64 protein-coding genes (2 of these 64 running past the window's edge) are annotated in these 115,343 nt (G+C 72.6%); 37 read left to right on the top strand and 27 right to left on the bottom strand.

Translation table 11 applies throughout. The features are described 5' to 3' along the window. The 11 genes from JNX00_RS09000 to JNX00_RS09050 form a co-directional block, all read left to right on the top strand. Positions 1-801: the 3' portion of a TraB/GumN family protein gene (locus JNX00_RS09000; protein ID WP_204744739.1), read on the top strand. The gene continues 57 nt to the left of window position 1, outside the view; only the last 801 of its 858 coding nucleotides appear in the window; its start codon lies off the left edge, out of view; its stop codon occupies positions 799-801. A 167-nt stretch (positions 802-968) separates the two neighbouring features. Beyond that, positions 969-2,465, top strand: coding sequence for an IS21 family transposase (gene istA / locus JNX00_RS09005; protein WP_204743357.1), 1,497 nt, complete (start codon positions 969-971; stop codon positions 2,463-2,465). After that, the gene (gene istB / locus JNX00_RS09010) at positions 2,462-3,289 is read left to right on the top strand and encodes an IS21-like element helper ATPase IstB (protein ID WP_054470453.1); all 828 of its coding nucleotides are present in this window, start codon (positions 2,462-2,464) and stop codon (positions 3,287-3,289) included. Before istA ends, istB begins: the two co-directional genes overlap by 4 nt. Positions 3,290-3,421: 132 nt before the next feature. Further along, a complete protein-coding gene (locus JNX00_RS09015; protein ID WP_204744740.1) occupies positions 3,422-4,111 on the top strand; it encodes an ATP-binding cassette domain-containing protein in 690 nt (229 codons plus the stop codon). Positions 4,112-4,138: 27 nt separating this feature from the next. After that, a complete protein-coding gene (locus JNX00_RS09020; RefSeq protein WP_204744741.1) occupies positions 4,139-5,617 on the top strand; it encodes a sigma 54-interacting transcriptional regulator in 1,479 nt (492 codons plus the stop codon). A 162-nt stretch (positions 5,618-5,779) separates the two neighbouring features. Beyond that, positions 5,780-6,976, top strand: coding sequence for a substrate-binding domain-containing protein (locus JNX00_RS09025; RefSeq protein ID WP_070398059.1), 1,197 nt, complete (start codon positions 5,780-5,782; stop codon positions 6,974-6,976). A gap of 139 nt (positions 6,977-7,115) precedes the next feature. After that, positions 7,116-7,877, top strand: coding sequence for an ABC transporter ATP-binding protein (locus JNX00_RS09030; protein WP_204744742.1), 762 nt, complete (start codon positions 7,116-7,118; stop codon positions 7,875-7,877). Then, the gene (locus tag JNX00_RS09035; protein ID WP_204744743.1) at positions 7,874-8,614 is read left to right on the top strand and encodes an ABC transporter ATP-binding protein; all 741 of its coding nucleotides are present in this window, start codon (positions 7,874-7,876) and stop codon (positions 8,612-8,614) included. The genes JNX00_RS09030 and JNX00_RS09035 overlap by 4 nt, the downstream gene beginning before the upstream one ends. Then, positions 8,611-9,597, top strand: a complete 987-nt coding sequence (locus tag JNX00_RS09040) for a branched-chain amino acid ABC transporter permease (protein ID WP_070398056.1) — start codon at positions 8,611-8,613, stop codon at positions 9,595-9,597. The genes JNX00_RS09035 and JNX00_RS09040 overlap by 4 nt, the downstream gene beginning before the upstream one ends. Positions 9,598-9,728: 131 nt before the next feature. Next, positions 9,729-10,826: a branched-chain amino acid ABC transporter permease gene (locus JNX00_RS09045; protein ID WP_070398055.1), complete on the top strand. Its 1,098-nt coding sequence runs from the start codon at positions 9,729-9,731 to the stop codon at positions 10,824-10,826. After that, the gene (locus JNX00_RS09050) at positions 10,823-11,695 is read left to right on the top strand and encodes an alpha/beta hydrolase (protein WP_204744744.1); all 873 of its coding nucleotides are present in this window, start codon (positions 10,823-10,825) and stop codon (positions 11,693-11,695) included. Before JNX00_RS09045 ends, JNX00_RS09050 begins: the two co-directional genes overlap by 4 nt. A gap of 10 nt (positions 11,696-11,705) precedes the next feature. Here JNX00_RS09050 and hemH read toward each other — a convergent pair whose 3' ends face one another. Beyond that, positions 11,706-12,794, bottom strand: a complete 1,089-nt coding sequence (hemH, locus tag JNX00_RS09055) for a ferrochelatase (protein WP_204744745.1) — start codon at positions 12,792-12,794, stop codon at positions 11,706-11,708. 19 nt (positions 12,795-12,813) lie between these two features. Between hemH and JNX00_RS09060 the strand changes: the two genes are divergently transcribed. From JNX00_RS09060 to JNX00_RS09070, 3 genes are read left to right on the top strand one after another with little or no spacing between them, the layout of a single operon-like run. Next, positions 12,814-13,557 carry an HAD family hydrolase gene (locus JNX00_RS09060; protein ID WP_204744746.1) on the top strand — a complete coding sequence of 248 codons (744 nt, stop codon included), beginning with the start codon at positions 12,814-12,816 and terminating at the stop codon, positions 13,555-13,557. Between the two features lie 13 nt (positions 13,558-13,570). Continuing rightward, the gene (locus JNX00_RS09065; RefSeq protein WP_204744747.1) at positions 13,571-14,221 is read left to right on the top strand and encodes a glutathione S-transferase family protein; all 651 of its coding nucleotides are present in this window, start codon (positions 13,571-13,573) and stop codon (positions 14,219-14,221) included. 22 nt (positions 14,222-14,243) lie between these two features. Further along, positions 14,244-14,675 (top strand): GNAT family N-acetyltransferase, encoded by a 432-nt coding sequence (locus JNX00_RS09070; protein ID WP_070398050.1) that lies wholly within the window; start codon positions 14,244-14,246, stop codon positions 14,673-14,675. 15 nt (positions 14,676-14,690) lie between these two features. Here the strand turns inward: JNX00_RS09070 and JNX00_RS09075 are convergent, their stop codons facing one another. The 11 genes from JNX00_RS09075 to JNX00_RS09125 all read right to left on the bottom strand — a co-directional run bounded on the left by JNX00_RS09075 (position 14,691) and on the right by JNX00_RS09125 (position 27,560). Then, the gene (locus JNX00_RS09075) at positions 14,691-15,152 is read right to left on the bottom strand and encodes an SH3 domain-containing protein (RefSeq protein WP_070398049.1); all 462 of its coding nucleotides are present in this window, start codon (positions 15,150-15,152) and stop codon (positions 14,691-14,693) included. Between the two features lie 160 nt (positions 15,153-15,312). Further along, complete coding sequence (gene hpnE, locus JNX00_RS09080; protein ID WP_204745032.1) at positions 15,313-16,626, bottom strand: hydroxysqualene dehydroxylase HpnE; 1,314 nt, start codon at positions 16,624-16,626, stop codon at positions 15,313-15,315. Between the two features lie 65 nt (positions 16,627-16,691). Next, a complete protein-coding gene (gene hpnD, locus JNX00_RS09085; protein ID WP_204744748.1) occupies positions 16,692-17,558 on the bottom strand; it encodes a presqualene diphosphate synthase HpnD in 867 nt (288 codons plus the stop codon). Positions 17,559-17,624: 66 nt separating this feature from the next. Then, positions 17,625-20,018, bottom strand: a complete 2,394-nt coding sequence (locus JNX00_RS09090; RefSeq protein ID WP_204744749.1) for a hypothetical protein — start codon at positions 20,016-20,018, stop codon at positions 17,625-17,627. A 79-nt stretch (positions 20,019-20,097) separates the two neighbouring features. Further along, positions 20,098-20,595, bottom strand: coding sequence for a spore coat U domain-containing protein (locus JNX00_RS09095; RefSeq protein WP_070398046.1), 498 nt, complete (start codon positions 20,593-20,595; stop codon positions 20,098-20,100). Continuing rightward, positions 20,592-22,886 (bottom strand): fimbria/pilus outer membrane usher protein, encoded by a 2,295-nt coding sequence (locus JNX00_RS09100; RefSeq protein ID WP_204744750.1) that lies wholly within the window; start codon positions 22,884-22,886, stop codon positions 20,592-20,594. The genes JNX00_RS09095 and JNX00_RS09100 overlap by 4 nt, the downstream gene beginning before the upstream one ends. Continuing rightward, the gene (locus JNX00_RS09105; RefSeq protein ID WP_204744751.1) at positions 22,867-23,559 is read right to left on the bottom strand and encodes a fimbria/pilus periplasmic chaperone; all 693 of its coding nucleotides are present in this window, start codon (positions 23,557-23,559) and stop codon (positions 22,867-22,869) included. The genes JNX00_RS09100 and JNX00_RS09105 overlap by 20 nt, the downstream gene beginning before the upstream one ends. A gap of 13 nt (positions 23,560-23,572) precedes the next feature. Continuing rightward, positions 23,573-24,070, bottom strand: coding sequence for a spore coat U domain-containing protein (locus JNX00_RS09110; RefSeq protein ID WP_070398043.1), 498 nt, complete (start codon positions 24,068-24,070; stop codon positions 23,573-23,575). A 208-nt stretch (positions 24,071-24,278) separates the two neighbouring features. Then, entirely contained in the window at positions 24,279-24,761 is a 483-nt protein-coding gene (locus tag JNX00_RS09115; protein ID WP_070398258.1) for an acyl-CoA thioesterase, read from the bottom strand. A gap of 88 nt (positions 24,762-24,849) precedes the next feature. Next, positions 24,850-26,571 (bottom strand): FAD-dependent oxidoreductase, encoded by a 1,722-nt coding sequence (locus tag JNX00_RS09120; protein WP_239478290.1) that lies wholly within the window; start codon positions 26,569-26,571, stop codon positions 24,850-24,852. Further along, the gene (locus tag JNX00_RS09125; RefSeq protein WP_070398041.1) at positions 26,568-27,560 is read right to left on the bottom strand and encodes a tripartite tricarboxylate transporter substrate binding protein; all 993 of its coding nucleotides are present in this window, start codon (positions 27,558-27,560) and stop codon (positions 26,568-26,570) included. The genes JNX00_RS09120 and JNX00_RS09125 overlap by 4 nt, the downstream gene beginning before the upstream one ends. A 103-nt stretch (positions 27,561-27,663) precedes the next feature. Here JNX00_RS09125 and JNX00_RS09130 point away from each other — a divergent pair, with 103 nt between their 5' ends. Then, a complete protein-coding gene (locus tag JNX00_RS09130; RefSeq protein WP_070398040.1) occupies positions 27,664-28,572 on the top strand; it encodes a LysR family transcriptional regulator in 909 nt (302 codons plus the stop codon). Positions 28,573-28,610: 38 nt separating this feature from the next. On the opposite strand, the gene JNX00_RS09135 is transcribed toward JNX00_RS09130, so the two are convergent. Genes JNX00_RS09135 through JNX00_RS09145 form a run of 3 tightly spaced genes read right to left on the bottom strand, consistent with a single transcriptional unit; the run spans position 28,611 to position 32,934 of the window. Beyond that, positions 28,611-29,831 (bottom strand): HlyD family efflux transporter periplasmic adaptor subunit, encoded by a 1,221-nt coding sequence (locus tag JNX00_RS09135; protein ID WP_204744752.1) that lies wholly within the window; start codon positions 29,829-29,831, stop codon positions 28,611-28,613. Next, entirely contained in the window at positions 29,828-32,194 is a 2,367-nt protein-coding gene (locus JNX00_RS09140; protein ID WP_204744753.1) for an ABC transporter permease, read from the bottom strand. The genes JNX00_RS09135 and JNX00_RS09140 overlap by 4 nt, the downstream gene beginning before the upstream one ends. Before the next feature lie 17 nt (positions 32,195-32,211). Next, positions 32,212-32,934, bottom strand: a complete 723-nt coding sequence (locus JNX00_RS09145) for an ABC transporter ATP-binding protein (RefSeq protein WP_070398038.1) — start codon at positions 32,932-32,934, stop codon at positions 32,212-32,214. Positions 32,935-33,081: 147 nt separating this feature from the next. On the opposite strand from JNX00_RS09145, the gene JNX00_RS09150 reads away from it, so the two are divergent. Continuing rightward, positions 33,082-34,434, top strand: coding sequence for a class II fumarate hydratase (locus tag JNX00_RS09150; protein WP_204744754.1), 1,353 nt, complete (start codon positions 33,082-33,084; stop codon positions 34,432-34,434). Positions 34,435-34,461: 27 nt separating this feature from the next. On the opposite strand, the gene pcaF is transcribed toward JNX00_RS09150, so the two are convergent. From pcaF to JNX00_RS09165, 3 genes are read right to left on the bottom strand one after another with little or no spacing between them, the layout of a single operon-like run. Next, positions 34,462-35,670 carry a 3-oxoadipyl-CoA thiolase gene (pcaF, locus tag JNX00_RS09155; protein WP_070398036.1) on the bottom strand — a complete coding sequence of 403 codons (1,209 nt, stop codon included), beginning with the start codon at positions 35,668-35,670 and terminating at the stop codon, positions 34,462-34,464. A 25-nt stretch (positions 35,671-35,695) separates the two neighbouring features. Further along, on the bottom strand, positions 35,696-36,439 hold the full coding sequence (locus tag JNX00_RS09160; protein WP_239478291.1) for a 3-oxoacid CoA-transferase subunit B: 744 nt from the start codon (positions 36,437-36,439) through the stop codon (positions 35,696-35,698). Further along, positions 36,436-37,152, bottom strand: coding sequence for a 3-oxoacid CoA-transferase subunit A (locus tag JNX00_RS09165; RefSeq protein WP_070398034.1), 717 nt, complete (start codon positions 37,150-37,152; stop codon positions 36,436-36,438). The genes JNX00_RS09160 and JNX00_RS09165 overlap by 4 nt, the downstream gene beginning before the upstream one ends. A gap of 125 nt (positions 37,153-37,277) precedes the next feature. Between JNX00_RS09165 and JNX00_RS09170 the strand changes: the two genes are divergently transcribed. After that, on the top strand, positions 37,278-38,084 hold the full coding sequence (locus tag JNX00_RS09170) for an IclR family transcriptional regulator C-terminal domain-containing protein (RefSeq protein WP_070398033.1): 807 nt from the start codon (positions 37,278-37,280) through the stop codon (positions 38,082-38,084). Between the two features lie 246 nt (positions 38,085-38,330). Here the strand turns inward: JNX00_RS09170 and JNX00_RS09175 are convergent, their stop codons facing one another. The 4 genes from JNX00_RS09175 to JNX00_RS09190 form a co-directional block, all read right to left on the bottom strand. After that, complete coding sequence (locus tag JNX00_RS09175; protein ID WP_204744755.1) at positions 38,331-38,891, bottom strand: Swt1 family HEPN domain-containing protein; 561 nt, start codon at positions 38,889-38,891, stop codon at positions 38,331-38,333. 31 nt (positions 38,892-38,922) lie between these two features. Beyond that, the gene (locus tag JNX00_RS09180) at positions 38,923-39,561 is read right to left on the bottom strand and encodes a DUF5343 domain-containing protein (protein WP_204744756.1); all 639 of its coding nucleotides are present in this window, start codon (positions 39,559-39,561) and stop codon (positions 38,923-38,925) included. A 121-nt stretch (positions 39,562-39,682) separates the two neighbouring features. After that, positions 39,683-40,048 (bottom strand): hypothetical protein, encoded by a 366-nt coding sequence (locus JNX00_RS09185; RefSeq protein WP_204744757.1) that lies wholly within the window; start codon positions 40,046-40,048, stop codon positions 39,683-39,685. 746 nt (positions 40,049-40,794) lie between these two features. Further along, a complete protein-coding gene (locus tag JNX00_RS09190; RefSeq protein ID WP_204744758.1) occupies positions 40,795-41,580 on the bottom strand; it encodes a helix-turn-helix transcriptional regulator in 786 nt (261 codons plus the stop codon). A gap of 83 nt (positions 41,581-41,663) precedes the next feature. Here JNX00_RS09190 and JNX00_RS09195 point away from each other — a divergent pair, with 83 nt between their 5' ends. After that, positions 41,664-42,842 (top strand): MFS transporter, encoded by a 1,179-nt coding sequence (locus JNX00_RS09195; protein WP_239478292.1) that lies wholly within the window; start codon positions 41,664-41,666, stop codon positions 42,840-42,842. Positions 42,843-42,874: 32 nt separating this feature from the next. Here the strand turns inward: JNX00_RS09195 and JNX00_RS09200 are convergent, their stop codons facing one another. Next, positions 42,875-43,576 carry a 4'-phosphopantetheinyl transferase superfamily protein gene (locus JNX00_RS09200; RefSeq protein ID WP_070398031.1) on the bottom strand — a complete coding sequence of 234 codons (702 nt, stop codon included), beginning with the start codon at positions 43,574-43,576 and terminating at the stop codon, positions 42,875-42,877. Positions 43,577-43,960: 384 nt separating this feature from the next. Between JNX00_RS09200 and JNX00_RS09205 the strand changes: the two genes are divergently transcribed. The 15 genes from JNX00_RS09205 to JNX00_RS09275 all read left to right on the top strand — a co-directional run bounded on the left by JNX00_RS09205 (position 43,961) and on the right by JNX00_RS09275 (position 97,623). Next, complete coding sequence (locus JNX00_RS09205) at positions 43,961-44,725, top strand: alpha/beta fold hydrolase (RefSeq protein WP_070398030.1); 765 nt, start codon at positions 43,961-43,963, stop codon at positions 44,723-44,725. A 58-nt stretch (positions 44,726-44,783) separates the two neighbouring features. Further along, entirely contained in the window at positions 44,784-50,204 is a 5,421-nt protein-coding gene (locus JNX00_RS09210) for a type I polyketide synthase (protein ID WP_204744760.1), read from the top strand. Between the two features lie 5 nt (positions 50,205-50,209). Continuing rightward, positions 50,210-56,734, top strand: coding sequence for a type I polyketide synthase (locus JNX00_RS09215; protein ID WP_204744761.1), 6,525 nt, complete (start codon positions 50,210-50,212; stop codon positions 56,732-56,734). Continuing rightward, on the top strand, positions 56,731-61,152 hold the full coding sequence (locus JNX00_RS09220; RefSeq protein ID WP_204744762.1) for a type I polyketide synthase: 4,422 nt from the start codon (positions 56,731-56,733) through the stop codon (positions 61,150-61,152). The genes JNX00_RS09215 and JNX00_RS09220 overlap by 4 nt, the downstream gene beginning before the upstream one ends. A 3-nt stretch (positions 61,153-61,155) precedes the next feature. Continuing rightward, positions 61,156-68,766 carry a type I polyketide synthase gene (locus tag JNX00_RS09225; protein WP_204744763.1) on the top strand — a complete coding sequence of 2,537 codons (7,611 nt, stop codon included), beginning with the start codon at positions 61,156-61,158 and terminating at the stop codon, positions 68,764-68,766. Then, on the top strand, positions 68,759-75,517 hold the full coding sequence (locus JNX00_RS09230) for a type I polyketide synthase (RefSeq protein ID WP_204744764.1): 6,759 nt from the start codon (positions 68,759-68,761) through the stop codon (positions 75,515-75,517). Before JNX00_RS09225 ends, JNX00_RS09230 begins: the two co-directional genes overlap by 8 nt. 26 nt (positions 75,518-75,543) lie before the next feature. Next, positions 75,544-82,065 carry a type I polyketide synthase gene (locus JNX00_RS09235; protein ID WP_204744765.1) on the top strand — a complete coding sequence of 2,174 codons (6,522 nt, stop codon included), beginning with the start codon at positions 75,544-75,546 and terminating at the stop codon, positions 82,063-82,065. Then, positions 82,062-83,048, top strand: coding sequence for an EamA family transporter (locus JNX00_RS09240; RefSeq protein WP_204744766.1), 987 nt, complete (start codon positions 82,062-82,064; stop codon positions 83,046-83,048). The genes JNX00_RS09235 and JNX00_RS09240 overlap by 4 nt, the downstream gene beginning before the upstream one ends. A 40-nt stretch (positions 83,049-83,088) precedes the next feature. Continuing rightward, positions 83,089-84,006 carry a DMT family transporter gene (locus JNX00_RS09245; RefSeq protein ID WP_204744767.1) on the top strand — a complete coding sequence of 306 codons (918 nt, stop codon included), beginning with the start codon at positions 83,089-83,091 and terminating at the stop codon, positions 84,004-84,006. Continuing rightward, positions 84,003-87,626 (top strand): non-ribosomal peptide synthetase, encoded by a 3,624-nt coding sequence (locus tag JNX00_RS09250; protein WP_204744768.1) that lies wholly within the window; start codon positions 84,003-84,005, stop codon positions 87,624-87,626. Before JNX00_RS09245 ends, JNX00_RS09250 begins: the two co-directional genes overlap by 4 nt. Positions 87,627-87,629: 3 nt before the next feature. Further along, entirely contained in the window at positions 87,630-92,183 is a 4,554-nt protein-coding gene (locus tag JNX00_RS09255; protein ID WP_204744769.1) for a type I polyketide synthase, read from the top strand. Next, on the top strand, positions 92,180-95,518 hold the full coding sequence (locus JNX00_RS09260) for a non-ribosomal peptide synthetase (protein WP_204744770.1): 3,339 nt from the start codon (positions 92,180-92,182) through the stop codon (positions 95,516-95,518). The genes JNX00_RS09255 and JNX00_RS09260 overlap by 4 nt, the downstream gene beginning before the upstream one ends. After that, positions 95,515-96,282, top strand: a complete 768-nt coding sequence (locus tag JNX00_RS09265) for an alpha/beta hydrolase (protein WP_070398020.1) — start codon at positions 95,515-95,517, stop codon at positions 96,280-96,282. Before JNX00_RS09260 ends, JNX00_RS09265 begins: the two co-directional genes overlap by 4 nt. Continuing rightward, positions 96,279-97,184, top strand: coding sequence for an alpha/beta fold hydrolase (locus JNX00_RS09270; protein WP_204744771.1), 906 nt, complete (start codon positions 96,279-96,281; stop codon positions 97,182-97,184). The genes JNX00_RS09265 and JNX00_RS09270 overlap by 4 nt, the downstream gene beginning before the upstream one ends. Before the next feature lie 73 nt (positions 97,185-97,257). After that, on the top strand, positions 97,258-97,623 hold the full coding sequence (locus JNX00_RS09275) for a hypothetical protein (RefSeq protein WP_204744772.1): 366 nt from the start codon (positions 97,258-97,260) through the stop codon (positions 97,621-97,623). A 102-nt stretch (positions 97,624-97,725) separates the two neighbouring features. Here JNX00_RS09275 and JNX00_RS09280 read toward each other — a convergent pair whose 3' ends face one another. Next, a complete protein-coding gene (locus JNX00_RS09280) occupies positions 97,726-97,938 on the bottom strand; it encodes a hypothetical protein (RefSeq protein WP_204744773.1) in 213 nt (70 codons plus the stop codon). A gap of 85 nt (positions 97,939-98,023) precedes the next feature. Between JNX00_RS09280 and JNX00_RS09285 the strand changes: the two genes are divergently transcribed. The 4 genes from JNX00_RS09285 (at position 98,024) to JNX00_RS09300 (ending at position 100,920) form a co-directional block, all read left to right on the top strand. Next, positions 98,024-98,830 carry an HNH endonuclease signature motif containing protein gene (locus JNX00_RS09285; protein ID WP_204744774.1) on the top strand — a complete coding sequence of 269 codons (807 nt, stop codon included), beginning with the start codon at positions 98,024-98,026 and terminating at the stop codon, positions 98,828-98,830. 126 nt (positions 98,831-98,956) lie between these two features. After that, on the top strand, positions 98,957-99,538 hold the full coding sequence (locus tag JNX00_RS09290) for a hypothetical protein (RefSeq protein ID WP_204744775.1): 582 nt from the start codon (positions 98,957-98,959) through the stop codon (positions 99,536-99,538). Between the two features lie 87 nt (positions 99,539-99,625). Continuing rightward, positions 99,626-100,150, top strand: coding sequence for a hypothetical protein (locus JNX00_RS09295; protein ID WP_204744776.1), 525 nt, complete (start codon positions 99,626-99,628; stop codon positions 100,148-100,150). 371 nt (positions 100,151-100,521) lie between these two features. Next, positions 100,522-100,920 carry a hypothetical protein gene (locus tag JNX00_RS09300; RefSeq protein WP_204744777.1) on the top strand — a complete coding sequence of 133 codons (399 nt, stop codon included), beginning with the start codon at positions 100,522-100,524 and terminating at the stop codon, positions 100,918-100,920. A gap of 88 nt (positions 100,921-101,008) precedes the next feature. On the opposite strand, the gene JNX00_RS09305 is transcribed toward JNX00_RS09300, so the two are convergent. The 3 genes in view from JNX00_RS09305 to JNX00_RS09315 are tightly spaced (at most 36 nt apart) and all read right to left on the bottom strand, a layout consistent with a single transcriptional unit that may run on beyond the window. After that, positions 101,009-101,875: an alpha/beta hydrolase gene (locus tag JNX00_RS09305; protein ID WP_204744778.1), complete on the bottom strand. Its 867-nt coding sequence runs from the start codon at positions 101,873-101,875 to the stop codon at positions 101,009-101,011. Positions 101,876-101,880: 5 nt separating this feature from the next. Beyond that, entirely contained in the window at positions 101,881-102,699 is an 819-nt protein-coding gene (locus JNX00_RS09310) for an alpha/beta hydrolase (protein WP_204744779.1), read from the bottom strand. A gap of 36 nt (positions 102,700-102,735) precedes the next feature. Continuing rightward, on the bottom strand, positions 102,736-115,343 hold the 3' portion of the coding sequence (locus JNX00_RS09315) for a non-ribosomal peptide synthetase/type I polyketide synthase (RefSeq protein WP_204744780.1). Its footprint extends 52 nt past the window's final position; 12,608 of the gene's 12,660 nt are visible here — the last part of the coding sequence; the start codon falls outside the window, past its right edge; it ends in the stop codon at positions 102,736-102,738.

The raw sequence follows: 115,343 nt of genomic DNA on the forward strand, positions 1-115,343 counted from the left end.
TGGCGCGCGCAGCGCGGGGAACGTGTGCTGCTGTTGGTGCCAAGCGTGCATGCAGCGGCGCCCGATTCGATCCATATGGGGCCCGAATTTCTGCGTGTGCTCAATACCGCTGCGTCGATGCACTTTGAACTGAAGCCTGGTGCGCTGACACGCAAGGATTTGGTTGTTGCAGGTCCGGATGAGCAAGGGATGAAATTCCTCAGTCCAGAAGCCCGTCGCTTGGTTGGTTCCTGTTACGAAACCCTGGGGCTTTCGCCAAAAGTGGCGCAACGCGTGCGTCTGTGGGTTGCTGCAATAGATTGTGAAAACGCCTTCTTGCGCGCCCAAGGGATCTCTTCCGCGTACGGATTTGAGGCACTGCTGAAAGAGCAGCTGCAGAAGAACCGAAACCTGCAGCCCGAGGGAATCGAAAGTCTGGATGAGCAATTTGCAGCGATGGCCGCTGTGCCGAAAAGCCTGTTTGCAGAAGCACTGGAAGACGCTGCCTCTACACCTGATATCAGGCAAGAGCGGTTCGAGCGGCTCCAAAACCTGCTCCGAGCGGTTCTTCAAGCTGATGTGGCGGCGCTTGAGAAAGCCATGGATGACACCTTTTACGCTGACGAGACCACCAGGGTGTTGGCCGAGCATCTGCTGGAGAAAAGGAATCAGCGTTTTCTGGCGTACATCGAGTCCTATGTTGGCCCGTCCCCCCAGCTCTTTGTGTTGGGTGCGTTCCACTACCCCGGAGAGCGCGGCCTGCTGGAGCTCTTGCGCAAGGCCGGTTACGAGATCCAGTCGATCAGAACTGCCGCGCCATGACACTCTTTCGTTCAGAGGTTGTGCGGGCACAAGGCTGCCGTCACCTCGGGACTGTTGACGATCATTCAAAACTGACCCACCTGTAAGGGGCGCGATCGAGCAAATCTGACCCACGTGTAGACACTGCCCTGCTCAATGTTTGAGCAGGGGAACCAGGAGTGATCAACGTGGGCATGTTGGCCAAGATCAGGCGAATGCACCTGAGGGATGGGAAGTCCATCCGGGAGATCAGCCGAGTCACCGGGCTGTCCAGGAATACGGTGAGAGGGTGGTTGCGCCAGCAGGACGTGACCGAGCCGAAGTACCCCAAGCGAAGCGAGGTCAGCGTCGTGGACGCCTGGGCGCAGCACCTGGAGGCGGCGCTGCGAACCGACCAGCACCGCGCGGCGCGCGAGCGGCGCACCGCCAAGGGGCTGTTCGAGCAGATCCGCGCACTCGGCGACAAGGGCAGCTACCCGCGGGTGGCGGTGTGGGTGCGCCGCTGGCGCGAGCAGCAAGCCAACGCGCCCCGGCGCGCGGCGTTCGTGCCGATGAGCTTCGAGCTGGGCGATGCGTTCCAGTTCGACTGGAGCTGCGAGTACGTCTTCGTGGGTGGCCTGCGCCGGCGCCTGGAGGTTGCGCACACCAAGCTGGCCGCCTCGCGCGCGTTCTGGCTCACGGCCTACCCGGCGCAAAGCCACGAGATGCTGTTCGATGCCCACGCCCGGGCGTTTGCCGCCTTCGGCGGAGTGCCGCGGCGCGGCATCTACGACAACATGAAGACCGCTGTGGACAAGGTGGGAACGGGCAAGGCCCGCAGCGTGAACGTGCGCTTTGCCGCCATGTGCTCGCACTACCTGTTCGATGCAGAGTTCTGCAACCCGGCCTCGGGTTGGGAGAAGGGGGTGGTGGAGAAGAACGTGCAGGACCGGCGCCGCCAGGTCTGGCGCGAGGCCGCCGAGCGGCGCTGGGCGGATCTGGAGGCGCTCAACACCTGGCTGGGCGAGCGCTGCCGCCAGTGCTGGGAGGACAGTGCCCACCCCGAGTGGCCCGAGCTCACCGTGGCCGAGGTGTTCCAGGACGAGCAGGCGCGCCTCATGCCTTGCCCAAAGCCCTTTGATGGCTATGTCGAGCAACCGGTTCGGGTCTCGGCCACCGGGCTGATCCACTTCCAGCGCAACCGCTACAGCGTGCCCACCCGCCACGTGAACGCGATCCTGAGCCTGCGGGTGTACCCGCGCGAGCTCGTGCTGGTGGCTGAAGGGGTGGAGGTGGCGCGCCATGTGCGCTGCTTCGAGCGCGAGCAGACTGTCTACGACTGGCGCCACTACATCGATCTGGTGCAGACCAAGCCCGGGGCGCTGCGCAACGGCGCACCGTTCAAGACCATGCCTGAGGCGCTGCAGGCGCTGCAGCGGCACTTGCTGCGCCACGCCGGTGGAGTCCGGGTGATGACGCAGGTGCTCGCCGCTGTTCCCGTGCACGGCCTGGAAGCGGTGATCGTGGCTGCGGAGGTGGCGCTGGAGGCGCAGCGCCCAAGCGCCGAGCACGTGCTCAACGTGCTGGCCCGCCTCAAGGAGGGCTTGCCTGTGCTGCAGCCGCTGGAGGCGAACACCCCGGCGCTGCGGGAGGAGCCGCGTGCTGACGTGCAGCGCTACGACCGGCTGCGGGAGGTGCGCGCATGAGCACCGAGATCGTTGCACGCCTGAAGGCGCTCAAGCTGCACGGCATGGCCGCCAACTGGCCTGAGCTGGTGGCGCGCTGTCGCCACTCGGCGCTGGGGCCGGAAGCCCTGGTCGAGCAACTGCTCAGCGCAGAAGGTGCTGAGCGCGAGCTTCGCTCCATCAGCTACCAGATGAAGGCCGCGCGCTTCCCCGCGCACCGCGATCTGGCCAGCTTCGAGTTCGAGGGCAGCGCCATCGACGCGGAGTTGATCAATAAGCTGCACACGAGCAGCTTCACCGACTCGGCCCACAACGTGGTCTTCATCGGCGGTCCTGGGACCGGCAAGACGCACTTGGCTACAGCCCTGGGTGTTCAAGCCGTGCACCGCCACGGCAAGCGGGTGCGCTTCCACTCCACGGTGGAGCTGGTCAACGCGCTGGAGATCGAGAAAGCCCAGGGCAGAGCCGGGCAGATCGCACACCGCCTGATGTACGTGGACATGCTCATCCTGGACGAGCTGGGCTACCTGCCGTTCAGCCAGTCGGGCGGTGCGCTGCTCTTCCACCTGCTCTCCAAGCTCTACGAGCACACCAGCGTGGTCATCACCACCAACCTCAGCTTCGGGGAGTGGAGCCAGGTCTTCGGCGATGCCAAGATGACCACTGCGCTGCTCGATCGCCTCACGCATCACTGCCACATCGTGGAGACGGGAAACGAGTCCTGGCGCTTCAGGCACAGCAGCACGAGCGCTGCGCGCTCACCAACCACCAGCAAACGAAAGAAAGGAGCTAAGACGGAGAGTCCAGACAAGGACTTATCCACAGAACCGGCTGCCGTCAGGTAGCCTTGAGGGTGGGTCAAATTTGAATGATCACGACGGGTCAGTATTGGGTGATCGTCAACACTCCGACTCCAGGGCGAGCGGCTGGCGGACATCGTCCTCACCTCGCGGGAGGCGAACGGCGAGCCAGAAGGCATGGGCGATACCAGCTTGCCGTCCTTGTGTCTCGACGCCGTGAGCTTCCGTTACTCCGAGCTGGACCCCTGGGTTTTGCGGGAAACGAGGCTGACCATTCCCGCCGGGGCCGCAGTGGCCATCGTCGGACCTTCGGGGTGCGGCAAGACGACGCTGGCCAAGTTGCTGTTGGGTCTTTTGCGGCCAACCGCGGGCAGGATTGCGGTGCAAGGCCGTGAACGTAGTCTGTCCGACGCGGGACACTTGCGTTACATCACGGGCGCAGTGATGCAGGACGACCATCTGTTCACCGGTTCACTGGCGGACAATATTGCCTTCTTCGACCCCAGGCCAGATCTCGAGAAGATTGAGCGCGTGGCGCGTTTGGATTGCATCCATGACGACATCCGGCACATGGCCATGGGGTACCACACACTGGTCGGGGACATGGGGACCGCGTTGTCGGGAGGGCAAAGGCAACGCATCCTGCTGGCGCGGGCCTTGTATCGCGAGCCGAAGATTCTGGTGTTGGACGAGGCAACCAGCCATCTGGATGTGGCCCTGGAGCGGGCGATCAATGACGCCGTTCGTGGCCTGAAGATGACCCGCATCGTGATCGCGCACCGCCCTGAAACCATCGCAGCCTGTGACCTGGTGGTTGAACTTCCGTCCGTCAATCAGGTAGAGCCTCCGGCCTTGGCCGCCCCCTGAATACCCACCCCGGGTACCATCCCGGGCATGACCCGCGACGACCGCCTGCCCCGCGACGCGCAGAGCATCCTGGAGCTCGCCGCGCGCTCCATGTTCGATCTCTTCGCCAACGCCAGCGAGGGCATGTTGCTGGTGGACCGGCACGCGCGCGTGGTCTGGATCAACGACCAGTACCGGCGCTTCCTGCCCGCCCTCGGCTTCGACCGCGAGGAAGACTTCGTCGGCCAGCCCGTCAGCAACGTGGTGCACAACACGCAGATGCACCGCGTGCTGGAGACCGGCAAGCCCATCCTCATCGACCTGCTCACCAACCGCGCCGGCACGTTCGTCGTCACGCGCATCCCCCTGCGCGACGAGGCTGGCGACGTGCTCGGCGTGCTCGGCATCGTGCTGTTCGACCATCCCGAGACCACGCTGCAGCCCCTCATCACCAAGTTCGCGCGGCTGGAGCAGGACCTGAACGACGCCCGCCGCGAGCTCGCCCACCAGCGCCGCAGCAAGTACACCTTCGCCAGCTTCGTCGGCACCAGCGCGGCGGCGGTGGAGGTCAAGCGCCAGGCGCGCCGCGCCGCGCTCTCCAGCAGCCCGGTGCTGCTGCTCGGCGAAACGGGCACCGGCAAGGAGCTGCTCGCGCACGCCATCCACGCCGCTTCGCCGCGCGCGGGCCGGCCCTTCGTCAGCGTGAACATGGCCGCCGTGCCCGAGACCCTGCTGGAGGCCGAGTTCTTCGGCGTCGCACCCGGCGCCTACACCGGCGCCGACAAGAAGGGCCGCGACGGCAAGTTCAAGCTGGCCGACGGCGGCACGCTGTTCCTCGACGAACTGGGCGACATGCCCATGGCCATGCAGGTCAAGCTGCTGCGCGCCCTGCAGGAAGGGGAGATCGAGCCCCTGGGCTCGAACCAGCTGGTGCCTTTCGATGTGCGCGTGGTGGCCGCCACCTCGCGCGACCTGCCGCTGATGGTGAGGGAAGGGCGCTTCCGCGAGGATCTGTACTACCGCCTCAACGTGCTGCCCATCCGTGTGCCGCCGCTGCGCGAGCGCCAGAGCGACGTGCCCCTGCTGATCGAGGCCTTGTGCGAGGACATCGCCGCGCGCGGCGGCGGTCCGCAGCTGGAGTTCGGCCCCGAGGCCCAGGCCCTGCTGGCCGCGCAGGCCTGGCGCGGCAACATCCGCGAGCTGCGCAACGTGCTGGAGCAGCTCGCGCTGCGCACCGACTCGGCCCTCATCGATGCCGCGCAGGTGGACGAGGTGCTGCGCGAGGCCGGCCTGCCCGCCCTGGCACCGGTGCGCGAGACGCCGCCCGCCGCGCCCGCGCGGCAGGACGCTCTGCGCCCGCTGGCCGAGCAGATCGCCGAGCTCGAACGCCGGGCCATCGCGCAGGCGCTGGCGGCCACGGGCGGCAACCGCAGCGCGGCGGCCAAGCTGCTGGGCATCTCGCGCGCCAGCCTGTACGACCGGCTCTCGACGCTGGACGGTCTGTCTGAAATTCCGGCGTCTGTCTGAATTTCAGACAAATTGAGCGCAATCGATTGTCTGAAATTCAGGCAATCGATCGAGGGGCAGAAGAAAATTCCTTTGGCATCAAGGCCTTGCCGGGTTGGCACGGCATGTGCAAAAGAGGCGCACGGCGCACCGCGCTGTGCCAGCAACCATCAGGAGACAAGCATGTTCGACACCACCCGCCGCCTGGCGGTGATCGCCCTGGCCTGCACGGCCACCCTGGGTTTCGCCCAAGCCAACAAGGGCGAGATCCGCATCGCCCACATCCACAGCAAGACCGGCCCGCTGGAGGCCTACGCCAAGCAGACCCAGGCGGGCCTGATGATGGGCCTGAACTACGCCACGGGCGGCACCATGATGGTGGCCGGCAAGAAGATCGTGGTGATCGAGAAGGACGACCAGGGCAAGCCCGACGTGGGCAAGAGCCTGCTGGCGGCCGCCTACGCCGACGACAAGGTCGACCTCGCCATCGGCCCCACGGCCTCACCCGTGGCGCTGGCCATGCTCCCGGTGGCCGAGGAGTACCGCAAGATCCTGCTGGTGGAGCCCGCCGTGGCCGACTCCATCACCGGCGACAAGTGGAACAAGTACATCTTCCGCACCGGCCGCAACAGCAGCCAGGACGCCGCCGCCAACGCCGTGGCCCTCGATGCCCCGAACAACGTGATCGGTGTGCTGGCCAACGACAACGCCTTCGGCCGCGACGCCGTGAAAGCCTCCAAGGACTTCACCAAGAAGGCCAAGATCGTGCACGAGGAGTACCTGCCCGTGGGCACGACGGACTTCACCGCCGGCCTGCTGCGCCTGGTCGACAAGCTCAAGGACCAGCCGGGCAACAAGTACATCTCGGTGGTGTGGTCGGGCGCACCCACGCCCTTCCCCAAGATCGCCGAGATGGAGCTGGACAAGCGCTACGGCATCAAGCTCGCCACGGGCGGCAACATCCTGCCGGCCATGGTGGCCTACAAGCAGTTTCCGGGCATGGAAGGCGCGCTGTACTACTACTTCGGCATCCCCAAGAACCCGGTCAACGACGCCATGGTGGCCGAGCACTACCGCCAGTTCAAGCAGCCGCCGGACTTCTTCACCGCCGGCGGCTTCTCGGCCGCCATGGCGGTGGTGACCGCGCTGAAGAAGACCAACGGCGACACCAACAGCGAGAAGCTCATCCAGACCATGGAAGGCATGAGCTTCGAGACGCCCAAGGGCACCATGACCTTCCGCAAGGAAGACCACCAGGCCATGCAGAGCATGTACCACTTCAAGATCAAGGCCGACCCGGCCTTCGCCTGGGGGGTGCCTGAACTCGTGCGTGAGATCAAGCCCGAGCAGATGGCGATTCCGATTCGGAATCGCCGGTAATCCCCCTGCGCCGCTGACGCGGCTTCCCCCTTGAAAAGGGGGACAACACCGACGGCCCGGCAAAGCCGGTTCCGTGGTGTTCCTGGAAGGTCGCCGCACCTGCGGCGACCGACTCCCCCTCTTTCGTCGCGGAGTCTTGATGCTGCAAACCTCGAACCTCACGGTCCGCTTCGGCGGGCACGTGGCGGTGAACGCTGTCTCCTGCGCGTTCGCGCCGGGCACGCTCACCGCCATCGTCGGCCCCAACGGCGCTGGCAAGACCACCTACTTCAACCTGATCTCGGGGCAGATCAAGGCCACGGCCGGCACGGTCACGCTCGATGGGCGCGAGCTCACCCCGTTGAGCGCGCCGCTGCGCACGCGCGCCGGCCTGGGCCGGGCCTTCCAGCTCACCAACCTGTTCCCGCAGCTCAGCGTGCGCGAGAACGTGCGCATGGCCGTGCAGGCGCGCGCGGGCGCGGGGCTGGACTTCTTCCGCATCTGGAGCGACCGCAAGGACCTGCTGGACCAGGCCGATGAAATCCTGCGGACCGTGGCCCTGGCCGACAAGGCCGAGGCGCGCGCGGCCAGCCTGCCGCACGGCGACCAGCGCAAGCTGGAGGTGGGCATCCTGATGGCGCTGGACCCCAAGGTCTACATGTTCGACGAGCCCACCGCCGGCATGAGCGTGGACGAGGTGCCGGTGATCCTGAACCTGATCCGCCGCCTCAAGGCCGACAAGAGCAAGACCATCCTGCTGGTGGAGCACAAGATGGACGTGGTGCGCGAGCTGTCGGACCGCATCATCGTGCTGCACAACGGCGAGCTCGTGGCCGATGGTGAACCCGAGGCGGTGATCGCCTCGCCGGTGGTGCAGCAGGCCTACCTGGGCATCAACCCCGAAGAGGAAGTGAGCGCATGAGCGACGCCGCACTGCTGCGCCTCGAAGGTGTGCACACGCACATCGGCGCCTACCACATCCTGCACGGCGTGGACCTCGCCGTGCCCGCCAACCAGCTCACCATGCTGCTGGGCCGCAATGGCGCGGGCAAGACGACCACGCTGCGCACCATCATGGGCCTGTGGCACGCGAGCCGGGGACGGGTCACGCTCGCCGGTCAGGACATCACCGCGAAGGCGACGCCCGACATCGCGCAGAGCGGCGTGGCCTACGTGCCCGAGAGCATGGGCATCTTCGCCGACCTGAGCGTGAAGGAGAACATGCTGCTGGCCGCGCGCGGCGCGCGCGCCATCGACGACATCGACCCGAAGCGCCTGGCATGGATCTTCGACATGTTCCCGGCGATGAAGAAGTTCTGGCTGCACCCGGCGGGCAAGCTCTCGGGCGGGCAGAAGCAGATGCTGGCGGTGTCGCGCGCCATCGTCGAGCCGCGCCAACTGCTGCTCATCGACGAGCCCAGCAAGGGCCTGGCGCCGGCCATCATCCAGAACATGATCGAGGCCTTCCGCGAACTCAAGGCCGCGCAGACCACCATCCTGCTGGTCGAGCAGAACTTCAACTTCGCGCGCCAGCTCGGCGACAGCGTGGCCGTGATGGACGACGGCCGCGTGGTGCACAGCGGCGCGATGGCCGAACTCGCCGAGGACAGCGCGCTGCAGGCGCGCCTGCTCGGCCTCTCGCTGGGAGCGCATCAATGAAGGCCCTGACGGACTTCGACTGGAAACCCGTGGCCCTGGTGCCGCTGCTGGCGGCATTGGCGCTGCCGGCCGTGGGCAGCGGCCCGACCTGGCTCACGCTCACCGTGGCCGGACTGGCCATGGGCTTGATCGTCTTCATCATTGCCTCCGGCCTCACGCTGGTGTTCGGCCTGATGGACGTGCTCAATTTTGGCCATGGCGTGTTCATCGCGCTGGGCGCCTTCGTCGCGGTCAGCGTGTTCGGTGGCCTGAACGCCTACGCCATCGCCGACAGCTTCTGGCTCAACCTCGCGGCCCTGGTGCCGGCCATGCTGGCCGCCATGGTGGTGGCCGGCGCGGTGGGCCTGGTGTTCGAGCGCGTGATCGTGCGCCCGGTGTATGGCCAGCACCTCAAGCAGATCCTCATCACCATGGGCGGCATGATCATCGGCGAGGAGCTCATCAAGGTGATCTGGGGTCCGGGCCAGCTCGCGCTGCCGCTGCCCGAGACACTGCGTGGCAGTTTTCTGCTCGGCGACGCCTCGATCGAAAAGTACCGCCTGCTCGCCATGGCCGTGGGCCTGGCGGTGTTCGCCGCCATGGTCTGGACGCTCAACCGCACCAAGGTCGGCTTGCTGATCCGTGCCGGCGTGCAGGACCGCGAAATGGTGGAGTCGCTGGGCTACCGCATCCGGCGCCTGTTCGTGGGCGTGTTCGTGGCGGGCAGCGCGCTGGCCGGCCTGGGCGGCGTGATGTGGGGGCTGTACCAGCAGACCGTGCTGCCGCAGATGGGCGCGCAGGTCAACGTGCTGATCTTCATCGTCATCATCATCGGCGGCCTGGGCTCCACGCTGGGCGCGCTGGTGGGCGCGCTGCTGGTGGGCCTGATGGCCAACTACACCGGCTTTCTCATGCCCAAGGTCGCGCTGTTTTCCAACATCGCGCTGATGGTCGCCATCCTGCTGTGGCGGCCGCAGGGCGTGTACCCCGTGGCGAACAGATGAACACCCCCCGCGCCGCCTTCGGCGTCACCCCCCTGAAGGGGGGCGCAGCCAGTGGCCCGGCACAGCCGGTTCCACGGCTGCCGCGCCAGACGCCCGCCCCCGTTCTTCGGTCCTGAGAGGCTCGATCCACCATGTTTTCCCGTCTGCTCTCCCACGACCTGCCGCGCAGCCGCTGGCTGGCGCTGCTGCTCACGCTGCTGGTGCTGGGCCTGGCCTTCGCGCCTTTCCTCTTCCCCGGCGTGAAGGCGCTCAACGTCGCGGCCAAGGTGCTGATCTTCATCGCGCTGGTGGTCAGCTTCGACCTGCTGCTGGGCTACACCGGCATCGTCAGCTTCGCGCACACCATGTTCTTCGGCATCGGCGCGTATGGCATCGCCATCTCGGCCAGCGCGCTGGGCCCCACCTGGTGGGCGCTGGTCGTGGGCGCCGTGGGCGCGCTGCTGCTGTCCTTTCTGCTGTCGCTGCTCATCGGCCTGTTCTCGCTGCGCGTGCGGGCGATCTTCTTCGCCATGATCACGCTGGCCGTGGCCTCGGCCTTTCTCACGCTGGCATCGCAGCTGTCGGACATCACCGGCGGCGAAGACGGCCTGACCTTCCGCCTGCCCGAGCTGCTGTCGCCCGGCTTCGCGCTGATGGAGGAGGATTTCCAGGGGCCCTTCGGCGCCGTGCCACTCAACGGCCGCTTCATCACCTACTACCTGCTGTTCGTGAGCGTGGCGGCCATGTTCCTGGTGATGCTGCGCATCGTGAACTCGCCCTTCGGCCGCGTGCTGCAGGCCATCCGGGAGAACGACTTCCGCGCCGAGGCCCTGGGCTACCGCGTGGTGGTCTACCGCACGCTGTCCAACGTGATCGCCGCGTCCTTCGCCACGCTCGCGGGCTGCCTGCTCGCGCTCTGGCTGCGCTACAACGGGCCGGACACTTCGCTGTCCTTCGAGATCATGCTGGACATCCTGCTCATCGTCGTGATCGGCGGCATGGGCACGCTGTACGGCGCCATCATCGGCAGCGTGGTCTTCCTGGTCGCGCAGAGCTACCTGCAAGATCTGCTGCGCTGGCTCGGCGGGCTCTTCGAGGGCCTGCCGCTGCTGCCCGCGCTGCTCACGCCCGACCGCTGGCTGCTGTGGCTGGGCTTGCTGTTTGTGCTGTCCGTCTACCACTTTCCCACGGGTGTCGTCGGCAAGCTGCGCGAGCGCGCGGCGCACCAGGCGACGAAGGAGTCGACATGAACTTCGCCGCTCTCGAACCGCGCTCGCGCTACATCACCTGCGAGGAGCGCGAGATCCACTTCATGGACTGGGTGCCCGCGCAGGCCGGTGGCCCGGTGGTGGTGGCCTGGCACGGCCTGGCGCGCACCGGGCGCGACATGGACCCGCTGGCCGCGCACCTGTGCGCCCAGGGCTGGCGGGTGATCTGCCCCGACACCATCGGGCGCGGGCTGTCGCAGTGGAGCCCGGACCCGAAGGCCGAGTACTGTCTGGACTTCTATGCGCGCCTGGCGAAGTCGCTGGTCGACCAGCTGGGCCTGAAGCAGTTCCATTGGGTGGGCACGTCCATGGGCGGTGCCATCGGCATGGTCTGCGCGGCCGCAGCGCTGCGTGGGCGCATCGAGCGGCTGGTGCTCAACGACATCGGCCCACAGCTCGCGGCGCCGGCGGTGCAGCGCATCCGCAGCTACGCGGGCAGTCCCTCGGCCTTCAACACCATGCGCGAGCTGGAGCAGTACTTCCGCGCCGTCTACAAGCCCTACGGCCACTTGCCCGACGCGCAGTGGCGCCTGCTCAGCGAAAGCTCCATGCGCCGGCTGCCCGACGGCCGCGTGACGCCGCACTACGACCCGGCCATGGTGCAGCAGTTCGAGCACCACCCCGACGACTACGAGCTCTGGCCGGTGTTCGACACCATCGATGTGCCCGTGCTGTGCCTGCGCGGCGCGGAGTCCGACCTGCTGTTGGCCGAGACCGCCGAGGCCATGCGCGACCGCGGACCGCGCGCCCTGGTGGTGACCATCCCCGGCTGCGGACACGCGCCCGCGCTCAACGTGCCCGATCAGCTGGAGCTGGTGCAGCGCTTCCTGAGCGATCCGCGCGCGCACTGAGCGCGCGGGCTCAGTCCTTCGCGCCCAGGGCCAGTGCGCGTTCGCGGCTGGCGGCCCGCTCGGCCTCGCCGGCCGGCGCCGTGGGCCAGCCCTGCAGGTGGCGCGCGGCGATGTCGCCCAGCGCCTGGATCCACTCGGGGCGGTCGTTGAGGCAGGGGATGTAGGCGAAGCGTTCGCCGCCGGCCTGCAGGAATGCGGCGCGCGCTTCCATGTCGATCTCTTCCAGGGTCTCGATGCAGTCCGCCACGAAGCCGGGACAGATCAGGTCCACGCTTTTCACGCCCTGGCCCGCCAGCTTCACCAGCGTGGGCTCGGTGTATGGCTGCAGCCATTGGGCTTTGCCGAAGCGGCTCTGGAAAGTGACGGTGAAACGCTCCGGCGCCAGGCCCAGCGCCTGCGCCAGCAGCCGCGCGGTCTTGTGGCACTCGCAGTGGTAGGGGTCGCCCAGGTGCAGGGTGCGCTCGGGCACGCCGTGAAAACTCATCACCAGCCGCTCGGCCTGGCCGTGGGCCTGCCAGTGCTGGCGCACCGGGCGCGCGAGCGCCTCGATGTAGCCCGGGTCGTCGTGGTAGCGGTTGACGAAGCGCAGCTCGGGCACGGCGCGCTGGCGCGCGCTCCAGGCGTTCACGGCGTCGATGAGGCTGGCGGTGGTGGCCCCGCTGTACTGCGGGTAGGCCGACAGCACCAGCACGCGCGTGGCGCCCTGGGCCTTGACCTCGTCGAGCACCGAGGCGATGGAGGGATGGCCGTAGCGCATGGCGTGGCGCACCAGCACCGCGTGCCCGCGCTCGCCCAGGTGGCCCAGCAGGCGCTTGGCCTGTTTCTCGGTCCAGACCTTCAGCGGCGAGCCCTCGGGGGTCCAGACGCTGGCGTACTTGGCGGCCGACTTCGCGGGCCGCACGCGCAGGATCACGCCGTGCAGGATGGGCCACCACAGCAGGCGCGGGATCTCGACCACGCGCGGGTCGGCGAGGAACTCGGCCAGGTAGCGTCGCAGGGCGGCGGGCGTGGGCTCGTCGGGGGTGCCCAGGTTGCACCAGATCACTGCCGTGCGCTCGGCGCGGCCATGGGGGAGGGGCGGTTCGGTCGCGAAGGGCATGCGCTATTCTCTCGCAAGCATGAAAGACGATTCCTTGAGTCCGGGGCCCGCCGGGTCCGGCGCCGCCGCGCTGGAGCCGTCGCGCGTGCGCGCGATCAGCATCGACCTCGACGACACCCTCTGGCCCATCGCGCCCACCATCGAGCGCGCCGAGGCCGCGCTGCTGGCCTGGTTCCGCGAGCACGCGCCGGCCGCCGCCATCCTCGCCGCCAACCCGCAGTCGCTGCGCGAGGCGCGGCACTTCCTGCAGATCAAGCGGCCCGATCTGTCGCACGACCTGAGCGCGCTGCGCCGCGAGTCCATCCGCTTCGTATTGCTCAAGGCCGGCGACGACCCCGAGCTCGCCGAGGAGGCCTTCGACGTGTTTTTTGCCGAGCGCCAGCGCGTGGAGCTGTTCGACGACGCCTTGCCCGCGCTCGAATGGCTGGCCGGGCGCTACCCGGTGGTGGCCCTGTCCAACGGCAACGCCGACGTGCAGCGCATCGGCCTGGGCCAGCACTTTCGCGCGGCCATCAGCGCGCGCGAGTTTGGCGTCGCCAAGCCCGACGCGCGCATCTTTCACGCGGCGGCCAGCGCGGCGGGCGTGCGCCCCGGCGAGGTGCTGCACGTCGGCGACGACGCGCAGCTCGACGCGCTGGGCGCCTTGGTGGCGGGCCTGCAGGTGGCCTGGCTCAACCGCGACGGCCACGCCTGGGACCACGCGCCGCTGGCGCCGCACACCACCGTGGCCGACCTCATGACGCTGTGCAACCAACTGGCCTGAGGTCGCTCGCCCCATGAGCCTCACCATCCACGGCATTCCCGCGTCGCGCGCCCTGCGCCCGCTGTGGGCCGCGGCCGAGCTGGGCCTGGACGTCGCGCACGTGCCCACGCCTTACGCGGACGGCAGCACGCGCACGCCGGCGTTTCTGGAACTCAACCCCAACGGCCACATCCCGGTGCTGATCGACCGCCGCCCCGAAGGCGAGGTGGTGGTCTGGGAGAGCATGGCCTGCACCCTGTATCTGGCGCGCGTGCACGGCCGGCCCGATGGCCGCGGCATTGCGCCGGCGACGGCGCGCGAGGAAGCCGAGGCCCTGCGCTGGTCGTTCTGGGTGGTCAACGAGGTGGAGCGCGACGCGCTCACGGTTCTGGCGCACCTGCACGCCATGCCCGAAGAGCGCCGCAAGCCCGAGCTCGCGCTGGCGGCCGAGCGGCGCCTGGCGGTGCCCTTGCGCGTGCTCGAACAGCACCTGAAGCGGCAGCAGGTCGCGGGACAGGACTGGCTGGCGGCGGGGCGCTTCACCGTCGCCGACCTGTGCGTGGCCAGCGTGCTGAACTGGGTGCGCGTGTCGCGGCCCCTGCTGGGCGCGCACCCGCTGATGCACGAATGGCTGCGGCGCTGCCTGGAGCGGCCAGCCTACCTGCGCGTGCGCGAGAGCGGCTGAGTTCACGGACGGGAGCGGGCGCATGGCACTCGATTGGCGGCACACCACCGAAGGCATCGATTGGGATGAGCTGAGCGCGCTCTACCGGGACGCTCCGCTGGGCGACAAGCCGCCGGACCTGTTGCGAACGGTGTTCGGCAACAGCCTGTTCAAGTGCTTCGTGTTCGAGGGCGGCCGCCTGGTCGGCGCCGGCCGGGCGCTGGCGGACGGCGCCGACTGCGCCTACCTCTGCGACATCGCCGTGCTGCCCAGCCACCAGGGCACGGGCCTGGGCAAACAGATCGTTGCCCACCTCGTGGAGCGCTCACGCGGCCACAGGAAGATCATCCTGTACGCGGTGCCCGGCAAGGAGCCGTTCTATCGGAAGTTCGGCTTCCTGCGCATGAAGACGGCCATGGCCATCTTCTCGAACCCGCAGCAGCAGCTGGAGCGGGGCTACCTCAGCGAGGACTGAGCGCCCGCCCGCGCTTCACCAGCCCCAGACCAGGCGCTCGGACACCCAGCCCGACTCACCGGTCTCACGCTCCACGCGCACCCAGTCGCCGCGCTTTTCCAGGGTTTTGAGCAGCTCGCCGTACTGGGCCTGCACCACCACCTCGTTGTTCAGGCCGGGGCCGCTGCGCACGTTGAGGATCTTGCTGGTGACGATGTGGTGCGGTTCGTCGCCGGTGAGCGAGCGCGCCACCCAGCCGGTGTCGCCCTCGAAGTCCTTTACCTCAAGCCAGTTGCCGCGCCGCTCGGTCACCTGCAGCGGAAAGCCGCGCCGCAGTTCCCACAGCACGGTGCTTTGCAGGCTGGGGCCATCGCGCATGTTCACGGTGCTGCCGCTGATGCTGACCATGTTCTGGGCATGGGCGCTGATGGCGGCCACACCCAGACTCAGGGCGAACAGGCCGCGGAACAGGGATCGTGCAACGGTGTTGACCGGCATGGCGATGGGCTCCTTTCCTCGGGTCAAGAAACAACAAAGGGGGTGGGAGCCGCTCGCGCGGCCCAGGTTCCCCCGAGGGGCCAAGGTTAACAGCCCCGATTCGCCGTGCCGAGGGGCGAAGCGGTCCATGAGACCGCCGTACGTCACGGATGGGGCGTTTTCAGCGCCCGCGCGCGGCCGCCTGGCCCGCCGCCTGGCCGCTGCGCACCGCGCCTTCGATGGTGGCGGGGTAGGGGCCGTCGACGTGGTCGCCCGCCGCCCAGAGCCCGGGCGCCACCGCGGCCGGTGGGCGGCGCAGGCCGGGCGTGCAGGCGAAGGTGGCGCGCCGCTCGGTGATGGTGCGCAGCGGGATCAGGCCCTGCAGGCCGAGTTGCGCGCGCGCCTGCTCCAGCGTGGCGGCCTGCAGGTCCTCGCGTTCGCCGTGGCTGTCGCTGAGCACGAAGGCCAGCACGCCGGTGTCGGTGGCGCGCAGTCGGCCGCGGTCGAAGGCGAACTGGGCGGGGCGGCCGCGCAGCGACACCATGGGCGCGGGCAAGGGCGGGTGCTCGCGCGGCCCCAGGGCGTAGACCGTGGTGATGGCGGTGTGGGCCAGCGCGGCCGCCGTGCCGGCCCAGTCGGGGGCGATGCCACGCAGTGTGTCGGCCGCCACCGCCGCGGGCGTGGCCCAGACCACGCGGTCGAAGCGCTCGCTCCGGCCTTCGCCGCTGAGCCGCCAGCCCTGCCCGTCCGCCTCGATGCGTTCGATGCGCCGGCCCAGGTGCACGGCGTGGCCGCGCTCGCGCAGCCAGCGCGCGGCCGGGTCGGGGCCGAGTTCGGACAGGTCGTGGCGCGGCAGCAGCAGGGCCGAGGGCGCGAAGCCCGGCGCGCCGCGGCCGAACAGCGCGTCGCGCATCACGCGCAGGAAGGTGGCGCCGCTGGCCTGGTCGGGCGGCAGGTTCAGGGCCGAGACGCACAGCGGCCCGATCAGCTCGTCCATCACGCGCGGGGGCAGGCCCTTACAGACGGTGGCCACGGTGTCCGACGCGCCGCAGGCAAAACCTTGCGCGCGCCAGCGCAGCGACACGCGCAGCAGGGCCAGCCGCTCGGTGGTGCGCCAGCCGCGCGCGCCGAGCATGGCGGCCAGCGCGTCCAGCGGCGCGGGCCAGCGCGCGGCCCAGGGCGGCACCGCCAGGCCCTGGCCGTCGGCGAAGCGCAGCGACAGCGGCAGCGCCAACAGGGCCTCGCGCGGGTTCACGCCCACGGCGCGCATGAAGCCCAGCGTGGCGGTGTAGGCGCCAATGAGGATGTGCTGCCCGTTGTCCAGCGGCAGGGGCGCGCCGTCGGGGTGGGCGATGTCGACCCGGCGGGCGCGCCCGCCCAGGGTGTGGGTGGTCTCGAACAGCGTGACCTGGGCGCCGCCTTGCACGGCGGCCACGGCGGCGGCGCAGCCGGCCCAGCCGCCACCGACGATGGCGACGCTGGGGCCGCTGCCCACCGACGCCCCGTCGCTGGCGGCCTCGGCGCGGGCGCCTTCGGGCGGCCGGACGGCGCCCCCGCCGGTCACAGCCGCCCCAGCGCCTGCACCTTCCAGGCGAGCCAGAACTTGCGCAGCGGCGTCAGGCTCACGCGGCGCGTGAGCACCAGCAAGGGCTCGGCCGCGATCTCGCGCAGCAGCGTGCGGTAGATGCTGGCCATCATCAGGCCGGGTTTCTGGCTGCGGCGGTCGGCGTCGGGCAGCAGGGCCAGGGCCTCGTCGTAGGTGGCCAGTGCGCGTTGGCATTGGAAGGCCATGAGCGCGGTGAAGCGGCGCTGAAAGTCGGCCGTCTCGCCACCCGGCGCTGCGCCGCGGCGCAGCAGCTCGTGCGCCTTCACGTCGAAGCGCTGCAGCTCGTCGATGGGCAGGTAGATGCGCCCGCGCACCGCGTCCTCGCCCACGTCGCGCACGATGTTGGTGAGCTGGAAGGCCAGGCCCATGCGGTGCGCGTACTCGGTGGTGCGCGCCTGCGTCTGGCCGAAGATGCGCGCGGCGACCTCGCCCACGAGGCCGGCCACCAGGTGGCAGTAGCGCTGCAGGTTGGCGAAGTCGAGGTAGCGGCTCTGCTCCAGGTCCATCTGGCAGCCGTCGATGACGCCCAGCAGGTGGCGCGCCTCGATGCCGTAGGCGGCGGCCAGCGGCATCAGGGCTTGCGTCACCGGGTGGCTGGGCTGGCCCGCGAAGGCCTGCGCCACCTCGCCGCGCCACCAGGCCAGCTTGGTCTGCGCCACGCCCGGATCGCTCACCTCGTCGACCACGTCGTCCACCTCGCGGCAGAAGGCGTAGAACGCGGTGATGGCGGCGCGCCGCTCGGGCGGCAGGAAGAGGAAGGCGTAGTAGAAGCTGCTGCCGGAGGCGGCGGCCTTCTGCTGGACGTAGTCTTGCGGGCTCATGGGGTGCCACGAGTGTACGCATGGCGCCCCAGGGCCCCGGGGGCGCCGCTTGCGCCGCGCCTGGCGTCAGCCGGCGAAGGGCGGGGGTTCGGCGGCCGGCGTGTCGGCCGCGGGCAGGGGGGCGGTGGCCTCGGGCCGTTCGGGGCCCAGCGCCCGCCAGGCCGCCTGCAGCTGGGCCAGGCCTTCGGGCCGCCGCAACCGCGCGATGTGCTTCGCGCTGGGCTGTAACAGCGTGCTGCCGAACAGCTCGACCGGGGCGGGCAGACGGCTGCTTTTTTCGCGCATGTCCAAGCGCAGCAGCGTGTGGCGCAGGACCGCGGCCAGTTCGGCGCAGGCGGCCTCGGCCGCAGCGGTGTGCTCGACGGGCGGCATGGCGAAATCGACGATGAAGTGCAGCAAGTCGGGCGAATACTCGCAGACGATGGTGTCCCGTTCCAGCGAGGCGACCAGCAGCCCTTGAGTCAGGGGGCGCCACTCTGGCACGTCGGCGACGACGCTCTTGTCGAGCGTGTGCAGTACGTGCACGAGCATCGCTTCGGTCTTCGTGCCTCTGGCCAGTTGGCTCAGTCCAAAGGACAAGGCACCAAGAGCCTGTTGCTCGGCAGGGGAGACGCCGGTCAACGGGCCCCGCTCCACGCACAGCTTCAGCAGCGTGGTGGCGGACAGTGGCGCGCGCAGCACCAGGGCGACCAGGCGCTCTCGCTCGGGCGTGGTCCAAGGGGTGCCGGCCGGTAGGGTCTGCAGCCACAGGGTCAGCCGCTCGCCGAGCGGGGCGCCGTCCAGCTGGCCGAGCAGGCGCAGCGCTTCGTCGATGGTGGTCGAGGTTGGCGTGGGAAAGGCGCTGAGGGTGAACTCCACCAGCCGCTCGATGAGCGCGCGGGGGGGCTGGGGGCCGTTCGCGAGATCCTCGATGTATTGCACAAGCTGCCTCTGGCGCCGCCGCGTGAGCTTGGTCGAGGCCGCGTCGTCGCGCGACAGATAGAGGCGCACCGCGCGGTCCACCGGGTGCTTGTCGAACGATGGCAGCCAGGACGCCATCGCCTCGCGCGTGTCGTCTATGCCTTGTTCGAGCGCGAGTTGCTGCGGGGTCTTCTGACCCATGGCGTCCAGGGCCGCTTGCACGGCCTTGGCCTGGGCGTCGTTCCCACAGACGGCGTGCAGCGTTCGCATCAACGCCAGGGCGCTGCTGCCGTCCAGGCCATGGGCGCCCAGCAGGCGGTGGACCTTCTGGATGTCGAGCACCAGCCGCGCCGCGAGTGCCTGCCGCTCCTCTGCCGCGCCCATGGCGCCCAGGCGCTGGATGTCCAGCCTGATGCCCCGCAGGCGAAGCCCGGCCACGCAGCCCGGGGCCTGGTGCTGTCGCGCAACCGATTCAAAGGTCTGCAGCCATTCGGCGGGGAGCGCGCCACGGGCGACCAGCTCGCCAACGCGTGCGCACAGCGCCTTCAATACCCCGCGGGGCAGGGCGCCGGCCCGCGCGGGCCGGGCGCGGCCGTGGGGCGGTGGGGTGAGCCGGCCGAGCAGGGCCCTGCCGCAGCTTTCGATCAGGTCGATTTCCCGGCCACCCTGGTGGTGGGCGGCCAGGCTCAGGGCCGCGAGCAGGTTGGCCGCGCCGGGAATCTGCAGTGCCTGCAACTGGTGGGCGAACCAGACCAACTGGTCGAAGCGCCCCCCACGCTCGTCGCCCGGAGGCACGAGGCAGTGCCGGCAGCCGCCCTCGTCCCACACCGTGAGCGCTGGGGGCTCGCCCGACTGCAGGGTGTCGAACGCCTGCCGCAGGTCGTCGCGCTCCAGGGCCTGGCGGCGCTGCTCGGCGCTGGCGCCGAGCTGGTCCAGCAGGGCGTCGAAGGCGGGGTGGGGCGGCGCTTCCTTCTCTGCTGAAAGGAACAGCGCGAGTTCATCGCGCGACAGCCGGTTCGCCTGGGCGCAGTCGCTGGCCAGGCCCTGCAGGGCCTGCAGCAGGCGGGGGTCGATGTCTCCGCGCGACTGGCGAACGGCCTGGCCGCAGGCGAGCATGAGCCTGGGCATGTGGGGGTGGTGAGGGTCTTTCAGTTGCAGCACGGTCGCCGACAGCACGAACACGGCGGTCCTCTGTCGGTGCTGGAGCAGAAACTGGCCGAGGTGCAGCAGGTGCTCCACCTGCTGCGCATTCGCTGGCGTGGCGCTGCAGTGCCAGCCGCCGTTGCCATCCCAGACGCGCAGCACCGGGGGGCGGCTGTCGAGCAGGGCATTGAGCGTCGACTCCAAGGCCTGCGTGGCCTGCGCGAGGACCCGCTGGTCCTGGATGTTCAGCGCTTCCTCCAGGAACCGCGCGTTGCGTCGGTTGGCTTCGTTGCGGCTGGAGGGCAGGGGGTTGTCGGTGGCCTCGGTGCCGCTTCGGTGGATGAGGGGCTTGTGCTCGGCGCGGGGGATGAACGGTGGCTTGGGGGTCGAGAAGAAGAAGGAGGAGAAGCGTTGCATGTCGAGGGAAAGCGCGAGCGGATGGGAAGCGCCTTCAGTAACCTCCACGTCCTGCGCGGCTCATCACTTTTTCCTCACCTCAGTAGGTCACCGTCAGCACCACGCTGTCGCTGTAGCTGCCGGCCGGCACGCTCTGGTTGGCGGGGATGCGGCCATAGAGGGTGTGCGACTTGCTGCCTGGCAGGCACACCAGGTTGAGCAGGCTGGTGGTGATGGTGCCGCCGGTGGTGGGACCGCTGGCGCCGCCATCGCCCCAGGGCTGCTGGCGCAGGCTGTCGCTGAACAGGCCGTAGGCCAGGCGGCCCGCGCCGGCGGCCATTTGCCGCTGGGCGCCGCTGGCGTGGTCGCCCACGGACAGCGAGAGCGTGTAGCTGCTCTTGCAGGCGAGCAGCAGGTACTGCGGCGTGCAGGTGACCAGCACGGCCGCGCTGCTGTCGGCGCGCGCGCCGCCGGGCGAGGTGTAGTTGCCGAAGGCCAGGGCCGTGGCGCTCACGCCGCAGCTCTGCGCCCGGGCGGCGGTGCCGCAGAGCAGGCCGGCCAGCAGGAGCAGTGCGCGCAGGAGGGGCTTGGTGTTCATGGTGTGCAGGTCAATGGGCCCAGGGTGGCGGCGGCGCCCTGGTCCGGCGGGAGCGCAAAGCTCACCCGGCACAGGCCCTGTGGGCCTTCGACGCGCAAGGTGTTGAGGTCCCCGAGATCGGTGAGCCAGACCTGGCCACCGTGGGCGAAGGGCGCGCCTTCGTCGCTGGCCGGGGCGCCAGCGGGCATGCGGTAGGCGCGCGCGCCCGGTGGCACGGGGCTGCCGTCGGGCAGGCGCACGCTGACCAGCGCCGAGCGCGTGCGCCGGGCAGGAAAACGCACGCGCACCACGGTCTGCGCGGGCGGGCGCACCTGCAGCTCGGGCACGCCCAGCACCACGTCCAGCGGCAGTACGTCGGCGGCCACGCCCAGGGTGTTTTCTTGCCAGGGCTGCAGGCCCCAGACCCAGGCCCGACCTTGGGCGTCGGTGACGGCGGTGTCGCGGTGGTTGAGGCGCACGCCCACGCCGCCCATGCCCTCGATGTCCACGCGCGCGGCGGCGGCCTCGCCGATGGTGCGGCCCAGCATGGGCTGACCGCCGATCCACAGCACGCCGCCCTGCGCCGCGACGCGCAGATGGGCCTCGGGGTCGTGGCGCCATTTCGTGGCCTGCGCCTCCACGCGGCCGAGTGGGCCCAGCCAGCTCACACCGGCCAGGGCGCTCAGCGCGTCGCTGCCCCCCTGCAGGCGCCAGCCCAGGCCGCCGGCGTCGGGCTCGCTGCGCTGCGCCTGCACGGTGAGGCCGGCGTCGCCACCGGCCTGCGCGCGCGCGGCCAGCGTGGTGTCGGGACTCAGCGCGCGCGTGAACAGCACGGCCGCGCTGAGCTGGCCTTCGCGCCGGTACAGGCTCAGGCCCGCGTGCCAGTGCGCACCCAGGCGGCGCTGCAGGCCGGCCGTGAGCACGCGTGTGTCCTGCCCCTGCGCGCCGCGCTGCCAGACCAGGCCACCGGACACGCTGGTCTGGCCGATGCTGGTGCCGGCGAACAGGGTGGCGCGCCGCTGCGGCAGGCGAGAACCATCGAGCGAGCGGAAGCCGGTGCCGGCGGTTTCGATCGTGGCGCTCAGGCTACCGGCGCGCGCCACGCGCTCGAAGCCGATGGCCGTGCGCTGGCCGGCGCCAGCGCCGTCGGCCTGGCTGCGCCCGAGCTGCAGGCTGAGCACGCCCGCGCCCGCCACCACCCAATGCGCGCCCAGGTGCACGGCGCGCACGGCCTGGCCCACCTCGGCGCGGCCCAGCAGGGTGAGCGTGTCGCTGAGGCCGTGGCGCAGGCTGCCGGCGACAAAACCGCCACCGTAGGTGTCCCTGGCCGAGGCGTAGCCGCGGCGCAGCACGCCGGCTTCCACGCAGTGCTCGCGCAGGCCCTGGCGCAGCAGGCGCGGGCTGCTGTAGTAGGGCACCACCTGCACGCGCTCCACGCCCAGCAGGTCGCGCTGCACCACGCGGATCTCGCCCGCGCCGGTCACGCCGGGCAGCTGGTCCAGGGTGTAGTTGCCCGGGCCCACCTGGGCGCTGCCGACGGGGCGGTTGTCGATCAGCAGGTCCACGCCGCTGGGCACCTGCGCGCTGCCCGACACCGAGGGCAGGGGCTGGGTGACGAGGTCGGGGCGCAGGCTGAAGTCGGTGCCGTATTGCGCGCCAGCGAAGCGCAGCGCGGGCGCGAGCTCGCCGCCACAGGTGATGGCGTCGCCCAGGCTGGCGCGCCGCAGGCCGCTGGGGTCGCTGTGCTGCAGGCTGGTGTCCAGCCGCTGCCAGCGTGGCAGTCCGGCCGGGTTGGCGCCGGCGCGCAGCACGCCGCTGGCGCGCGCCAGGCCGCCGGTGCTCCAGCCGAAGCCGCGCAGGTCGAGCAGGGCGGCGGTGCTGCTCCGGCCGCCGCTGCGTTCGGCGTTGACGCTGTAGTCCATGGCCAGGCCGGGCAGGGGTTCCATCAGCGGCGCCTCGCCGTCGGTTCGACCGTCCAGGCGCAGGCGCTGGGCCAGGAACTGCTCGGGCGGCGCCTGCAGCGCCAGCCGCTGCTGGGCCTTGTCGAAGCGGGGCGACCAGTCCTGCAGACCATGGTGCGCCACGCCGGCGATGGTGCGCGGCGGATCGGCGGGGCGCAGGCGCCAGCGCGCCAGGGTGTCGGCCGTGGCATACCAGCGGCCGTCATCCTCCATCAGGGGAGCGAAGCCGTCGACGCGTTCGCCATTGAGCCAGACCTCCAGCAGGCGCGGCGCGGGTTCGGCGCGCGCGGGCGTGATCGCGCCGCACAGGCCGAGGGCGAGCAGCAGGGCCTCAACGCGGCGCCACCGCATCGACCACCCCGCGAAGCGGCCCCGCGCTGGTGTCGGCGTCGTAGCGCGTGGTGGCGGCCGACCAGCCGGCCGGCAGCGTCCAGCGGCACAACTGGCCGGGCAAGGCGTAGCAGGGGCCGAAGTGTGTGCTGCCGCCCTGGTCCGACACGAGCTGCAGGCCATGCACGTGCAGGTGGCGCCCGCCAGCGTTGTGCAGCTCCAGCGTGTCGCCGTGGCGCTGCCATTGCGGCTGGGCGGCGGGCGTGGCCACGCCGGTGACGAACACCGGCAGGCTCACGCGCAGCAGCAGCTGCACGCCGTCGTCCGCGTCCCCGGGCGTGGGCACCTGGCTCAGCCAGAGGCGGTGGCTGCGCTCCACGCCCGACTCCACCGCCTGGCGCAGGCCCACGCGCACCACCTGGGTGGCGCCCGGCGCAAGCTCGAAGATCGGCGGGTTGACGATGAGCGCCTGCGTGGGCTTGAGCTGGTCGGCCCCGCCGTCCTGGCTCCAGTCGAAGGCCTCGGCCTGCAGCAGCAGGGGGCGGGTGGTGGGGTTGTGCACCGTCAGTTGCGAGGCCGTGGCGCGGCTGCCCAGTTCCAGCCGCACGGGCCGCACCTGGAAGGCCAACGCGGCCGGCGGGAAGGCCAGCGCCAGAACCACTGGCGCGAGCAGCGGCGCGAGCAGGCGCTTCATGCCGCACCGCGCCTCAGTAGGTGGCGGTCACGGTGATGGTGTCGGCGTAGACACCCACCGTGGCGGTGGCGCTGGACGGGACCCGACCGTACACGGTGAAGGACTGCAGCAGGCCGGTGCCGGTGCTGCTGTTGAACACGGTGCCGTTGGTGCCATCGCCCCAGAGCTGGGTGCGCCCGGCGTCGCGGTAGAGGCGGTAGGCCAGGGTGTCCGTGCCACTGGTCATGCGCCGGTCGGCCACCGTGGCGCCACTGCCGGTGCCGGCGTCGAGCGAGAGGCTGTAGGGCGTGCCCACGGTGCAGGTGGCGGTGACGACGGTGCTGCTGTCGGCCTGCACGCCGGGCGACACGATGCCGAACGCCAGGGGGATGCCGCCGACCACCGTGCAACTGGCCAGCACGGTGGCCGTGACGCCGAAGGTGGCGCTGCTTTGCGCGAGCGCGGGCAGCGTGGCCAGACACAGGCTGGCGGCGGCCAGGGTGCGGCGAATGGGGGTGTGACAGCGGGACATGGGGACCTCCGGTACAGACATCGAGACCTCAGCCGCACGGTCCGGGTGGGGTGCGTGCCTGTCTGCGATCTCGGAGGCCCGCAATCTATCTTTAGAGCGCGCGTGTTTCGGGCTCAGGTTTTCTTGAGGTTTGACCGCAAGTCGCAAGCTTTCCCGGCACGGGGCGGCGCGCGCTGTCAAGCTTTCCCGGCAGGCCGGGCGGCGCGGCTCAGCTCGCCTGGCGCAGGGCCTCGGTGCGCTGCGCGAACTCCTGGCGCAGCTGCTTGCGCACGCGCGCCGCGGCCTGGCGGCGATGTTCGTCGGGCGTGGCGGGCTTGAGCGGTGGCACCGGCACGGGCTTGCCGCCGTCGTCCACCGCCACCATGGTGAAGAAGCAGCTGTTGGCGTGGCGCACCACCTGCGAGCGGATGTTCTCGGCCACAACCTTGATGCCGACCTCCATGGACGAGGTGCCGGTGTGGTTGATGGAGGCCAGGAAGGTGACGAGTTCGCCCACGTGGATGGGCTGCAGGAACATCACCTGGTCCACCGAGAGCGTGACCACGTAGCGCCCCGCGTAGCGGCTGGCGCAGGCGTAGGCCACCTGGTCCAGCAGCTTGAGGATGGTGCCGCCGTGCACATTGCCCGAGAAGTTGGCCATGTCGGGCGTCATGAGCACGGTCATGCTCAGCTGGTGGGTGGGGAGGTCCATGGCCGGTTCGATGGGGTGCACGCGGGGTGCGCCAATGTACACGGCATGGGGGCCCCCGCCGGCGCGGGGCCGGCGGGGGCGGGCGGCCTCAGGCCAGCGCGGCGCTGGGGTGGGGCGCGGCGCCGGTGTCCGTGCGGGCGGCGCCGCGCAGCAGCGCCACCAGCGCGCGCGCGTCGGCGGGCACCGTGTCGCCGCGCCAGACCACGTGCTGGTCGGGCCGGCACAGCAGCAGGGCGTGGCGGTACTCGGGCGGGCGCTGCGCTTCGCGGGAAACGTCCAGCACCGTCAGCGGCACGCCGGCCTCGGCGGCGGCGTCGAGCAGGGGCTGGGCCTCGGTGCCGGCCTGCGTGAGCAGCAGCGTGTAGCCGGCGCCGAAGGCGTCGTACAGCGATCGGCCGTCGGCCAGCCAGAAGTGCGGCGCGCGGCAGCCCGGCACCGTGGAGGGCGTGAAGTCGCCCATGGTGTAGGCCGGCGCGGCCTCGCCATCGGCCGCGATGATGGGCGAGCCGCTGTAGTAGTAGCCGTAGTTCAGGCCCGCGCAGCAGAACTGCTGCACGTTGAGCTGGTAGGCCTCGTCGCCGATGAGGGCGCGCGCCGCCGCGCCGGCCGCGTCGGCGGCTTCGATGTTCGGCGGCACCGCGCTGCGCGCCTTGATCATCTTCTGCGCGTGGTCCATGGCGAAGCGCGACACCTGCTCGGTGATGGGCTGGCGTTCGGCCTCGTAGGCGTCGAGCATGGACGGGTCGGCCCAGCCCTGCACTTGAGCGGCCAGCAGCCACGACAGGTTGAGCGCGTCGGCGATGCCCGCGTTCATGCCGTAGCCGGCATAAGGCACCCACAGGTGGGCGGCGTCGCCGGCGATGAAGGCGCGCCGGTCGCGGAAGCGGTCGGCCACCAGGCGGCGGCCCACCCAGTCCTCTTTGGAGATGACCTCGTACTGGAAGTCGTCGCCCACGCCCAGGATGTGGCGGATGCTCTGGTCGCGGTCCACCGAGTCGAACTCGGTCTCGTGCGGGTTGAGGTGGTTGTGCACCAGCCAGGTCTCGCGGCCGTCGATGGCGAAGGCCGTGCCGCAGCGGCGCGGGTTCACCGAGTAATAGCACCAGGCGGGCTTGCCGGGCAGGCGGCCCAGCAGGTCCTTGGCGCGGATGTAGGTGGACTGCACGCGCTGGATCACGGCCGTGCCCTCGAAGCGCGCGCCGATGGCCTTGCGCACGCCGGAGGCGCCGCCGTCGCAGCCGACCAGGAAGCGCGCGCGCACGCGGCGCGTGGCGCCACCGTCCAGGCCGACGAGCGTGGCCGTGACGCCATCGGCGTCCTGTTCGAAGCCGTCCACGCGTGTGCGGTTGAGCAGGGTCACGTTCGGCAGCGCCGCCGCGTGTTCCAGCAGGATGGGCTCCAGGTAGATCTGGTTGATGCGGTGCGGCGGCTCGGCGGTGGGCCACCAGGTGTCGGGGCCGCCGTTGTCGACGAAGCGCTCCAGCCGGTTCGGGATGGGGATGCGGGTGAGCTCGATGCCCGTCATGGCGGTGCGGAACACCACGTCGTTGGGGTGTTCGTCGGGCAGGCCCGCCTGGCGCAGCCGGTTGGCCACGCCAAGCTGGCGGAAGCGTTCCATGGTGCGCGAGGCCACGTGGTTGCACTTCACGCTGGGCGGCTCCTTGTAGGCACGCAGCTCGGCGATGGTGACGCGCACACCGCGTCCGGCGAGGTCCATGGCGAGCGTCAGGCCCACGGGGCCGGCGCCCACGATGAGCACATCGGTGGTGGGCACGCCGGTCGTATCGGTCAGGGGGGAGGAGGGGCTCATTCGAGTTTGATGCCAGCGGTGCGGATCACCTTGGCCCACTTGGTGGTTTCGGACTTGATGTAGTCGCCGAAGGCTTTGGGCGTGGTCGGCGCGGGCTCCACGCCGAGGCCGCGGATGGTGGCCTGCGTGGCGGGGTCGTTGAGCGCCTCGACCAGGGCCGCGTTGAGCTTGTTGACGATGGCGTCCGGCGTGGCCGCGGGCGCGACGATGCCGAACCAGCCCACCGATTCGTAGCCCGCCAGACCGGCCTCGGCCACGGTGGGCACGTCGGGCAGGGCGGGCACGCGCTTGTCGCTGGTGACGGAGAAGGCCTGCAGCTTGCCGGCGCGGATGTGCGGCAGCGCGGCGGGCAGGTCGGTCACGGCCAGCGGGATCTGGCCCGCCAGCGCGTCCACGGCGGCGGGCCCGGAGCCGCGGTAGGCCACCTGCACGATCTTCGTGCCCGCCATCTGGTCGAACAGCGAGGCCGTGAGGTGCATGGCCGTGCCGTTGCCGCCGTGGCCGATGGTCAGCTTGCTCGGGTCGCGCTTGGCCAGGGCGATGAGTTCGGCCTGCGTGCGCACGCCCACCGAGGGGTGGCCCACGAACACGAAGGGGATGGCCGCCACCAGCGAGACCGGCTTGAAGTCCTTCACCGGGTCGTAGGGCATCTGGGGGTAGAGGCTGACGTTGGCCGACAGCGCGCCGGCCGCGCCAAGGCCCACGGTGTGGCCATCGGGCTCGGCCTTGGCCACGGCGGTTAGGCCGATGTTGCCGCCCGCGCCGGGGCGGTTCTCGATCACCAGCGGCTGGCCCAGCTTCTCGCTCACGCGCGGGCCGATGGCGCGCACGATGGCGTCGGCGCTGCCGCCGGGCGGGAAGGTCACGATCACGCGGATGGGCTTGGTGGGCCAGGCGGCCTCGTTGGCCAGCGCGGGGGCGGCGAGCGCGAGCAGGGCGCTGGCGCCAAGGGCGGCGCCCAGCGCGCGCCGGAGGGCGGAAGGCTTCATTGACTTGTCTCCTGTTTCTGGTGGTGCTTGTCCGCCCGCGATTCAACCCGCTCTCGATTCATGCGTAAAGTAAAACTTATCGAACCATTTATTATTTGAACTCATGAATACAGACGCCCGCTTCCTCCCCAGCATGCGCCAGCTGCGCGCCTTCGCGGCGGTCTACCACCTGCGCAAGGTGAGCGCGGCGGCCGAGCAGCTGTCGGTCACGCAGTCGGCGGTGAGCCTGTCGCTGCGGCAGTTGGAAGAGGGCCTGGGCGCGCGCCTGTTCGACCGCACCACCCGCACCCTGCAGCCCACCCAGGCCGCGCACGAGGCCATCGTGCTGGCCGAGCGCATCCTGCGCGACGCCGAGGCCCTGGGCGCGGGCACGCTGGAGCTGTCGCAGCTGCGGCGTGGGCGCGTGAGCGTGGCCGTCACGCCCACGCTGGCCGAGCTGCTGCTGCCGGCGGCGGTGGTGCGCTTTCGCGAGCGCCACCCGGGCATCCACGTCGACATCAACGATTGCGCGCCCGACCAGTTCGTGTCGCGCGTGGTGGGCGAGCAGGTGGACTTCGGCATCGGCGTGCCCGAACAGGCCGGCGCCGACGTGGACACCGACACCCTGGTGCGCGACCACCTGGCGGTGGTCTGCCCGGCGGGGCATGCGCTGGCGGGCCGCTCGCGCCTGCGCTGGGCCGACCTGGACGGCCAGCCGGTGATCACCGTGCGCCCGGGCTACGGCGTGCGGCCGCTGATCGATGCCAGCGCGGCGCGCGCGGGCGTGCGGCTGCGCGTGGTGCACGAGGTGACCTTCCTCTCCACCGCGCTGTGGATGACGCGCGCCGGCATGGCCATTGCCATCATGCCGGCGGCGTATGCGCGCGCGGCGCGGCCGCAAGAACTGGCGGTGCTGCCGCTGAGCGCGCCGCGCGTCTCGCGCGACATCTGCATCGTGACCAAGCGCGGGCGCGCGCTGTCGCTGACGGCGCAGGCGCTGGTGCGCGAGGTCCGTGCGGCGCTGCGGGCCTAGCGACCCACGCCGGTGATGGCCGCAGCGGATGCCAGGCCTCAGCGCTCGCGCACGCGCTGTCCCTCGCGCACCCCGTTGCCCGGGTACAGCACCACCCGCTCGCCGGCGCGCAGCCCATCGGTGGCGACGGCCTGCTCGGTGCCGCGCGGCCCCAGGGTGAGGGCGCGCGCCCGCGCCCTCCCGTCCCCGTCCACCACGAAAACCTGCCAGCCGGTGGGCGTGCGCACCAGGGCCGCGTTCGGCACCAGCAGCGCGTCGGCCTGCGCCAGCGTCACGATGCGGGCCTCGACGCGGTAGCCATCGCCCAGCGGCAACTGGCCGGGCCAGGGAGCGGCCGGCTCCACGTGCACGTTGACGCGCTGCTCCTCGATGCCGAGCGCGGACACCTTGGTGAAGGCCACCGGCTCCACGCGTGTGACGCGCCCCGGCAAGGCCGGCAGGCCGCTGCCCGCCTGCAGCGTGACCGCCGCGCCCGGCGGCACGCGCGCCGCGTCGCCCGACAGCAGGTCCACGATGGCTTCCAGCCGCGTGGTGTCGCCCAGCTCCATCAGGGCCTGCCCTGCGCCCACCGGGCCCGCGCTGTCGCGGTGCACCGCGATCACGCGGCCCGCGATCGGGCTGCGCAGCGTCCACAAGCCCTCGCTGGCGTCGCCGCCGCCGTCGGCGCGCGCCAGTGCCGCGCGCGCCTCGCTCAGTCCGTGTGCCGCCACGCGCTGCTCGGCCTGCGCACCGGCCAGGGCCTGGCGCGCCGCCGTGAGGTTGAGCTGGGCCTGTTCGCGCGCCGACGGCGCCACGAACTGCGCGCGCGCCAGTTCCTCGCTGCGCCGAGCGTCCAGCTCGGCCTGGGCCAGGGCGGCCTGCGAGCGCGCCGCCTGCGCCCGCGTGGCCGCCAGAGCGGCCTCGGCGCTGCCCACGCGCTGGCGCAAGACCTCGCGCGTGCGGCTGTCGATCATCGATGGCGCCGCGGGCCGCAGCACGGCCAACGGCTCGCCCTCGGCGACGGTGTCGCCCACCTTCAGGCCGGGCCGCAGCAGCTCGCCGGCGGTGGGTGCCGCCACGGTGTAGCGCTGCAGCAGGCGCAGCACGCCGTCCTCCTCGATGGCTTGTTCGAAGTCGCCGCGCTGCACGGTGGCGATCTCCACCGGCAAGGCCGCGGGCCGCAAGGCCCAGGCGAGCAGGGCGGCGATGGCCAGGGCCACGGCCGTGGCGGCGGTGATGAGGCGCACGCGGCGTCTGCGCGGGGTTGTGTCGTCGTTCATTCGCGCACCTTCAGAACAGCCACCAGGTCGAGCCGGTCGACGTGGCGGCGCACGAGCAGGGCACTGGCCGCGCCCGCGGCCAGCACGATGAGCGCCGCCCACGCGTAGGTGGACGGCGCGATGATCACGGGAAAGTCGATGTTGTCCGATGACATGAGGCGCATGAGCAGGCCGGCCAGCGCGCGCCCCGCGAGCAGGCCCAGCGGCAGCGCCAGCAGCAACTCCACGGCGAGCTGGCCCAGCAGCAGCACCGAGACCTCGGCGCGCGTCATGCCCAGCACGCGCAGGCTGGCCAGGTCCCAGGCGCGTTCGGACAGCGCGATGCGCGCGGCGTTGTAGGTGATGCCCACCGCCATGGCGATGGCGAACAGCGTGAGGATGGCGCTGAAGGCCCCCATGTTGTGCTGGGTGCGCTCGTCGAAGGTCTGTTGGACCGAGCGCTTGTCGAACACCCCGCCGATCGAGGGCGCGGCCTTCACGGCCGACCAGAACGCCGGCATCGAGGCCGGGTCCACCTGCAGCACGGCTTGCGACAGGCCCGCGCCGTCGCGCGTGAGGCGCTGCAGGGTGGACAGGCGCATGTAGGCCTGCTGGCCCATGAGCGCGTGCACCTCGGCCACCACGGGCAGGTCGATCTGGCGCCGGTGGCCGGTGCGAAACACCACCGTCACGGTGTCGCCCACGCGCGCGTCCAGGGCGCGCGCGAGCAGGTGCGACAGCACGAGGCCCTCGTCGGGCAGTTCCACCGCGCCGAGCGGATCGTCCACCACGCGCAGCAGCCGCGCCCCCGGTGGCATGCCGCCGACGCTGGCGTCTTTCCAGCGCGCGCCGTGGTGCACGCGCACGGCCTCGTTGCGGTAGCCCTCGGCCTGCAGCACGCCGGGCAGGCGGCGCAACTCGTGCAGCACGCCCTCGGGCGCGCGCGGCTCGAACTGCAGCGCCACGTTGCCGGGCTGCACCTGGCGGAACTGCACGTCCACGATGTGGGCGATGGCGTCGAGCCAGAAGGCGCCCGAGATCTGCAGCGCCATGGCCATGGCCACGCCGCCGATGGTGAAGGCGGTACGCCAGGGCCGGTGCTGCACGTCGCGCAGCACCAGCAGCGGCGCGGCGCGCACGCGCCGGCCCGCCAGGCGCTCCAGCAGCGTGCGCCGGTAGTGCGGCGGTGCCGGCGGCAGCATGGCCTGGGCCGGGCGCAGCCGCACCACGGCGCGGATCGAGGCCCAGGTGCCCAGGCCCGCCGCCAGCAGCGACAGCAGCACCGACACGCCTACGGCGGCGGCCGTGGTGCGGTAGGCCAGGGCATCGAAGCGGAACACCGGCTCGTACAGGCCCAGCATGAGCCGGCCGATGACGGCGCTGAGCAGCAGCCCGCCGAGCACGCCCAGGCCGGCCACCACCAGCGCCAGCTGCAGGTAATGCCTGCCGATGACCGCGTCGTCGTAGCCCAGGGCCTTGAGCGCGGCGATCTGCGGGCGCTGCGTGGCCACCTGGCGCGCCAACACGCCATTGAGGATGAACATCGCCACGCCAAGAAAGATGGCGGGCAGCACCGTGCCCATCACGCGCAGCTGGTCGAGTTCGTCGTCCACCACGCGCGCCGAGAGCTGGTCGGCGCGCGCCACCGCGCCCAGCGAGCCATAGGGTTCGAGCAGGCGGTCCAGCGCGTCGATGACGGCCTCGCTGGAGGCGCCGCTGTCCAGCCGCAGCGCGGCCTGGTTGAAGGCGCCTTGCAGGTCCAGCAGCTCGCCCAGGCGGCGCGCGTCGGTCCACCAGATGCCGAAGCTGCGCTCGTCGGGCGCGGCGCCGCCGGAGGCGAACACGTACTCGGGCGAGATCGCCAGGCCGACGATGCGCACCGTCTGCTGCCGGCCGTTGAGCACGGCCCGCGCGCTGTCGCCGGGCTTGAGGCCGCGCGCCTTGGCGAAGGCCTCGCTCACCAGCGCTTCCAGGGTGGTGCCCGCCTCGGGCCAGCGCCCCTCGCGCAGCCGCAAGGCGTTGAGCCCCTGTTCGCCGCGCTGCACGCGCGCCAGGTCCAGCGCCACGAAGCGGCCCGTCACGGGCGGGCCGGGGTCGCCCAGATCGACGCGCGCGTCGAAGGCCAGACCGGTCTTCACCTCGGCCACGCCGGGCAGGGCGGCGATGCGCTCGCGCAGCGCCAGCGGCGCGCGCTTGAGCGCGACGAACACGTCGGCCAGGCGGTGGCTGGCGTAGAACCGTTCGCGCGCGTCCAGCAGGGACGCGTGCACCGAGAACAGGCCGACGAAGCCGCCCACGCCGATGGCCACCACCATGGCGATGGTCAGCACCTGGGCGCGCAGGCGCCACAGGTCGCGGCCCAGCTTGATGTTCAGTGCGCGCATGGGCCCGGCCTCGCTGGTCACCAGCTCAGCGCCGCGGCGGCGAGCTTGCTCGGGTTGGCCTGCACCGAGGCGATGCGCCCGTCGGCCAGGCGCAAGACGCGATCGGCCATCTGCGCGATGGGCGCGTTGTGCGTGATGACCACGGTGGTGGTGCCCAGTTCGCGGTTCACCCGCTCGATGGCTTCCAGCACGCGCACGCCGGTGGCGCAGTCCAGCGCGCCGGTGGGCTCGTCGCACAGCAGCACCTCGGGGCGCTTGGCGATGGCGCGCGCGATGGCCACGCGCTGCTGCTCGCCGCCGGAGAGCTGGGACGCGAAATGGTCCAGACGCCCTTCTAGGCCCACGAGCGCGAGCGCTTCCTCGGGCGCCATGGGGTCGGTGGCGAGGTCGGTCACCAGGGCCACGTTCTCGCGCGCGGTGAGGCTGGCGATGAGGTTGTAGAACTGGAACACGAAGCCCACGTGCTCGCGCCGGTAGCGCGTGAGCTCGGCGTCGCTGGCGCCCGCCAGCTCGTGGGTCTCGCCGGCGTGCGTCCAGCGCGCCGAGCCGCCCGAGGGGGAGTCGAGTCCGCCCAGGATGTTGAGCAGCGTGCTCTTGCCGCTGCCCGAGGCCCCGAGCAGCACGACGAACTCGCCCGGCATCACGTCCAGGTCGACGCCGCGCAGGGCGTGCACCGCGGTGGGGCCTTCGCCGTACACCTTGGTGAGGGCGCGCGCGGAAAAGACAGGCGTGGCGGGCATGCCAGGGATTGCAGCATGGGGGCGGGCCCGGCCGCTTGACGAACGTCAAGCGCGGGCCTCAAGCTGGCGGACCGGGGGCCGATGGGCACACCGCTTGCCGGTCGCCCCACGGTCGCCAAAACGGCCACCCGATGCCAGGACGACGCCATGAACCCACCTTCGCCTTCGCCCCGCACCGAACACGATGCCTGGGGCGAGATCCAGATCCCCGCCGACGCCCCCTGGGGCGCGCAGACGCAGCGGGCCATCGGCCACTTCGCCATTTCCACCGAGAAGATGCCGCCCGAGCTGCTGCACGCGCTGGCGCTCATCAAGCGCTGCGCGGCGCGCGTGAACGCCAGCCTGGGCACGCTGGAGCGGCCCGTGGCCGATGCCATCGCGCAGGCCGCCGCCGAGGTGGTGGATGGCCGCTGGCCCAACGCGTTTCCCCTGTCGCTGTGGCAGAGCGGCTCCGGCACCCAGAGCAACATGAACATGAACGAGGTGATCGCGCACCGGGCCTCGGCGCTGCTGGGCCGGCCGGTGCATCCGAACGACGAGGTCAACCTCGGCCAGTCGTCCAACGACACCATTCCCACCGCCATCCACCTGGCCGCGCTGCTGGGCGTGGAGCGCGCCTTGCAACCGGCGCTGCGCGCCCTGCGCGACACGCTCGCCGCCAAGGCCGAGGGCGTGCGCGGGGTGATGAAGACCGGCCGCACCCACCTGCAGCACGCGCTGCCGCTGACGCTGGCCGACGAGCTGCTGGCCTGGGTGGCGCAGCTCGATCAGGCCGGGGCCGCGCTGGCGCCGGCGCTGCGCGCGGTGCAGGGCCTGGCCATCGGCGGCACGGCGGTGGGCAGCGGCGCCAACGCCCACCCCGACTTCGGCCTGCGCATGGCCGAGGCCTTGAGCGAGGCCACCGGCCTGCCGCTGCGCCGCGCCGACAACCCCTACGCGGCCCAGGCCGCGCACGACGCGCTGCTGCAGCTGCATGGCGCGCTGCGGGGGCTGGCGCTGGCGCTGTGCAAGATCGCCGACGACCTGCGCTGGGAGGCCAGCCCGGGGTTGGGTGAATGGCGGCTGCCGGCCAATGAGCCCGGCAGTTCCATCATGCCGGGCAAGGTCAACCCCACGCAGTGCGAATCGCTGCTCATGGTGTGCGCGCAGGTGATGGGCAACGACGTGAGCATCGGCGTCGGCGCCACGCTGGGGCAGTTCCAGATGCACGCCGCCAAGCCGCTGCTGGCGCACAACCTGCTGCAGAGCATCCGCCTGCTGGCCGATGGCATGCGCAGCTTCGAGGAACATGCCGTGCGCGGCATGGAGGCCGACCGCGAGCGCATCGCGGCCACGCTCTCGCCCGCGATGCTGCAGGCCACGCTGTTGGCCAAGCGCATCGGGCACGAGGAAGCGGCCCTGCTGTACCGCGAGGTGCAGGCCTCGGGCCGGCCGCTGCGCGAGCTCGTGCTCGAACGCGGGCTGGCCAGCGCCGAGCAGTTCGACGCCTGGGTGAAGTGAACGCCCAGGCGTGCGGACTGGGCGCCGTCAGACCTTCTCGACGATCACCGCGATGCCCTGGCCCACGCCGATGCACATGGTGCACAGCGCGTAGCGCCCGCCCGTGGCGTGCAGGCGGTTGACGGCCGTGGTGGCCAGGCGGGCGCCGCTGGCGCCCAGCGGGTGGCCCAGGGCGATGGCGCCGCCCCAGGCGTTCACGCGCGCATCGTCGTCCTTGAGGCCGAGCATGCGCAGCACCGCCAGGCCCTGGGCCGCGAAGGCCTCGTTGAGCTCGATCACGTCCATCTGCTCCAGCGTGAGGCCGGTGAGCGCGAGCACCTTCTCGGTGGCGGGCGCGGGGCCGATGCCCATCACGCGCGGCGCCACGCCGGCCGTGGCCATGCCGACCACGCGCGCCTTGGGCGTGAGGCCGTGCTTGGCCGCGCTCGCCTCATCGGCCAGCAGCAGGGCGCAGGCGCCGTCGTTCACGCCGCTGGCGTTGCCGGCGGTGACGCTGCCCTCGGGCCTGACCACGCCCTTGAGCTTGGCCAGCGCCTCCAGACTGGTTTCGCGCGGGTGCTCGTCCTTGTCGACGATGACTGGCTCGCCCTTCTTCTGCGGGATGGTCACCGGCACGATCTCGCGCGCCAGGTGGCCGGCCTTCTGCGCGGCCACGGCTTTGAGCTGGCTGGCCAGGGCCATGCGGTCCTGGGCCTCGCGCTCGATCTTGTGGTCAACCGCCACGTTCTCGGCCGTCTCGGGCATGGAGTCCACGCCGTACTGCGCCTTCATGAGCTTGTTGACGAAGCGCCAGCCGATGGTGGTGTCGTACACCGCGTTGGCGCGGCTGAAGGCGCTCTCGGCTTTGGGCATGACGAAGGGCGCGCGGCTCATGCTCTCCACGCCGCCGGCGATCATCAGACCCGCCTCGCCGGCCTTGATGGCGCGCGCCGCGCTGCCCACCGCGTCCAGGCCCGAGCCGCAAAGGCGGTTGATGGTGGCGCCGGGCACCTCGATCGGCAGGCCCGCCAGCAGCGCGGCCATGCGCGCCACGTTGCGGTTGTCCTCGCCGGCCTGGTTGGCGCAGCCGTACAGCACGTCGACCACGGCGGCCCAGTCCACGGTCGGGTTGCGCTCCATCAAGGCCTTGATGGGGATCGCACCGAGGTCGTCGGTGCGCACGCTGGACAGCGCGCCGCCGTAGCGGCCGAAGGGGGTGCGGATGGCGTCGCAGATGAAGGCTTGGCGGGTGCTCATGGGTTCTCCGGAAAAGTGAAGGGGTTCAGGCGGGCGTGGCCGGGGCGGCGATGGGCAGGCCCACGAGGCGCTGCAGTTCGTCGAGAGAAAGGCCTTCGACCGTGTCGATCAGGCGCAGGCCCTGGGGCGTGCATTCGAGCGTGGCCAGGTCGCTGTAGATGCGCTTGACGCAGCCGATGCCGGTGAGCGGGTAGCTGCATTGCGACACCACCTTGCTCGCGCCTTGCTTGGTGAGCAGGTCCATCATCACCCAGGTCTGTTTGGCGCCGATGGCCAGGTCCATGGCGCCGCCCACGGCCGGGATGCTGCCGGGCTCGCCGGTGCTCCAGTTGGCCAGGTCGCCCGTGGCCGAGACCTGGAAGGCGCCCAGCACGCAGATGTCCAGGTGGCCGCCGCGCATCATGGCGAAGCTGTCGGCGTGGTGGAAGAAGGCACCGCCGGGCAGCAGGCTCACGGGCTGCTTGCCGGCGTTGATGAGGTCGTAGTCCTCCTGGCCGCTGGCCGGCGCCGGGCCCATGCCGAGGATGCCGTTCTCGCTGTGCAGGATTACCTCGATGCCGGGCGGCAGGTGGTTGGCCACCAGCGTGGGCTGGCCGATGCCCAGGTTGACGTAGGCGCCGTCGTGGATGTCCTGCGCGACGCGCTTCGCGAGCGCGTCTTTCGTGCGCGGGGTGTAGGTGCGAGCCGCTGCACGGCCGCCCGAAGGCGGCTCAGCCCCCCCGGGGGGCAGCGACCCGCGAAGCGGCGGAGCGTGGGGGTCCATGTTCATGCGGCCTCCTTGAAGCCGCCGGCCTGCGTGGCCACGCGCGCTATCTTTACCACCGCGCTGACGTGGATGCCAGGGGTGACGATGGTCTCGGGGTCGAGCGAGCCGAGTTCGGCGATGTCGAACACGCTGGCGATGCAGCGCCTGGCCGCGGTGGCCATCACCGGGCCGAAGTTGCGCGCGGCCTTGCGGTAGACCAGGTTGCCCCAGCGGTCGCCGCGCTCGGCCTTGATGAGCGCCACGTCGCCGTGGATGGGGTACTCCAGCACATAGGGCCGGCCATCGATGACCCGCGTTTCCTTGGGCGAGCCGTCGGCGTTCTTCGCCAGCTCGGTGCCATAACCCGTGGGTGTGAAGAAGGCGCCGATGCCCGCGCCCGCGGCGCGCAGGCGCTCGGCCAGGTTGCCCTGCGGCACCAGTTCGAGTTCGATCTGCTTCGAGCGGTACAGGCCGTCGAACACCTGGCTGTCGGCCTGGCGCGGGAAGCTGCAGATGATCTTGCGCACGCGCCCGGTCTTGAGCAGCGCGGCCAGGCCGTGTTCGCCGTTGCCGGCGTTGTTGTTCACCACGGTGAGGTCGCGCGCGCCTTGTTCGATCAGGCCGGCGATGAGTTCGTTGGGAATGCCGGCGGTGCCGAAGCCGCCGATGAGCACGGTGGCGCCGTCGCGCACGCCGTGCAGGGCCTCGGCCACCGAGGAAGCGATCTTGTTGATCACGGGGGTTGGTCTCCGGACGGAACGCTGAAACAGCGGGGAGGGGCGCTTGCCGTGCCGATCGCCAGATGTTCTAATGACGAACACTTGTTCGATTGACGAATCATTCTAATCGTCCACCAAAGCCCATGGCAACCCACGCCCGTCGCGCACCCGACGCCCCCACGCCCGGCGATGGCTACGTGCAGTCCTTCGCGCGTGGGCTGGAGGTGATCCGTTCCTTCAGCGCCGAAGCCTCAGAGCAGACCCTGTCGGAAGTGGCGGCGCGCAGCGGGCTCACGCGCGCCGGGGCGCGGCGCATCCTGCTCACCCTGCAGACCCTGGGCTACGTCGACAGCGACGGCAAGCTGTACCGCCTCACGCCCCGCATCCTGGACCTGGGCTTTGCCTACCTCACGTCCATGCCGATCTGGAACCTGGCCGAGCCGGTGATGGAGCGCCTGGCCGACGCGGTGGGCGAATCGTGCTCGGCGGCGGTGCTGGACGGAAGCGACATCGTCTACGTGCTGCGTGTGCACACGCACAAGATCGTCTCGCTCAACCTCAACGTGGGCACGCGCCTGCCGGCCTACTGCACCTCGCTCGGCCGTGTGCTGCTGGCGGGGCTGGACGACGCCGAGGTGAAGGCGCGACTGAAGGCCAGCGAGCGGCGCGCGAACACGCGCCACACGGCCACCGAGCCGGCCGAGATCCTGGCGCGAGTGCAGCAGGTGCGCCGCCAGGGTTGGGCGCTGGTGAACCAGGAGCTGGAGGAGGGCCTGATCTCCATCGCAGCGCCGGTGAGGAACCGCGCGGGCGCGGTGATCGCGGCGCTCAACGTGTCGGGGCAGGCGAACCGCACCTCGGCGACGGTGATGAAGGAGCAGCTGCTCCCGAAGCTGCGGGCGGCGGCGGATGAGGTGTCGTCTTTGCTGGGGCGTGCCGGGCGGGGGTGAGCCGGTGATGTGTTGGGCAGGGCGAGGGCATCGCTCGGCCTCGGCTGTTGAAGGGCGGGCGGTCACCGTGAAACGATGGCGGGAATGCGTCCTGGCTCGAATGGGGGGAGTGGGTTTTCGTCGACTACGATGGCGGCTCACGGCCAGGAGCGGACATCTATCTGCCGCAGAAGCAGACGCTCAATGTTTGAGCTAAGGGGCCAAGCGCCTTGCCGGAGGAAGTCCACTCGGGCGAAGGGTTAGACATCACTCCATCAAGCGGAACCAGTCTCTCACCGTCAGTTGCAGCCTTAGAACTTCGTCTTCTGCAAGCGGGCTGCAGTGCGCGATGGGATTGCGCAATGCGTTTAGGCTCGCCATGACTTTTTCTACAGCCTTCTTGCTATTGAACAGGCCGCCAAAGATGTCCCAATTTGCGGCGATGATGACTGACAGTTCGCCGAATGTCGTGTAGTCGAGTTCGTCTAGAGACCGTCGAGTGACGCCAGCATCCAGTTCCTTCTGGACACGGCTCGCGACGTCTGTCTGAATGCTCGCCGGCACGCGAGCTGAGGCCCACCAGTCCTCGCGCTTCTCTGCCGCCTCGATCGTCTCGGATACGAGGGCACGAATTGTCTTCTCTAGCGAGTAGAAGACTTCATAGTGCTTCGACATTGCTGCCGCTTCTTCTCGGACGGCGGCGTCGAACTGTGGGTAGTAAACGTCATCGACTTCAGGGGCACTAACGGCCGAAGACACGTGGCCGAGATCCACGTTGTGCGCTCGTCCGATGCGTTGGAGGTCCTCCATGACCATCTGATTGGTCATGCCGAAGGCCTTGATTCTCTCTAGCGCTGCCTTACTCATCGCTCGAAAGAAGATGCTCTTTCAGACTGCGAAAGATTGCATTGAAGACGGCTTGATCGGAAGTTGCAGGCAGGTTGAGATTGATCGTGTAGGCGAGATTGAGTCCTACCTTGCCAGCCTGGGGAGGTGCGAGAAGAGAGATTGACTTGGGAGCTTCACTCGCGTTGCCTACGACAGGAGTGGCGTCCTGCGCGTCGGAAGGGGTATCGAAGTTTGCGAACGATCGCAGCGTCACCAGAGTCGAGAAAGTCAGGACTAAGACGCGATCATCAGCCGCAAGTCCGGCGACTTGCACAATGAGTGCCTTAAGGTCCTTGTCGCTTAGCCTGTAGAAATACTCGTTCGCTTGGAGTAGCTCCCGGTATCCGGTCTTGATCGCATCGGCAACCGCGGCGCCACCTGTTGCTGGATTGCGGAACCTCTTGTAGAGATCGGTAGGCGCTCCGTCCGATGCCACGAATCCGATCTTCTTGAGGTATGGGGGGATGGCCGCGCCTGTCCCACCCTTGATCTGGAGCACTGTAGTGACGAAGTCCTTAGTCACTCTGTCGGGGGTCGCCGCGGATCGGATCTTCTCCAGCGCATTTTTGAGCGATCCGGGCGAAGGAAGATAAGGAAGTGACGCTGCCATCAAGGCTCCCGTGCAGAGGTGGTGGACTGTGATGCCTAACGTTTGAGCTCACCTGCGGGCACCAGACGGCGCAGCCGGCTGGCGAACGTCAGGTGGAGCGAAGGGCTAGGCCGCGCGGCTCTCAAATTGTTGGGTCCCTGCGCTCGTAAGGATGCGATACACGAACTTCGTTGCCACGCTCCAGCCGTGCCGCGATTTGTCTTACAGAGTGCCTGAGATCGATGAGAACTAGAAATGGGCCGGTGACTACGGCCAAGACGAGAAACGTAATGGTCGAGAGAACCAACGCCCCAAGCAACTTCCACGCAATTTCAGGTGTGACTGTCGCGCCCAGAGCGCTCATGATGGGTAAGGTGAGTTCGTATCCCGCAATCGCTGCACTTGCGAGCGCGATCCACAACGCAAACTCAAGCAGCCACGCGTAGGACGCGACGATGAGTCTAGTTAACACATTGGCCTCGGCGTTTGTTTCGAGCAGACTGTTCAAGAGCGGCCCAACTTGTGGTTTATCTGACCAAATACCGGATGCCTACAACCGCGGTCGCTAAACAAAGCCGCATGGCACCCCAAAAAGGTCTTTGAAATCAATCCTTCAACGCATCACGCATGGATACATAAACAAGTACAACAGATCCGACAAACTTGACTGGGTGCCTCCCCGGTCCGTCAAGCTGCTCGATCAGATGCGCAAACGGGTTCGCTACCTACGCTACAGCCTACAAACCAAGAAGGTTTGTGTCTACTGGGCCAAGGCGTTTGTGTTGTGGGCAGCCCGCAGCCACGATGGGTTTCGACAATCACGATCCACTCGCATGTGCTGAAGGTGGCTACCGGTGGCTCGGTCAGCCCGCCGGATGCGAGGGCAATTGACAACTGAAGGACCTGTTTTCGGTACGTGGGAGAAGGATTGTTGTGGGCCCCAAGCGGGCACCTGAAAACGAAGCAGTTGCCCCGGTGGTGCACCAAGGCATCCGCCGTCAGGGGAGGCGCCCTGTGCGGGACGGCGCCTGTGCAGTGCCGAGAAGCGCAGGGTGGGTGGCCCGCGCGCGCAGCGCGCTTCGTGAACCGACTCGCGGCATCTGTTTGAACGGAGCGCGCCAGGCGCGCGCAGTGAGTTATGCCGCGTGGCCGCTCACCCGAGCATCGCAGGGAACCCCTCGCGCAGCGAGGGGCGCTGCAGTGAAGCCGTCCCGCACAGGGCGCCTGCCCTGACACCCGCCAACCCGCATCCCTTCACCCCACCCTACCCAATACCTTCCTCGGCGCCCGCCCGAACTGTTTGGCGAACATCTTCCCGAAGGCCGAGGCGCTGGCGTAGCCGAGTTCGTCCGCCAACTGCCCGATGTTCATGCCCTGGTCGCTCAGCGCGAAGGCGCGCATCAGCCGCGCCTGCTGGCGCCAGCGGTGCAGGCTCAGGCCCGTTTCCTGCGGGAACAGCCGGATCACGCTGCGCTCGGACAGGCCCACCTCGCGGCCCAGTTCGGCGATGGAGGCGGCCTCGCCCGGGTTCTCGATCAGCCATTGGCACAGGCGCGCGAGGCGCTTGTCCTCGGGCAGCTTCAGCGACAGGGGCCGAGGCTCCAGCCAACCCACCTCGTCGACGATCAGGTCCATCAGGCGCGCGTCGGCGCTGTCGAGCGCGTAGCGCGGCGGGATCGTCATCGCGCGCAGGATCAGCTCGCGCAGCAGGGGCGTGATCGCCAGCACCTGGCAGTCGCGGCCCTGGCCGGTGACGGTGCCGGGCTGGAAGTACAGGGTCCGCATCTCCACCTCGGTGTCCATGCGGATCTGGTGCACGGTGTGCGCGGGCATCCACATGCCGTGGCTGGGCGGCAGTGTCCAGATGAAGCCCTTGGCGCGGATCGTCATGACGCCGCGGATGGCGTAGATCAGCTGGTCGCGCGCGTGCAGGTGCGGGGCGATTTCCGTGCCGGCGGGGTCGGAGCGCGCCAGCGCGGCCACGGGGCGCGGCACCCGGTTGGCGGCCTGCGCATCGGCGCTGGGACCCCGGCGCAGCACACCGGGGCGGCTTGGCGGTTTTGGACGCATTTCTGGCGGTCTTGAATTTCTCCCGCGCAGCTTAACCGGCGATGATCGCCCCCATGCACAACAAGACCACCCAGACCCTGTTGAACGTGGGCCACGCCATGGACCACATGATGCTGCTGGTCTTCGCCACCGCCGTGACCAGCATCGCCGCCGAGTTCGGCCTGGCGCGCTGGGAGGACCTCATGCCCTACGGCGTGGCGGCGTTCTTCTTCTTCGGCATCGGCTCGCTGCCCGCGGGCAAGCTGGGCGACCACTGGGGGCGCCGCAAGATGATGCTGGTGTTCTTCTTCGGCATGGGCCTGGCCTCGCTGCTCGTGGCCGCCACGAACACGCCGATGCAGATGGCGCTGGCGCTGGCGCTGCTGGGCGCCTTCGCGTCCATCTACCACCCGGTGGGCATTCCCATGCTGGTGCAGGGCGCGCCGCGCCCGGGCTGGACCATCGGCGTGAACGGCCTGGCGGGCAACCTGGGCGTGGCCTTCGCGGCCATCGTCACGGGCTTTCTCGTGAAGTACGCCGGCTGGCGCGTGGCCTTCGTGGTGCCCGGGCTGGTCTGCCTGGCCTGCGGCCTGCTGTTCGCCGTCTACGGCTCGCGCGAGAGCGCGGCGCCGGCCAAGAAAAAGGGCGGCGCGGCGCAGGTGACCGGGGTGCCGATGGCGCGGCTGTTCCTCGTCATGACCATGGCCGCCACCAGCGGCAGCCTGCTGTTCAACTTCTCCACCAACGCCAACTTCGAGCTGCTGACCGATCGCCTGCGCGAGGTCTCGCAGGACCCGGCGCGCATCGGCACGCTGCTGGCGCTGGTCTACGCGGTGGCCTCGGTCACGCAGCTGATCGTGGGGCACCTGATCGACCGGCACTCGCTCAAGCGGCTCTACGTCGGCGTCATCACCCTGCAGGCGCTGCTGCTGGCACTGGCCACCACGCTCGACGGCTGGGCCTTCCTGTTCATTCAGCTGCTGTTCATGTCGGCGATCTTCGGCGCCATCCCCTTCACCGACGCGATGATCGTGCGCTTCGTCGACGACGGCATGCGCTCGCGCGTGGCCGGCATGCGGCTGGCGGTGTCGCTGGGCGCCAGTTCGGTGGCGGTGTGGCTGATCGGGCCGGTGGTGAAGGCCGCGGGCTTCACCGCCCTGCTGGGCGTGATGGCGGTGACCTCGGTGGTCACGCTGCTGGTGCTCACGCAGATGCCACGCACGCCGGCGCCCACGCCGGCCCCGGTGGGCTGAACCGGCCGGCGCGGCGACCCCGACTCGCGGGACTAGAACGCCAGGTGCCGTGAGCCGGGTTCGAGCCAGGCCACGGCCGCCAGGGCCTCGCGGTCCACGTCCACGCTGAGCACCGTCACCTGGCAGGCCTGGCCCGACACCGGCACGGTGGTGGTGCGCTGCTCGGGCGTGGTGCCGGCCTCGAACAGGCCGGGCTCGATCGACAACCCGCTGCCGATGGCCTTGAGGCAGGCCTCCTTGCGCGTCCAGCAGCGCAGGAAGGCGCGCAGGCGCCCGGCCTCGGGCAGGGCCAGCAGTTCGCGGCACTCGGTGGTGGTGAAGTTGCGCTCGGCCAGGGCCATCAGCTCGCCCATCTCGCGCGGTGCCTCGATGTCTACGCCGATGGGCGCCTGCCCGCCGATGCCGATCAGGGCCCAGCGCCCGCTGTGGCTCATGTTGAAGGCCGGTGCGCCGGGCAGGTCCAGGCGCGGCTTGTCGTGGCGGCCCGCCCCGAAGCGCAGGCCGGCCGCCGCCACGCCCGTGCGTTGGGCGAGCAGGTGGCGCAGGGCGGTGTGGCTGGCGCGGTAGCGGTGGGCGTCGCGCTCGAAGTGGAAGCGCGCGGCGCGGGCACGCTCGGCTTCGTCCAGCCAGTCGCCGGGGGCGGGCGCCTCGTGTTCGCGCGCCGGGACCTCGAGGTCCACCAGCCACAGTTCGATGCCCGGGGCCGCGAGGGGCGCCTGTTGGTTGATCCGCATCCTTGGTTACACCCTCGTGGGCCGTTGCGTGAATATTTACTACCTATCTTCGGCCGGTGCCCGTCTAATCGCCTGCCGGCCTCGGCCGACATTCTGTAACGGGTATTCGGAGGCCTCCGGATTTCACCGGTTCTTCTCTCTGTGCGCGGTGCTCGCACGTAACTTGATACAGGTAGAGGAAGGAACGTGATGAAAGGCACTGAAATAGGGGGTCGGCGGAGCCGCCCGAGACGATACATTCGGTAACATCGAAGGCCAAAAACCCATACGTTCCCTCTACATGAGGAACAGGTTCGTCCCCCAGGGCGTGCCAGAGGAAGTCATCATGCAACGCAGGGTCGCACCAGCCGTCGACGCTCAGGTCTCCAGCCGCCGGGGCGCGCCATGAACAGCCCGTGGTTCCAGCGCTTCGTTCCCCGCCCCGGCGCGCGCCTGCGCCTCTTTTGTTTCGCCCATGCGGGCGGTAGCGCGGCGGTCTATCGGCCCTGGTGCAATGCCCTGCCCGATGCGGTGGAACTGATCGCCATCCAGCTGCCCGGGCGGGCCAATCGCCTGAACGATCCGGTGGTCACGCGGCTGAACGCCATCGTCGAGGCCGTGGTGGCCGCCTTGAGGCCGCACCTGGACCGGCCCTACGCCCTGTTCGGCCACAGCATGGGCGCCGTGCTGGCCAACGAAGTGGCGCGCGCGCTGCGCCACGAGGGCGCGCCCCAGCCCGGCCACCTGTTCGTTTCGGGCCGGCGCCCGCCGCACTGGCCCAACCCCGACCCGCTGCTGCACGTGTTGTCCGACGCCGACTTCGTGGCCGAGATCCAGCGCCGCTACGGCGGCATTCCGCCCGAGGTGGCCGAGCACGAGGAACTGATGGCCATGCTGCTGCCGTCCCTGCGCGCCGACATCCACGCGCTGGAGACACACGCGCCGCCCGCCGGGCGCGCGCCGCTGGCCTGCCCGCTGTCGGTGTTCGGCGGCTCACACGATCCGCTGACGCCGCGCGAACACCTGGAGGGCTGGCGCAGCGAGTCCAGCGGGCCCTTCCGCTTGCGCGTGCTGCCGGGCGACCACTTCTACCTCAACGCCCAGCGCGACGCGCTGCTGGCCGAGGTGTCGGCCAGCCTGGCGCCGCTGCTGGGGAGGGTGGTGGCATGAGCCCCGCACGGCCGCCCGAAGGGGCTCGCACCGCAGCGCATGGCGCGCAGGTGGCCGAATGAGCCCGACCCCACCGATGCCCATCGCCGTCGTCGGCATCGGCTGCCGCTTTCCCGGTGGCGTGACCGACCCGACGGGCTTCTGGCGCCTGCTGGCCGAAGGGGTCGACGCCATCGGCGAGATACCCGCCGACCGCATCGACCTCGGCCATTACTTCGACCCGCGCCCGGCCACGCCGGGCCGCATGATGACGCGCTGGGGCGGCTTCCTCGACGGCATCGACCGCTTCGACGCCGGCTTCTTCGGCATCTCGCCGCGCGAGGCCGAGCGCCTGGACCCGCAGCAGCGCCTGCTGCTGGAAACCGCCTGGGAGGCGCTGGAGGACGCAGGCCTCGATGCGCGCGGGCTGGAGGGCTCGCGCACCGGTGTGTTCGTGGGCCAGTGGCTCAGCGACTTCGAGGCCCGGCTGTTCGCCGACCCCGAGGGAGTGGATTTCTTCATGACCACGGGCAGCGGCCGCTACGCCAGCTCGGGGCGCCTGTCCTACCTGCTGGGCCTGCGCGGCCCCAGCCTCACGCTGGACACGGCCTGCTCATCGTCCCTGGCCGCGGTGCACCTGGCGGCGCGCAGCGTGCGCAGCGGCGAGAGCGAGATCGCCATCGCCGGCGGCGTGAACATCATCCTGCAGCCGCACATCAGCGTGGCCTACTCGCAGAGCCGCATGATGGCGCCCGATGGGCGCTGCAAGTTCGGCGACGCCCGCGGCGACGGCTATGTGCGCAGCGAAGGCGCGGGGCTGGTGGTGCTCAAGCCACTGGACAAGGCCCTGGCCGATGGCGACCGCGTCTACGCCGTCATCCGCGGCAGCGCGCTCAACAACGACGGCCGCGCCAGCGGATCGATGGGCACGCCCAGCCAGGCGGGCCAGGAAGCCCTGCTGCGCAGCGCTTGCGAGGACGCGGGCATCGACCCGGCCCAGGTGGGCTACGTGGAAGCCCATGGCACAGGCACGCGCGCGGGCGACCCGGTCGAGCTCGGGGCCATCGCCGCCGTGCTGGGCGCCGGGCGCGACCCCGCGCAGCCGGTGCGCGTGGGCTCGGTCAAAACCAACATCGGCCACACCGAGGGCGCGGCCGGCGTGGCCGGCCTCATCAAGGCGGCGCTGGCCCTGCACCATGGGCGCATCCCGCAGAGCCTGCACTGCCAGCAGCCCAACCCCGCCATCCCCTGGGCCGACATTCCCGTGGTGGTGGCGCGCGAGGCCACGCCCTGGCCACGCGGCGCCCAGCCGCGCCTGGCGGGCGTGAGCGCCTTCGGCATCGCCGGCACCAACGCGCATGTGCTGCTGCAGGAAGCGCCCGCCGCCTCCGCCACGCCCGCGCCGCGCGTGGCGCCGGCGGGCGAGGCGGCGCTGCTGGTGCTCAGCGCCCGCGACGAAGGCGCCTTGCGCGCCCAGGCGCGGCGCTTCGCCGACGTGTTGTCGGCGGGTGCGCCCCTGGCCGACCTGTGCTGGAACGCCGCCACGCGCCGCACCCCGCACGAACACCGCGCCGCCTTCGTGGCCGGTGACGCCGCCGCCATGGCCGAGGCCCTGCGCCAGCACGGCGATGGCCAGGCGGCCGCGGCCGAAGGGCGCGCGCCCGAGGCCCACCCGCGCATCGCCTTCATCTGCCCCGGGCAAGGCGCGCAGTGGGACGGCATGGCCCGCGAACTCATGGCGCGCGAGCCCGTGTTCAAGGCCGCGCTGGAGCGCTGCGACGCGGCCGCGCGGCCCTACGTGGATTGGTCCATCGTCGAGCAACTGGCGCTCGAACCCGGCGATCCGAAGCATCTGCTGGAGCGCATCGACGTCATCCAGCCCGTGCTGGTCGCCATCGCCCTGGCCTACGCCGAGCTGTGGCGCTCGCTGGGTGTGCGGCCCGACGCGGTGGTGGGCCACAGCATGGGCGAGGTGGCGGCGGCCTGCATCGCGGGCGCCCTCAGCCTGGACGAGGCCATGCGCATCATCTGCCGCCGCAGCGCGCTGATGCGCCGCACCAGCGGGCAGGGCGCCATGGCCCTGGTCGACCTGCCCATGGACGAGGCGCAGCGGCGCCTGGCCGGCCACGAGCACGAGGTCTCGGTGGCGGTGAGCAACAGCCCGCGCTCCAGCGTCATCTCTGGCCGGCCCGAGGCCGTGCAGGCGCTGATGGCCGCCTGGGCCGCGCAGAACGTGTTCTGCCGCCTGGTGAAGGTGGACGTGGCCTCGCACAGCCCGCAGATGCAGCCCCTGGCCGAGGAACTGCGCGCCGAACTCGCGGGGCTGAGCCCCGGGGCGCTGGCCGTGCCGCTGATTTCCACCGTGCTGGCTCGCCGCGCCGAGGCGCACGAACTGGGCGCCGCCTACTGGGGCGACAACCTGCGCCAGCCGGTGCGCTTCGGCGCCGCCGTGCAGCGCCTGCTCGACGAGGGCGTCACGGTGTTCATCGAGCTGGGGCCGCACCCGGTGCTGCTGCCCTCGGTGGAGCAGACCGCGCAGGCGGCGGGCGCCGAGGTGGCGGTGATCGGCTGCGCGCGCCGCGGCGAACCCGAACAGGCGGCCTGGCTCGCGGCCGTGGGCGCCGCGTTCTGCGCCGGCGTGGCGCCCGACTGGTCGCGCCTGATGCCCGAGGGCGGGCGCTTCCTGACCTTGCCCACCTACCCCTGGCAGCGCGAGCGGCACTGGATCGCCGCCGCCGAGCGGGCGGCCGCGGGCGCCCAGGGCCATGGGCGAACGGTGCCCAGCCAGCACCCGGTGCTGGGCGCGGGCATCGAACTCGCGGGCACCCCGGTGGGCGCGCTGTGGTCCTTGTCGATCGATCCGCAGCGCGTGCCCGCCTGGTTCGGGCACGCCTTGCATGGCAGCGCGCTGCTGCCGGCCTCGGCCTACCTGGAGCTCGCGCTCGCGGCCGCGCGCGCGCTGTCGCCCGAGCAGCCCCTGGTGCTCGAGGGCCTGAGCTTCGAGCGCGCCCTGCACCTGCAGGCCGATGCGGCCTGCGCGCTGCAACTGCAGGCCAGCGCGGACGGGCAGGGCGGCCTGCGGCTGGCGTTCCAGACGCACAGCGGCAGCGAGTGGCTGCCGCACGCGCGGGCCCGGCTGGCGGCCCCTGCCGCCAGCGGCGCCAGCCCGGCGTCCCCCGTGGACACGGCCGCGCTGCAGCGCGGCGCGGCGCTGTCGGCGGACGCGGTCTACCAGCGGCTGTCGGCGCTGGGCGCCGGCTTCGCCGCGCCGCTGCGTGGCATCGGCTGCGCCTGGCTCTCGGCCGACGAGGCGCTGGTGCAGCTCCAGGCCTTGCCCGACGCCGCGGTCCCCGGTTTTTGTTTTGCGCCCGAGGTGCTGGACGCCTGCTTCCAGGCCGCCGCGCTGCTGGCACCCGAGGGCCAGCTGTGCCTGCCGACGGGCCTCGAACAGGTGCGGGCGCACCGCGCGCCAACGGGCCCATCCGGTGCCGTTGGCGCACCCGGCGCGCTCAGCCTGCACCTGCGCCGGCGCGCCGGCGCCGGCCTGATCGACGCCACCTTGCTCGACGAACAAGGCCCCGTGCTGGCGCTGCGTGGCCTGCGCCTGCAGCCCCTCGGCGAGCGCTCCATGGCCAGCCCCAGCGAGGCCTTCTACGACCTGCGGTGGCAGCCCGCCGAGCCGGCCCCCGCCGCCGCGCCACCGGGCGCGCGACGCTGGTGCCTGATCGCCGATCGCGGCGGCCTGGGCCCCGAACTCCTGAAGGCCCTGCGGGAAGCCGGTGAAACCGCCGAGCTGCTGCACGATGCCCTGCCCACCGCCGAGGCGATGGCGGGCGCCACCACCGAGGTTGTGGACCTGCGCGCGCTGGACCTGTCCGCCATCGACGGCACCCTCGCCGCCGCCTTGCACCGCCTGCTGCTCACCGCGCAGGCGCTGGAGCGCCTGCCGCCCGCGTCGCGCACGCGCCTGTGGTGGGTCACGCGCGGCGCGATGGCCGTGTCGCCGGCCGAGGCCACGGCGCTGGCGCTCGCGCAGTCGCCGCTGTCGGGGCTGGCGGCCGTCATGGCGACGGAGCAGGGCGAGCGCTGGGGGGGGCTGATCGATCTCGACCCCGCCGCCACGCCCGGCGACGCGGCGCTCGCGCTGGCCCAGGCCCTCCCGGGCGCCGCGCCGGGCACCCTGGCCCTGCGCGGCGCGCAAGGCTTCGAGCCGCGCTTGCGCCGCGCGCCCTGGGCGCCCGAGGCGCCGCCGCGCTGGCGCCCGGACGCGAGCTACCTCATCACCGGCGGCCTGGGCGGCATCGGCCAGCCGATCGCGCAGCGCCTGGTGGCGCAGGGCGCGCGCCACCTCGTGGTGCTGTCGCGCACGCCGCTGCCGGCGCGCGCCGCCTGGGCGGGCCTGGGCGCGGACACGCCCGCGGGCCGCGCCGTGGCGGCCGTGCGCGGCCTCGAATCGCTGGGCGCCAGCGTGCGCCACGTCGCGCTCGACGTGGCCGACGAAGCCGCCCTGCGCGACTGGCTCGAGGGCTTCGCCGCCGAGGCCCATCCGCCGATCCGTGGCGTCTTCCACGCCGCCGGCCTCACCGACGACCAGCTGGTGCGCGACCTCGACGCCGCTTCGCTCGCCGCCGTGCTGCGCCCGAAGCTGGGCGGCGCCTGGAACCTGCACCGCCTGCTGCCCGAGCTCGATGCCTTCGTGCTGTTCTCGTCCATGGCCGCGCTGATGCCGCAGGCCGGGCAGGCCAGCTACGCGGCGGCCAACGCCTTCCTCGACGGCCTGGCGCGGTACCGGCGCGCCCTGGGCCAGCCCGCGCTCAGCATCGGCTGGGGCGTGTGGTCGCAGACCGGCGTGATGCGGGGCGAGACCGGCCAGCGCCAGCAAGACGAGCTGCAGCGCCAGGGCATCGGCGCCTTCGCGCCGGCGCAGGCCCTGGCCCTGTTCGACGAGGCCCTGCGCTGGCCGCACGGTCACCTGCTGGCCATGCCCATTGACTGGGCGCGGCTGCGCGCGCAGGGCGGCGCGCGCCAGGCGCCGCTGCTGCGCGACCTGTTCGCGTCCGAGGCCGCCCCGGCGCAGCAGGGCGCGGCGTCGGCCGCACCGGCACCGGCCGAGCCCGCCGACCCGGCCGAACGCCGCCGCGCCCTGGAGCTCACGGTGCGCGAGGTGGTGGGCCGTGTGCTCAAGCTCAACCCCGCGCGCATCGACCCGCGCAAGCCCCTGGGCAGCCTGGGCCTGACCTCGCTCATGGCGCTGGAACTGCGCAACCGCCTGGAGCCGCTGCACGGCCAGCCGCTGTCGGCCACGCTGGCCTGGAACTACCCCACCATCGAGGCCCTCACGGGCTTTCTCGCCGGGGCGCACGCCACCGCCCCGGTGCCCTCCGCCGCGCCGGTGGCGGCGCCGGACGCCGGGCCCGCGCCCGACATCGCCACCGTGCTCGATGGCGTGAACCAACTCTCCGACGAGGACGCGGCCCTGCTGCTGCGCCGGCGCCGCTGACCCCCATGAGCGACACGCCTTCTTCTCCTTCGCTGGGCCAGCTGTCGGCCATCAAGCTCGCCTTGATGGCGCAGAAGGTGCGCGCGCAGAGCGAGGCCGTGCTGCGCGCCGACCCGATCGCCATCGTTGGCATGGGCTGCCGCTTCCCCGGCGGCGCGGACTCGCCCGAGGCCTTCTGGCAGCTGCTGGTGGACGGCGTGGACGCGGTGCGCCCCGTGCCCGCCGACCGCTGGGACGTGCAGGCCGTGTACGACGCCGACCCCTCGGTGCCCGGCAAGTCCATCGCGCGCGAAGGCGGTTTCCTGGAGCGCATCGACGGCTTCGACGCCGCCTACTTCAACATCCTGCCGCGCGAAGCCGAGCGCATGGACCCGCAGCAGCGCCTGTTCCTCGAGGTGGCGATGGAGGCGCTGGACGACGCCGGCTTCACGCGCGAACAACTGCGCGGCAGCCGCGCCGGCGCCTTCGTGGCCAGCTACCACAACGACTACCAGCTGCTGGAGTACCGCGACCCCGAGGCCATCGACGCGCGCACGCTCACCGGCACGGTGCACAGCGTGCTGGTCAATCGCCTGTCTTATCTGCTGGACCTGCGCGGCCCCAGCGTGTCGGTGGACACCGCCTGCTCGTCCTCGCTGGTCGCCATCCACCTGGCCTGCCAGAGCCTGCGTCACGGCGAGAGCGACATCGCCCTGGCCGGTGGCGTCTCGCTGATGGTCACACCCGACCTGATGGTGTCGCTGTCCAAGGTCGGCTTCATGGCGCCCGATGGCCGCTGCAAGACCTTCGACGACAGCGCCGACGGCTTCGGCCGCGGCGAGGGCTGTGGCGTCATCGTGCTCAAGCGCCTGAGCGACGCCGTCGCCGACGGCGACCGCGTGCTGGCCGTGGTGCGCGGCTCGGCCGTCAACCAGGATGGCCACTCCACCCTGCTGGCCGCGCCGAACGGCCTGGCCCAGCAGGACCTCATCCGCGAGGCCCTGGCCTCGGCGCAGCTCGAGCCCGGCCGCATCGGCTTCATCGAAGCGCACGGCACCGGCACGCCGCTGGGCGACCCGATCGAGGTGGAGGCCCTGGCGGCCACCGTGGGCCGCGCCGACGTGGGCGGCGGCACCTGCTGGCTGGGCGCGGCCAAGGCCAACCTGGCGCACATGGAAGCCGCCGCGGGCGTGGCCGGCGTCATCAAGACCGTGCTGGCCCTGCGCCACGAGGCGATCCCGCCGCAGATCCATTTCAAGTCGCTCAACAAGCACCTCTCGCTGGACGGCACGCGCCTGGCCGTGCCCACCGCGCTCACGCCCTGGCCGCGCGGCCCGCTCGCGCGCTGCGCCGGCACCAGCTCGTTCGGCGTGGGCGGCACCAACGCGCACGTGGTGCTCGAAGAAGCGCCGCGCCTGGGCGCCGCGCCGCAGGCGACGGCCGAGCAGCGCACCCATCTGCTGCACCTGTCCGCGCAGAGCGGGCCCGCGCTGCGCGAACTCGCCCGGTCGTGGGCCGGGTTTCTGCCGCGCAGCCCGGCCTCGCTGACCGACCTCTGCTTCACCGCGGGCGCGCGCCGCTCCGCGCTGGACCACCGCCTGGCGGTGCTGGGCCGCGACCGCGAGGAACTGCGCGCCCGGCTCGAGGCCTTCGCGCGCGACGGCGAAGCGCCCGGCGCGAGCCTGGGCCGCGTGGCGCCGGACGCCGCGCCGCGGCTGGCCTTCGTCTTCAGCGGCCAGGGCCCGCAGTGGTACGCCATGGGCCGCGAGCTGTTGGCGCAGGAACCGGTGTTCCGCGCGCGCATGGATGAGTGCGACGCGCTGATCCGCTCGGCCACCGGCTGGTCGCTGCTGGCCGAGCTGTCCGTGGACGAAGCGGCCTCGCGCCTGAACCAGACCGAGGTGGCCCAGCCCGCGCTGTTCGCCATCCAGGTGTCGCTGGCCGCGCTCTGGGCCTCGTGGGGTGTGCGCCCCGGCGCGGTGGTCGGCCACAGCGTGGGCGAAATCGCCGCGCTGCAGGTGGCCGGCGTGCTCAGCCTGGCCGAGGCCGTGCGCGTGGTCTGCCTGCGCGCCCGCGTGATGCAACAGGCCACGGGCCACGGCCGCATGGCCGCCGTCGACTGCAGCGCCGCCGAGGCCGAGGCCCTGCTGGCGCCCTTCGGCGAGCGGCTCTCGCTCGCGGCCCTGAACGCGCCGCGCAGCGTGGTGCTCTCCGGCGAGCCCGCCGCGCTGGACGACGCGCTCAATGCCCTGGCGTCGCGCGGCGTGCACCACCGCCTGCTGCCGGTCAACTACGCCTTCCACAGCGCCCAGATGGCGCCGCTGCAGCGCGAGCTGGTGGCGCGCCTGGGCGAGGTGGTGTCCTCGCCGGCGGCCGTGCCGGTGTACTCCACCGTCACCGGCGCCGCCGCGCCGCGCCAGCGCTTCGACGCCGACTACTTCGGCCGCAACGTGCGCGAGCCCGTGCGCCTGCAAGCCGCCATCGAGGCCCTGTCGGACGACGGCTTCAACGCCTTCCTGGAGATCGGTCCGCACCCGGTGCTGAGCGGCGCGCTCGGCGACACGCTGCAGGCCCGGGGCCGCGCCGCCACGGTGGCCGCCTCGCTGCGCCGGGGCAAGCCCGAGCGCGACACGCTGCTGGCCTCGGCCGCCGCGTTGCACGTGGTGGGCCACACGCTGGACACCGAGGCCTTGCTCGGCGGTCCGGGCGAGGTGGTGGACCTGCCGCGCTACCCCTGGCAGCGTCAGCGCTACTGGCTGCGCCCCACGCCGGTGGCCGCGGCCGTCCCCTCGCTGCCCAGCGGTGCGCACCCCTTGCTGGGCGCGCGCCTGCCGCTCGCGGCCACCGCCGACCGCGTCTACCAGGCGCAATGGCGCATGGACAGCGCGGGCGCGCTGCGCGACCACCGCATCGGCGGGCGCCTGCTGATGCCGGGCGCGGCCATGCTGGAAACCCTGCACGCGGCCTGGCGCGCCGAGGCTGGCGCGGGCACGCTCGAGGCCTTCGCCGTCGACCGCCCGCTGCCGCTGCCGGACCAGGGCGAGCTGACCTGGCAGGTGGTCGTGCGCGACGGCGCGGCGGGCGCGGTGCTGGAGCTGTTCCAGGCCATCGACGCGGCACCCGGCTGGCAGCGCGTGTGCTCGGCCATCGGGCGGCGCGGGGCCGCGCCATCGCCGGGCGCCGCACCCGCCATGACGGAAGGTACGGCCGTCGACCGCGCCACTTTCTATCAACGCTTCGAATCGCTCGGCGTGGCCTTCGGCCCCGGCTTTCGCGGCGTGCAGGTCTTGGCCGCCGGCGACGGCTGGGCCCGGGGCGAGTTGGCCCTGCCGCCCGAACTGGCGCACGAGGCGCCGCGCTTTGGCCTGCACCCGGCCCTGCTCGACGCGGCCCTGCAGCTGTGCGCGGCCGCCGCCTCGGGCGGCTCGGCGGGGCTGCCCACCCAACTCTGGGTGCCCATGGGCGTCGAGCGCTTCGCGCTGTGGCGCCCGGGCCAGGCGCGCCTGCGCGCCACCGCCACCCTGCGCGCCGAACCGGCGCCGGGCGCCGAGGCCTTTGCGGCCGACCTGCGCCTCGACGACGAGGCCGGCGAGCCGGTGGCCTTCATCACCGGCGCCCGTTTCGCGCGCGCCGATGCGCGGCGTCTGGCCGGCGACGCGCCGGACGAGGGCGTGTACGAGGCGCGCTGGCAGCCGGCGCCCGCCGGCGCCGCGTCCCCTGAGCGTCCCGCCGACGGCGCCTGGCTGCTGTTGAGCGACGCCTCGGGCTTGGCGGCCTCGCTGCGCGCGGCGTTGCAGGCGCGTGGCGCGCGCTGCGTCGAGGTGCGGCCGGGCGAGCGCCTGCAATCCCTGGGCGGGGACCGCTGGACCGTGGACCCGCACAGCCCGCAGGACTTCCAGGCGGTGCTGGACGCGGCCCAGGCCAGCGGCCCGCTGCGCGGCGCGGTGCACCTCTGGGGCCTGGACGCCCCGGCGCTGGAGACCGGCGACCCCGAACAGGCCGAGCGGCTGGCCAGCGGCGCGCTGCTGCACCTGGCCCAGGCCCTGGTCGCGGCGCCGGCACCGCTCACCCTGGTGACGCGCTCGGCGCAATCGGTGCACGCCAGCGAAGCACCGGCGGGCCTGGCGGCCGCGGGCGCCTGGGCCTTCCTCGGTGTGCTGCGCGTGGAACACCCCGAGTTGCAGCCGCGCGCGATCGACATCGAGCCCGCGGCCAGCGACGGTGCGGCGCTGCTGCCCTGGCTGCTGAGCGCCGGTCCCGACACCGCGCTGCGCGGCGGCGGCGCCTGGGTGCAGCGGCTGGTGCCGCTGGCGCTGACCCGCCCCGACGCGGCGGTGGCGCCCGTGGCCGACGCGCCCCGGCGCCTGGAAGTGGCGCAGGCCGGCACGCTCGACGGCCTGGCCATCCGCCCCCTGGCGCGCCCGACCCTGCAGGCCGGCGAGGTGCGCCTGCGCGTGGCCGCCGCCGCGCTGAACTTCCGCGACGTGCTGCTGGCCCTGGGCGTCTACCCCGGCACGGGCATCCCGCTCGGCGCCGAATGCGCGGGCACGGTGATCGAATGCGGCGCCGGCGTCGACGGCCTGCGCGTGGGCGACACCGTGTTCGGCTTCGCCCACGGCAGCATGGCCAGCGAGGCCGTGGTGCCCGCGGCTTTCCTGTCGCGCCTGCCCGCCACGCTCTCGTTCGAGCAGGCGGCCGCCTTGCCGGTGGCCTTCCTCACCGCCTTGTTCGGCCTGCAGCGCATCGCCGGGCTGCGGCGCGGCCAGCGCGTGCTGATCCACGCGGGGGCGGGCGGCGTCGGCCTGGCGGCGGTGCAACTGGCCCTGCGCGCGGGCGCCACGGTGTACGCCACCGCGGGCTCCGAGGACAAGCGGGCCTTCCTGCGCTCGCTCGGCGTGGCGCAGGTGATGGACTCGCGCAGCACCGGTTTCGCCGAGGAACTGAAGCGCGCCACGCAAGGCGAGGGCGTGCACGTGCTGCTCAACTCGCTGGCGGGCGATTTCATTCCCGCCGGCCTGTCGGTGGTCGCGCCGGGCGGCTGGTTCCTGGAGCTGGGCAAGCGCGGCATCTGGACGCCCGAGGCCGTGGCCGCGCGCCACCCCGGCCTGCGCTACCGCGCCTACGACTTCGGTGACGAGGCCTACGCCGACCCCGCGCTGGTGGCGCCGCTGCTGGCCGAGGTGCTGGCCGGCCTGGCCGACGGCAGCCTGCGCCCCCTGCCGGTGACGCCCTTCGATTTCGAGCGCGCCAGCGAGGCCTTCCGCCACATGGCCCAGGCCCGGCACACCGGCAAGCTGGTGCTGCGCCTGCCCCCGGCGCCGCCGGCCGTACAGGCCGGTTTCGTGCGCGCCGACGCCAGCTACCTCATCACCGGCGGCCTGGGCGCGCTGGGGCTGCACACCGCGCGCGGGCTGGCCCAGCGCGGCGCGCGCCACCTGGTGCTGCTGGGCCGCCGCGCGCCCTCGGCCGAGGCTCAGGCGGCCGTCGATGCGCTGCGCGAGGGTGGCGTGAATGTGCGCCTGGCCGCGCTGGACGCCGCCGATGCCGCCGCCATGGGCGCGCTCATGGCAGAGCTCGCGCGCGACATGCCGCCCCTGCGCGGCGTGGTGCACGCGGCCGGCGCGCTCGACGACGGCGCGCTGATCCGCCAGACCTGGGCGCGCTGCGCCGCCGTGCTGCGCAACAAGGTGGGCGGCGCGCGCGTGCTGCACGCGCTCACGCGCGAGCAGCCGCTGGACTTCTTCGTGCTCTATTCCGCCGCCGGCGGCTGGCTGGGCGCGCCCGGCCAGTGCGCCTATGCCGCCGCCAACGCCGAGCTCGACGCCCTGGCGCGCGCGCGCCGTGCGCTGGGCCTGCCCGCGCTCAGCGTCGGCTGGGGCGCCTGGGCGCAGGGCGGCATGGCCACGCAGCTGGCGGCCTCGGGCCGCGACCCCTGGGCCGAGCGCGGCCTCAAGCCCATCGATCCCGGGCTGGGCCTGCAACGCCTGGAAGCCCTGTGGCGCGAGGGCGCCACGCACGCCCTGGTGTTGCCGATCGATTGGTCGGCCTTTCTCTCGCACCTGCCGGCCGGCGTGGACGCGGCCCTGTTCCCGGCCGCCGCGCGCCGCCCCGCGCCCGCCGCCGAGGCCCTGCCCGACGCCTCCCTGGCCGCCCGCCTGCGCCAGCTGCCCGCCGGCCAGCGCCGCGGCGCGCTCATGGCCCACCTCGCCGAGCGCGCGCTGCAGGTGCTGGGCCTGGACGCCGGCACCGCCATCGACCCCCGGCGCGCGCTCAAGGACATCGGCCTCGACTCGCTGATGGCGGTGGAGCTGCGCAACGCCCTGACGCGCTCCATCGGCCAGCCGCTGTCGGCCACCTTGCTGTTCGACTACCCCAACCTCGACGCGCTCAACGCCTACCTGATGCGCGCGCTCGGCCTGGAGGACGCGCCCGCGCCCCAGGCGCCGGCCAGCGCGCCGGCCCATGGCGAGCTCGCCGCGCTGTCCGACGAAGAAGCCGAGGCCCTGCTGATGCAGGAACTCTCGGGCGGACCCGAAAGCCCCGGAACATGAACGACCCGCAGCCCGCCACCGAAGCCCTGTCGCCCGTCAAGCGCGCCTTGCTCGAGATCCGCGAGCTCAAGGCGCAGCTGGCGCGCGCGCAGTCGGCCGCGCACGAACCGCTGGCCATCGTCGGCCTGGCGCTGCGCCTGCCGGGCGGCGTGAAGGACATGGAGGGCCTGGCCGATCTGCTGTGGAACGGCCGCGACGCCATTGGCGCCATCCCCGCCGATCGCTGGCCGCTCGACGCGCTGTACGACGCGGACCCGGACGCGCCCGGCAAGATGACCACGCGCCACGGCGGCTTCCTCGACGGCGTGGACCGCTTCGACGCCGAGTTCTTCGGCATCTCGCCGCGCGAGGCCGCCAGCATGGACCCGCAGCAGCGCCTGCTGCTCGAAGTGGCCTGGGAAGCGCTGGAGAGCGCCGGCCAGGCGCCGGGCGAGCTGGCGGGCACGCGCACCGGCGTCTACATGGGCGTGGGCAACAACGACTACGGCCGCGCCATCTACCGCCACCACGAACTCATCGACCCGTACTTCGGCACCGGCAACTCCTACAGCGTGGCCTCGGGGCGGCTGTCCTACGTGCTGGGCGCGCAGGGTCCCGCCGTCACGGTGGACACGGCCTGTTCGTCGTCCCTGGTGGCCCTGCACCTGGCGGTCCAGGGCCTGCGCCTGGGCGAGTGCGACACCGCCCTGGTGGGCGCGGTGAACCTGATGCTCACGCCCGAGATGAACATCAACTTCTCGAAGGCGCGGATGATGGCCGCCGACGGCCGCTGCAAGACCTTCGACGCCGCCGCCGACGGCTACGTGCGCGGCGAAGGCTGCGTGGTGCTGGTGCTGCGGCGCCTGTCGGACGCGCAGGCGCGGGGCGACCGCGTGCTGGCGGTGGTGCGCGGCAGCGCCATCAACCAGGACGGTCGCAGCGGCGGCCTGACCGCGCCCAACGGCCCGGCGCAGGAAGACGTGATCCGCGCCGCGCTGGCCAACGCGCGCGTGCGGCCGGGCGAGATCGGCTACGTCGAAGCGCACGGCACCGGCACGCCGCTGGGCGACCCGATCGAGGTCGGTGCCCTGGGGGCGGTGCTCGGTGCGGGCCGCGAGGCCACGCGGCCCCTGCTCATCGGTTCCATCAAAACCAACGTCGGCCACCTGGAGGCCGCGGCCGGCCTGGCCGGCATCGCCAAGGTGGTGCTGGGCCTGCAGCGCGGCGAGCTGCCGCCGCACCTGCACTTCCGCCAGGGCAACCCGCACATCGACTGGGCCGCCTGGCCGCTGCAGGTGCCCACCGCCGTGACGCCCTGGGCGCCCATCGAAGGGCGCCGGCTCGCGGGTGTGAGTGCCTTCGGCTTCAGCGGCACCAACGCCCACGTGGTCCTGGAGGCCGCGCCCGAGGCGCCCGCGCGCGAGGCCCCGGCGCTTGAGCGCACCACGCACCTGCTGGCCCTGTCGGCGCGCCACGAAGGCGAGCTGGCCGAGCTGGCGCGGCGCTACGCGCAGGCCCTGGCCGCGCCCGACCTGAACCTGGCCGACCTGTGCTTCACCGCCAACGCCGGCCGCGCGCATTTCGCGCACCGCCTGGCCGTGCGCGGCCAGAACGCGGCGCAGATGATCGACGGCCTGCGGGCTTACCTGGACGGGCGCGAGGCCGAGGCGCTGGTGAGCGGCCACAACGAGGGCGCCGCGCGCCCGCGCGTGGCCTTCCTCTTCACGGGGCAGGGCGCCCAGCACGTGGGCATGGGGCGCGCGCTGTACGAACAGCAGCCCGTGTTCCGCGCCACCATGGACGCCTGCGACGCCGCGCTGCGCCCGCACATGGACCGGGGCCTGCTGGCGCTGCTGTACGCCCCGCTTGACGCGGCGGTGTCCATCGACGACACGGTCTACGCCCAGCCGCTCACCTTCGCCATCGAGGTCTCGCTGGCCGCGCTCTGGCGCTCCTGGGGCATCGAGCCCGAGGCCCTGCTGGGCCACAGCCTGGGCGAGTACGCGGCGGCCTGCGTGGCCGGCGCCCTGTCGCTGGAGGACGGCCTGCGCGCCGTGGCCGCGCGCGGGCGCCTCACGCACGCGCTGCCGGCCGACGGCGGCATGGCCGCCGTGTTCGCGCCGCGGGCCACGGTGCAGGCCCAGCTGGCCGCCAGCGGCGACCCGGCGCTGACCATCGCCGCCGACAACGGCCCCGAGCACTTCGTCATCAGCGGCCCGCGCGCCAGCGTGATGGCCGCCGTGGCCGCGCTGGAGGCCCAGGGCGTGCGCGCCAAGTCGCTGCGCGTGCCGCACGCGGCGCACTCCGCCCTCATCGAGCCCGCGCTGCCCGGCCTGCGCGAAGCGCTGGCCAGCGCGCGTTTCTCGCCGCCGGCCATCGCCCTGGTGTCCAACCTCACGGGCGAGCCCGTGGGCCCGAACGAGCTGGCCGACCCCGACTACTGGCTGCGCCACATGCGCCAGCCGGTGCGCTTCGCGCCGGCCCTGCAGGTGCTGCTGCGCCAGGGCATCACGCACTTCATCGAGGTCGGCCCGCACCCGGTGCTGCTGGGCATGGGCGCCGAATGCGCGGCCGGCGCAGCCGTCGAATGGCTGCCCTCGCTGCACCGCGAGCGGCCCGACGCCAGCGACATGCTGGAAGGCCTGCAGAAGCTCTACGCGGCGGGCGCCGAGGTCGACTGGGCCGGCTTCGACGCGCCCTTCGCGCGCCGCCGCGTGGCCGCGCCGGGCTATCCCTGGCGCGCCACGCGCCACTGGATGGACGTGGTCAACCAGGCGCCGGGCATGGCCTTGAACGCGGGCCAGCGCTGGGCCGCGCTGAGCCAGGCGCTGGACCGGCAGGCACAACGCGGCCCGCTGGACCTGGGCATCGCCTCCTACCCCGCCAAATGGGCCTGCCTGGAAGGCATCACCCTCGCGCACGCCGCGCACACGCTGCGCGAGGCGGGCCTGTTCCGCGAAGCCGGCGAATCGCGCACGCTCGACGAGGTGCTGCAGGCCGGCGGCATCGCGGCCGGCTACCGCCACCTGGTGGCGCGCTGGCTGGCCGGCCTGGCCGCGCGCGGCGATCTGCGCGCGCAGGGCGAGGCCTTCGTGGCCGCCGCGCCGCTGGCCGCGCCCGACCTGCCCGCGCTGTGGGCGGGCGCCCAGGCCCTGTTCGCCGACAACCAGCCCCTGTTCGACTACCTGCGCCACTGCGGCTCGCTGGTCGAACCCGTGCTGCGTGGCCGCGAAAGCCCGCTGGAAACCCTGTTCCCCGGCGGCTCCTTCGAGCTCGCCGAAAACCTGTACCAGCGCTCGGCCACCATGCGCTACATCAACGGCCTGGCCGCCACCGCCTTCGAGTCGCTGGGCGCCTCGGTGCCGCCCGGGCGCCAGCTGCGCGTGCTGGAGATCGGCGCCGGCACCGGCGGCACCAGCGCCGCGGTGCTGGCCGCGCTGCCGCCCGATCGCGCGCGCTACCACTTCAGCGACGTGTCCGACGTGTTCCTCGACCGCGCGCGCGAGCGCTTCGCCGAGCACCGCTTCCTGAGCTTCGGCGCCTTCGACATGGACCAGGACCCGGCCGCGCAGGGTTATGCGCCCGGCGGCTTCGACGCCATCGTCGCCGCCAATGCGGTGCACGCGAGCAAGGACCTGCGCACCGCGCTGCAGCGCCTGCGCGGCCTGCTCGCCCCGGGCGGCGTGCTGGTGCTGGTGGAGTCCACCACCCACCTGGCGTGGTTCGACATGAGCACCGGCCTGATCGAAGGCTGGCAGCACTTCGCCGACGACCTGCGCACCGACAACCCGCTGCTGCCGCCGGCCACCTGGGTGCGCGCCCTGCGCGAGGCCGGCTTCGACGAGGCCGGCGCCTGGCCGCCCGCCGGCTCGCCCGCCGAGGCCCTGGGCCAGCACCTCATCGTGGCCCGTGCGCCGGGCTCGGCCGAGGCCGGCGGTGGCGCGACGCAGGCGATCGAACCGGCCGGTGCCCCGGCGGCCGCGCCCACGCGCTCCGGGCCGCAGGAAGCGGCCGAGGCGCTGCGGCGCCGCGTGCGCGAGGCCCTGCCCGGCGAACGTCTGGACCTCTTGCGTGAATTCGTGCGCGATCGGGTCGTTCGCGTGCTGCGCCTGGACCAGAACGAGCCGCCAGGGCGGCACGATCGGCTGATGGACCTCGGATTCGACTCGCTCATGGCCGTGCAGCTGCGCAACCAGCTCGGCACCGGCCTGGGCCTGGACAAGCCGCTGCCCGCCACGCTGATGTTCGACTACCCCACGATCGACGCGCTGGCCACCCACCTGCTGGGCCGCGTGGCGCCCACCGACACGGCCGCGCCCGCCGCCGCGGCCACGGCCGCCCCGGCCACCGCGCCCGAAGCGCTCGGCGCGGCCGCCGTGGCCGCCATGAGCGACGAAGAGATCGAAGCGCTGCTGCTCGCGCGCCTGGACAAGACCTGAACGATGAACGACGCAAGCCCCCCGGCCCCCGCTGGCGAACCCGCCCTGTCGCCCCTCAAGCGCGCCTTCCTCGCGCTGGAGGCGGCGCAGTCGCGCGTGGCCGCGCTGGAGGCCGCGGCGCGCGAGCCCGTCGCCATCATTGGCCTGGGCTGCCGCGTGCCCGGCGGTGGCAACGACGCCGACAGCTTCTGGCGCCTGATGCGCGACGGCGTGGACGCCATCGGCCCGCTGCCCGCCGATCGCTGGGACACCGAGGCCCTGTACGACCCCGACCCCGAGGCGCCCGGGCGCATTGCCACGCGCGCGGGCGGCTTCCTCGGCGCCATCGACGGCTTCGACGCCGGCTTCTTTGGCATCGCACCGCGCGAGGCCCAGGGCATGGACCCGCAGCAGCGCCTGCTGCTCGAAGTGAGCTGGGAGGCCCTGGAGCACGCGGGCCAGGCGCCCGACCGGCTGGAGGGCACGCGCACCGGCGTCTACATGGGCATGTGCAGCAGCGACTACGCCTACCTGCAGCTCATGAGCGGCGACCGCTCGCTGCTCGACGCGCATTTCACCTCGGGCATCGCCCACAGCATCGGCTCGGGCCGCCTCTCGTACCTGCTGGGACTGCAGGGCCCCAGCCTCACGCTGGACACCGCCTGCTCGTCCTCGCTGGTGGCCGTGCACCTGGCCTGCCAGGCGCTGCGCGCGGGCGACTGCCGCATGGCCCTGGCCGGCGGCGTCAACCTCATCCTCTCGCCCGACCTGTACATCGCGCTGTCGCACGCGCGCATGCTCGCGCCCGACGGCCGCTGCAAGACCTTCGACGCGTCCGCCGACGGCTTCGCGCGCGGCGAGGGCTGTGGCGTGGTGGTGCTCAAGCGCCTGAGCGACGCGCAGGCCGACGGCGACCGCGTGCTCGCGGTGATCCGCGGCAGCGCCGTCAACCAGGACGGCCCCAGCAGCGGCCTGACCGCGCCCAACGGCCCGGCGCAGGAAGCGGTGATCCGCGAGGCCCTGGCGCGCGCGGGCCTGCGGCCGCACGAGGTCGGCCTGATCGAGGCGCATGGCACCGGCACGCAGCTGGGCGACCCGCTGGAGGTGCAGGCCCTGGGCGCGGTGTTCGGCGCCGGGCGCGAACAGCCGCTGTGGCTGGGTTCGGTGAAGACCAACCTGGGCCACCTGGAAGCGGCGGCCGGCGTCACCGGGCTCATCAAGCTGGTGCTGTCGCTGCGGCAGCGGCAGATTCCGCCGCACCTGCACTTCAAGACGCCCAACCCGCACATTCCCTGGGACGATTTCGCCCTGCGCGTGCCCACCGCGCTCACGCCCTGGGAGCCCATCAACGGCCGCCGCATCGCGGGCGTCAGCTCCTTCGGCTTCAGCGGCACCAACGCGCACGTGCTGGTGGAAGAGGCCCCCGAGGCACCGGCGGCGGTGAACAGCCCCGCCGGCCGCCAGTGGCCGTTCGTGCTCTCGGCCAAGAACGACGCCGCGCTGGCCGCGCTGGCCGCGCGCTGCGCCGAGGCCTTCGCGGGCCGGCCCGACGAGCAACTGGCCGATCTCTGCTTCAGCGCCGCCGTGGGCCGCGCGGCCTTCGCGCTGCGCGCCGTGGTGCTGGCGCGCAGCGTGGCCGAACTGGTCGAGGGCCTGCGCGCCCTGGCTGAGGGCCGCGAGGCGCCGAACCTGCGGACCGCGCGCGTGCACCGCCGCGACCCGGCGCGCATCGCCTTCCTGTTCACGGGGCAGGGCGCGCAGTACCTGGGCATGGGCCGCGCCCTCTATGAGCGCGAGCCGGTGTTCCGCCGCGCGCTCGATGAATGCGCCGCCGGGTTGCAAGGCGCCATCGAGCGCCCCTTGCTCGAGCTGCTGTTCGACCCCGAGGCGCCGGCGAAGCGGCTCGACGACACCGGCTTCACCCAGCCCGCGCTGTTCGCCATCGAGTACTCGCTGGCGCAGCTGTGGATCAGCTGGGGTATCCGGCCCGACGCGGTGATGGGCCATTCGGTGGGCGAGCTCGTGGCCGCCTGCGTGGCCGGCGTGATGCCGCTGGACGCCGCGCTGCGGCTGATCGCCCGGCGCGGCGGGCTGATGCAATCGCTGCCCGCCGGTGGCCGCATGGCGGCCGTGTCCGCGCCCGAGGCCGAGGTGGCCGAGGCGCTCGCCCCGCGCGCGGCGCGGGTCGCCATCGCGGCGGTCAACGGCCCGCGCCAGACCGTGATCGCGGGCGCCGCCGCCGACGTGGACGCCCTGTGCGAGGGCTTCGCGGCGCGCGGCCACCGCTGCCAGGTGCTGCCGGTCTCGCACGCCTTCCATTCCCCGCTGGTCGAGCCGGTGCTCGACGCCTTTGAGCAGGCCGCGTCAAGCGTGCCGTTCGCCGCGCCGCGGCTGCGCCTGGTGTCCAACCTCACGGGCGGCTGGGCCGACCCGGCCGAGGTGACCCAGCCCCGCTACTGGCGCCGCCACGTGCGCGAGGCCGTGCGCTTCGCCGATGGCCTGCGCACGCTGGCCAGCGTCTCGCCCGACGTGTGCATCGAGGTCGGCCCGCACCCCACGCTGCTGCCGTTCGTGGAGGCCACGCTGGGCGCGGGCGCGCCCACCCTGGTGCCCACGCTGCGCAAGGGCCGCGACGACCTGGACCAGCTCGCCGAGTCGCTGGGCGGCCTGTTCCTGGCCGGCGCGCCGCTGGACTGGCGGGCCGTCTGGTCCTCGTCCGGCTGCCGGCCCACCGATTTGCCCAGCACCCCCTTCCAGCGCGAGCGCCAGTGGTTCCGCGCGCGCCCCGTGGCGCCCCGGTCCGCGGGCCGCGACACCGCGCACCCGCTGCTGGGCACGCGCCTGCGCGGCGCCTTGCGCGAGGTGGTGTCGTTCGAACAGCGCCTGCGCGCCGCCAACCTGCCGTACCTGGCCGACCACCGGGTCAACGGGCGCGCCATCCTGCCGGCCACCGGCTTCCTGGAAATGGCGCTGGCCGCCAGCCGCCAGGTCTGGGGCGAGGCGCGCGCGCTGCACGACGTGGCGATCGTCGAGCCCCTGGCCTTCGAGGGCGAGGAGGCCCGCACGGTGCAAGTCATCGTGCGCCGGCCCGAGGGCGAGGCCGCCAGCGTCGAGGTGCTGTCGCAGGCCGACGGCGCCGATGAGGACGCGTGGCAACGGCACGCGCTGGGCCGTTATGCCGATGCGGCCGAGCGCGCCGAAGCGCCCACGCCCGAGCCGCGCGAGGCCGTGCGGGCCCGCTGCACCGACACGCGGGACGGCGCCGCGCACCGCGAGGGCCTGCGCGAGCGCCAACTGGACTTCGGTCCCAGCCTGCACGGCGTGCGCCACCTCCACCGCCAGGACGGCGAGGCCCTGGGCGAGATCGAACTGCCCGCCGCCGCCGGCGCGGGCGACTACTTGCTGCACCCGGCCCTGCTCGACGCCTGCCTGCAGGTGATGGCCGCGGCGCTGCCCGCGCGCACCGCTGCTGGCCAGGCCTACCTGCCGATGGCGATCGAGCGCCTGCAGTGGCACCGCACGCCGGGGCCGCGGGTGACCAGCCACGCGCGCATCGCCGTGGGCGAGGGCGGGGCGGGGCTGCTCAAGGCCAGCGTCTCCGTCAGCGACGACCAGGGGCCCGTGGCCACGCTCGAAGGCATCGCGCTGCGCCCGCTGGGCGCGGGCGAGGCCCCGGTCTACGCCATCGAATGGCCGCGCGCGCCCGACGCCGCCTGGCTGCCCGCGCCCACCGAACTGGCGGCCTTGGCCGGCCCGCTGCTCGACGGCCTGGCGCGCGAGCACGGCCTGGACGACTACCAGCAGGCCTTCCTGGCGCTGGAGTCCCTGAGCGCCGACTGGATCGTGCGCGCCCTGGCCGAGCTGGGCTGGCGCCCCGCGGCCGGCGAGCGGGTCGAGGCCGCCGCGCTGGCGCGCGAGCTCGGCGTGGCGCCGCGCTACCACCGCCTGCTGCCGCGTCTGCTGGCCATCCTGGCCGAGGACGGCGTGCTGCGCGCCGAGGGCGGGGCCTGGACCGTGTTGCACTGGCCCACGCCGGCCGACCCGATGCAGCGCCTGCCCGCGCTGCTGCAGCGCCACCCGGCCGCGCGCCCGCGCTTCACGCTCACCGCGAACTGCGGCGAGGCGCTGGGCGGCATCCTGCGCGGCGCGGTGGACCCGCTGCACCGGCTGTTCCCCGACGGCTCGGCCGCTCTCGCCGAGGCCCTGTACCGCGACGCCCCCGAGGCCAAGGCCTACAACCAGCTGGTGCGCGAAACCGTTCGCGCCGCGCTGCGCCAACTGCCCCCGGGCCAGCGCCTGCGCGTGCTGGAGGTGGGCGGCGGCACCGGTGGCACCACCGCCTGGCTGGCGCCCGCGCTGCCCGCCGGGCGCTGCGACTACCTGTTCACCGACGTCGGCCCCTCGATGGTGGCGCGCGCGAAAGAGGCCTTCGCGGCGCACCGCTTCATGGCCTTCCAGGCCCTGGACCTGGAGCAGGACCTGGCCGCGCAGGGCCTGGACGGGCGCCGTTTCGACCTCGTGATCGCCTCCAACGTGGTCCACGCCACCGCCGACCTGCGCCGCACCCTGGGCCGCCTGCGCGGCGCGCTGGCGCCCGGCGGCACCCTGCTGATGCTGGAGGTGGCCGGCGACGAGCGCTGGATCGACATCACCTTCGGCCTCACCGAAGGCTGGTGGCGCTTCACCGACACCGATCTGCGGCCCCGCCAGCCGCTGCTGTCGCGCGAGCGCTGGCTGTCGCTGCTGGCCGAGACGGGCTTCGAGGCCGCCGCCATCGATGCGCCCGACCCGCGTTCGCGCGAGGTGCTGCTGGCCGCGCGAAAACCGGTGGAAGCGCTGGAGCCGATGCCCGCGGGCGGGCGCTGGCTGCTGCTGACCGATCAACAAGGCGTGGGCGATGCCCTGGCCGCTGGCCTGCGTGGCGCGGGCCAGGTGGTGGACCTGCGGCCCGCGAGCGCCGCCACCGGGGCCGACGCCGCCGCGTTGCGCGAGGCCCTGGCGGCCGCCGAGTGGCGGGGCGTGGTCCACCTCGGCAGCCTCGACACACCCCCGGCCCAGGCCGGTGCCGTGGTGCCTTCGCTGCGCGCCGGTCTGGGCTCGCTGCTGGACCTGGTGCAGGCCATGGGCGCCACCGCGTTCGCCACCGCCCCGCGCCTGTGGATCGCCACGCGCGGCGCGATGGCCGTCGATGGCGCCGACGCGGTCGACGCCGCGCAGGCGCCGACCTGGGGCCTGGGCAAGGTCATCGCGCTGGAGCACCCCGAGTGGCGCGCCAGCTGCGTCGATCTCGATCCACGGGCCGATGTGTCCGCGATGGCCGAGGGCCTGCTGCGCGCGCTGGCCACGGCCGATGCCGAGGACCAGGTTGCGCTGCGCGGCGGCCAGCGCCACGTGGCGCGCCTGGCGCCCTTCCCGCTGGCGGCCGCCGACGACGCGCCGGTGCGACTGGAAAAGGCCGCCAGCGGCGTGTTCGACGACATGGCCCTGCGCCCGATGGCGCGGCGCGCGCCCGGCCCGGGCGAGGTCGAGATCGCGGTGCGCGCGGCCGGCCTGAACTTCCGCGACATCATGAACGCCGTCGCCCTGCGCGACGACCCCGAGCCCCTGGGCGGCGAGTGCGCCGGGCGCATCGTGCGCGTGGGCGAGGGCGTCACCCGCTTCGCCGTGGGCGACGCGGTGGTGGCCACGGGCGAAGCCTGCTTCGCCAGCCACGTGACCACGCAGGAACGCCACGTGGCGCCGCTGCCGCGCGGCATGGGCTACGCCCAGGCGGCCACGCTGCCCTTTGCCTTCATGACCGCCTGGCACGCGCTGCACACGCTCGGCGGGCTGCGTCCGGGCCTGCGCGTGCTCATCCACGCCGGGGCCGGTGGCGTGGGCATGGCGGCCCTCCAGCTCGCGCGGCGCGCGGGCGCCCAAGTGTTCGCCACCGCCGGCAGCGAGCCCAAACGCGCCACGCTGCGCGCGCTCGGCGTCGACCACGTCATGGACTCGCGCACGCTGGACTTCGCCGACGAGGTGCTGCGCCTCACGCAGGGCCGCGGCGTGGACCTGGTGCTCAATTCGCTCGCGGGCGACTTCATCGCGGCCAGCGTGCGCTGCCTGGCGGCCGATGGCGTTTTCCTGGAGATCGGCAAGCGCGACATCTGGACGCCCGAGCGCTTCGCGCAGGAGCGCCCCCAGGCGCGCTACCACGCCATCGACCTCAACGCCCAGCGCTACCAGGACCCGGCCGCCGCCCAGGCCCTGTTCGAGCGGGTGATGGGCCTGGTGAACGCGGGTGAGCTGCGCCCGCTGCCGTACCACGCCTTCCCGCTGGCGCGCGGCGCCGAGGCCTTGCGCTTCATGGCCCAGGCGCGCCACACCGGCAAGGTGGTGCTCACGCGCCACGATCCGGCGCAGGCCTGCATGGAATCGCTGTCGCCCGAGGCCAGCTACCTGGTCACGGGCGGCCTGTCGGGCCTGGGCCTGATCAGTGCCATGCGCCTGGCCGAGCAGGGCGCGCGCCACCTGGTGCTGGTGGGCCGCCGCGCGCCCGGCGAGGCCGCCCTGGCCACGCTGGACGCCATGCGCGCGCTCGGTGTGCAGCTGAAGCTGGTGCAGGCCGACATGTCGCGCGCCGACGAAGTGGCGCGCGTGCTGGGCCTGATCGGCGAGGACCACCCGCTGCGCGGCGTCATTCACAGCGCCGGCGTGCTGGAAGACGGCGCCCTGCAGCAGCAGACCTGGGAGCGCTTCGCGCGCCCGCTGGGCCCCAAGGTGGAGGGCGCCTGGGCCCTGCACGCGCTCACGCGCGAACGGCCGCTGGACTTCTTCGTTCTGTATTCCTCGGTGGCCGGCCTGCTGGGCTCGTCCGGCCAGGGCAACCACGCGGCCGCCAACGCCTTCCTCGACGCGCTCGCGCTGCACCGCCGCGCGCAAGGCCTGCCGGGCCTGAGCATCGCCTGGGGCGCCTGGAGCGAGGTCGGCGCTGCCGCCGACCGCGCGGTGGACCAGCGCGTGGGCGCGCGCGGCATCGATGCGATCACGCCGCGCATGGGCCTGGACCTGCTGCAGACGCTGATGCGCGGCGAGGCCGCCAGCGTGGGCGTGTTCCCGGTGCGCTGGGAGCGCTTCCTGGACGCGGGCGTGCCGCCGCTGCTGGAGCGTTTCCGCGCCGCCACGCACGGCGAGGCACCCCGCGCGGCGAGCGCGCCGGCGCCCGCGCGCGGCGCCTCGCTGGCCGACGAACTCAAGGGGCTGCCGGGCGCGCAGCGCGCCGAGCGCCTGCTGGCCTTCGTCGGCGAGCACGTGGCGCGCGTGGTCGACGTGGCCGACGCCCGCCGCATCGACCCGCGCCAGCCGCTCAACGAACTGGGCCTGGATTCGCTGATGGCCGTGGACCTGCGCAACCGCCTGGGCAAGGACCTGGGCCTGGCGCGCGGCCTGCCCGCCACCCTGGTGTTCGACTACCCCACGCTGGACGCGCTGGCCGGGTACATCGGGCAGCTGTTGGCGCCGCAGGCCGAGACCGAAGCCGCCGCCGCACCCGTGCCCACGGCCAGCGGCGCGGTCGAGGCCATCGATGACCTGAGCGACGAGGAGATCGAGGCCTTGTTCGCGAAGAAGCTGCAGAGAAAGCAATCGGATGTCTGACTTCCTCGAACGCATCAGCCACTTTTCGCCCAAGCGCCTGGCGCTGCTGGCCGACGGGCTGCAGGAGCGCGTGACGGCGCTGGAGGCGCGGCTCGCCGAGGCCGGCGGCAGCGGCGCGCGCGAGCCGATCGCCATCGTCGGCATCGGCTGCCGCTTCCCCGGCGGGGCCGACACGCCCGAGCGCTTCTGGACCCTGGTGCGCGACGGCGTGGACGCCATCACCGAGGTGCCGCCGCAGCGCTGGGCCATCGACGACTTCTACGACGCCGACCCCGATGCGCCGGGCAAGATGAACACCCGCTGGGGCGGCTTCGTGGGCGACGTGGACGGCTTCGACCCGCACTTCTTCGGCGTCTCGCCGCGCGAGGCGCGCAGCATGGACCCGCAGCAGCGCCTGCTGCTCGAGGTGGCCTGGGCAGCGCTGGAGCACGCCGGCATCCCGGCCGATCGTCTGGAGGGCAGCCGCACTGGCGTCTTCATCGGGATGTCGGCCGGCGACTACTACCAGCTGCTGCGCGACGGCGGCAAGGAGAGCTTCGACGCCTACACCGCCTCGGGCATCGCGCACAGCATCGCCTCGGGCCGCCTGTCCTACGTGCTGGGCACGCGCGGGCCCAGCCTGTCGATCGACACCGCCTGCTCATCCTCGCTCGTGGCCATCCACGAGGCCGTCATGAGCCTGCGCCGCGGCGAGTGCGACGCCGCGCTCGCCGGCGGCGTCAACCTGATCCTCACGCCCGACGTCAGCGTGGCGCTGTCGCGCTCGCACATGATGGCCCCCGACGGCCGCTGCAAGACCTTCGACGCGCGCGCCGACGGCTTCGTGCGCAGCGAGGGCTGCGGCGTGCTGGTGCTCAAGCGCCTGTCCGACGCGCAGGCCGCGGGCGACAACATCGTCGCGCTCATCCGCGGCAGCGCGGCCAACCAGGACGGCCGCAGCAACGGCCTCACCGCGCCCAATGGCCCCTCGCAGGAGGCCGTGCTGCGCGAGGCCCTGGCCGACGCGCGCGTGGACCCGGCGCGCGTGGGCTTCGTCGAGGCGCATGGCACCGGCACCTCGCTGGGCGACCCGATCGAGGTGCAGGCCCTGGCCAAGGTGCTGGGCGAGCCGCGCCAGGCGGGCGATGCGCCGCTGCTGCTCGGTTCGGTCAAGGCCAACGTGGGCCACATGGAAGCGGCGGCCGGCGTGGGCGGCGTGATCAAGCTGGCCCTGGCCCTGCGCCACGGCCAGGTGCCCGGCCAGCCGCACGTGCAAACGCTCAACCCCTACATCCCCTGGGACGATCTGGCGGTGCGCGTGCCCACCGCGCTCACGCCCTGGCCCGGCGGCACGGGCCCGCGCCTGGGCGGCGTCAGTTCCTTCGGTTTCAGCGGCACCAACGTGCACCTGGTGATGGAGCAGGCGCCCGAACCCGCGCCCGCCCCAGCCCCCGCCGGCCCCGACCGGCCGCTGCACCTGCTCACCGCCACGGCCCGCCAGGACGGCGCGCTGCGCGCCCTCGCGGCGGCCTACGCCGAGGCGCTCGACGGCGCCGGCGCCTCGCTGGCGGACTTCGCCTACAGCGCCAACACCGGCCGCGCGCCCTTCGCGCACCGCCTCTCGGTGCTGGCGGCGTCGCCGCAGGAGGCCGCGTTGCGCCTGCGCGCCCACCTCGCGGGCGAGGACCCGCCCGGCGTGTTCGCCGCCACGGCCGGCGCGCGCGCGCCCAAGATCGCCTTTCTGTTCACCGGCCAGGGCGCGCAGCACGCCGGCATGGCGCGCGAGCTCTTCGCCAGCGAGCCGGTGTTTCGCGCCGCGCTGGAGCGCTGCGCCGCCGGGCTCGACGCCCAGCTGCCGCGCCCGCTGCTGGAGGTGCTGTTCGCGCCCGAGGCCGACGGCGCCATCGACGACACCGCCTTCACCCAGCCCGCGCTGTTCGCGCTGGAGTACGCGCTGGCGCAGCTCTGGCTGTCCTGGGGCGTGCGGCCGGCGGCGGTGATGGGCCACAGCGTGGGCGAATACGTGGCGGCCTGCGTGGCCGGCGTGTTCGGCCTGGACGACGCGCTGCGGCTGATCGCGGCGCGCGGCCGCCTGATGGGCGCCTTGCCGCGCGACGGCGGCATGCTCGCGGTGATGGCCGAGCCCGCGCGCGTGGCCGCGCTCATCGGGGCCTGGCCGCGCGAGCTGTCCATCGCCGCGGTCAACGGGCCGCAGAACGTGGTGGTCTCGGGCCTTCTGCGCGCCATCGAGGCGGTCGAGGCGCAATGCCAGGCCCAGGGCCTGCGCTGCTCGCGGCTCAAGGTGTCGCACGCCTTCCACTCGCCGCTGATGGAGCCCATGCTGGCCGAGTTCGAGCGGCTGGTGGCGTCGGTGGACCTGCGCGCGCCGCGCATCGAGCTGATCTCCAACCTCACGGGCCGCCCGGTGGGCGAGGCCATCACCCGGCCCGGCTACTGGCGCGAGCACGTGCGCGAGGCGGTGCAGTTCGCGCCCGCGGTGCAGGCGCTGGCGCAGGCGGGCGTCGAGGTCTTTCTGGAAGTGGGCCCGCACCCCACCTTGCTGGGCCTGGGCCAGGCCTGCCTGCCGGAAGGTTCGGGCGACGGCCAGCGCCATTGGCTGCCCTCGCTGCGCCGAGGGCGCGGCGACTGGGAGAGCCTGCTCGGCAGCCTGGCGCGCCTGCACGGCCTGGGCGCCGCCATCGACTGGGCGGCCTTCGACGCCGGCCGCGCGCGCCGCCGTGTCGCGCTGCCGGGCTACCCCTTCCAGCGCGAGCGCTACTGGGCGCCAGACGACCACGCGCCCGCGCGCGGCGCCGAGCCGCGGCCCGCGGTCCTGCACCCGCTGCTGGGCTGGGAGGTGGCGCAGTCGCTCACCAGCGACCGCCTGTTCGAGACGCGCTGGGGCCTGGCGGTCCAGCCCTGGCTGCGCGACCACCGCATCCTGGGCCGCTGGCTGTTGCCCTCGCCCGTGTACATGGAAATGGCGCGCGCCGCCGCGCAACTGCAGTTCGGCGACGGCCCCGTGGAGATCCGTGATTTCGTGGTGCACCGCGCGATGCCACTCGACGGCGACGAACCGGTGCGCGCGCAACTGGTGCTTGGCGCGCCCGAGGCGGGTGTGAGTGCCCTGCGCATCGCCGCCTTCGACGCCGAGGGGGGCGGCTGGCCGGTGAACGCCAGCGCGCGGCTCGCGGCCGCCACCGCGTCGGTGCCCGCGCACGAGGCGCCCGCCGCGATCGCGGCGCGCCTGGGCGAGGCCATCGACGTGGACCATTACTACGGCTGGCTCAAGACCCTGGGCCTGGAATTCGGCCCGCTGTTCCGCGGCGTCGAGTCGATCCGGCGCGGCGAGGGCGAGGTGCTGGCGCGTTTGTCCTGGCCCGACGGCCTGTCGCCCGAGGCCGGCCTGTTGTGGCACCCCGCCTGCCTGGACGCCTGCTTCCACGTCATCGGCGCCGGCCTGCCCCAGCAGGGGGCGACCCTGGACCAGGCCTTCCTGCTGCTGCAGGTCGACCGCATCCGCCTGGACCGCGCGCCGGGGCGCGCGGTCTGGAACCACGTGAGGCTGCGCCCCGGCGAAGGCCGCGACCCGGCCCGGGCCGAGACCTTCAGCGCCGACCTCACGCTGCTCGACGACGCGGGCGCGGTGCTGGCCCGGTTCGAGGGCATGCACTTCAAGCGCGCGCGGCCCGAGGCCCTGGCGCCGCAGGGCCGCGTGCCGGCCAGCGTGCGCCGCATGCTGCATGAGATCGTGTGGCGCGAGCTGCCGCCGAACGCGGCCGGCGCGGCCTCGCCCGCCGCCATCGCCCAGGCCCTGGGCCCGCGCGTGGACGAACTCGCGCGCCAGCACGGCCTGGACCGCTACGCCGGCTTCCTGCCCGAACTCGATGCCCTGGCCGCCGACTACGTGCGCCAGGCCCTGCATGGCCTGGGCCTGGACCCGCGTCCTGGCGAAGCCCTCGGCCCCGCCGCCGCGCTCGCCACGCGCCTGGGCGTGCTGCCGCGCCACGGCCGCCTGTTCGAGCGCATGCTGGGCATGCTGGTGGAAGACGGCGCGCTCGCGCGCGATGCCGGTGGCTACTCGGTGCGGCACTGGCCCGGGGCCGGCGACCCCGAGGCGCGGTACCACGATCTGCTGGCGCGCTTCGCCGACTGCGACGCCGAGCTGAACCTCACCGCGCGCTGCGCGCGCGAACTCGCGGCGGTGCTGCGCGGCCAGGCCGACCCGCTGGCCCTGCTGTTCCCGGGCGGCTCGCTGGCCGACACCGAGCGCCTGTACCAGCACTCGCCACCGGCCCAGGTCTACAACGCCCTCATCGCCGACGCGCTGGCGGCCATCGCCGCGGCCTGGCCCGCCGGGCGGCCCCTGCGCGTGCTGGAGATCGGCGCCGGCACCGGCAGCACCACGCACCACGTGCTCTCGCGCCTGCCCACGGCGAACCTGGACTACACCTTCACCGACGTGTCGCCGCTGTTCCTGCACCGCGCGCGCGAGAAGTTCGCCGCCCACGGCTTCATGCGCTACGCCGTGCTCGACATCGGCGCCGCGCCCGCCGGGCAGGGCTTCGCCGAGGCCGCCTACGACGTGGTGATCGGCGCCAACGTGCTGCACGCCACGCCCGACCTCGACACCACCATGGACCACGTGCGCCGCCTGCTGGCGCCCGGCGGCACCCTGGTGCTGCTGGAGGGCACCACGCCCCAGCGCTTCGGCGACCTCACCGTGGGCCTGCTCGAGGGCTGGTGGGCCTACGCCGACACCCAGCGCCGCCAGTACGCGCTGATGCCGCGCGGGGCCTGGCTCGATCTGTTCCAACAGCACGGCCTGGGCGAGCCGGCCGCGCTGCCCGGCGACACGCCACACCCCGTGCTGCAACAGCAGGCCGTGTTCCTGGCCCGCCAGCCGTTGGCCGAGGCCAAGGCCCACGCGGCGCGGCGCTGGCTGCTGCTGCCCGACGCGGCGGGCCTGCAGCAGGCGCTGGCCCGCGAACTGCGCGCGCGCGGCGACGAGGTGCGCGTGCTGGCCGAGGGCCCGGCCGGCCTGGCCGCCGCGCTGGGCGAGGGCCCCTGGCAGGGCGTCGTGCAGCTGCAGCCGCTGGACGCGCGCCTGGACGAGGCGCTGGACCCGGACGCCGTCGAACAGCAGCAGCAGCGCCTGATCGGCGGGCTGTTGCCCACGGTGCAGACCCTGGCCGCCCAGGCGGGCAGCGCCGACGGCGCGCCGGGCCTGTGGCTGGTCACGCGCGGCGCGCAGGCCGCGCGCGCGAACGACAGCGCCGACGCCGCCCAGGCCACGGCCTGGGGCCTGGGCCACGTGGTGGCGGTGGAGCACCCCGAGCTGCGCTGCGTGCGCCTCGACCTCGACCCCGCCAGCGGAGACGCCGAGGCGGCGCGCCAGCTGGCGGACGAACTGCAATCGCCCTCGCGCGAGGACCAGATCGCGCGGCGCGGCGGCGCTCGCCTGGCGCGCCGCCTGGTGCGCCACGACGCGGCCACCGCGCCGGCCGGGGGCCCGACGCGCCTCGCCGCCGACCGCGCCTACCTCGTCACCGGCGGCCTGCGCGGCCTGGGGCTGCGCGTGGCCGCGTGGCTGGTGGAGCGGGGCGCGCGCCACCTCGTGCTGATGGGCCGCCAGGCGCCCGACGCCCGCGCGCTGGCGGTGATCGAAGGCCTGCGGGGGCAGGGCGCCCAGGTGCTGGTCGCGCGCGGCGACGTGGCGCGCCGCGCCGACCTGCAGCGCGTGCTGGCCGAGGCCGCCGCGCTGGCGCCGCTGGCCGGCGTGGTGCACGCGGCCGGCGTGCTGGACGACGGCGTTATCGCGGCGCAGACCTGGCCGCGCTTCGCCACCGTGATGGGGCCCAAGGTGCGGGGCAGCTGGAACCTGCACACGCTGTGCCCGGACCTGGACTTCCTGGTGCTGTTCTCCTCGGGCGCCTCGGTGGCGGGGCCGGCCGGCCAGTCCAACCACGCGGCGGCCAACGCCTTCGAGGACGCGCTGGCCTGGTACCGCCAGGCGCGCGGCCTGCCCACCGTCAGCATCAACTGGGGCCCCTGGGCGGAGATCGGCGCCGCCGCCGACCGCCGGCTGGACAAGCCCGGCTCGCTGCGCGCCATCGCACCCGCCGACGGCCTGGCCGCGCTCGAGCACGCGATGCGCCGGTCCGCGCCCGGCGCGCTGTTCCCGAACGCCCAGCTGGCCGTGCTGGACAGCGATTGGGCGCACCTGGCCGACGGCGCGCCGCCGCTGTTCGGCGAGCTGCTGCGCGGGCTGGCGCGGCCAGGCCAGGTGCCGGCGCCCGGCCAGACCGCCGCCGCACCCGAGCCGTCCTTGCGCGAGCGCCTGGCATCGGCCGCCGCGAACCGGCGCAAGACCCTGCTGCGCGACCACGTGCGCCAGCTCACCGTCAAGGTGCTGGGCCTGCAGCGCGGCGAAGACCTGGACGTGACCGAACCCCTGCGCCAGCTCGGCCTGGACTCGCTGATGGCGGTGGAGCTGCGCAACCGCCTGGGCCAGGCGGTCGGGCGCACGCTGCCGGCCACGCTCACCTTCGACCACCCCAGCGTCGCGGCGCTCACCGAGCACCTGGCGCGCGAGGTGTTCGCCGATCTCATGCCCGCGGCCGGCGCGCCGGCGCCCCAGGTGCCCGTGCCCAACCCCGCGCCCACCGCCGCGCCCACCCCCGCGGCCGCTCCCGATGTCGGCTCCTTCGACGAGCTGTCGGAAGACGAGCTGGCCCAGCAGCTGATGCGCCGCCTCGACGGCCTGGGCTGAAGCGACCCATACCTTTAGGAAACACCGTGACCGAACCCCGCCAAGGCACCGACCACGCCGCGCTGCTCAAGCGCTCGCTGGTGGCCATCGACCAGTTGAAAGCCCAGCTGGCGGCCGCGGAACAGGCCCGCAGCGAACCCATCGCCATCATCGGCATGGGCTGCCGCTTCCCCGGCCAGGCCGACACGCCCGAGGCCTTCTGGTCGCTGCTGCACAGCGGCCGCGACGCCGTGACCGAGGTGCCGCCGCACCGCTGGGACGTGGAGCGCTACTACGACCCCAACCCCGACGCGATGGGCAAGAGCTACACGCGCTGGGGCTCATTCGTCGAGGGCGTGGACCGCTTCGACGCGCCCTTCTTCGGCATCTCGCCGCGCGAGGCCGTGAGCCTGGACCCGCAGCAGCGCCTGCTGCTGGAGGTGTCGTGGGAGGCGCTGGAGCGCGCGGGCCTGGCGCCCTCGTCGCTGGCGGGCTCGCGCACCGCCGTGTACATGGGCATCACCACCAGCGACTACGCCGGCCTCATGAACGAGGAGCGCGGCCCCTGCCACGGCGACGCCTACACGCCCTCGGGCACCGCGCACAGCGTGGCGGCCGGGCGCCTGTCGTACTTCTTCGGCCTGCACGGCCCCAACGTGGCGGTGGACACCGCCTGCTCGTCCTCGCTGGTGGCCATCCACTGGGCCATCCAGTCGCTGCGCAACGGCGAGGCGGAGCTCGCGCTCGCGGGCGGCGTCAACCTCACGCTGGCGCCCAACGGCGCGGTGCTGACCTCGCGCGCCCGCATGATGTCCTTCGACGGTCACTGCAAGACCTTCGACGCCTCGGCCGATGGCTACGTGCGCGGCGAGGGCTGCGGCGTGCTGGTGCTCAAGCGCCTGTCGGACGCGCAGCGCGACGGCGACCGCGTGCTGGCCGTGCTGCGCGGCTCGGCGCTCAACCAGGACGGCCGCAGCAGTGGCCTCACCGCGCCCAATGGCGCCGCGCAGGAGGCGGTGATCCGCGCCGCGCTGGCCAACGCGCGCCTGCAGCCGGGCGACATCGGCTACGTCGAGGCGCACGGCACCGGCACGCCGCTGGGCGACCCGATCGAGATGAAGGCGCTCAACCAGGTCTTCGGCGAACGCCCGCGCGAGCGCCCGCTCATGGTGGGTTCGGTGAAAACCAACATCGGCCACCTGGAGGCCTCGGCCGGCGTGGCCGGTGTCATGAAGGTCGTGCTGGCCCTGCAGCACGCCACCGTGCCGCCGCACCTGCACCTGCGCCAGCCCAACCCCCTGATCGCCTGGGACCAGTACCCCATCACCGTGCCGACCGCGCCGACCGCCTGGCCGCGCCCCGGCGACGCGCCCCGGCGCGCCTGCGTCAGCTCCTTCGGTTTCAGCGGCACCAACGCGCACGTGGTGCTGGAGGAGGCGCCGCCCCCGCCCGCCGCGCCCGCCACCGGCGAGGCGCCGCGCGCCGAGCACCTGGTGGTGCTGTCGGCGCACACCGCCACCGCCCTGGCCGCGCAGGCGCGCCGCCTGGATGAGGCGCTGGCCGCCGGCCCCGCGCTGCCGCTGGCGCCGGTCGCGGCCACGCTGGCGCTGGGCCGCTCGCACTTCGTGGAGCGCCTGGCCCTGGTGGCCGCCAGCACCGACGAGCTGCGCGCCCAGCTCAAGGCCTTCCTGGACAGCGTGGCCGCCCCGGACGGCGAGAGCGTCGCGCCCGCCGGCGTGGTGCGCGCGCGCGCCGCGCTGGGCGCCGCGCCCGAGGTGGTCTTCATGTTCACCGGCCAGGGCGCGCAGTACGCCGGCATGGGCCGCCAGCTCTACGAACAGGAGCCGGTGTTTCGCGCCGCCCTGGACGAGTGCGACCGCCTGGTCTCGCCGCTGCTGCCGCACGGCCTGCTGGACACGGTTTTCGCCAGCGGCGAGGACGCCGCGCGCCTGGACGACACCGCCTTCACCCAGCCCGCGCTGTTCGCCATCGAGTACGCGCTGGCGCAGCTCTGGCGTTCCTGGGGCGTGGTGCCCACGGCCGTGATGGGCCACAGCGTGGGCGAGTACGTGGCCGCCTGCCTGGCGGGCGTGTTCAGCCTGGCCGATGGCCTGCGCCTGATCGCCGCGCGCGGCCGCCTGATGGGCCAGCTGCCGCGCGACGGCGGCATGGCGGCGGTGTTCGCCGACGAGGCCACGGTGCGCCAGGCCATCGCGGCCGACGCGGCGGTGCTGTCGATCGCGGCCGTCAACGGCCCTGGCAACACCGTCATCTCCGGCCGCAGCGACGCGCTCGCGGCGGCGCTGGCGCGCCTGCGGGCGCAGGGCGTGGAGTCGCAGCCGCTGGTGGTGTCGCACGCCTTCCACTCGCCGCTCATGGAGCCCATGCTCGAGGCCTTCCGCGCCGAGCTGGCCACGGTGCGGCTGAACCCGCCGAGCATGGACCTGGCCTCCAACCTCACCGGCACCCTGGCCGGCGAGGAGGTGTGCACGCCCGAGTACTGGTGCCAGCACGTGCGCGACGCGGTGCGCTTTGGCGACGGCATCGCCGCGCTGCAGAAAGAGGGCTACCGCGTGTTCGTGGAGGTCGGCCCGGCGCCCACGCTGGTGAACATGGCCCAGCGCGCCAGCGCGCTCGCCGACGCCAGCTTCATCGCCTCCCTGCGCAAGGGGCGGGCGGACACGCGCTGCCTGCTGGAAAGCCTGGGCCGCCTGCACGCGCGCGGCCTGCCGGTGCAGTGGCGCGCGGTGCTCGGCGAAGCCGCCGCGCGCCAGCGCGTGGTGTTGCCCACCTACGCCTTCCAGCGCGAGCGCTACTGGTTCGAGCCGGGCGGCCGGGCCGAGGGCGCCGCGCTCGCGCCCACGCGCAGCGGCCACCCGCTGCTGGGCGGCGTGGTGCCCAGCCCGTTGTCCATCTTCCAGAGCCACATCGGCGTGGCCTCCCAGCCCTGGCTGGCCGACCACCGCATCTTCGAGTTCACGCTGTTCCCGGGCACCGGCTTCCTGGAGCTGGCGCAGATCGCCGGGCGCGAGGTCGCGGGCACCGACGATGGCCAGCTGTTCGACGTGCTCATCCGCGAAGGCCTGCCGCTGCCCGAGGAGGGCCAGCGCACGGTGCAGGTGGTCGTGGACGAACCCGATCAGGGCCGCTACGCGGTGCGCGTGTTCAGCCGCGCCGACGCCGAGGCGCCGGGCGCCGACGCGCCGGCCTGGAAGCTGCACGTCGGTGCCAACTTCGTGGTGGGGCGGGGCAGCGCCGCGCCCGCGCCCCTGCGCCGGGCCGGCCTGCTGGGCGCCGCCGCGCGCGAGCACGACGTCCAGGCCTACTACGCGCGGCTCGCCGAGCAAGGCGCGCACTACGGCCCGGCCTTCCGCTGCATCACCGAGATCCGCAGCGAGGGCCGCCAGGTGCTGGGCCGCGTGGCCCTGCCGGCGGGCGTGGCCGCCGCGGCGCCGTCCTTCGTGCTGCACCCGGCCCTGCTCGACGCCTGCCTGCAACTGGTGGGCGTGGGCCTGTCCTGGGGCGATACCGCGCCCGACGGCACGCCCAGCGACGACCTCTGCGTGCCCGTGGGCATGGGCAACTACCGCGTCCACCAGACCGGCCTGTCGCAGGCGTGGTGCCACGTGAGCGTGGACGAGGCGACGCCCGATGCCGAGGCGGTGGGCGCCGACGTCACCCTGTTCGACGACCACGGCGTGGTGGTGGCCGAGGTGCGCCGGCTGGTGCTCAAGCGCGTCACGCGCGCCCTGCTGCAGCGCGCGATGGCCGGCAACGCGCCGGCCACGGAGTGGGCCTTCGAGGCCGACTGGCAGGCGCTGCCGCCGACCCCGGCGCCGGATGCGGACGCCGAGGGGCGCTGGCTGGTGCTGGCCGACGCCAGCGGCGTGGGCCAGGCACTGGCGGCGCGGCTGCGGCGCGACGGCGCGGGCGTGGCGGTGATCGCCCGGGGCGAGGGGACCGCCGAGTGCGGCGCCGACGGCTGGCGGGTGGACCCCTCGGACGCCGCGCAGGTCCGCCGGGCGATCGAGGCCGCGGCCCGCGCCGATGCGCGCGCGCTCAAGGGCATCGTGGTGGCCTGGACGCTCACGCCGCCGGCCGGCGGCGCCGACCTGCAGGACGCGCATCTGGCGCTGCTGGGCGACCTGCTGCGCGTGGTGCAGTCCCTGGGCGAATCCCACGCGCGCCTGTACTGGCTCACGCGCGGCGCGCAGGCCGTGGCCGGCTCGGTGCCCGACCTGCTGCAGGCGCCGCTGTGGGGCCTGGGCGGCGTGGTCGCCTCCGAGTACCCCGCCCTGCGCTGCGTGCGCGTCGACCTCGACCCCACGCACCGCGACGACGAGACCGAGCTGCTGTGGGCCAGCCTGCGCGTGGCCGACGCCGAGGACCGCGTGGCGCTGCGCGGCGGCCTGCGCCACGTCTCGCGCCTGGTGCCCGGCGACTTCGTGCCCGAGCCCCGGCCGCTGCGGCTGGAGATCACCGAGCGCGGGTCGCTGGACCGCCTGGCCCTGCTGCCGGTGCCGCGCGAAGCGCCCGGGCCGGGAGAGGTTGAGATCCGCGTGCACGCCACGGGCCTGAACTTCCGCGACGTGCTCAACGCCCTGGGCATGTACCCGGGCGACCCGGGGCCCTTGGGCAACGAATGCGCGGGCGTCGTCTGCGCCGTGGGCGAGGGCGTCACCGACCTGGCCGTGGGCGACGAGGTGGTCGCCATGGTCGACAAGAGCTTCGCCACCTGGGTCATCGCGCCGGCCGTGATGACGGTGAAGAAGCCGCCCAGCTTGACCTTCGCCGAGGCCGCGACCATCCCCGTCACCTTCCTCACCGCCGAGTACGCGCTGCGCCACCTGGCCGGCATGAAGAAGGGCGACCGCGTGCTGGTGCACGCCGTCACCGGCGGCGTGGGCATGGCCGCGCTGCAGCTGGCGCGCCGCGCGGGCGCCGAGGTCTTCGGCACCGCTGGCTCGCCGGCCAAGCGCGCCCTGGCCACCGAGCTGGGCACCCACCACCTGGCCGATTCGCGCTCGCTGAGCTTCGTGCCCGACGTGCGCCGCGACTCGAAGGGCGAGGGCGTGGACATCGTGCTCAACTCGCTGGCCGGCGATTTCATCCCCGCCAGCCTGGGCCTGCTGCGCCCGGGCGGCCACTTCATCGAGATCGGCAAGACCGGCATCTGGGACGCGGCCAAGGTCGGCGCCGAGTTCCCCGGCGTGCACTACCACCCGCTCTACCTGGGCGAGGTGGCCGCCGAGCGGCCCGAGTTCGTGCGCGACATGCTGCGCGATCTGCTGGCCGACTTCGAGACCGGCGTGCTCAAGCCGCTGCCGCAGCGCCTGTACCCCATCGAAGCCGCGGAGGACGCCTTCCGCTTCATGGGCCAGGGGCACCACGTGGGCAAGATCGTCATCACCCAGCACCACGCGCCCGCCGTGCGCGCGGACGCCAGCTACCTCGTCACCGGCGGCCTCACCGGCCTGGGGCTGGTGACGGCGCGCTGGCTGGCGCGCGAAGGCGCGCGCCACCTGGTGCTGATGGGCCGGCGCGCGCCCTCGGCCGAGGCGCAGGCCGCCATCGCCGAACTGGAAGCGGCGGGCGTGCGCGTGCGCGTGGCCCAGGGGGACGTGGCCGACGCCGCGCAGGTGTCGGCCGTGGTGGACGGTCTGGGCCGCGACATGCCGCGCCTGCGCGGCGTGGTGCACGCCGCCGGCCTGGTGGACGACGGCACCCTGGCCGAACTCGGGCCCGAGCGGTTCGAGGCCGTGCTGTCGCCCAAGGTGCGCGGCGCCTGGAACCTGCACCAGGCCACGGCGCGGCTCGCGCTCGACTTCTTCGTCTGCTTCTCGTCGGGCGCGGCGCTGATGGGCTCGCCCGGCCAGGGCAACTACGCGGCGGCCAATACCTTCATGGACGCGCTGGCGCACCTGCGCCGCAGCCAGGGCCGCCACGCGCTCAGCATCAACTGGGGCAGCTGGGCCGAGGTCGGCATGGCCGCCGGCCTGGGCGAGCTGCACCACCGCCGCTGGGCGGCCATGGGCCTGGGCATGATCACGCCCGACGAGGGCATGCGCATGCTCGGGCAGATGCTGCGCGGCGCGCGCGCGCCGCAGATGGCGGCGATGCCGCTGGTGCGCGCGCGCCTGCCCGCCAACCTGGGTCCCTTCTTCAGCGCGCTGGTCGACGCGGCGCCGACCAAGGCGGCCGCGCCGGCGGCCGAGGCGGTGGACATCCTGCCGCGCCTGAGCGAGACGCCGGCGCCCGAGCGCCACGCCGTGCTGTCGGACTTCCTGGCCGACCAGGTGGTGCGCGTGCTGGCCCTGGGCGCGGCCCACCACGTCGATCCGCAGCGCTCGCTGATCGACCTGGGCATGGACTCGCTCATGGCCATGGAGCTGCGCAACCGCATCCAGGCCTCGCTCAAGGCCACCGTGGCCGTGGCCGATCTGCTGCAAGGCCCCAGCGTGTCCTCGCTGGCCAGCAGCCTGCTGGACGGCCTGGATCTGCCGTCTGGTGAGGCGGCGCTCGAGGCCGGTACGGTCGAGGGCGTTGAATGGGAGGAGGGAACCCTGTGAACCGTTTGCCGTTCGTGCGCCCCGCGCGCCGCTGGCTGGCCCAGCGCTCCACCCGCCAGGGGGCGGTGCTGTTCGCGCTGGCCTTCGCGCTGGTGTGGTCGCTGGTCGAGGTGCTGGTCACGCAGCTGCACCAGGCCTACAGCCTGGTGCAGGTCGAGGGCGTGCGCTTCGGCGTGCAGCTGCTGCTGATGCTGCTGCTGTGGACCTGGCGCGGCGACGCCGGTCAGCCCTGGTGGCGCAGCCGGCGCGCGCCCTGGCACGTGCTGCGCGGCCTGTCCATGCTGGCCTTGCCCTTCGCCTTCGCCGCCGCGGTCTACTCGGGCGTGTCCATCCCGCTCGCGCTCTCGGGCCTGTGGTTCGCGCCGCTGTTCGCGCTGGCGCTGGCGGCGCTGTGGCTGCGCGAGCGGCCGGCCGCCGTGCTGTGGCTGGGCGCGCTGGCCGGGCTGGGGGCCGTGCTGCTGCTGTTCCAGCCCGCGCTGCCGGGCTCGCTGGCGGCGCTGCTGATGCCGCTGCTGTCGGGCGCGGCCCTCGCGGTCTACCTGGCGCTGACGCGCCTGCTGCGCGACGAACCCGTGCAGACGGGGCTGTTCTTCGTCGCCGCCGTGGGCCTGCTGGTGCTGCTGCCCTTCCTGCCCGGCGTGTGGGTGCGGCCCAGTGGGCGCGACCTGGCGCTGCTGGCGGGCGTCGGCGCCTTCGGCTACCTGGCGCTGTGGCTGCTCGACCAGGCGCTGCGCCGCTGGTCGCTGTCGCACCTGGCGCCCCTGCTGTACGCGCACGTGCTGGTGCTGCAGTGGCTGCCGGGGCTGTTGCGGGGCCAGTGGCCTTCGTGGCGGCTGGTGCTGGCCTCGGCGCTGGTCGGTGGGGTGGTGGCCATCGTGTGGTGGCGCGCCTCGGCGCGCCGCGTGGCGGGTGTCGGAACCCGCGATTCGGCGCTCGGCGATTCGGTGCTCGGTGCGCCGGTGTCGGTGCGGGGGGGGCTGTGATGGGCGTCGCCGCGCCGCGCGCCGCACGGAGGGTGGTCCCATGACCACCGGTCTGGCCACGCCGGCCTGGGCCGCGCCGCTGGGCGACGGGCGCCGTGCGCTGCTGCTGCTCGCGCTGTTCGTGCTCTCGTGGACGCTGCTCGAAGGCGTGGTGGGCGCGCAGTTCCAGCGGCCCTACCACCTGATGCAGATCGTGTGGTGCCGCTACGCCGTGCACCTGGCCTGCCTGCTGCTGGTCTGCGGCTGGCGCGAACCCTCGCGGCTGTGGCGCACGCGCCGCCCGCTGTTCCAGCTGCTGCGCTCGCTGTGCATGCTGGTCATGCCCCTGAGCTTCGCGCTGGCCCTGGTCGGCGGTGTGACCGGGCACACCGTGTGGGCGCTGTTCTGGGTCGCTCCGCTGCTGATCCTGGCGCTGGCGCGCGGCTGGCTGCGCGAATCCGTGCCGCCCCTGGCCTGGGCGGCGGCCGCGCTCGGCGCGCTGGCCGCGGTGCTGCTGCTGCAACCCCATTGGCCCGCCGCGCCGGGCCGGCTGGCCTGGCCGCTGGCCATGGCGGCCTCGTTCGCCCTGTACGTGGCCATGACGCGCCAGCTGCGCGAGGAGGCCGTGCAGGCCAATCTGTTCTACACCGCCGCTGGCGTGTTCGCGCTGCTGACGCCGCTCATGCCCTGGGTGTGGGTGACGCCCAGCGCGCACGACGCGCTGGTGCTGGCCGGCATCGGCGTGGTGGGCCTGCTGGGCCTGTGGGCGCTGGACCGCGCCTGCGAGGCCGCGCCGGTGTCGCTGGCCGCGCCGGTGCTGGTGCTGCACCTGGCTGGTATGTTCGGCATCGAATCCCTGGCCCGGGGCGCCGGGCCGTCGCGCGGGCAGTGGCTGGCGCTGTTGTTGATCGGCGTGGCCGCGCTGCTCGCCTGGCGGGTGTCCGCCGGCCCGCGCGGCGCGCCAGGGACCTCCCCATGAAAGGCAATGAGCACGTGTCCGAGGAGCTGAGGCAATGGATGGCCGCCCTGCAGGCGCAGGGCGTGGAGCTGTGGGCGGAGGGCGGCCAGCTGCACTTCCGCGCCCCGCCGGGCGCGCTCTCGCCCGAGACGCGCCAGCAACTGGCGGGCCGCCGCGCGGAGCTGCTGGCCGCGCTCGGCGACAAGGCCGCGCCCACGCCGCTGGCCTCGGGCGGCGTGGCCGATCTGCTGGCGCGCCTGGCGCGGCTGGACATCCGCCTCTCGGTCGACGGCGACAAGCTCAACGTCAGCGCGCCCAAAGGCGCGCTGACCCCGGCGCTGCGCGAGGAGCTCGGTCGGCGCAAGGAAGAGGTCAAGGCGCACCTGGGCGCGCAGGCCGGGGCGGGCGCGGCCCCCGCGCGATCGGCGCTGCCCCCGCTGGTGCCGGTGCCGCGCCAGGCCGACATGCCGGTGTCGCACACCCAGCAGCGCCTGTGGTTCCTGCGCCAGGTCGATCCGCACAGCCACGCCTACAACATCCCGGCGGTGCTGCGCTTCACCGGTGCGCTCGACGACGGCGCGCTGGAGCGCGCGCTGCAGATGCTGGTGGTGCGCCACGAAAGCCTGCGCACGCGCTTCATCACCGTGCAGGGCGAGCCGCGCTGCGTGATCGAGGCGCAGACGCCGCTGGCCATCGAACGAATCGACCTGTCCCACCTGCGGGGCGAGGCGCTGGCGGCGGCGTCCACCCGGGCGGCGGAGGGCATCGTGCAAAAGCCCTTCGACCTCACGCGCGCGCCGCTGCTGCACGTGGGCCTGATCCGCGAGGCCGCCGATCGCCACGTGCTCGCCATCGCGATCGACCACATCGTCTCGGACGGGCTGTCGATCGGCATCTTCATGCTGGAGTTCCAGTCGCTCTACACCCACCTGGTCACCGGGCAGGAACCCAATCTGGCGCCGCCGCCCGTGCAGTACCACGACTACGCCGAGTGGGAGCGTCAGGCCTTCGCGCAGGGCGCGCTGGACGAACACGCGGCGTTCTGGAAGCGCGAGCTGCACGACCTGCCCTCCCTGCTGCAGTTGCCCACCGACCGGCCGCGCCCGCCGGTGCAGACCACGCGGGGCGCGCGCCGCACGCTGCAGCTCTCGCCGGACCTGTCGCAGCGCCTCAAGGCCTTCGGCCGCCAGGAGGGCGTCACGCTGTACATGGTGCTGATGTCGGCCTTCCAGGTGCTGCTGCACCGCTACAGCGGCGAAACCGACATCGCCATCGGCTCGGCCATCGCCAACCGCAACCGCACCGAGGTCGAACACGTCATCGGCTTCTTCGCCAACAACCTGGTGCTGCGCGCCGACCTCTCGGGCAACCCCAGCGTGCGCGAGCTGATGGCGCGCGTGCGCGACCGCGCTCTGAAAGCCTACCAGCACCAGGCCATGCCCTTCGACATGCTGGTCGACCTGCTGGGCACGCGCCGCGAGCTCGACCACTCGCCGCTGTTCCAGGTGCTGTTCGTGCTGCAGCACATGCAGCTGACCGGCCTGGACCTGCCCGACCTGCGCTGCGAGCCCGTGGAGCTGGAGGTGAAGTCGGCGCGCTTCGACCTCGCCGTCGACGTCTTCGACATCCCCCAGGGCCTGCGCTGCTACTTCGAATACAACGCCGACCTGTTCGACGACAGCACCATCGCGCGCTGGCAGGGCCACTACGAGCGGCTGCTGCGCGGCTTCATCGACGCGCCCGAGGCGCGCATCGCCGACCTGCACCTGCTCACCCCGGCCGAGGAGCGCCAGCTGCTGCTCGACTGGAACGCCACCGCCCGGGACTACCCACGCCAGCAGACCGTGCACGGCCTGTTCGAGGCGCAGGCGGCGCGCACGCCCGAGGCGGTGGCCGTGCGCTTCGAGGAGCAGGCGCTGGGCTACGGCGAGCTGAACGCGCGCGCCAACCGCCTGGCCCACCACCTGCGCTCGCTCGGCGCGGGGGCGGGTTCGCTGGTGGGCGTGTGGATGGAGCGCGGCCTGGACATGGTGGTCGCGGTGCTGGGCATCCTCAAGGCCGGCGCCGCCTACGTGCCGCTGGACCCGGCCTTTCCCAAGGACCGGCTCGACTACATGATGGAAGACGCCGAGCTGGGCATCGTGGTCACGCAATCCGCGCTGGCCGATGGCCTGCCCGATGGCGTGCACGGCGTGCGCCTGGACGCGGGCGAGGCCGAACTGGCGGCGCTGTCACCCCTGAACCCGCCCGCCGCCGCGGGTCCCCACGACCTGGCCTACGTCATCTACACCTCGGGCTCCACCGGCCGCCCCAAGGGCGTGATGCTGGAGCACCGCTCGGTGGTGAACTTCCTGCTGTCCATGCAGCGCGAGCCGGGCATTGGCGCGCAGGACCGCTTCGTGGCCGTGACCACGCTGTCCTTCGACATCGCCGGCCTGGAGATCCATGGCCCGCTGACCGTGGGCGGCACCGTGGTGCTGGCCGCGCGCGCCACCGCGCTCGACGGCCTGCGGCTGGCGCAGCTGCTGGACCGGCACGAGGCCACGCTGCTGCAGGCCACGCCCGCCACCTGGCGCCTGCTGCTCGACAGCGGCTGGCGCGGCCGGCCCGGCCTGAAGATGCTGTGCGGCGGCGAGGGCCTGCCGCGCGAACTGGCCGACAAGCTCATCGCCACCGGCGGCGAGCTCTGGAACATGTACGGGCCCACCGAGACCACCATCTGGTCCACGGTTCAGCGCATCACCGACACCGCGCGCGGCATCTCCATCGGCCGGCCCATCGCCAACACCCAGGTCTACGTGCTGGAGCCCTCGGGCCTGCCGGCGCCGATCGGCGTCGGCGGCGAGCTGTGCATCGGCGGCGACGGCCTGGCGCGCGGCTACCGGCACCGCGACGAGCTCACGGCCGAGAAGTTCGTGACGCTGGAGCTGCCCGGCGTGGGCCCCACGCGCGTGTACCGCACCGGCGACGTGGTGCGCTTCCTGGCCGACGGCCGACTGGAGTTCGTGGGCCGGCGCGACCACCAGGTGAAGGTGCGCGGTTTCCGCATCGAGCTGGGCGAGATCGAGACCGTGCTCTCGCGCCACCCGGGCATCAAGGGCAATGTGGTGCACGTGCGCGAGGACACGCCCGGTGACCAGCGCCTGGTGGCCTACGTGGTGCCCGAGGCCGGCGCCCGGCCCGAGGCCGAGGCCATGCGCGCCACGCTGCGCGCGCAGCTGCCCGAGTACATGGTGCCCGGCCAGTTCGTGGTGCTGGAGGCCTTTCCGCTCACGCCCAACGGCAAGGTCGACCGCAAGGCCCTGCCGGTGCCCGAGGCCGCCGCGCCGAGCGAGGCCGACGAGGTGGCCGAGGCCCTGATGTCGCCGGTGCAGCGCCAGGTGGCCGCGCTGTGGCGCGAGGTCCTCAAGCTCGATCGCGTGGGCCTGCACGCCAACTTCTTCGACATCGGCGGGCACTCGCTGCTGCTGGTGCGCCTGCAGGCCGCGCTCAAGCGCGAGTTCGGGCAGGAGATCGCGCTGGTCGAGTTGTTCCAGCGCACCACGGTGGCGGCGCAGGCGGAGCGCCTGGGTGCGCCGGCGGGCGCGAGTTCGGCGCTGGAGCGCGCGCGCGCCCGGGCCGCGAAACAGATTCAGGGTTGACGGATGAACCTCAAGGACCAGTACCCCGCCCACGCCATCGCCATCGTCGGCCTGGCGGGGCGTTTCCCCGGCGCGGCCGACCTCGACGCCTTCTGGCGCAACATCCGCGAGGGCGTGGAATCGCTGGAGGACTTCAGCGACCAGGACCTGCGCGAGGCCGGCGTGGACCCCGCGCTGAGCGCCTTGCCCGGCTACGTGAAACGCGGCACCGTGCTGCAGGAATCGGAGCACTTCGACGCCGCCTTCTTCGGCCTGTCGCCGCGCGAGGCGCAGGTGATCGACCCGCAGCAGCGCCTCTTCCTGGAGTGCGCCTGGGAGGCGCTGGAGCACGCGGGCTACGCGCCGGGCGCCATCGAGGCGCCGGTGGGCGTGTACGCGGGCGCCAGCATGAACACCTACCTGATGTCGCAGATCCTGCGCCAGCCCGCGCTGGCGGCGGCGGTGGGCGGCTACCAGCTCATGCTGGGCAACGACAAGGACTTCCTCTGCACGCGCGTGTCCTACAAGCTGGACCTGCGCGGCCCCAGCATGACGCTGCAGACCGCCTGCTCCACCTCGCTGGTGGCGGTGCAGGCGGCCTGCCGCGCGCTGGAGCGCCACGAATGCGACATGGCCCTGGCCGGCGGCGTGTCGCTGAGCTTCCCGCAGCGCGGCGGCTACCTCTACCAGGAGGGCATGATCCTCTCGCCCGACGGCCGCTGCCGCCCCTTCGACGCCGAGGCCAAGGGCACGCGCCCCGGCGCGGGCGCGGGCATCGTGGTGCTCAAGCGCCTGGCCGATGCGCTGGCCGACGGCGACACCATTCACGCGGTCATCCGCGGCGCGGCCATCAACAACGACGGCGCCGGCAAGGCCGGCTACACCGCGCCCAGCGTGGACGGCCAGGTCGAGGCCATCGCCACCGCGCAGATCCTGGCCGGCGTGGCGCCGCGCAGCATCGGCTACATCGAGGCGCACGGCACGGCCACGCCGCTGGGCGACCCGATCGAGATCGCCGCGCTGCGCCAGGTGTTCGAGGGCGACACCGACCAGCGCGGCTTCTGCCGCCTGGGCTCGCTCAAGGCCAACCTGGGCCACCTGGACGCGGCGGCCGGCGTGGCCGGGCTCATCAAGGCCGTGCTGGCGCTCCAGCACCGCGAGTTGCCGCCGCTGGTGAACTTCCAGCGGCCCAACCCGCAGCTCAACCTGGAGGACTCACCCTTCACCGCGAGCGCCGAGGCCGCGCCCTGGCCGGCCGGGCCCACACCGCGCCGCGCGGGCGTCAGCTCCTTCGGCATCGGCGGCACCAACGCGCACGTGGTGCTGGAAGAGGCGCCCGAGCAGGAGCGCCCGCTGGCCGATGAAGGCCCGCAGCTCATCGTGCTGTCCGCGCGCACCGAGGCCGCGCTGGACGCCGCCACCCAGCGCCTGAAGCAGCACCTGCAGGCCCATCCCGAGGCGGCGCTGCGCGACACCGCCTGGACCCTGCAGACCGGCCGGCGCGCCTTCGCGCAGCGCCGCGCGGTGGCCGCGTCCTCGGTGGCCGAACTCATCGCCGCGCTCGACGCGCCGCAGCGCCCGCCCATGCACGGCGCGCGACACGAGGGCGGCGAGCGCCCCGTGGCCTTCCTGTTCAGCGGCCAGGGCAGCCAGTTCGCGGGCATGGGCGCGGGGCTGTACGCGCAGTACCCCGTCTACCGCGAGGCCGTGGACCGCTGCGCCGGGCTGCTGCGCGAGCCCCTGGGCACCGACCTGCGCGAGCTGTTGTTCGCGCCGGCGGGCGACACCACCATCAACGAGACGCGCTACGCCCAGCCCGCGCTGTTCGTCACCGAGTACGCGCTGGCCCTGCTGTGGCAGAGCTGGGGCGTGCGCCCCGCGGCCATGCTGGGCCACAGCATCGGCGAGTACGTGGCCGCGCACCTGGCGGGCGTGCTGTCGCTGGCCGACGCGCTCGCGCTGGTGGCCGCGCGCGGCCGCCTGATGCAGGGCATGGCGCCCGGCGGTATGGCGGCCGTGCACATGGACGAAGGCGCGCTGCGCGCTTGGCTGGCGGCGAACGCGCCGGCGCTGGAGATCGCGGCCGTGAACGCGCCCGGCCTGTGCGCCATCGCCGGCCCGCGCGAGGCGCTGGACGCCGGGCTGGCCGCGCTCGCCGCGATGGGCACCGAGGCGCAGCCGCTGCACACCTCGCACGCCTTCCATTCCTCCATGATGGACGGCGTGCTCGAGCCCTTCACCGCGCTGGTGCGCGGGATCGCGCTGCAAGCGCCCACGCTCCCCTACGTGTCCAACCTCACGGGCCAGTGGATCACCCCCGAGCAGGCCACCTCGCCCGCGTACTACGCCGAGCACCTGCGCCGCGCCGTGTTGTTCGACGCCGGTGTGCGCACGCTCTCGGCCGACGCCTCGCTGCACCTGCTGGAGGTGGGCCCGGGCCGCGCGCTGGCCACGCTGGCCGCCATGGCGCTGGGCCCGCAGGGCGCGCGGCGTGTGGCCGCTTCGCTGGGCGGCGCGCGCGAGGCGAAGCAGGAAGCGCCGGCCGCGCTGGACGCGGCGGGCCGCCTGTGGCTCGCGGGCGTGGCGCTGGACTGGGCCGGCCTGCACGGCGGGCACCCCGCGCGCCGCGTGCCCCTGCCCACCTACCCCTTCGAGCGCCAGCGCTGCGCGATCGACGCGCCCGCGCCGGTGCCCGCGCCGCCTGCCAGCGCGCCGGCTGCGAAGCCGGGCGAGGCCCAGGACCTGGCTTTCAGCCGCGACGTGGCCGACTGGCTCTACGCGCCCACCTGGTCGCGCGCGCCGCGCAACCGCGCGGCCGGGCTGTCGGGCACCTGGCTGATCGCGGGTGGGGCCGAAGCGCTGGCCGAGGCGCTGGCGCGCCAGGTCGGCGACGCCGGTGGCCGCGCCGTGCGCATCGCCTCGCCGGCCGAGGCCGAGGCCGCCGTGGCCCAGGCCCGCGCGGCCGGTCAGCCGGTGGTGGGCGCCTTCGCGCTGTGGGGCCTGCAGGCGCACGAGGGCAGCGACACAGAGGCCACCCAATGGCTGCACCACGCGCCCGTGGCGCTGGCCGCCGCGCTGGCGCCCACGGCCCGCGAGCCGGTGCGGGTGATCCTGGCCACGGCCGGCGCGCACAGCGTGCTGGGCGAGGCGGTGGCGCGCTCGGCGGCCGCGCTCGCCATCGGCCCGGTGCTGGCCCTGCCACTGGAAATGCCGGGCCTGCGCCTGCGCCAGCTCGACCTGGAGGCCACGGGCGCCGCATCCGCCGAGTCGGCGGCGCAGGGCCTGCTGGACGAAGCCCTGGCGCGCGACGAGGAAGACATGGTGGCGCTCCGCCAGGGCCAGCGCTGGCTGCGCCGCCACGAGCGCACCGCTTTGCCCGCCGTGGGCGCCGACGCCCTGCCATTGCGCGAAGGCGCGGTGGTGCTGATCACCGGCGGCCTGGGGGGCATGGGCCTGGCCATCGCGCAGCGCCTGGCCGAGCGGCGCCGCGCGCGCCTGCTGCTCACCGCGCGCACCGCGCTGCCGCCGCGCGCCGGCTGGGACGCCTGGCTGGCCACGCACGGCGGCGATGACCGGCACGCCCAGACCATCACGGCGCTGCGCGCCATCGAGGCCGCGGGCGGCGAGGTGGAGCTGGCCCAGGCCGACGCCGCCGACGCCACGGCCATGGCCGCCGCCGTGCAGGCCGCACGCGCGCGCTGGGGCCGCATCGACGCCGTGGTGCACGCGGCCGGCGTGGCCGGCGAAGGCGCGCTGTCGGCGCTGAAGACGCCCGAGTCCATCGAGGCCGTGCTCGCGCCCAAGCTCGGCGGCCTGCGCGTGCTGCGCGAGCTGCTGGCCGAGACGCCGCTGGAGCTGGTGGTGCTGATGAGCTCCATCAACGCCGTGCTGGGCGCGCCCGGCGTGGCCGACTACGCCTCGGCCAACGCCGTGCTCGACGCCTTCGCCGAATCGGCCGAGGCGCCGCCGGCCTGGCGGCGCGTGGTGGCCTTCGACTGGGGCGCCTGGCGCGAGGTCGGCATGGCCGCGAAGCTGGAGGTGCCCGCCTGGCGCCGCGCCGCCTGGGACGCTTATCTGGCCCAGGCCATCGGCACGGCCGACGGCCTGGACGCCTTCGAGCGCGTGCTCGCCAGCGAGCTGCGCCGCGTGGTGGTGGTGCCCTACGACCTGCCGCAGGCCTTGTCGCTGGCGCGCTCGGCCGCGCTGAACCCGCCGATCGAGGCGCCGCGCGCCGAGGCGGCGGCGCGCGGCACCGCGCCAGAGGGACAGGCGGCGCCGGCGCGTGCCGCGAATGCCGACGACCCGCCGCCGGGCGATGTGCAGGCCCGCCTGGCCGCCATCTGGGTGGAGCTGCTGGGCGTGGACCGCGTGGCCGCGCACGACGACTTCTTCCACCTGGGGGGACACTCCCTGCTGGCCACGCGGGTGCTCGCGCGCATCCGCGAATCGCTCGGGGTGCAGCTGGCGCTGCGCGACATGTTCGACGCGTCCACCCTGCAGGCCCTGGCGCAGCGGGTGCAGGAGGGCCTGGCCACGACCGAAGCCAACGACGACGATCGGGAGGAGATCGAGTTTTGAATGCGCGAGAACTGCTGCACCGGCTGGAGGGGCTGGGTGTGGACCTGGAAGTGGCCGAAGGCCGGTTGCGCGTGAGCGCCAGCCGCGGCCGGCTCGACGATGGGCTCAAGGCCGACATCGCCGCGCACAAGGCCGAGCTGATGGCGCTGCTGGCCGAGCGCGGCGCGGTGGCGCACACGGGGCAGGCGCCGAGGGCCGACGAGGCGCCGCGCGCCCGCGTGGCGCACGATGGCCTGCTGCCGCTCTCGCTGTTCCAGGAGCGCCTGTGGATCCTGCAGCAGCTGGAGCCCGAGAGCACCACCTACCTGCTGGCCCTGGCCTGGCCCGTGCGCGGCGAGGTGCCGCGCGAACAACTGCTGGCCGCCGTGCAGCGCGTGCACGCGCGCCACCTCGGCCTGCGCGTGCACTTCGTGCAGGAGGACGGCGTGCCCGGCGCGCGCCGCGTCGAGGTGCCGCCCGTGACCGTGCACGACCTGCGCCACCTGCCGGCCGGCGAGCGCCTGGCCGCCGTGCAGGCCGCGCGGGAGCGCGCGGTGCACACGCCCATCGACCTGTCGCGCCAGACCCCGCTGCGCTTCGAGCTGCTGGACTTCGCGCCCGACGGCTACGGGCTGATCGTGGCGGCCCACCACATCGCGGTGGACGCCTGGTCGCTGCAGATCCTGCTGCGCGAGCTGGCGCGGGAGCTGCAGTCGCCGGCGCCCGAGCCGCACGGCGGGCCCGCGCGCCTGCAGTACGCCGACTACGCCGCCTGGCAGCGCGAGCACCAGCGCCCCGAGGCCATCCGCGCCGACCTCGACTGGTGGGACGACGCCCTCAAGGGCGCGCCGCCCACCTCCATGTTCCCGCCCGATCTGCCGGCCAGCGACGCGCCCGCGCGCGGCGCCACGGTGGACTTCGAGTTCGACGCCACCTTCAGCGCCGCGCTCAAACGCTGGGTGCAGGAGCGCCACGCCACCGTCTACATGGCTTTCCTGGCCGCCGGCGCCGCGCTGCTGCGCGCGCACACGGGGCAGGGCGACGCGCTCATCGGCAGCCCCATGGGCGTGCGCGAGCGCGCCGAGTTCGAGGACCTCATCGGTCCCTTCGTGAACCTGCTGGTGATCCGCCTGCGCCTGGCCGACGACCCCAGCTTCAGCGAGCTGCTGCGGCGCGCGCGCGGCGCGTTGCTGGACGCGCACGCGCACCGCGAAACCCCCTTCGAGGCCGTGGTGGAGCGCGTGCGCCCGGTGCGCAGCTTCCAGCACTCGCCGCTGTTCCAGCTGGCGGTGGTCTACCACCAGGCCGCCGCCGCGCCCGAGCAGGGCGACGTGGTGGTGCACAGCGGCGGCGCGCTCAACGAGATCACCTGGTTCGCGCGCGAGCACGAGGGCCGCATCCTGTGCAGCCTGGAATACCGCAGCGACCTGTACTCCGCCGCCCACATGCAGCGCCTGGCCTCGCAGCTGCAGGTGCTGCTGCGCGCCGCGCTGGCGCTGGGCGAGGCGCCGATCAGCCGCCTGCCCCTGCTCACCGACGGCGAGCGCCGGCAACTGCTGGTGGACTTCAATGACACCGCGCGCGCGCTCGATACCGCGCCCTTCGCGCGCCAGTTCGAGCGCCAGGCGGCGAGCGCGCCCGGGCGCACCGCCGTGCGCTTCGAGGGCGAATCGCTGAGCTACGGCGAGCTCAATCGCCGCGCCAACCAATGGGCGCGCCACCTGCGCGGCCTGGGCGTGGCCGCGGGTGTGCGCGTGGGCGTGTGCATCGAACGCTCGCTGGACATGCTGGTGGCCTTGCTCGCCGTGCAGAAGGCCGGCGGCGCCTACGTGCCGCTGGACCCGGGCTTTCCCGCCGATCGCCTGGCCTACATGCTGGACGACAGCGGCGCCACCGTGCTGCTCACCACCGGCGAGGCCGCGGACGCGGTGGACCCGCCGCCCGGCGTGCGGCTGTTCGACCCCGCGCGCGAGGCCGGCGCGCTGGCGGCGCTCGACGGCGGCGACCTCGACGGCACGCCCGCGCCGGGCGACCCGGTCTACGTGATCTACACCTCCGGCTCCACCGGCCGCCCCAAGGGCGTGGTGGTGTCGCACGGCGGGCTGAGCAACTTCCTCGGCGCCATGCGCCAGGCGCCCGGCCTCGCGGCCGAGGACGTGCTGGCGGCCATCACCACCATCTCCTTCGACATCGCGGGCCTGGAGCTCTACCTACCGCTCCTGGTGGGGGCGCGCGTGGAACTGCTCTCCCGCGACACCGCGAGCGACGGGCCCTCGCTGATCGAGGCCTTGCGGGCCAGCGGCGCCACGGTGCTGCAGGCCACGCCCGCCAGCTGGCGTTTGCTCATCGAATCGGGCTGGACCGGTTCGCCCGCGCTGCGCGCCTTCTGCGGCGGCGAAGGCCTGCCGCGCGAGCTGGCCGACGCGCTGCTTAACCGCGTGGGCGAGTTGTGGAACCTCTACGGCCCCACCGAGACCACCATCTGGTCCACCGCCGAACGCGTGGCGCCGTCGCCCGCGGTGGTGGGCATCGGCCGGCCCATCGCCAACACCCAGGTCTACGTGCTCGACGCGCACCAGCAGCCCCTGCCCGTGGGCGTGCCCGGCGAGCTGTGGATCGGTGGCGCGGGCGTGGCCCTGGGCTACCACGGGCGGCCCGAGCTCACGGCCGAGCGCTTCGTGGCCGACCCTTTCGCGGCACAGGCCGGCGCGCGCCTCTACCGCACCGGCGACCTCGCGCGCTGGGACGCCGAGGGCCGGCTGCACCACCTGGGCCGGCTCGACCACCAGGTGAAGATCCGCGGTTTTCGCATCGAACTGGGCGAGATCGAGGCCCGCCTGGCCACGCACGAGGCCGTGCGCCAGACCGTGGTGATGGGCCGCGAGGCCGCGCCCGGCGACCTGCGCCTGGTGGCCTACATCGTCTTCGCGCCCGGCGCCGACCTCACCGCCAGCGACGTGCGCCGCCACCTGCGCCGCGACCTGCCCGACTACATGATCCCTTCGGTGGTGGCGGCGGTGGACGCGATCCCGCTCACGCCCAACGGCAAGGCCGACCGCGCCGCGCTGCCCGACCCGTTCAAGAACGCGGTGCAGGCCGCGCGGCATTACGTGGCGCCCGAGGGCGGCCCCGAGCAGACCATGGCCGAGATCTGGCGCGACATCCTGCGCGTGGAGCGCGTGGGCGCCGAGGACAACTTCTTCGAGCTTGGGGGTCACTCGCTGCTCTCGCTGCGCGTGGTGCTGGCGGTGGAGCAGAAGCTGGGCTGGCGCATGGACGCGCGCACGCTGTTCTTCCAGAACCTGCGGCAGGTGGTGGCCTCGGCCGCGGCTGGAAAGGGCGTGGTCAAGGCATGACACCCCTGTACTTCGGCGAGCGGTCGCGCCGCCTGTTCGGCCTCTACACCCCCGCGCGCGCCAGCGGTGGCCGCGCGCGCGGCGCCGTGCTGTGCGCGCCCTGGGGCCCCGAGTACCTGCGCGCGCACCGCAGCATGGCCCAGCTGGGCAAATGGCTCAGCGAGGCCGGCGTACACGTGCTGCGCTTCGACTGCCACGGCACCGGCGACTCGGCCGGCGACATGGTCGACGCGCGCATCGACGGCTGGACAGACGACGTGATGACCGCCATCGACGAACTGAAGGACACGGCGGGCCTGCAGCGCGTGACCCTGGTGGGCCTGCGCCTGGGCGCCACGCTCGCGGCGCGCGCGGCCACGAAGCGCCGCCGCGACGTGGACGGCCTGGTGCTGTGGGACCCGGTGCTCAGCGGGCGCGAGCACCTGGCCGAACTGCGCGCGCTGCACGAACAGACCCTGCGCACGCGCGGCCTGAGCGCGGGGCCGTCGGAGCTGCTGGGCTTTGCGCTGAGTGAGGCGCTGGTGCGCGACATCGAGGCCATCGACTTGTTGAACCCCATGCCCAGCTGGCCCGCGCGCAGCCTGGCCGTGGTGAGCGAAGCGCGCGAGGCCTGGGGCGCGCTGGGCGCGGCGCTGCCGCCGGGCGATGGCTCGGCGCTGGAGCGCATCGATGTGCAGCCCGCCTGGCTGGAAGACCGGCACTCGGGCGCGGGGGCCGTGCCGGTGAAGCTGCTGCGCCGCGTGGTGGAGTGGACGGTGTCATGACGAGCCCCCACGCCGCCGAACAAACGCTCCTGCTCGGCCCGGCCAATGGGCTGGTCGGCGTCATCACGCCGCCGCTGCCGCCGGCGAATGGCCAGGCGCCGCGCGAAGACCCGCCCTTCGTCATCATCCTCAACGCCGGCATCATCCACCGCGTGGGCCCCAACCGCCTGCACGTGTCCCTGGCGCGGGCCCTGTCGGCCGACGGCTTCCCCGTGCTGCGCGTGGACCTGTCCGGTCTGGGTGACAGCCAGGGCCGCGAGGACGGATCGGCCCCGCTGGACGCGGCCCTGGCCGACATCCGCGACACCATCGACACCCTGCAGGCCACGCGGCAGGTGAAGCGCGTGGTGCTGGTGGGCCTGTGCTCCGGCGCGGACCATTCGGTCATCTACGCGGCCGGCGACCCGCGCGTGGCCGGTGTGGTTCTGCTGGACCCCTCGATCCCGCGCACCAAGGGCTACTACCTCAAGCACTACTCGGGCCGCCTGCTGAGCCTGCGCACCTGGAAGAACGTGGCCCTGGGCCGGCACCCCGTGTGGCAACTGCTCAAGCGCCGCGCCCACGGGGCGCCGGTGGGCGAGGGCGGCGCGGCGGGCGGCGACATGGCCGCGGCCCGCCCGGCCGTGACCCTGGAACACCCCGAGGTGCGCGCCTACCTGGAAAACGCCTATGGCCGCGCCCTGGCCAACGGCGCTCAGTTCCTCACCGTGCTCACCTCCGACCGCGAACGCCAGCACAACTACCGCCGGCAGCTGCAGGACGCGTTTCCCTCTTTGGATTTCAACGGCCGCCTGCTGATCGAGTACTTCGAGCGCTGCGACCACACCTTCACCACGCTGGCGAGCCAGCAGAGGTTGGTGGGGTTGGTGAGAAGGTGGATGGGGGAGGCGGGGTTCCGGTGAGCTTGCGCAGGAAGGGCCGCCCTTCGGGCGGCGGCGCGGGAGTTTGACGTATGCGATCGGCCAGAAGCGGGCAGTGAGAGCACTCGATTCCCGCGTTGGGCTCAAGATGAAAAATGCAAAAGCAGTGAAACAACTCTTTCACACATTGGCGGGATTGCAGGGGCACTTAGCCCTCTTCGGTAGTGGAGCAGATGACTTGTTGCTTGAGCACGGCTACTCGCACTACAAAGCAGCAGTTGAAGCAGTCCGAGCTGACCTAGAAAATCTCGGTTTGTACGAGGTGGTGCGCGACGCCGTGACTCGTTCCGAAATGCTGTCGCGCGAGAGTAAGTACGTCGAAGCTGAGATGCTGGTACTGGAGGCCAATCGCAAGCTGTCAGGAGCGTCAGGGGTTGAGGGTGACCTGCGGCACATCTACAAGGCGGCCAACGACAAGTAGCGGCGGTCACGGCGATGTTCAACAAATGACAGCTTTCGGCAAAGTCGAACTTCTGCATTGGGCCCGGAGCAGTCCTTTCCCCACGTGCCGAAAACCGGACCTTCAGTTCTCAATCGCCATGGCATCCAGCGGGCTAATCCGCAGGCCCAGCGCTTCACGCAGGCGCATTCCACAGCCGTAGAGCAGGGCGGCCAGTAGCGCCTCGGTGCCTGCCATCTGCAAAAGCAGCGTCTGAACCTCCTGGACCGTCAACACCACCATGCAACCAGTATGATGAGCTACAGGATTGATTCCAAACGTTTTTTTGGATGCCATGCGGCTTTGTGTAACGACTGCGGTTGTGGGTATCCGGTGTTTGGTCAGATAACCCACAAGTTTGGCGTCACATACTCCAACGACCATGCAACGCGTCGCAATTCCGGCAGAGGTGGCAGCAGATGTCCTGTTTCGCTCGGACCGCACATGCTGCGTATGCCGAGATCGAAATCGCAAGGTCGAGATTCATCATCTCGATGAGAACCCCCGCAACAACGAGATGGGCAACCTCATCGTCCTTTGTAAGGACTGCCACAGCGATGCACACACAACTCACGCATTCGCTCGGAACCTGAACTTGCCTCTGCTGCGAAAGTACAACGAGAGCTGGCAAGACATTGTTCGCCTCAGAATCGCACCAGGAGGTCTCGCAGCCGAGGAGTTGGAGTACAGATCGCAAGTGCTTCTAGATCTGCATCTGGCGCCGTACCGCTGGAAGAACGCATATATGGACCTCTACCCGGGGCAGTTTCGCGATTCCGTTGCTTGGGTATCAGATGGCTGGGAGTACCTGATCGAAAACTCGAAGCACACCTTCACGCAGGAGAACTGGGACCGGTATAAGCGACTGTTCTCAGCAATAGGTCCCGCCGTCGCCGATGAGATTGAACGCTTAGTGACCACGTACGGCGATGCCCTACGACCTCGGGTCAAAGTGCAGATTCTACGGACGGCGCAACATCTACGGGTCATGCGGCTTGCATACTCTCAACTTCCGGAGATCGCAAAGCAGGTCCCGGAGAACCAGAATCTCATCTTCGAGCGGCAGTTCACCCAGGTTCTCGAGACACTAATGGCACTATCCCGACTAGCCGACGCAGAGCGGAAAGCAATCGAGCCGGAACACAGCGCTCCAGGCGCAATTCTTGGGGCCTGCGCCATTGACGCCTAACCCTTCGCTCGAGCGGACCCCCACCGGCAAGGCACTTGGGCCGCGCGGAGCCCACTGCGTTCATCATGCACCGCGTGGCCCAGGCGCCTTGCCGGTGGCGTCCGCTCAGCTCAAACGTTATCCCTCATGGCAAAGCCGAAGAAGTTGAAGCAGCGGCGTGAGCGCTACTACTCGGCGCACCACACGCTCCTAAACATTGCTAAGCGGAGCCTGGCGAAGGCCGAGAAGAAGGAGCCCGGTTGGTTCAACGACACGTTCGTCGCTCTTACATTCGCGGCGCTGGCGGTTGAAGGACTCGGCAACGCGATAGGCGACAGGGTAATAGATGGCTGGAAAGACTTCGAAAGTGCCAGTCCCACCGCCAAGATGCGACTGTTAGCAGAGCGTCTGGGCGTTACCTATGACGCCTCTGCCGAGCCATGGCGCACTCTGAGGTGGCTCGGAAAGCTCCGAAATCAGATTGCGCATCCGAAACCCGAGCACATCTCAGACCAGAAGGAAATCGAAGAGCGCGACCTGGATGATCCGTTGGCCGACCGGCCGGAGTCGAAGCTTGAACGAGATATCACGATTGCGAATGCCAAGCGCTGCGTAAAGGCCGTGGAGCAAGCCATGCACGCACTCTGTGAGAACCTTCCCCCGGAACAGCGCTTTGGTTTGAGCGTTGACGGCTGGCACAGTAGCGTGAGTCTCTCGGATGAGGGATAACATGGCAGTCGACACGGACGTCCTATCGGTTGGCTTTCGCCAGCCTACTGTCCGCCGGTCCCTTCTACGTTAGGCGTCTCAAGCGCGATGACCTCGGATCTCGAGTCCTTCTACATCCTGGACGGTTGGAGCCGTGTCGACAACAACCTTGTTGTCCGGCTCGTCCCAGACTTCTTCAATCAGGAGATCGCGGTGCCCGTGCTCACTGCCTGCGTCATTGATCCTGTGGGTACCCAAAACGTAGAGTCAGCGCTAGCGCACTACCAGTCTGAGGCAATCGTGGATGTAAAGGCGACTGGAGCAACTTTGGAACTTTGGGGCGAGTACGACGAAGTACCCTTGAGCATTAGCGGCCGAGAAGTGAGCCTCGCACGCTCAGAGTACACGCTTCAAGACTACCGGCGCGTCGTCGGACAGCTTGAATCTCAACTCTCCTCAGCACATGCCGAGATCACGCGCCTTCGCAGGCACTTGCACGACGTGGAGAGCTTCGTGGTTGATCTCATCAACCGAGCAAGCGCCAAGCGCTCCATGAGCTCGCGCGACACATCGCCTTCGGATGCTCAGCTTGATGTCCTGCCCCGGGTGCTTAGGCATATCAGAGACGCCTAACCCTTCACTGCACCCGAAGTGCTACAGCGGCCTTCGCCCGCTTCCGCCCTCGGGTGAGTTCAAACGTTGAACGTCTGCTCCTGCGACAGAGAGACGTCCGCTTCTGGCCGAAAGCGCCATGCTATCCGAGGCGGGACCGGAGCGGACAGCGGGCCTCTGCGGTGTCGGCCAGAATGCGGCACATGACCATCCGGCCCAATTGGGCGCGCGGCGATGGCGACGCTGTTCATCCGCCGCCGAGTAGCAGAGATGCGCAATGACCGCAGCCAGCGCTTCGCCGCGCGAGCCGTGCCAGCTGACTAGAGCGGCTCTAGCCGAGTAGCGACCATCTAAGTTCCGCGGCAGAATTGCGCGCAACAACGGAGGGACCGATGAAGACGATTTCGTTCATGGTTGCAGCCGCCTTGATGATGGGTGGCGCCGCCCAGGCTCAAAAGACGATGCATCCGATCGAGCTTGTCAATGACGGCGGGCGCTTTTCGCAGATGGCTTGGAACGGCTTGGTCTTGATGCAGATCGACTGGCTCACGCCCGAACTGTGTGGCGCAGCCCTCAAGGGTTCTGACACGCAAAACGAAACCAAGGGCATGAGTCTGACCTGCGCGAAAAGCAGTGCGGCCACGGAACTGCCGTTTGGGGCGATTGCTGAAAATGACCTCTTGGGAACGAAGAGTCCTACGCACTTTCGTTCCAACGAGTTCTGCGTGGCGATGGAGCGAGCGGCAAGCGGTGAATCTGCCAGGCTCAAGTGCACCGGCCCCAAAAACTAGCGCATGCCTTTCCAGCGTGCCCGGCTAAATCAACGTTAGATTGCAGAGTGGAGTTGACCCCAGGCTCATCCCCTGAAGCGAGGCTACGTCATCCACTCGAAGCAGCGCCCACCCCCGGCACGACCCGCTCCCTCACCCACCCCGTCGTCATCTCGATGAACGCCCGTTTGGCCGGCCCGCTGGTGATCAGGTGGTCGGTGGTTTCCAGCAGTTCGAAGGACACCTTGGGCAGCCAGGGCTGGCCCGCGAACATGGCGGCGAACTGGCCGCGGTGGTTGAACCATTCGGGTTGCCCGCCGCAGTAGGCGAACAGCAGTTCCACGCCCTGGTTGGTGAGCCGGTCGACGCGGCCCATGAATTCGTCCTTCGGCGGCGACACCGACATCTCGCCCTTGGGCTTGGCCGGCGCGTCGTCGGGTGGCATCAGGCGCAGCTGGCGCAGCAGCATCACGCCGGCCTTCTGCGCCGAGCCCAGGAGCCCGGCGCGGCCGATCTTGAAGGCCAGCTTGCGCAGGCGCGACTGCAGCGTGGGGTAGGCGTACATGTCCCACAGCAGCACGGCGCGCATGCGCGGGTCTTCCAGCGCCACCAGGTGGCCGATGATGGCGCCCGAGCACAGGCCCACCATCACGAAGCGCGCGCAGCCGAATTGGGCCTGGGCGGCGTCCATCACCTCGCGCGTGTCGGCCACCCATTGCTCGGTGACGGAGCGGGTGCTGTCGCTGCGCTGGCTGTCGCCCAGGCCGCTCATGTCGAAGCGTACCGAGGGGATGCCCATGGCGGCGAACTCGCGCGCCAGCAGCACGTTGATGCGGTGCGGCCCGCCGCGCGGGATGACGCCGGAGTTGCTGAGCACGGCCACCACGGGCGGTGCCGCGCCAGGCGCGCCCTGGGCGGGGGTGAAGGTGGCGACGAGGTGGCCTTCGGCGCCGACGGTTCGGGTCTGCTCCTGCATGCGGGTCAATCGAGGGTGGCGAGCAGCACGCGCGGGATGTCGGGCGGCGCGATGGCGGTGCCCATGGCCTGGCTGGACATCCAGTCGGTGGGGTGTTCCACGGTGTGCAGCTTCAGGGCCGCCAGGCCGGCGTGGGCGGCCAGCGGGTGGGGCTGGTCGCCGCGCACGGCGCAGGTGATGCGCAGGCCGCGGCGCAGCGCGGGCAGCACGTTCAGGTCGGGCAGGGCGCGCAGGTCGGCGACCAGGCGCTCGCCGAAGTCAAAGCCCAGCACGTCGCCGGGCAGCGTGGGTTCGGCCACCTTGCCGCTGGCCGCGATCTGTTCCCAGGGCTGGGCGAACATCATGGCCAGCTCGGCCTTGTGGCCGGCGATCAGGGCCTGCAGGTAGCCCGGGCCGTTGAACACCGGCTCCCACAGCACCAGGTGGCGCGGCGGGTGCTTGGCCAGCAGCGCGGCGCGCAGGGCAATGACGGCGCCCAGGCCCATGCCGAACCAGTGCACGGGCGGTTCGCCGCCGCCGGCACCCTCGCCCAGGAGCTGCTCGTGCGCGGCCAGGGTGTCGCGCACCCAGTCGTCCAGCGACTGCGCGCCCTCGTCGCCGGGCGAGTCGCCGGTGCCGTGGTAGTCGAAGCGCAGGGATTCCACGCCCTCGCGCGAGAGCCGTTCGCCAGCCACGCGGAAGACGGCCGAGCTGCGCACGGCTTCCTGGCCCAGGGGGCGGCAGAGCAGGAAGCGCGCGCGCGGCCTGGCGCCGCCGTCGGCCGCCATGTGAATGCCCACCATCGGCCGGTCCCAGTGGCCGAAGTGCCGGATCGAGATCGTCATGGGTGGCGACGGTAACAGGCTTGGCTGTTCACCGCTTCAGGCGCCTTGCACCAGGCGACGCAGGCGCGACATCAGGCCGCCACCGTTCTTCGGCGGGAGGGACGGGGCATCGGTTTCGGGGGCGGTGGTGGCGCCGGCCGCCTGGCCGTCGTAGGCGGCGGCGAGCTGGGCCAGGGTTTCCGAGACGTAGCGGCGCGGGCTCACCTGTTTGCCCACGCGCTTCTCCAGCTTCTGGACCGCCTGCATGGCGCTCAGCGAGGTGCCGCCGAGGTCGAAGAAGTTGTCGTTGCGGCGGATGGCGGTGGTGCCCAGCAGTTCGCTCCAGACGAGGAAGATCTCGCGCTCGGTGGCCGTGCCCTGGAAGTGGTCGGCGGCCGAGGCGGCGCTGTCGCGGCGGCGCAGGCGCGAGGCGGTGGGCGCGAAGCGGCCCTCGGCGGTGGTGGCCAGGCGTTCGCAGCACAGCACCTGCAGGTGGGCGCGCGCGGCGGCGGGCAGGTGCTGGGCCAGGCGCTGGTCCACGCGCTGCAGCAGGGCGTCCAGGCCGGCGTCCTGCAGGCCGGTGTCGGGCTCCAGGCCCAGCAGCAGGTGGCGTTCGCCTTGCGGGCCGATCTGCAGCGCGGCGGCGGCGCGGGCCACCAGGGGCAGCTGGGCGATGTCCTGTTCGATGGCGTCGAGCGCCAGGCGCTGGCCGGCGATCACGGCGTGCGCGCCGTCTTCGCCGATGGCCTGCAGCACGCCGTCGGAGCGCCAGCGCGCGAGCGTGCCGGTGGCGCGCCAGGTGCCGTCGGCGCCGCGCGCCCACAGCGGCGCGGCCACACCGATGGCGGCCGGCCGCTCGGCCGCGTCGCCGATGCGCAGGCTGTCGGGCAGCAGCGGCTTGCCGAAGCTGTTGTGGTCGGCCGGGCCGTGCGCCCAGCCCATGGCCAGGGGCAGGCCGGTGGCGGGGTCCAGGGCCAGGTTGAGCGCGCTGGCCTGGGTGTCGGCCAGGGCCTGCATGCCTTCGGGGCTGGCCTCGCGCACGTCCAGTGCGGCGATGAGCGAGAGCGCGCGCCCGGCGTTGGCCTGCAGCAGCGTGGCCCAGCCGTTGGCGTCGGCGAAGACCAGGGCGGTGTTGTCGGCGTGCAGGGCCTCCACGGCCTCGGGCGCGCCGGGGCCGTCGGCCAGCACCAGCTCCACGCCGTGGCGCAGCGCCAGGCCCAGCAGGGCCAGCCGCAGGCCGGGGTGGCCGCCGTGGGCGACGAGGCGGTCGCCGGGCAGCAGCTGCACCTGGGCGGCCAGGGCTTCCACGGTGTCGCTCCAGCGGCGGGCGTCGGTGTCGGCGCCGCCGGGCCAGCGCAGCGCGCGGTTCGCACCGAAGGCGGCGAGGGCGCTGGCCAGGGCTTCGATGGGGTCGGTGGATGCGATCTCCACGGCCCCGCTGCCGGCGCCCAGCCGCTCGCGCGCGGCGGCCACGCGGGCCTGCAGCGCGGCGCCGTCCAGGGCGCTGGCGCCGTGGCGCAGCAGCGGCGCGCCGTCGGCGCGGGCCAGGGCCTTGAGCAGGTCGTGGCCGGCCACCGGCGCGGCGTCGAGCGCGCGCAGGCGCTCGAGCTCGGCGGCGCCGGGCAGCAGGGCGTCGGCCACGCGGCGGTTCGGGTTGTCGGCCAGGCCCATCAGCGTGGCCATGAAGCGCTCGCGCAGCAACTGCGCGGTGCTGGGCAGGAAGAGCTGGGTGTCGTACTGGATGCCGCCTTCGATGCCGCTGGGGATTTCCACCAGCCAGAAGTTCAGGTCCTCGGTGGCGCCGCGGTGTTTGAAGCGCGTGCGCTCATGCGTGAGCGGGCCCCAGTTGGCGGGACGCGCGCGCGCGTCCTGGAAGGTGAACAGGGCCTGGTAGAGGCGGCCGTGCTGGCCGGGCTGGGCGGTCTCCAGCGCGGCGGACAGGCGCTCGAAGGGCACGTCCTGGTTGGCGAAGGCGTCCACCATGGTGGCGCGCACGTGCTTGATCCACTCCAGCCAGCTCATCTCGGGCCGCACGGCCAGGCGCACCGGCAGCATGTTGTTGAAGAAGCCCATGATGGGCTCCAGGTCCGGGTGCGGGCGGCCGCGCACCGGCACGCCGATGGTGGGCTCGGGGTCGTGCAGCAGCTGCGAGGCCAGCACCGCGTACACGGCGAGGGCGACGATGCTCAGCGTGGAGCCGGTCTGCTTGGCGACCTCGCGCACGCGCTCGGCGTGGGCGGATTCGATGCGCATGTACTCGGTGCTGCCCACGCGCTGCGCGCCGGGCAGGCGCGGCAGGTCGGTCAGCGCGGCCGGTACGGGGCGCTTGAGGAACTGGCGCTGCCAGTGGTCGAGCTGGCTGGCGATTTCTTCGCCCTGCATCCATTCGTTGTGCCAGGCGGCGAAGTCCACGTACTGCAGCGGCATGGCGGGCAGCACGGGCTCGCGTTTCTCCAGCAGGGCCGAGTAGAGCGCGCTCATGTTCTCGTACAGCAGGTCGAAGGACCAGCCGTCCCACACCACGTGGTGGGTCATGAAGAAGAAGATGTGGTGGCGCTCGTCCATGCGGATGAGCCGCGCGCGGAACAGCGGGGCCTGGTCCAGGGCGAAGGGCTGGGCCACCCAGGTGGCGACGAGGTCGGCCATGGCTTCCTCGCGCCGGGCCTCGGGCACGTGGCTCAGGTCTTCGACGGGCAGCAGCGAGCAGGGCACGCTGTCGAGCGTGCGCTGCACCCAGGTGTCGCCGTCGCGCACGACGATGGTCCGCAGCGAGGCCTGGCGCCGCACCATGGCCTGGAAGGCCTGGTCGAACAGGGCTTCGTCCATGGGGCCGCGCAGGCGGTGGGCCGAGGGCACGTTGTAGACCACGCGGCCGGGGTGCATCTCCTCGATGAAGCGGATGCGCTCCTGCATGAGCGTGAGCGGGGCCTGGCGCCGCTCGGGCTGGTGCACCAGCGGCGGGCGCTGCGGGGCCTTGCCGCCGCGCTGCTCGTCGATGGCGCGCGCCAGCTTCTGCACCGTGGGCGATTCGAACAGCACGCGCAGGTTCAGTTGCAGGCCCAGGCCCTTGTTGAGCTGGCCCATGAGCTTGGCGGCGAGCAGCGAGTGGCCGCCGAGCGCGAAGAAGTCCTCGTCGGCGCCGATGGCGGGCAGCTTGAGCACGGCCTGCATGGCCTCCAGCACGGCGCGCTCGGTGTCGGTGGCGGCGGCGGTGAGCGGGCCGCTGGCGGCCGGGGCCATGGCCACGGGCTGCGGCAGGGCCTTGCGGTCGATCTTGCCGTTGGGCAGCAGGGGCAGGGCGTCGAGCAGCACCACCTGCTGGGGCAGCATGTAGTCGGGCAGGCCGCCGCGCAGGGCTTCGCGCAGCGCGGCGGGCTCGGGCGCGGCACCGGCGGCCGGCACGGCGTAGGCGATCAGGCGCACGTCGCCGGGCGTGTCCTCGCGCGCCATGACCACGGTGCGCGCGATGCCGGGCAGCGCGGCCAGGCGGGCCTCGATTTCGCCGAGCTCGATGCGGTAGCCGCGGATCTTGACCTGGAAGTCCAGGCGGCCCAGGTGTTCCAGGGTGCCGTTGTCGAGCCAGCGGGCGAGGTCGCCGGTGCGGTACAGGCGCGCGCCCGGCACGGCGCTGAAGGGGTCGGCCACGAAGCGCTCGGCCGTGAGTTCGGGGCGATTGAAGTAGCCGTTGGCCACGCCGGTGCCGCCGATGCACAGCTCGCCTTCCTGGCCGATGCCGCAGGGCCGGCCCTGTTCGTCGAGCACCCAGACCTGGGTGTTGGCGATGGGGTGGCCGATGCTGATCTTCTGCGTGGCGTCGGTGATGCGCTGAACCGTGGACCAGACCGTGGTTTCGGTCGGGCCGTACATGTTCCAGAGTTCGATCTTCTGGTCCAGCAGCTGGGCGGCGAGCGAGGGCGGCAGCGGCTCGCCGCCGCACAGGGCGCGGAAGTTCGCGGGCGCGCGCCAGCCGGCGTCCAGCAGCATGTGCCAGGTGGTGGGCGTGGCCTGCATCACGTTGATGCGCTGCTCGGCGATGAGGCGGCCCAGCACCTCGCCGTCCATGATCTCCTCGCGCTGCGCGAGCACGGTGCAGGCGCCGGTGGCCAGCGGCAGGTAGAGCTCCAGCACCGCGATGTCGAAGGACAGGGTGGTGACGGCGAGCAGGCGGTCGCTGGCCGTCAGCCCCGGCTCGCGCCGCATGGTCATGAGGAAGTTGCTGACCGCGCGCTGCGGCACCACCACGCCCTTGGGCTTGCCGGTGGAGCCGGAGGTGTAGATCACGTACATCGGCGCGTCGCCGCTGGGGTTCTGCGGCGCGGGCGGCTCGGTGTCGGGTGCGGCGTCGATCAGGGCCCGGTCGTCGTCGACGCGGATCTGCTGCTCGCGCGGCAGGCCGCTGAGCGCGGCGTGCGCCGATTCGGTGATGACCAGGCGCAGGCCCGCGTCCTCGGCCATGTAGCTCAGGCGGTCCTTGGGGAAGTTCGGGTCCAGCGGCACGTAGGCGGCGCCGGTCTTGAGGATGCCCAGCAGCGCGGGCACCAGCTCGGGGCCGCGCGCCATGCACACGCCCACCAGGTGGCCGGGGCCGACGCCGCGCTGCGCCAGCAGCTGGCCGAAGCGCCGGGCGCGCTGTTCGAGCTGCGCGTAGGTGAGCGGGGCGCCGTGCGCGATCACCGCGATGGCGTCGGGCGTGGCCTGGGCCTGCTGGCGGATGGACGCCTCGACGCGCGTGGTGACGTCGAACGGCGTGTCGGTGGCGCGGTTCCAGGCGCTCAGGCGCGGGTCGACGGTGGGCGTGGCGGCGCTGGCCGGCGCCGCCGCGGCGGGCGACCTCGGCGTGGCGGGCGCGGCCATGGCGGGCGCGCCGTTGAGCCGGTCGATCTGCGCCAGCAGGCCGTCCACCAGGGATTGCGCGCGCTCCAGGCTGAAGAACTCGGCGCTGTGGTGCAGGTCCAGCGTGAGCGCGGCGTCCTGCTCGTAGAAGTTGAAGAACAGCTCGGCCAGCAGGCCTTGCTTGCGGCCTTCGTGCAGGGCGGCGCGCAGCGGCAGGTAGCCCGAGAGGTCGACCTTGGGGTTGAGGTTGAAGTAGATGCCGGTGAGCGGCGGGCGGTCGCCGCGGCTGGGCAGGCCCAGGGCGCGGGCCAGCGTGCCCTGCGTCATGACCGGGTACTCCAAGGCATCCATGAGGTGCGAGCGCACGCGCGTGAGCAGCGCCTCATCGGTGTCCTGTGGCGAGCACGACAGTCGCAGCGGCAGGTCGAGCACGCCGTCGGCCATGAGCGGGCCATGGCGCTGCAGCGCCTGGCTGGCGTAGGGGATGCTGACGACGAACTCCTCCTGGCCGCCGCGTTCCTGGATCAGGCGCGTGACGGCGGCGAGCAGCCACTGGAACAGGGTGGCGCCGCGCGCCTTGGCGCGCTGGCGCAGTTGCTCCAGCCGCGCGCCCTCGATGCGCACGCGCACGGTGTCGGCCGTGAACTGGCGGCGCCCGGCCGGGCTGCGGTCGCCCAGGTTCACCGGGGGGGGCGGCTGCTGCATCACGTCGGTCCAGAACGCCAGCGCTTCCCGGGCCTGCGCGCTGTCCTGGCGCGCCTGCTCGGCGGCGGCGAAGGCCAGCGGCGACTCGGCGGGTTTGGCGAAGGCCGGCGCCATGCCTTGGCGGCGCGCCTGGTAGGCCTCGGCGAGCTCGGCGTTGAAGACGCTGGAGGCCCAGCCGTCGAAGATCAGGTGGCTGGCGACCACGTGCACCACCACCCGGCCGTCGGACAGCTCGAGCAGGCTGAAGGCGGCCAGCGGGGCCTGGTCGAAGGGGAAGTCGCGCCGGCTGGCCTGGGTGCAGAAGGCGTCGAGCGCGGCATCGGCGTCGGCCTCGTGGCGCAGGTCCACCTCGGCGATGGCCACGGGCTTCAACGGCTGCAGGCTCTGGCGCGGCTCGCTGGTGTCGAAGGCCAGGTGGAAGGCGGCGTGGCGCTGCGCCACGTCTTGCAGGGCCTGGCGCAGCGCGGCCTTGTCGGCGCCGCCCTGCAGGCTCACACAGAAGGACTCGTTGAGCGCGCGGCGCGCGTTGTCGTCGAAGGCGCCGACCAGCCAGCGCTCGGTCTGGCCGGGCGAAAGGGCGGCCTCGGTGGGGGCCGCGGTGGCGGTGGTGGTCGCGGGCGTGGGCTCCACGGGCTGGCCGCCGCCGGGCGAGCCGCCGTCGCGGCGCGTGATGAAGCCCAGGGCCATCAGCTCGTCCAGGGCCTTCAGGATGGTGTCGGCGATGCGGGTGGTGATCTCCTCCGTCATGGCCTCGGTCACGAAGTGGCCGAACTGCTCGTAGACGTGCAGGCCCAGGTGGCGGATGAGGTAGTAGAAGAGGCTGACGTTCTTCTGCCCTTCGTCCCAGTGCAGGCGCCAGATGGAGGCGCAGTGCACCGCGTCGCAGGGCGCGCCGCGCTGCGCGAAGCCGGCGTTGAGGCGGTCGATCATGCGCTGGGTGCGCGCGTTGATCTCGGTGTAGAAGGCCGGGCCCGCGCGGTCGATGTGCTCCAGCGAGGCCTTGGCCGCGGCCAGGGCCAGCGGGTGGCGCACGAAGGTGCCGGCGAAGTAGGTGACGCCCGCCTCGGGGTAGGAGTGGTCGCCGTACTGCCAGTGGCCGCCGTCCAGGGCGTCCAGCCAGTTGGCGTTGCCGGCGATGGCCGCGAAGGGCAGGCCGCCGCCGATGACCTTGCCGAAGGTGGCGATGTCGGCGCGCACGCCGTAGAACTCCTGGGCGCCGCCGCGCGCCACGCGAAAACCGGTGACGACCTCGTCGAAGATCAGCGCGCAGCCGTTCTGGTCGGCGATCTCGCGCAGCGAGCGCACGAATTCGCGCGGGCGGATGTTGGGGTACTTGTTCTGGATCGGCTCGGTCATGATGGCCGCGAGCTGCGGCCCCTGCTCGCGCAGCACCTTGAGCGATTCCTCGCTGTTCCAGTCGAGCACCAGGATGTTCTCGACCGCGTTGGCCAGGATGCCCGGCGCGGCCGACAGCGAGCGCAGCTGTTTGGTGCCGCGCACGATGACCTCGTCGAAGATGCCGTGGTACGAGTTGCTGAAGATGGCGATCTTCTTGCGGCCGGTGACGGTGCGCGCGATGCGCATGGCGCCCATCACGGCCTCGGAGCCGGTGTTGCAGAAGCCCACGCGCTCCATGCCGGTGAACTGCGAGATGAGGCGCGCGACGTCGGCCGACAGCGGGTGCTGCGGGCCGACCTCCAGGCCCCGGTCGAGCTGCTGGTGCATGGCCTGCAGCAGGTAGTCGGGCTGGTAGCCCAGCATGTTGGCGCCGAAGCAGGAGAGCAGGTCGATGTACTCGTTGCCGTCCAGGTCCCACAGGCTCGCGCCCTTGGAGCGCTCGACCACGATGGGATAGACGAGGTCTTTCCACATCGGGTTGAAACCGGTGACCACGCGCGGGTCGGCCATGACCTTGCGGTTGTCCTGGCTGAAGGACTTGGATTTGCCGGTGCGCGCGTTGTACTTGGCGATGAAGTCGTCGATCCAGCGGTGCTGGGCGGGCGTGAAGTCCTGCCCGGCCTGCAGCGTGAGGCGCGGCGAGGCGCCGAAGGGCTTGTCGACCAGGGCCTTGATGGAGGGCTCGCTGCCGTCGGCGCCGGGGGTGTTGCCCCCGGCGGTGGGGGCGGGTGCACTGACGCGGGCCACGGGTGCGGCCGCGCTGGCGGCGGCGCTGACGGGTGCGGCGAGCGGCGCGGGCATCGGCGCGGCCACGGCGGCCGGCGCCACCGGCGCGCCCGCGAGGAGCGCGAGCTGCTGCGACATGAGCTGCATCTGCTGCTGGATGAGCGTGTGCAGCGCACCGCCCTGGCCGGCGGCCAGCGGGGCAGCGTTGAAGGCGGGCAGGGCGACGGCTTGCGGCGCGGCCATGGGTGCGACCAGGGCGACGGCATCGGCCACGGCCGGCGCGGCCACCGCGGCCGGCGCCGGCGGCGCGAAGCGCTCGGGCGGCATCTCGGCGTCGAGCAGGGCCGCCAGCTTGTGCGTGTTGTCCAGGTCTTCCAGCAGGCGGCGGAAGCGCAGCTTGACGCCGAACACGCGCTCGATCTCCAGCGTGGCCTGGGTCAGCGAGAGCGAGTCCAGGCCCTGGTCCACGAAGCTGGCTTCGGGCGCGATCTCGTCGGCGGGCAGGCCCGAGACATCGCTGAGGATGCGTTGCAGTTCGGCTTCGACGGCGGGGATGCGACTCATGGCAATAGGGGCCTGCTGGGGTGCCGGGGCACCGGTCGATGAAAGGGTGGGGGTGGCGGAGGGCGCGCGGCGCGTGAACCAGTGGCGTTCGCCGCCGAAGGGGTAGGTGGGCAGGGCCGCGCGGCGCGCGCTCGCGGCCACGGGCCAGGCGATGTCCACGCCCGTGCACCACAGCGCGCCGATGGTGGCGAGCGCGTGCGCGGCGGGCTCGCCGGGCTGGTTGGCGGGACCGAGCAGGGCCAGGCAACGCGGCGCCGCGTTCTGCGCGCCGCGGTGCTGGCGCACCAGCGCGGACAGCGCCTGGCCGGGGCCGACTTCCAGGAAGACGCACTCGCCCTGGGCGAGCTCGGCCTGCACGGCCTGGCTGAAACGCACGGGCGCGCGCACCTGGCGCGCCCAGTAGGCGGGGTCGGTGGCCTCGGCGGCGGTCAGGGGCGCGCCGCTGACGCAGGAGTACACCGGCAGGCGCGGCGCGCCCAGGTGGGCCTTGGCGAGCGCGGCTTGCACGCGCGGCAGCGCGCCGTCCATGCTGGCGCTGTGGAAGGCGTGCGAGACGCGCAGGCGGGTGCAGTGCACCTCGCTGCTTTCCAGGGCCTTGGCCAGCGACTCGATGGCCTCGAAGGGGCCCGCGACCACGGTGAGCGTGGGCGCGTTGATGCCGGCGATGTCGATGCCTTCGGGCAGGCGCGCGCGCAGTTCGTCGGCGCCCAGGCGCACGGCCAGCATGGCGCCGGGGGGCTGGTCGGCCATGGCCTGGCCGCGCGCGACCACGGCGGCCAGCGCGTCGTCCAGCGGCATCACGCCGGCGTGGCAGGCGGCGGCGTACTCGCCGATGCTGTGGCCGATGAGCGCCGCGGGTTTGAGGCCCAGGCTGTCGAGCCAGCTGGCCAGCGCGTAGGACATGGCGAACAGCGCCGGCTGCGCGTGGCGGGTGTCGGCCAACTGGGTCGCGATGGCCTCGTCGGCCGGATCGGCCTGAACCAGCCAGGGCAGCAGGTCGGTGCCGCCGAGCAGGGGCTTGAGCGCCTCGGTGCAGCGCCGCAGGGCCTCGCCGAAGGCCGGGGCCTCGTCGAACAGCTGGCGCGCCATGCCCGGGTGCTGCGAGCCCTGGCCAGGGAACAGGAAGACCAGGCGCGGCGCGGCCAGCGCGGCGGTGGGGGACTTGAGCCCGCGCAGCGCCGCGATGGCTTGCGCGGTGGAGGCCGCGACCACGCTCAGGCGCTGCGCCATGGCCCGGCGCCCGCGCATCAGCGTGGCGGCCACGGCGGGCAGCGGCAGCTCGGGATGGGCCTGCAGGTGGTCGGCCAGGGCGTGGGCGCGCGCCAGGGCCTCGTCGGCCGTGCGGGCGGACAGCGGCAGCACCCAGCGCTGGCCTTCGGCCTCGTTGCCGGGCGAAGGCGGCGCGGCGGGCGCGGCCTCGATGACCACGTGCGCGTTGGTGCCACCCACGCCGAAGGAGCTGACGGCGGCGCGGCGCGGGGTGTCGCCATGGCCCTCGGTCCAGGGCGTGTTGCGCGCCACCACCTGGAAGGGCGTGCGCTCGAAATCAATCTGCGGGTTGGGCTGGGTGTAGTGCAGCGTGGCCGGGATGACGCCGCGCTGCAGCGCCAGCGCGGCCTTGGCCAGGCCCACCACGCCGGCGCCAGCGGCCAGGTGGCCGATATTGCTTTTGACCGAGCCGATGGCGCAGAACTGCGTGTCCGGCGTGTCCTCGGCCCAGGCCTTGCTCAGCGCGCTGATCTCGATCGGGTCGCCGAGCGCGGTGGCGGTGCCGTGCGCTTCCACGTAGCCGATGCTGCGCGGGTCGACGCCGGCGTGCTCCAGCGCCATGCGGATGGCTTCCAACTGGCCGGTGACGCTGGGCGCGGTGAAGCTGGCCTTGTCGCCGCCGTCGTTGTTGAGGCCCACGCCGCGCACCACCGCGTAGATGGTGTCGCCGGCCGCAACGGCGTCGTCCAGGCGCTTGAGCACCACCATGCCGCCGCCGCTGGCGAACACGGTGCCGCTGGCCTGGGCGTCGAAGGGGCGGCAGTGGCCGTCGGCCGACTCCATGCCGCCTTCCACGTGCAGGTAGCCCGTGGCCTGCGGCACATGCACGTTGGCGCCGCCGGCCAGCGCGATGTCGCACTGCCCGCTGGCCAGCGCGTGCCAGGCCTGGGCCACGGCCACCAGGCTCGTGGAGCAGGCGGTGTGGATGCTGAGCGCCGGGCCCTTGAGGTTGAGGCGGTTGGCGATGCGCGTGGCGACGTAGTCCTTCTCGCTCGCCAGCATGGTGGCGAACTCGCCCACCTGGCGGATGAGCTCGGGGTTCTCCTGGCGCAGCGCGAGCGCATAGGCGTTGTTGCCGGTGCCCGCGTACACGCCCACGCGCTCGCTGGTGCGCGTGTGGTCGATGCCGGCGTGCTCCAGCGCGCTGATGCTGAGCTCCAGCATCAGGCGCTGCTGCGGGTCCAGCAGCACGGCCTCGCGGGCGGAGACGCCGAAATGCGCGGCGTCGAAGCGGTCGGCGTGCTCCAGTGCGCCGTGCGCGGGCACGAAGTTCGGGCGCGCGCGCTGTTCTTCGGGCACCGCGGGATCGAGCTCGTCCGGGCGGAAATGGCGGATGCCCTCGCGGCCGTCCAGCAGGTTCTGCCAGAAGGACTCGAGGTCGGGCGAGCCTGGCACGCGCACGGCCATGCCCACGATGGCGATGCCGCCGCCGGCGTTGGCCGGGGCAGCGCGGCGCTGGCGGCGCGGCGCGCTGGCCGTGCCCGCCATGGCGGCGGCCATGCCGGCCAGGGTGGGGCGGTCGTACACGTCGGCCACGCCGAGGGTGGTGATGCCCGCCTCGCGCACACGCGAGACGAAGCGCATCACCAGCAGCGATTTGGCGCCGATGTCGAAGATGTTTTGCTCGTCCGCAATGCGTTCGACCCCCAGCAGTTCGCACCACAGCCGGCGCGCCAGGGCCAGCGGGTCGCGGGCGTCCAGCGGGCTCGCGTCCATCGTGGGCAGGGGCAGGCCGCGGCGGTCGATCTTGCCGCTGGGAGTGACGGGCAGGCGGTCGAGCACCACGTAGCGCACCGGCACCATGTACTCGGGCATGCGCGCGCGCAGGTGCTGGCGCCACAGAGGCGACAGGCTGGCCGCGTCGCCCGCCGCGCCGGGGTTCAGAACCACATGCGCCACCAGCTGGCGGCCCGCGCCGGGCAGCTCGGGCGCGGTCACCACGGCTTCCTTCACGCTCTCGTGCGCCATCAGGGCGAGCTCGATCTCGCCGGGCTCGATGCGAAAACCATCGACCTTGACCTGCTGGTCCGCGCGGCCCAGGTAGGTGAGCACGCCGTGTTCGTCGCGGCGCACCAGGTCGCCGGTGAGATACCAGGTGTGGCCACCGGGGCCGGGCTCGGGGCCGACGTCGGTGCGGAAGCGCTCGGCGCTCAGGTCGGCGCGGCCCAGGTAGCCGTTGGCCAGGGTTTCGCCGCCGAGCAGCAGTTCGCCCACGGTGAAGCCTTCGCCGTCGTCGTGCGCTTCGCGCAGGGCCACCTGCACGTGCGGCAGGGCCTTGCCGATGGGGGGGATCTCGGGCCACTGCGCCGGGTCGCCGGTGAGGTCGTGCGCGGTGACGACGTGGCTTTCGGTGGGGCCGTAGTGGTTGTGCAGTTCGGCGCCGGGCAGGCGCTGGAACAGGGCGCGGATGGCCGGGCTCACCTGCAGCTGCTCGCCCGCGCTGACCACTTCGCGCAGGTGGCGCGGCGCCTCGTCGCGCGAGGCGTCGGCGATCATCTGCAGCGCCACGTAAGGCACGAAGAGGCGCTCCACGCGCAGGTCGATCAGCGCGCGGTGCAGCAGGGCCGGATCGCGGCGCTGGGCATCGGGCACCAGCACCAGGGTACCGCCCGTGGCCACGGTGGAGAAGATCTCCTGGAAGTGCACGTCGAAAGACAGCGGCGCGAACTGAAGGGTGCGCGCGGCCTGGCCCAGGCGCGGGTGCGCCACGTGCCAGTGGATCAGGTGGCGCAGCGGACGCTCGCCCATGGCCACGCCCTTGGGCCGGCCGGTGGAGCCGGAGGTGAAGAGCACGTAGGCCAGGTCGGGTTCGGCCGCGTGCAGGCCCGAAGCGGTGGGGGCGGGCCGCTCCAGCGTGGGCAGCTCGCCCACGCGTTCGCGCAGCAGGCCCAGGGCCGATGCCTCGCCCACCACGGCGCGCGGGCGCGCGTCATCGAGCATGGCGGCCAGGCGTTCGGCGGGGTACGCCAGGTCGAGCGGCACATAGCCCACGTCCAGGTGAGCGGCGGTGAGGATGTGGACGATGGACTCGGGCGACCGCGTGGCGGCGATGGCGATGCGCTCGCCACCGCGCACGCCCGCCGCCCGCCAGCGGCGCGCCCCGTCTTCGACGCGGGCGAGCAGTTCGCGGTACGTCAGCGTCTGACCGTCGGCGGTTTCCAGGGCGGGCC

Origin of the sequence: Hydrogenophaga sp. YM1, assembly GCF_016903055.1 — a bacterium.
GTDB classification, from domain to species: domain Bacteria; phylum Pseudomonadota; class Gammaproteobacteria; order Burkholderiales; family Burkholderiaceae_C; genus Hydrogenophaga; species Hydrogenophaga borbori.

What these genes read in the sequence shown, in the direction of transcription:
- istB (WP_054470453.1), top strand. Translation starts at nt 2,462, where the DNA reads ATGAGCACCGAGATCGTTGCACGCCTGAAGGCGCTCAAGCTGCACGGC.
- JNX00_RS09015 (WP_204744740.1), top strand. Translation starts at nt 3,422, where the DNA reads ATGGGCGATACCAGCTTGCCGTCCTTGTGTCTCGACGCCGTGAGCTTC.
- JNX00_RS09020 (WP_204744741.1), top strand. Translation starts at nt 4,139, where the DNA reads ATGACCCGCGACGACCGCCTGCCCCGCGACGCGCAGAGCATCCTGGAG.
- JNX00_RS09025 (WP_070398059.1), top strand. Translation starts at nt 5,780, where the DNA reads ATGTTCGACACCACCCGCCGCCTGGCGGTGATCGCCCTGGCCTGCACG.
- JNX00_RS09030 (WP_204744742.1), top strand. Translation starts at nt 7,116, where the DNA reads ATGCTGCAAACCTCGAACCTCACGGTCCGCTTCGGCGGGCACGTGGCG.
- JNX00_RS09035 (WP_204744743.1), top strand. Translation starts at nt 7,874, where the DNA reads ATGAGCGACGCCGCACTGCTGCGCCTCGAAGGTGTGCACACGCACATC.
- JNX00_RS09040 (WP_070398056.1), top strand. Translation starts at nt 8,611, where the DNA reads ATGAAGGCCCTGACGGACTTCGACTGGAAACCCGTGGCCCTGGTGCCG.
- JNX00_RS09045 (WP_070398055.1), top strand. Translation starts at nt 9,729, where the DNA reads ATGTTTTCCCGTCTGCTCTCCCACGACCTGCCGCGCAGCCGCTGGCTG.
- JNX00_RS09050 (WP_204744744.1), top strand. Translation starts at nt 10,823, where the DNA reads ATGAACTTCGCCGCTCTCGAACCGCGCTCGCGCTACATCACCTGCGAG.
- hemH (WP_204744745.1), bottom strand. Translation starts at nt 12,794, where the DNA reads ATGCCCTTCGCGACCGAACCGCCCCTCCCCCATGGCCGCGCCGAGCGC.
- JNX00_RS09060 (WP_204744746.1), top strand. Translation starts at nt 12,814, where the DNA reads ATGAAAGACGATTCCTTGAGTCCGGGGCCCGCCGGGTCCGGCGCCGCC.
- JNX00_RS09065 (WP_204744747.1), top strand. Translation starts at nt 13,571, where the DNA reads ATGAGCCTCACCATCCACGGCATTCCCGCGTCGCGCGCCCTGCGCCCG.
- JNX00_RS09070 (WP_070398050.1), top strand. Translation starts at nt 14,244, where the DNA reads ATGGCACTCGATTGGCGGCACACCACCGAAGGCATCGATTGGGATGAG.
- JNX00_RS09075 (WP_070398049.1), bottom strand. Translation starts at nt 15,152, where the DNA reads ATGCCGGTCAACACCGTTGCACGATCCCTGTTCCGCGGCCTGTTCGCC.
- hpnD (WP_204744748.1), bottom strand. Translation starts at nt 17,558, where the DNA reads ATGAGCCCGCAAGACTACGTCCAGCAGAAGGCCGCCGCCTCCGGCAGC.
- JNX00_RS09090 (WP_204744749.1), bottom strand. Translation starts at nt 20,018, where the DNA reads ATGCAACGCTTCTCCTCCTTCTTCTTCTCGACCCCCAAGCCACCGTTC.
- JNX00_RS09095 (WP_070398046.1), bottom strand. Translation starts at nt 20,595, where the DNA reads ATGAACACCAAGCCCCTCCTGCGCGCACTGCTCCTGCTGGCCGGCCTG.
- JNX00_RS09100 (WP_204744750.1), bottom strand. Translation starts at nt 22,886, where the DNA reads ATGCGGTGGCGCCGCGTTGAGGCCCTGCTGCTCGCCCTCGGCCTGTGC.
- JNX00_RS09105 (WP_204744751.1), bottom strand. Translation starts at nt 23,559, where the DNA reads ATGAAGCGCCTGCTCGCGCCGCTGCTCGCGCCAGTGGTTCTGGCGCTG.
- JNX00_RS09110 (WP_070398043.1), bottom strand. Translation starts at nt 24,070, where the DNA reads ATGTCCCGCTGTCACACCCCCATTCGCCGCACCCTGGCCGCCGCCAGC.
- JNX00_RS09115 (WP_070398258.1), bottom strand. Translation starts at nt 24,761, where the DNA reads ATGGACCTCCCCACCCACCAGCTGAGCATGACCGTGCTCATGACGCCC.
- JNX00_RS09120 (WP_239478290.1), bottom strand. Translation starts at nt 26,571, where the DNA reads ATGAGCCCCTCCTCCCCCCTGACCGATACGACCGGCGTGCCCACCACC.
- JNX00_RS09125 (WP_070398041.1), bottom strand. Translation starts at nt 27,560, where the DNA reads ATGAAGCCTTCCGCCCTCCGGCGCGCGCTGGGCGCCGCCCTTGGCGCC.
- JNX00_RS09130 (WP_070398040.1), top strand. Translation starts at nt 27,664, where the DNA reads ATGAATACAGACGCCCGCTTCCTCCCCAGCATGCGCCAGCTGCGCGCC.
- JNX00_RS09135 (WP_204744752.1), bottom strand. Translation starts at nt 29,831, where the DNA reads ATGAACGACGACACAACCCCGCGCAGACGCCGCGTGCGCCTCATCACC.
- JNX00_RS09140 (WP_204744753.1), bottom strand. Translation starts at nt 32,194, where the DNA reads ATGCGCGCACTGAACATCAAGCTGGGCCGCGACCTGTGGCGCCTGCGC.
- JNX00_RS09145 (WP_070398038.1), bottom strand. Translation starts at nt 32,934, where the DNA reads ATGCCCGCCACGCCTGTCTTTTCCGCGCGCGCCCTCACCAAGGTGTAC.
- JNX00_RS09150 (WP_204744754.1), top strand. Translation starts at nt 33,082, where the DNA reads ATGAACCCACCTTCGCCTTCGCCCCGCACCGAACACGATGCCTGGGGC.
- pcaF (WP_070398036.1), bottom strand. Translation starts at nt 35,670, where the DNA reads ATGAGCACCCGCCAAGCCTTCATCTGCGACGCCATCCGCACCCCCTTC.
- JNX00_RS09160 (WP_239478291.1), bottom strand. Translation starts at nt 36,439, where the DNA reads ATGAACATGGACCCCCACGCTCCGCCGCTTCGCGGGTCGCTGCCCCCC.
- JNX00_RS09170 (WP_070398033.1), top strand. Translation starts at nt 37,278, where the DNA reads ATGGCAACCCACGCCCGTCGCGCACCCGACGCCCCCACGCCCGGCGAT.
- JNX00_RS09175 (WP_204744755.1), bottom strand. Translation starts at nt 38,891, where the DNA reads ATGACCAATCAGATGGTCATGGAGGACCTCCAACGCATCGGACGAGCG.
- JNX00_RS09180 (WP_204744756.1), bottom strand. Translation starts at nt 39,561, where the DNA reads ATGGCAGCGTCACTTCCTTATCTTCCTTCGCCCGGATCGCTCAAAAAT.
- JNX00_RS09195 (WP_239478292.1), top strand. Translation starts at nt 41,664, where the DNA reads ATGCACAACAAGACCACCCAGACCCTGTTGAACGTGGGCCACGCCATG.
- JNX00_RS09200 (WP_070398031.1), bottom strand. Translation starts at nt 43,576, where the DNA reads ATGCGGATCAACCAACAGGCGCCCCTCGCGGCCCCGGGCATCGAACTG.
- JNX00_RS09205 (WP_070398030.1), top strand. Translation starts at nt 43,961, where the DNA reads ATGAACAGCCCGTGGTTCCAGCGCTTCGTTCCCCGCCCCGGCGCGCGC.
- JNX00_RS09210 (WP_204744760.1), top strand. Translation starts at nt 44,784, where the DNA reads ATGAGCCCGACCCCACCGATGCCCATCGCCGTCGTCGGCATCGGCTGC.
- JNX00_RS09215 (WP_204744761.1), top strand. Translation starts at nt 50,210, where the DNA reads ATGAGCGACACGCCTTCTTCTCCTTCGCTGGGCCAGCTGTCGGCCATC.
- JNX00_RS09220 (WP_204744762.1), top strand. Translation starts at nt 56,731, where the DNA reads ATGAACGACCCGCAGCCCGCCACCGAAGCCCTGTCGCCCGTCAAGCGC.
- JNX00_RS09225 (WP_204744763.1), top strand. Translation starts at nt 61,156, where the DNA reads ATGAACGACGCAAGCCCCCCGGCCCCCGCTGGCGAACCCGCCCTGTCG.
- JNX00_RS09230 (WP_204744764.1), top strand. Translation starts at nt 68,759, where the DNA reads ATGTCTGACTTCCTCGAACGCATCAGCCACTTTTCGCCCAAGCGCCTG.
- JNX00_RS09245 (WP_204744767.1), top strand. Translation starts at nt 83,089, where the DNA reads ATGACCACCGGTCTGGCCACGCCGGCCTGGGCCGCGCCGCTGGGCGAC.
- JNX00_RS09250 (WP_204744768.1), top strand. Translation starts at nt 84,003, where the DNA reads ATGAAAGGCAATGAGCACGTGTCCGAGGAGCTGAGGCAATGGATGGCC.
- JNX00_RS09255 (WP_204744769.1), top strand. Translation starts at nt 87,630, where the DNA reads ATGAACCTCAAGGACCAGTACCCCGCCCACGCCATCGCCATCGTCGGC.
- JNX00_RS09265 (WP_070398020.1), top strand. Translation starts at nt 95,515, where the DNA reads ATGACACCCCTGTACTTCGGCGAGCGGTCGCGCCGCCTGTTCGGCCTC.
- JNX00_RS09270 (WP_204744771.1), top strand. Translation starts at nt 96,279, where the DNA reads ATGACGAGCCCCCACGCCGCCGAACAAACGCTCCTGCTCGGCCCGGCC.
- JNX00_RS09280 (WP_204744773.1), bottom strand. Translation starts at nt 97,938, where the DNA reads ATGGCATCCAAAAAAACGTTTGGAATCAATCCTGTAGCTCATCATACT.
- JNX00_RS09285 (WP_204744774.1), top strand. Translation starts at nt 98,024, where the DNA reads ATGCAACGCGTCGCAATTCCGGCAGAGGTGGCAGCAGATGTCCTGTTT.
- JNX00_RS09290 (WP_204744775.1), top strand. Translation starts at nt 98,957, where the DNA reads ATGGCAAAGCCGAAGAAGTTGAAGCAGCGGCGTGAGCGCTACTACTCG.
- JNX00_RS09295 (WP_204744776.1), top strand. Translation starts at nt 99,626, where the DNA reads ATGACCTCGGATCTCGAGTCCTTCTACATCCTGGACGGTTGGAGCCGT.
- JNX00_RS09300 (WP_204744777.1), top strand. Translation starts at nt 100,522, where the DNA reads ATGAAGACGATTTCGTTCATGGTTGCAGCCGCCTTGATGATGGGTGGC.
- JNX00_RS09305 (WP_204744778.1), bottom strand. Translation starts at nt 101,875, where the DNA reads ATGCAGGAGCAGACCCGAACCGTCGGCGCCGAAGGCCACCTCGTCGCC.
- JNX00_RS09310 (WP_204744779.1), bottom strand. Translation starts at nt 102,699, where the DNA reads ATGACGATCTCGATCCGGCACTTCGGCCACTGGGACCGGCCGATGGTG.